Annotated in this window: 116 protein-coding genes, 2 tRNA genes and 1 pseudogene (2 of these 119 cut by a window edge); 62 read left to right on the top strand and 57 right to left on the bottom strand. The window is 64.6% G+C overall.

What is annotated here, in order from left to right:
• The 4 genes from mgtE to AC5QAH_RS07380 form a co-directional block, all read left to right on the top strand.
• A protein-coding gene (gene mgtE / locus AC5QAH_RS07395; protein WP_010483662.1) for a magnesium transporter crosses the window boundary here: on the top strand, positions 1-738 show its 3' portion. It extends 624 nt beyond the left edge of the window; only the last 738 of its 1362 coding nucleotides appear in the window; the start codon falls outside the window, past its left edge; the stop codon is at positions 736-738.
• 59 nt (positions 739-797) lie between these two features.
• The gene (locus tag AC5QAH_RS07390) at positions 798-1064 is read left to right on the top strand and encodes a hypothetical protein (protein WP_010483664.1); all 267 of its coding nucleotides are present in this window, start codon (positions 798-800) and stop codon (positions 1062-1064) included.
• A 71-nt stretch (positions 1065-1135) separates the two neighbouring features.
• Positions 1136-1933, top strand: coding sequence for a carboxylesterase family protein (locus AC5QAH_RS07385; protein ID WP_019337120.1), 798 nt, complete (start codon positions 1136-1138; stop codon positions 1931-1933).
• A gap of 137 nt (positions 1934-2070) precedes the next feature.
• Positions 2071-2562: an REP-associated tyrosine transposase gene (locus AC5QAH_RS07380; RefSeq protein ID WP_099560382.1), complete on the top strand. Its 492-nt coding sequence runs from the start codon at positions 2071-2073 to the stop codon at positions 2560-2562.
• Positions 2563-2630: 68 nt separating this feature from the next.
• Here AC5QAH_RS07380 and AC5QAH_RS07375 read toward each other — a convergent pair whose 3' ends face one another.
• From AC5QAH_RS07375 to AC5QAH_RS07365, 3 genes are read right to left on the bottom strand one after another with little or no spacing between them, the layout of a single operon-like run.
• A complete protein-coding gene (locus AC5QAH_RS07375; RefSeq protein WP_010483671.1) occupies positions 2631-3581 on the bottom strand; it encodes an aspartate carbamoyltransferase catalytic subunit in 951 nt (316 codons plus the stop codon).
• Positions 3582-3596: 15 nt separating this feature from the next.
• Positions 3597-4091 carry a Holliday junction resolvase RuvX gene (ruvX, locus tag AC5QAH_RS07370; protein WP_010483674.1) on the bottom strand — a complete coding sequence of 165 codons (495 nt, stop codon included), beginning with the start codon at positions 4089-4091 and terminating at the stop codon, positions 3597-3599.
• The gene (locus tag AC5QAH_RS07365; RefSeq protein ID WP_109814075.1) at positions 4084-4650 is read right to left on the bottom strand and encodes a YqgE/AlgH family protein; all 567 of its coding nucleotides are present in this window, start codon (positions 4648-4650) and stop codon (positions 4084-4086) included. The genes ruvX and AC5QAH_RS07365 overlap by 8 nt, the downstream gene beginning before the upstream one ends.
• Before the next feature lie 91 nt (positions 4651-4741).
• Here AC5QAH_RS07365 and AC5QAH_RS07360 point away from each other — a divergent pair, with 91 nt between their 5' ends.
• On the top strand, positions 4742-6529 hold the full coding sequence (locus AC5QAH_RS07360; RefSeq protein ID WP_495232227.1) for a DUF4153 domain-containing protein: 1788 nt from the start codon (positions 4742-4744) through the stop codon (positions 6527-6529).
• On the top strand, positions 6526-7071 hold the full coding sequence (locus tag AC5QAH_RS07355) for a DNA-3-methyladenine glycosylase I (RefSeq protein WP_049405325.1): 546 nt from the start codon (positions 6526-6528) through the stop codon (positions 7069-7071). Before AC5QAH_RS07360 ends, AC5QAH_RS07355 begins: the two co-directional genes overlap by 4 nt.
• An 85-nt stretch (positions 7072-7156) precedes the next feature.
• On the opposite strand, the gene AC5QAH_RS07350 is transcribed toward AC5QAH_RS07355, so the two are convergent.
• The 3 genes from AC5QAH_RS07350 to AC5QAH_RS07340 form a co-directional block, all read right to left on the bottom strand.
• Positions 7157-7864: a YitT family protein gene (locus AC5QAH_RS07350; RefSeq protein ID WP_029379885.1), complete on the bottom strand. Its 708-nt coding sequence runs from the start codon at positions 7862-7864 to the stop codon at positions 7157-7159.
• 91 nt (positions 7865-7955) lie between these two features.
• Positions 7956-8405, bottom strand: coding sequence for a GNAT family N-acetyltransferase (locus AC5QAH_RS07345; protein ID WP_019338302.1), 450 nt, complete (start codon positions 8403-8405; stop codon positions 7956-7958).
• Positions 8406-8500: 95 nt separating this feature from the next.
• Positions 8501-8713, bottom strand: coding sequence for a DUF4287 domain-containing protein (locus AC5QAH_RS07340; protein WP_014646220.1), 213 nt, complete (start codon positions 8711-8713; stop codon positions 8501-8503).
• 93 nt (positions 8714-8806) lie between these two features.
• Here AC5QAH_RS07340 and AC5QAH_RS07335 point away from each other — a divergent pair, with 93 nt between their 5' ends.
• Entirely contained in the window at positions 8807-9703 is an 897-nt protein-coding gene (locus AC5QAH_RS07335) for a LysR family transcriptional regulator (RefSeq protein WP_043398312.1), read from the top strand.
• A gap of 42 nt (positions 9704-9745) precedes the next feature.
• On the opposite strand, the gene AC5QAH_RS07330 is transcribed toward AC5QAH_RS07335, so the two are convergent.
• The 3 genes from AC5QAH_RS07330 to AC5QAH_RS07320 form a co-directional block, all read right to left on the bottom strand.
• A complete protein-coding gene (locus tag AC5QAH_RS07330) occupies positions 9746-10729 on the bottom strand; it encodes an aldo/keto reductase (RefSeq protein ID WP_495232226.1) in 984 nt (327 codons plus the stop codon).
• 148 nt (positions 10730-10877) lie between these two features.
• Positions 10878-12041: a PilT/PilU family type 4a pilus ATPase gene (locus tag AC5QAH_RS07325; RefSeq protein WP_049434422.1), complete on the bottom strand. Its 1164-nt coding sequence runs from the start codon at positions 12039-12041 to the stop codon at positions 10878-10880.
• Between the two features lie 79 nt (positions 12042-12120).
• Complete coding sequence (locus AC5QAH_RS07320; RefSeq protein ID WP_006422551.1) at positions 12121-13158, bottom strand: type IV pilus twitching motility protein PilT; 1038 nt, start codon at positions 13156-13158, stop codon at positions 12121-12123.
• Positions 13159-13245: 87 nt separating this feature from the next.
• Here AC5QAH_RS07320 and AC5QAH_RS07315 point away from each other — a divergent pair, with 87 nt between their 5' ends.
• Positions 13246-13923, top strand: coding sequence for a YggS family pyridoxal phosphate-dependent enzyme (locus AC5QAH_RS07315; protein ID WP_043398305.1), 678 nt, complete (start codon positions 13246-13248; stop codon positions 13921-13923).
• Positions 13924-13941: 18 nt separating this feature from the next.
• Positions 13942-14763: a pyrroline-5-carboxylate reductase gene (proC, locus tag AC5QAH_RS07310; RefSeq protein ID WP_043398301.1), complete on the top strand. Its 822-nt coding sequence runs from the start codon at positions 13942-13944 to the stop codon at positions 14761-14763.
• Positions 14764-14822: 59 nt separating this feature from the next.
• Here proC and AC5QAH_RS07305 read toward each other — a convergent pair whose 3' ends face one another.
• The gene (locus AC5QAH_RS07305) at positions 14823-15698 is read right to left on the bottom strand and encodes a LysR family transcriptional regulator (RefSeq protein ID WP_262102703.1); all 876 of its coding nucleotides are present in this window, start codon (positions 15696-15698) and stop codon (positions 14823-14825) included.
• Between the two features lie 71 nt (positions 15699-15769).
• Here AC5QAH_RS07305 and AC5QAH_RS07300 point away from each other — a divergent pair.
• Positions 15770-16399: pseudogene (locus AC5QAH_RS07300) on the top strand (short chain dehydrogenase); the annotation flags it as partial.
• Between the two features lie 73 nt (positions 16400-16472).
• Here AC5QAH_RS07300 and soxR read toward each other — a convergent pair.
• Positions 16473-16907, bottom strand: coding sequence for a redox-sensitive transcriptional activator SoxR (gene soxR, locus AC5QAH_RS07295; RefSeq protein ID WP_010483703.1), 435 nt, complete (start codon positions 16905-16907; stop codon positions 16473-16475).
• Positions 16908-16936: 29 nt separating this feature from the next.
• Here soxR and AC5QAH_RS07290 point away from each other — a divergent pair, with 29 nt between their 5' ends.
• Positions 16937-18358, top strand: a complete 1422-nt coding sequence (locus AC5QAH_RS07290) for an MFS transporter (RefSeq protein WP_049453585.1) — start codon at positions 16937-16939, stop codon at positions 18356-18358.
• Positions 18359-18396: 38 nt separating this feature from the next.
• Here the strand turns inward: AC5QAH_RS07290 and AC5QAH_RS07285 are convergent, their stop codons facing one another.
• Entirely contained in the window at positions 18397-20418 is a 2022-nt protein-coding gene (locus tag AC5QAH_RS07285; protein WP_049453583.1) for an esterase/lipase family protein, read from the bottom strand.
• The gene (locus AC5QAH_RS07280; RefSeq protein ID WP_049453581.1) at positions 20418-21392 is read right to left on the bottom strand and encodes an Lnb N-terminal periplasmic domain-containing protein; all 975 of its coding nucleotides are present in this window, start codon (positions 21390-21392) and stop codon (positions 20418-20420) included. Before AC5QAH_RS07280 ends, AC5QAH_RS07285 begins: the two co-directional genes overlap by 1 nt.
• A gap of 171 nt (positions 21393-21563) precedes the next feature.
• On the opposite strand from AC5QAH_RS07280, the gene AC5QAH_RS07275 reads away from it, so the two are divergent.
• Positions 21564-21968: a GFA family protein gene (locus AC5QAH_RS07275; RefSeq protein WP_049453579.1), complete on the top strand. Its 405-nt coding sequence runs from the start codon at positions 21564-21566 to the stop codon at positions 21966-21968.
• A 271-nt stretch (positions 21969-22239) separates the two neighbouring features.
• Here AC5QAH_RS07275 and AC5QAH_RS07270 read toward each other — a convergent pair whose 3' ends face one another.
• Positions 22240-25341 (bottom strand): efflux RND transporter permease subunit, encoded by a 3102-nt coding sequence (locus AC5QAH_RS07270; protein ID WP_049453577.1) that lies wholly within the window; start codon positions 25339-25341, stop codon positions 22240-22242.
• 4 nt (positions 25342-25345) lie between these two features.
• Positions 25346-26521, bottom strand: a complete 1176-nt coding sequence (locus AC5QAH_RS07265) for an efflux RND transporter periplasmic adaptor subunit (protein WP_495232225.1) — start codon at positions 26519-26521, stop codon at positions 25346-25348.
• A 156-nt stretch (positions 26522-26677) separates the two neighbouring features.
• Here AC5QAH_RS07265 and AC5QAH_RS07260 point away from each other — a divergent pair, with 156 nt between their 5' ends.
• The 3 genes from AC5QAH_RS07260 (at position 26678) to AC5QAH_RS07250 (ending at position 30916) form a co-directional block, all read left to right on the top strand.
• Positions 26678-27361, top strand: a complete 684-nt coding sequence (locus tag AC5QAH_RS07260; protein ID WP_010483717.1) for a response regulator transcription factor — start codon at positions 26678-26680, stop codon at positions 27359-27361.
• Positions 27348-28724: a sensor histidine kinase gene (locus tag AC5QAH_RS07255; protein ID WP_495232367.1), complete on the top strand. Its 1377-nt coding sequence runs from the start codon at positions 27348-27350 to the stop codon at positions 28722-28724. Before AC5QAH_RS07260 ends, AC5QAH_RS07255 begins: the two co-directional genes overlap by 14 nt.
• 98 nt (positions 28725-28822) lie before the next feature.
• The gene (locus tag AC5QAH_RS07250) at positions 28823-30916 is read left to right on the top strand and encodes a TonB-dependent siderophore receptor (RefSeq protein ID WP_495232224.1); all 2094 of its coding nucleotides are present in this window, start codon (positions 28823-28825) and stop codon (positions 30914-30916) included.
• On the opposite strand, the gene AC5QAH_RS07245 is transcribed toward AC5QAH_RS07250, so the two are convergent.
• Positions 30900-32417: an MFS transporter gene (locus AC5QAH_RS07245; protein ID WP_029379890.1), complete on the bottom strand. Its 1518-nt coding sequence runs from the start codon at positions 32415-32417 to the stop codon at positions 30900-30902. The two genes, AC5QAH_RS07250 and AC5QAH_RS07245, sit on opposite strands and share 17 nt — an antisense overlap.
• A gap of 106 nt (positions 32418-32523) precedes the next feature.
• On the opposite strand from AC5QAH_RS07245, the gene AC5QAH_RS07240 reads away from it, so the two are divergent.
• Complete coding sequence (locus tag AC5QAH_RS07240; protein ID WP_029550700.1) at positions 32524-33423, top strand: LysR family transcriptional regulator; 900 nt, start codon at positions 32524-32526, stop codon at positions 33421-33423.
• A gap of 13 nt (positions 33424-33436) precedes the next feature.
• On the opposite strand, the gene AC5QAH_RS07235 is transcribed toward AC5QAH_RS07240, so the two are convergent.
• From AC5QAH_RS07235 to AC5QAH_RS07225, 3 genes are all read right to left on the bottom strand, one after another.
• Positions 33437-34315, bottom strand: a complete 879-nt coding sequence (locus AC5QAH_RS07235; RefSeq protein ID WP_049410223.1) for a LysR family transcriptional regulator — start codon at positions 34313-34315, stop codon at positions 33437-33439.
• A gap of 38 nt (positions 34316-34353) precedes the next feature.
• On the bottom strand, positions 34354-35235 hold the full coding sequence (locus AC5QAH_RS07230; RefSeq protein WP_010483729.1) for an SDR family NAD(P)-dependent oxidoreductase: 882 nt from the start codon (positions 35233-35235) through the stop codon (positions 34354-34356).
• A 158-nt stretch (positions 35236-35393) separates the two neighbouring features.
• Positions 35394-36257: a DMT family transporter gene (locus tag AC5QAH_RS07225; protein WP_241874615.1), complete on the bottom strand. Its 864-nt coding sequence runs from the start codon at positions 36255-36257 to the stop codon at positions 35394-35396.
• A 132-nt stretch (positions 36258-36389) separates the two neighbouring features.
• On the opposite strand from AC5QAH_RS07225, the gene AC5QAH_RS07220 reads away from it, so the two are divergent.
• Positions 36390-37769, top strand: a complete 1380-nt coding sequence (locus tag AC5QAH_RS07220) for an aminotransferase-like domain-containing protein (protein WP_049453567.1) — start codon at positions 36390-36392, stop codon at positions 37767-37769.
• On the opposite strand, the gene AC5QAH_RS07215 is transcribed toward AC5QAH_RS07220, so the two are convergent.
• Positions 37708-38652, bottom strand: a complete 945-nt coding sequence (locus AC5QAH_RS07215; protein WP_010483735.1) for a LysR substrate-binding domain-containing protein — start codon at positions 38650-38652, stop codon at positions 37708-37710. The genes AC5QAH_RS07220 and AC5QAH_RS07215 overlap by 62 nt on opposite strands.
• 115 nt (positions 38653-38767) lie before the next feature.
• Between AC5QAH_RS07215 and AC5QAH_RS07210 the strand changes: the two genes are divergently transcribed.
• On the top strand, positions 38768-39466 hold the full coding sequence (locus AC5QAH_RS07210) for a glutathione S-transferase family protein (RefSeq protein ID WP_010483737.1): 699 nt from the start codon (positions 38768-38770) through the stop codon (positions 39464-39466).
• A gap of 86 nt (positions 39467-39552) precedes the next feature.
• Complete coding sequence (locus AC5QAH_RS07205; RefSeq protein WP_019336923.1) at positions 39553-40227, top strand: class I SAM-dependent methyltransferase; 675 nt, start codon at positions 39553-39555, stop codon at positions 40225-40227.
• Positions 40228-40230: 3 nt separating this feature from the next.
• Here AC5QAH_RS07205 and smqnr read toward each other — a convergent pair whose 3' ends face one another.
• Complete coding sequence (gene smqnr / locus AC5QAH_RS07200; protein ID WP_049453565.1) at positions 40231-40878, bottom strand: SmQnr family pentapeptide repeat protein; 648 nt, start codon at positions 40876-40878, stop codon at positions 40231-40233.
• A gap of 160 nt (positions 40879-41038) precedes the next feature.
• Here smqnr and AC5QAH_RS07195 point away from each other — a divergent pair, with 160 nt between their 5' ends.
• Both AC5QAH_RS07195 and AC5QAH_RS07190 read left to right on the top strand, forming a co-directional pair.
• Entirely contained in the window at positions 41039-41815 is a 777-nt protein-coding gene (locus AC5QAH_RS07195) for a DeoR/GlpR family DNA-binding transcription regulator (RefSeq protein WP_049453563.1), read from the top strand.
• A gap of 11 nt (positions 41816-41826) precedes the next feature.
• The gene (locus tag AC5QAH_RS07190; protein WP_495232223.1) at positions 41827-42960 is read left to right on the top strand and encodes an MFS transporter; all 1134 of its coding nucleotides are present in this window, start codon (positions 41827-41829) and stop codon (positions 42958-42960) included.
• 9 nt (positions 42961-42969) lie between these two features.
• Here AC5QAH_RS07190 and AC5QAH_RS07185 read toward each other — a convergent pair whose 3' ends face one another.
• The 6 genes from AC5QAH_RS07185 to AC5QAH_RS07160 all read right to left on the bottom strand — a co-directional run bounded on the left by AC5QAH_RS07185 (position 42970) and on the right by AC5QAH_RS07160 (position 48218).
• Complete coding sequence (locus AC5QAH_RS07185) at positions 42970-44475, bottom strand: PepSY domain-containing protein (protein WP_495232222.1); 1506 nt, start codon at positions 44473-44475, stop codon at positions 42970-42972.
• Positions 44476-44486: 11 nt separating this feature from the next.
• Positions 44487-46625 carry a TonB-dependent siderophore receptor gene (locus tag AC5QAH_RS07180; RefSeq protein ID WP_049453558.1) on the bottom strand — a complete coding sequence of 713 codons (2139 nt, stop codon included), beginning with the start codon at positions 46623-46625 and terminating at the stop codon, positions 44487-44489.
• Positions 46626-46754: 129 nt separating this feature from the next.
• On the bottom strand, positions 46755-47150 hold the full coding sequence (locus tag AC5QAH_RS07175) for a DUF2946 family protein (RefSeq protein WP_019336919.1): 396 nt from the start codon (positions 47148-47150) through the stop codon (positions 46755-46757).
• 211 nt (positions 47151-47361) lie between these two features.
• A complete protein-coding gene (locus AC5QAH_RS07170; RefSeq protein ID WP_019336918.1) occupies positions 47362-47616 on the bottom strand; it encodes a hypothetical protein in 255 nt (84 codons plus the stop codon).
• Between the two features lie 11 nt (positions 47617-47627).
• The gene (locus AC5QAH_RS07165; RefSeq protein WP_010483754.1) at positions 47628-47852 is read right to left on the bottom strand and encodes a hypothetical protein; all 225 of its coding nucleotides are present in this window, start codon (positions 47850-47852) and stop codon (positions 47628-47630) included.
• Positions 47853-47864: 12 nt separating this feature from the next.
• Positions 47865-48218 carry a hypothetical protein gene (locus AC5QAH_RS07160; protein ID WP_126559830.1) on the bottom strand — a complete coding sequence of 118 codons (354 nt, stop codon included), beginning with the start codon at positions 48216-48218 and terminating at the stop codon, positions 47865-47867.
• 122 nt (positions 48219-48340) lie between these two features.
• Here AC5QAH_RS07160 and AC5QAH_RS07155 point away from each other — a divergent pair, with 122 nt between their 5' ends.
• The 24 genes from AC5QAH_RS07155 to AC5QAH_RS07040 all read left to right on the top strand — a co-directional run bounded on the left by AC5QAH_RS07155 (position 48341) and on the right by AC5QAH_RS07040 (position 67173).
• On the top strand, positions 48341-50677 hold the full coding sequence (locus AC5QAH_RS07155; RefSeq protein WP_049453554.1) for a VapE domain-containing protein: 2337 nt from the start codon (positions 48341-48343) through the stop codon (positions 50675-50677).
• Complete coding sequence (locus AC5QAH_RS07150) at positions 50677-50952, top strand: hypothetical protein (RefSeq protein WP_043451685.1); 276 nt, start codon at positions 50677-50679, stop codon at positions 50950-50952. The genes AC5QAH_RS07155 and AC5QAH_RS07150 overlap by 1 nt, the downstream gene beginning before the upstream one ends.
• Before the next feature lie 75 nt (positions 50953-51027).
• On the top strand, positions 51028-51255 hold the full coding sequence (locus AC5QAH_RS07145; RefSeq protein WP_010483758.1) for a hypothetical protein: 228 nt from the start codon (positions 51028-51030) through the stop codon (positions 51253-51255).
• A 41-nt stretch (positions 51256-51296) separates the two neighbouring features.
• Entirely contained in the window at positions 51297-51935 is a 639-nt protein-coding gene (locus AC5QAH_RS07140; protein ID WP_495232221.1) for a deoxynucleotide monophosphate kinase family protein, read from the top strand.
• A gap of 153 nt (positions 51936-52088) precedes the next feature.
• Positions 52089-52472, top strand: a complete 384-nt coding sequence (locus AC5QAH_RS07135; RefSeq protein ID WP_019336915.1) for a hypothetical protein — start codon at positions 52089-52091, stop codon at positions 52470-52472.
• Between the two features lie 360 nt (positions 52473-52832).
• Positions 52833-53261 carry a Mor transcription activator family protein gene (locus tag AC5QAH_RS07130; RefSeq protein ID WP_019336914.1) on the top strand — a complete coding sequence of 143 codons (429 nt, stop codon included), beginning with the start codon at positions 52833-52835 and terminating at the stop codon, positions 53259-53261.
• Complete coding sequence (locus AC5QAH_RS07125; protein ID WP_010483765.1) at positions 53258-53608, top strand: hypothetical protein; 351 nt, start codon at positions 53258-53260, stop codon at positions 53606-53608. The genes AC5QAH_RS07130 and AC5QAH_RS07125 overlap by 4 nt, the downstream gene beginning before the upstream one ends.
• Positions 53605-54090 carry a glycoside hydrolase family 24 protein gene (locus AC5QAH_RS07120; protein ID WP_019336913.1) on the top strand — a complete coding sequence of 162 codons (486 nt, stop codon included), beginning with the start codon at positions 53605-53607 and terminating at the stop codon, positions 54088-54090. The genes AC5QAH_RS07125 and AC5QAH_RS07120 overlap by 4 nt, the downstream gene beginning before the upstream one ends.
• Positions 54087-54464 carry a hypothetical protein gene (locus AC5QAH_RS07115; protein WP_029550698.1) on the top strand — a complete coding sequence of 126 codons (378 nt, stop codon included), beginning with the start codon at positions 54087-54089 and terminating at the stop codon, positions 54462-54464. The genes AC5QAH_RS07120 and AC5QAH_RS07115 overlap by 4 nt, the downstream gene beginning before the upstream one ends.
• Positions 54406-54711, top strand: coding sequence for a hypothetical protein (locus tag AC5QAH_RS07110; protein WP_157999895.1), 306 nt, complete (start codon positions 54406-54408; stop codon positions 54709-54711). The genes AC5QAH_RS07115 and AC5QAH_RS07110 overlap by 59 nt, the downstream gene beginning before the upstream one ends.
• A gap of 110 nt (positions 54712-54821) precedes the next feature.
• Positions 54822-55376: a hypothetical protein gene (locus tag AC5QAH_RS07105; RefSeq protein ID WP_010483773.1), complete on the top strand. Its 555-nt coding sequence runs from the start codon at positions 54822-54824 to the stop codon at positions 55374-55376.
• Positions 55373-55963 (top strand): phage baseplate assembly protein V, encoded by a 591-nt coding sequence (locus AC5QAH_RS07100; protein WP_049453550.1) that lies wholly within the window; start codon positions 55373-55375, stop codon positions 55961-55963. The genes AC5QAH_RS07105 and AC5QAH_RS07100 overlap by 4 nt, the downstream gene beginning before the upstream one ends.
• A gap of 52 nt (positions 55964-56015) precedes the next feature.
• Positions 56016-56354 carry a GPW/gp25 family protein gene (locus AC5QAH_RS07095; RefSeq protein WP_010483777.1) on the top strand — a complete coding sequence of 113 codons (339 nt, stop codon included), beginning with the start codon at positions 56016-56018 and terminating at the stop codon, positions 56352-56354.
• A 2-nt stretch (positions 56355-56356) separates the two neighbouring features.
• On the top strand, positions 56357-57253 hold the full coding sequence (locus AC5QAH_RS07090) for a baseplate assembly protein (protein WP_010483779.1): 897 nt from the start codon (positions 56357-56359) through the stop codon (positions 57251-57253).
• Positions 57246-58547 carry a phage tail protein I gene (locus AC5QAH_RS07085; RefSeq protein WP_019336910.1) on the top strand — a complete coding sequence of 434 codons (1302 nt, stop codon included), beginning with the start codon at positions 57246-57248 and terminating at the stop codon, positions 58545-58547. The genes AC5QAH_RS07090 and AC5QAH_RS07085 overlap by 8 nt, the downstream gene beginning before the upstream one ends.
• Before the next feature lie 7 nt (positions 58548-58554).
• A complete protein-coding gene (locus tag AC5QAH_RS07080) occupies positions 58555-60072 on the top strand; it encodes a tail fiber protein (protein ID WP_049453549.1) in 1518 nt (505 codons plus the stop codon).
• Positions 60073-60076: 4 nt separating this feature from the next.
• Positions 60077-60667: a hypothetical protein gene (locus tag AC5QAH_RS07075; RefSeq protein ID WP_019336909.1), complete on the top strand. Its 591-nt coding sequence runs from the start codon at positions 60077-60079 to the stop codon at positions 60665-60667.
• Positions 60668-60774: 107 nt separating this feature from the next.
• The gene (locus AC5QAH_RS07070) at positions 60775-61974 is read left to right on the top strand and encodes a phage tail sheath C-terminal domain-containing protein (protein ID WP_010483787.1); all 1200 of its coding nucleotides are present in this window, start codon (positions 60775-60777) and stop codon (positions 61972-61974) included.
• Between the two features lie 2 nt (positions 61975-61976).
• Complete coding sequence (locus tag AC5QAH_RS07065) at positions 61977-62480, top strand: phage major tail tube protein (protein ID WP_010483789.1); 504 nt, start codon at positions 61977-61979, stop codon at positions 62478-62480.
• A gap of 77 nt (positions 62481-62557) precedes the next feature.
• Positions 62558-62848 (top strand): phage tail assembly protein, encoded by a 291-nt coding sequence (locus AC5QAH_RS07060; protein WP_019336908.1) that lies wholly within the window; start codon positions 62558-62560, stop codon positions 62846-62848.
• Between the two features lie 120 nt (positions 62849-62968).
• Entirely contained in the window at positions 62969-65440 is a 2472-nt protein-coding gene (locus AC5QAH_RS07055; RefSeq protein WP_495232220.1) for a phage tail tape measure protein, read from the top strand.
• 2 nt (positions 65441-65442) lie between these two features.
• Positions 65443-65910, top strand: a complete 468-nt coding sequence (locus AC5QAH_RS07050) for a phage tail protein (protein WP_049410185.1) — start codon at positions 65443-65445, stop codon at positions 65908-65910.
• The gene (locus AC5QAH_RS07045) at positions 65894-66109 is read left to right on the top strand and encodes a tail protein X (RefSeq protein WP_010483798.1); all 216 of its coding nucleotides are present in this window, start codon (positions 65894-65896) and stop codon (positions 66107-66109) included. The genes AC5QAH_RS07050 and AC5QAH_RS07045 overlap by 17 nt, the downstream gene beginning before the upstream one ends.
• A complete protein-coding gene (locus AC5QAH_RS07040) occupies positions 66100-67173 on the top strand; it encodes a phage late control D family protein (protein WP_049410183.1) in 1074 nt (357 codons plus the stop codon). The genes AC5QAH_RS07045 and AC5QAH_RS07040 overlap by 10 nt, the downstream gene beginning before the upstream one ends.
• Before the next feature lie 31 nt (positions 67174-67204).
• Here the strand turns inward: AC5QAH_RS07040 and AC5QAH_RS07035 are convergent, their stop codons facing one another.
• On the bottom strand, positions 67205-67585 hold the full coding sequence (locus AC5QAH_RS07035; protein ID WP_005408320.1) for a tautomerase family protein: 381 nt from the start codon (positions 67583-67585) through the stop codon (positions 67205-67207).
• 312 nt (positions 67586-67897) lie between these two features.
• Between AC5QAH_RS07035 and AC5QAH_RS07030 the strand changes: the two genes are divergently transcribed.
• Positions 67898-68557 (top strand): hypothetical protein, encoded by a 660-nt coding sequence (locus tag AC5QAH_RS07030; protein ID WP_239682755.1) that lies wholly within the window; start codon positions 67898-67900, stop codon positions 68555-68557.
• 52 nt (positions 68558-68609) lie between these two features.
• Entirely contained in the window at positions 68610-69173 is a 564-nt protein-coding gene (locus AC5QAH_RS07025; RefSeq protein ID WP_049453542.1) for a hypothetical protein, read from the top strand.
• A gap of 84 nt (positions 69174-69257) precedes the next feature.
• Here the strand turns inward: AC5QAH_RS07025 and AC5QAH_RS07020 are convergent.
• The 14 genes from AC5QAH_RS07020 to AC5QAH_RS06955 form a co-directional block, all read right to left on the bottom strand.
• Positions 69258-69332 (bottom strand) — tRNA-Val (locus AC5QAH_RS07020).
• Positions 69333-69465: 133 nt separating this feature from the next.
• Positions 69466-69819, bottom strand: coding sequence for a PilZ domain-containing protein (locus tag AC5QAH_RS07015; RefSeq protein ID WP_005412452.1), 354 nt, complete (start codon positions 69817-69819; stop codon positions 69466-69468).
• Entirely contained in the window at positions 69816-70772 is a 957-nt protein-coding gene (locus AC5QAH_RS07010) for a DNA polymerase III subunit delta' (protein WP_043398236.1), read from the bottom strand. Before AC5QAH_RS07010 ends, AC5QAH_RS07015 begins: the two co-directional genes overlap by 4 nt.
• Positions 70769-71434 carry a dTMP kinase gene (gene tmk / locus AC5QAH_RS07005; RefSeq protein WP_010483813.1) on the bottom strand — a complete coding sequence of 222 codons (666 nt, stop codon included), beginning with the start codon at positions 71432-71434 and terminating at the stop codon, positions 70769-70771. Before tmk ends, AC5QAH_RS07010 begins: the two co-directional genes overlap by 4 nt.
• Positions 71431-72492 (bottom strand): endolytic transglycosylase MltG, encoded by a 1062-nt coding sequence (mltG, locus tag AC5QAH_RS07000; protein WP_010483815.1) that lies wholly within the window; start codon positions 72490-72492, stop codon positions 71431-71433. Before mltG ends, tmk begins: the two co-directional genes overlap by 4 nt.
• Before the next feature lie 164 nt (positions 72493-72656).
• Positions 72657-74021: an aminodeoxychorismate synthase component I gene (locus tag AC5QAH_RS06995; protein WP_054171117.1), complete on the bottom strand. Its 1365-nt coding sequence runs from the start codon at positions 74019-74021 to the stop codon at positions 72657-72659.
• 101 nt (positions 74022-74122) lie between these two features.
• Positions 74123-75385 (bottom strand): beta-ketoacyl-ACP synthase II, encoded by a 1263-nt coding sequence (gene fabF / locus AC5QAH_RS06990; protein WP_057503269.1) that lies wholly within the window; start codon positions 75383-75385, stop codon positions 74123-74125.
• A gap of 143 nt (positions 75386-75528) precedes the next feature.
• The gene (gene acpP / locus AC5QAH_RS06985; protein ID WP_005415509.1) at positions 75529-75768 is read right to left on the bottom strand and encodes an acyl carrier protein; all 240 of its coding nucleotides are present in this window, start codon (positions 75766-75768) and stop codon (positions 75529-75531) included.
• A gap of 152 nt (positions 75769-75920) precedes the next feature.
• Positions 75921-76664 (bottom strand): 3-oxoacyl-ACP reductase FabG, encoded by a 744-nt coding sequence (gene fabG, locus AC5QAH_RS06980; protein WP_005408312.1) that lies wholly within the window; start codon positions 76662-76664, stop codon positions 75921-75923.
• An 81-nt stretch (positions 76665-76745) separates the two neighbouring features.
• Positions 76746-77690: an ACP S-malonyltransferase gene (gene fabD / locus AC5QAH_RS06975; RefSeq protein ID WP_495232219.1), complete on the bottom strand. Its 945-nt coding sequence runs from the start codon at positions 77688-77690 to the stop codon at positions 76746-76748.
• 168 nt (positions 77691-77858) lie between these two features.
• On the bottom strand, positions 77859-78641 hold the full coding sequence (locus tag AC5QAH_RS06970) for a BUD32 family EKC/KEOPS complex subunit (RefSeq protein ID WP_010483824.1): 783 nt from the start codon (positions 78639-78641) through the stop codon (positions 77859-77861).
• Between the two features lie 77 nt (positions 78642-78718).
• Positions 78719-79696 carry a beta-ketoacyl-ACP synthase III gene (locus AC5QAH_RS06965; protein ID WP_005415505.1) on the bottom strand — a complete coding sequence of 326 codons (978 nt, stop codon included), beginning with the start codon at positions 79694-79696 and terminating at the stop codon, positions 78719-78721.
• A 91-nt stretch (positions 79697-79787) separates the two neighbouring features.
• Positions 79788-79982, bottom strand: coding sequence for a 50S ribosomal protein L32 (rpmF, locus tag AC5QAH_RS06960; protein ID WP_005408308.1), 195 nt, complete (start codon positions 79980-79982; stop codon positions 79788-79790).
• 107 nt (positions 79983-80089) lie between these two features.
• Positions 80090-80599, bottom strand: coding sequence for a YceD family protein (locus AC5QAH_RS06955; protein WP_010483828.1), 510 nt, complete (start codon positions 80597-80599; stop codon positions 80090-80092).
• A 113-nt stretch (positions 80600-80712) separates the two neighbouring features.
• Here AC5QAH_RS06955 and AC5QAH_RS06950 point away from each other — a divergent pair, with 113 nt between their 5' ends.
• The gene (locus AC5QAH_RS06950) at positions 80713-81282 is read left to right on the top strand and encodes a Maf family protein (protein ID WP_197653894.1); all 570 of its coding nucleotides are present in this window, start codon (positions 80713-80715) and stop codon (positions 81280-81282) included.
• Positions 81283-81396: 114 nt separating this feature from the next.
• On the opposite strand, the gene AC5QAH_RS06945 is transcribed toward AC5QAH_RS06950, so the two are convergent.
• Complete coding sequence (locus AC5QAH_RS06945) at positions 81397-83232, bottom strand: glycosyltransferase family 39 protein (RefSeq protein ID WP_126559813.1); 1836 nt, start codon at positions 83230-83232, stop codon at positions 81397-81399.
• 42 nt (positions 83233-83274) lie between these two features.
• Between AC5QAH_RS06945 and AC5QAH_RS06940 the strand changes: the two genes are divergently transcribed.
• From AC5QAH_RS06940 to AC5QAH_RS06925, 4 genes are read left to right on the top strand one after another with little or no spacing between them, the layout of a single operon-like run.
• Positions 83275-84228: an AAA family ATPase gene (locus AC5QAH_RS06940; RefSeq protein ID WP_043398214.1), complete on the top strand. Its 954-nt coding sequence runs from the start codon at positions 83275-83277 to the stop codon at positions 84226-84228.
• A 23-nt stretch (positions 84229-84251) separates the two neighbouring features.
• Positions 84252-85175, top strand: coding sequence for a DUF58 domain-containing protein (locus AC5QAH_RS06935; protein WP_032952475.1), 924 nt, complete (start codon positions 84252-84254; stop codon positions 85173-85175).
• Complete coding sequence (locus tag AC5QAH_RS06930) at positions 85168-87117, top strand: transglutaminase TgpA family protein (RefSeq protein WP_010483838.1); 1950 nt, start codon at positions 85168-85170, stop codon at positions 87115-87117. The genes AC5QAH_RS06935 and AC5QAH_RS06930 overlap by 8 nt, the downstream gene beginning before the upstream one ends.
• A complete protein-coding gene (locus AC5QAH_RS06925) occupies positions 87114-87641 on the top strand; it encodes a Slp family lipoprotein (RefSeq protein ID WP_005408301.1) in 528 nt (175 codons plus the stop codon). Before AC5QAH_RS06930 ends, AC5QAH_RS06925 begins: the two co-directional genes overlap by 4 nt.
• A gap of 79 nt (positions 87642-87720) precedes the next feature.
• Here the strand turns inward: AC5QAH_RS06925 and AC5QAH_RS06920 are convergent, their stop codons facing one another.
• The 4 genes from AC5QAH_RS06920 to dnaX form a co-directional block, all read right to left on the bottom strand.
• A complete protein-coding gene (locus AC5QAH_RS06920; protein ID WP_010483842.1) occupies positions 87721-88080 on the bottom strand; it encodes a histidine triad nucleotide-binding protein in 360 nt (119 codons plus the stop codon).
• A 66-nt stretch (positions 88081-88146) separates the two neighbouring features.
• The gene (gene recR / locus AC5QAH_RS06915; protein WP_010483844.1) at positions 88147-88746 is read right to left on the bottom strand and encodes a recombination mediator RecR; all 600 of its coding nucleotides are present in this window, start codon (positions 88744-88746) and stop codon (positions 88147-88149) included.
• Positions 88747-88828: 82 nt separating this feature from the next.
• Complete coding sequence (locus AC5QAH_RS06910; protein WP_010483846.1) at positions 88829-89149, bottom strand: YbaB/EbfC family nucleoid-associated protein; 321 nt, start codon at positions 89147-89149, stop codon at positions 88829-88831.
• 6 nt (positions 89150-89155) lie between these two features.
• Entirely contained in the window at positions 89156-91207 is a 2052-nt protein-coding gene (gene dnaX, locus AC5QAH_RS06905) for a DNA polymerase III subunit gamma/tau (RefSeq protein ID WP_049481422.1), read from the bottom strand.
• Between the two features lie 162 nt (positions 91208-91369).
• Here dnaX and AC5QAH_RS06900 point away from each other — a divergent pair.
• The 4 genes from AC5QAH_RS06900 to AC5QAH_RS06885 all read left to right on the top strand — a co-directional run bounded on the left by AC5QAH_RS06900 (position 91370) and on the right by AC5QAH_RS06885 (position 96006).
• Positions 91370-91462 (top strand) — tRNA-Ser (locus AC5QAH_RS06900).
• Between the two features lie 83 nt (positions 91463-91545).
• The gene (locus AC5QAH_RS06895; RefSeq protein WP_495232366.1) at positions 91546-93015 is read left to right on the top strand and encodes a DUF6538 domain-containing protein; all 1470 of its coding nucleotides are present in this window, start codon (positions 91546-91548) and stop codon (positions 93013-93015) included.
• A 19-nt stretch (positions 93016-93034) separates the two neighbouring features.
• Positions 93035-94921 (top strand): DUF7380 domain-containing protein, encoded by a 1887-nt coding sequence (locus AC5QAH_RS06890; protein ID WP_495232218.1) that lies wholly within the window; start codon positions 93035-93037, stop codon positions 94919-94921.
• Positions 94922-94968: 47 nt separating this feature from the next.
• Positions 94969-96006 (top strand): hypothetical protein, encoded by a 1038-nt coding sequence (locus AC5QAH_RS06885; protein ID WP_495232217.1) that lies wholly within the window; start codon positions 94969-94971, stop codon positions 96004-96006.
• Positions 96007-96385: 379 nt separating this feature from the next.
• Here AC5QAH_RS06885 and AC5QAH_RS06880 read toward each other — a convergent pair whose 3' ends face one another.
• Positions 96386-97957, bottom strand: coding sequence for a MobA/MobL family protein (locus AC5QAH_RS06880; RefSeq protein WP_495232216.1), 1572 nt, complete (start codon positions 97955-97957; stop codon positions 96386-96388).
• Between the two features lie 396 nt (positions 97958-98353).
• Between AC5QAH_RS06880 and AC5QAH_RS06875 the strand changes: the two genes are divergently transcribed.
• Both AC5QAH_RS06875 and AC5QAH_RS06870 read left to right on the top strand, forming a co-directional pair.
• Positions 98354-99211 carry a DUF6216 family protein gene (locus AC5QAH_RS06875; RefSeq protein WP_495232215.1) on the top strand — a complete coding sequence of 286 codons (858 nt, stop codon included), beginning with the start codon at positions 98354-98356 and terminating at the stop codon, positions 99209-99211.
• Positions 99208-99618, top strand: coding sequence for a hypothetical protein (locus AC5QAH_RS06870; protein ID WP_495232214.1), 411 nt, complete (start codon positions 99208-99210; stop codon positions 99616-99618). The genes AC5QAH_RS06875 and AC5QAH_RS06870 overlap by 4 nt, the downstream gene beginning before the upstream one ends.
• A 12-nt stretch (positions 99619-99630) precedes the next feature.
• Here the strand turns inward: AC5QAH_RS06870 and AC5QAH_RS06865 are convergent, their stop codons facing one another.
• Entirely contained in the window at positions 99631-99918 is a 288-nt protein-coding gene (locus tag AC5QAH_RS06865; protein WP_495232365.1) for a helix-turn-helix domain-containing protein, read from the bottom strand.
• 456 nt (positions 99919-100374) lie between these two features.
• Between AC5QAH_RS06865 and AC5QAH_RS06860 the strand changes: the two genes are divergently transcribed.
• Positions 100375-100683, top strand: coding sequence for a hypothetical protein (locus AC5QAH_RS06860; protein ID WP_495232213.1), 309 nt, complete (start codon positions 100375-100377; stop codon positions 100681-100683).
• A 62-nt stretch (positions 100684-100745) separates the two neighbouring features.
• Here the strand turns inward: AC5QAH_RS06860 and AC5QAH_RS06855 are convergent, their stop codons facing one another.
• Complete coding sequence (locus AC5QAH_RS06855; protein ID WP_495232212.1) at positions 100746-101465, bottom strand: hypothetical protein; 720 nt, start codon at positions 101463-101465, stop codon at positions 100746-100748.
• Positions 101466-102054: 589 nt separating this feature from the next.
• Here AC5QAH_RS06855 and AC5QAH_RS06850 point away from each other — a divergent pair.
• Positions 102055-103389 (top strand): tyrosine-type recombinase/integrase, encoded by a 1335-nt coding sequence (locus AC5QAH_RS06850; RefSeq protein WP_495232211.1) that lies wholly within the window; start codon positions 102055-102057, stop codon positions 103387-103389.
• Positions 103390-103403: 14 nt separating this feature from the next.
• Here the strand turns inward: AC5QAH_RS06850 and AC5QAH_RS06845 are convergent, their stop codons facing one another.
• The 6 genes from AC5QAH_RS06845 to AC5QAH_RS06820 all read right to left on the bottom strand — a co-directional run bounded on the left by AC5QAH_RS06845 (position 103404) and on the right by AC5QAH_RS06820 (position 107636).
• Positions 103404-104465 carry a CHAT domain-containing protein gene (locus tag AC5QAH_RS06845; RefSeq protein WP_495232210.1) on the bottom strand — a complete coding sequence of 354 codons (1062 nt, stop codon included), beginning with the start codon at positions 104463-104465 and terminating at the stop codon, positions 103404-103406.
• Positions 104466-104530: 65 nt separating this feature from the next.
• The gene (locus AC5QAH_RS06840; protein WP_495232209.1) at positions 104531-104941 is read right to left on the bottom strand and encodes an H-NS histone family protein; all 411 of its coding nucleotides are present in this window, start codon (positions 104939-104941) and stop codon (positions 104531-104533) included.
• A 31-nt stretch (positions 104942-104972) separates the two neighbouring features.
• Positions 104973-105452 (bottom strand): HIT family protein, encoded by a 480-nt coding sequence (locus AC5QAH_RS06835; RefSeq protein ID WP_495232208.1) that lies wholly within the window; start codon positions 105450-105452, stop codon positions 104973-104975.
• A complete protein-coding gene (locus tag AC5QAH_RS06830; RefSeq protein WP_495232207.1) occupies positions 105452-106306 on the bottom strand; it encodes a macro domain-containing protein in 855 nt (284 codons plus the stop codon). The genes AC5QAH_RS06835 and AC5QAH_RS06830 overlap by 1 nt, the downstream gene beginning before the upstream one ends.
• 12 nt (positions 106307-106318) lie before the next feature.
• Positions 106319-106828, bottom strand: a complete 510-nt coding sequence (locus AC5QAH_RS06825) for a TIR domain-containing protein (RefSeq protein WP_495232206.1) — start codon at positions 106826-106828, stop codon at positions 106319-106321.
• Between the two features lies 1 nt (position 106829).
• Positions 106830-107636 (bottom strand): toll/interleukin-1 receptor domain-containing protein, encoded by an 807-nt coding sequence (locus tag AC5QAH_RS06820; RefSeq protein ID WP_495232205.1) that lies wholly within the window; start codon positions 107634-107636, stop codon positions 106830-106832.
• Between the two features lie 964 nt (positions 107637-108600).
• Between AC5QAH_RS06820 and AC5QAH_RS06815 the strand changes: the two genes are divergently transcribed.
• Positions 108601-109710 carry a DUF3667 domain-containing protein gene (locus AC5QAH_RS06815; protein ID WP_053442576.1) on the top strand — a complete coding sequence of 370 codons (1110 nt, stop codon included), beginning with the start codon at positions 108601-108603 and terminating at the stop codon, positions 109708-109710.
• 75 nt (positions 109711-109785) lie between these two features.
• On the top strand, positions 109786-110229 hold the full coding sequence (locus AC5QAH_RS06810) for a GNAT family N-acetyltransferase (RefSeq protein ID WP_049453599.1): 444 nt from the start codon (positions 109786-109788) through the stop codon (positions 110227-110229).
• Positions 110230-110286: 57 nt separating this feature from the next.
• On the opposite strand, the gene AC5QAH_RS06805 is transcribed toward AC5QAH_RS06810, so the two are convergent.
• A protein-coding gene (locus AC5QAH_RS06805; RefSeq protein WP_495232204.1) for an autotransporter-associated beta strand repeat-containing protein crosses the window boundary here: on the bottom strand, positions 110287-110769 show its final stretch. 10428 nt of this gene lie beyond the right edge of the window; only the last 483 of its 10911 coding nucleotides appear in the window; its start codon lies beyond the right edge, outside the window; the stop codon is at positions 110287-110289.

The raw sequence follows: 110769 nt of genomic DNA, 5'->3' as shown, positions 1-110769 counted from the left end.
GACGAGCAGCCGGCGATCGATGTCGGCGAAAGCGACCAGGAGGTCGCCCGCCAGTTCTCCGACCACGACTGGATCTCGGCGCCGGTGGTGGACGACAACAACATCCTGGTCGGCCGCATCACCATCGATGACGTGGTCGACATCATCCGTGGACAGGCCGAGCACCAGGCGCTGGGCGCCGCCGGCCTGGACGAGGACGAAGATCTGTTCAGCCCGGTCTGGCGCGCCATGCGCCGCCGCTTGATGTGGCTGTCGGTCAACCTGTGCACGGCGTTCCTGGCCTCCAGCGTGGTCGGCCACTTCGAGGGCACCATCGACAAGCTGGTGGCGCTGGCGGTGCTGATGCCGATCGTGGCCGGCCTCGGTGGCAACGCCGGTACCCAGGTGCTGGCGCTGATGGTGCGCGGCCTGGCGCTGGGCCAGGTGGGCGCCTCCAACGCGCGCACCCTGTTGTGGAAGGAGGTACGGGTTGCGCTGTTGAACGGCGTGATGCTCGGCTCGGTGCTGGGCCTGATCGTATTGGCCTGGTTCCATTCACCCGGTCTGTCTGCGGTGATCGCCATCGCGCTGACCTGCAACCTGCTGTTCGCAGCGCTGGCCGGCGTGCTGGTGCCGCTCACACTGAAGCGCTTCGGCTTCGATCCGGCGCTGGCCAGTGGCATCTTCCTGACCGCCGTGACCGACTCGATGGGCTTCTTCACTTTCCTCGGCCTGGCCACCCTGGTGCTGCTGCACTGACCGCATCAAGGATCGGGCCCCGCCACGCGGGGCGCTGACCCCACCCAACGGGAACACCCATGGCAACAACGATCGAAAACTATTTCCAGCCCGGCTGGCGCGACCAGCAGCACACCTGCCCGGCCTGCGAATGGAAGGGCAGCTCGCGTGCCATGGAGATGGAGCTGGACGAGGACGCCACCGAGTACGACTGCCCGGTCTGCGAGAACCCGCTGCTGGTGGTGCTGCATCCGGACATGGCACAGGTGCAGGCAGCTGCCGCCGAAGGCAACGCCGAGGCACAGGAGCAGTTGGACATCATCGCCAGTTTTCCGCGTCCGCAGTGACGCGGCGCACGATGCCTCATTGACGTGCGGCGGACTACGATGCGGCCATACCTGCCGCTTCGGGAATTCCCATGGTCCGTTCGATGTCGCGCTGGCTGCCACTGCTGGCCCTTCTGGTGATGAGCGGTTGCACTTCGCTGCCGGACAGCGCGCGTGGTCGCTTCGAGGCACGTGCGGTGAAGGTGGAGGGGGAGACCGCCTACTATCAGGTGTTCATTCCGGCCGGCGTGCAGGCCGCCGCTCCCACCCACCTCCCGGTCATCCTGTTCCTGCACGGCTCCGGCGAGCGCGGTGCCGATGGCGTCAAGCAGACCTACGCCGGGCTGGGGCCTTACCTGCGCGAGCATCCCGACTTCCCCGCCCTGGTGGTGTTCCCACAGGTACCGGGCCATGAGGAATGGAGCGGCCGCAACAACCGTGCGGCAGTGGCCGCACTGGACGCCACGATCGCCGAATTCGGCGCCGACCCGGCACGGCAGTACCTGACCGGCATGTCGATGGGCGGCTACGGCAGCTGGAACATCGCGCTGGACGACCCGCGCCGCTTTGCCGCGATCGTCCCCGTCTGCGGCGCGGTACTTGCACCACGCGCGAAGCGCCCGACCCTGTTCGTCGAGCAGGTCGCCCAGGAAACCGATCCGTATGCCGTGATCGCGCAGCGCCTGCGGCACACGCCGATCTGGATCTTCCACGGCGCGCTGGACGACGTGGTGCCGCCGGACGACGACCGCAGGCTGCACGCCGCCTTCCAGGGCGCCAGCGCACGCGACGTGCGCTATACCGAGTACCCCGACGGCAACCACAACGCCTGGGATGCCACCTATGCGGACCCGGCAATGTGGGCGTGGCTGTTCGCGCAGAAGCGCTGAGCCACAGCCCCTGGTAGCTGCCAGCCTTGGTTGGCATTGACTGCTCTGGTAGTTGCCAACCTTGGTTGGCACTGGCCTACCTGAAACCAAGCCATTCCCCGATGTTCACTGGAAGCAGCCCTGTCCATGCTTGCTCCATGCAGAACACATGTTTCCTGCTCGGTCGTCGCTCCAGCATCGGCCTCAGCTATATCCTCACCACTGTCGTCCATGACCGCGCACCGCTCTTCACCAACGCCGCAGCGGCCGCCTTGGCAATGCGCGAATTCCAGCGACTGGATCAGGAAGGCTTCACCCGCTCGATCGCCTACGTGGTCATGCCCGAGCACATCCACTGGCTGGTCAAACTGCGCGCGGGGACGCTGGAAACCGTCATGAAGCGCTTCAAGTCGCGCACAGCCCAGCAGGCAAATCGCTTGCTGGGGCGGATCGGGCGCTTCTGGCAGGCGTGCTATCACGATCATGCGATCCGCTCTGACGAATCGTTGCACCGGCATGCGATGTACCTGATGGGAAATCCGATCAGGGCCGGGCTGACGACGCGGCTGGGGCAATATCCCCACGCATGGTGCGAATGGGAGCTCGGGGCCTCGGGTGATGGGTCAGATGACATGAGCACCGCCGGATAGTGCCAACCAAGGTTGGCATCTACCAAAGCAGTGGGTGCCAACCTAGGTTGACACCTACCAAGCGGGGATCAGCCCAGCAGGGTTTCCAGCACGGCCATGCGCACGGCGACGCCGTTGGCGACCTGGCGCAGCACCCACGACTGCGGGCCATCGGCCACCTCGTCGGTCACTTCCACGCCGCGGTTGATCGGGCCCGGGTGCAGCACCGCCGCATCCTTGCCGGCGCGGGCCAGGCGCTCGGTGGTCAGGCCGTACTGCGTGTGATACTGCTCCAGCGACGGCACCAGGCCTTCTTCCATGCGCTCGCGCTGCAGGCGCAGCATCATCAGCGCGTCGACGCCTTCCAGCATCGCGTCGAAATCATCGCCGACCACGCAGCCCTTCAGGGTCTCGTCGTCCGGCAGCAGCGACTGCGGGCCGCAGACGCGGATCTCGCCCACGCCCAGCGTGCGCAGCGCATGCAGGTCGGTGCGGGCCACGCGCGAGTGCTTCACGTCGCCGACGATCACTACCTTCAGCTTCGAGAAATCCGGGCCCTTGGCCTGGCGCAGGGTCAGCATGTCCAGCAGGCCCTGGGTCGGGTGCGAACTGCGGCCGTCGCCGGCGTTGATCAGTGCGGTGCCCTCGCCCGCAGCGTCGGCCAGTGCGGCCACGGCGCCATCATCCGGGTGGCGCACCACGAAACCGCGCACGCCCATCGCTTCCAGGTTGCGCAGCGTGTCGCAGGCGGTTTCGCCCTTGCGCGTGGACGAGGTCGAGGCATCAAAGTTCAGTACATCGGCGCCCAGCCGCTGCGCGGCCAGCTGGAACGAGCTGCGGGTGCGCGTGGACGGTTCGAAGAACAGCGTGCACACCGCCGAACCGGCCAATACGTGGCGCTTGTTGCCGACGCGGCCGACTGCGGCATCGCGGATCTGCCCTGCCCGATCGAGCAGCTGCAGCAGGGTCTCGCGCGGCAGGCCCTCCAGGGTCAGTAGGTGGCGCAGGCGTCCGGAGGCATCGATTTGCTGGGCGGTCATGGCGGTGTCGGGCAGTCAGGGAATGGGGGTGGCGTCGTCGGGGGACGACAGCCAGCGGTCGATGATCACCGCCGCGGCCACGGCATCGAGGGCGGCCGCATCGCGGCGGCGCTTGCGCCCTTCGGCGCGCTCGACGGCGAAGCGGCGGGCGGCCTCGACCGAGCTGGAACGCTCGTCGATCATCACCACCGGCAGCTTGAAACGTTCCCGCAGCTGGCGGGCGAAGCCCTGCGCACGCTTGCGGTTGGGCTGGTCCTGGCCGTCCAGGGTCAGCGGGTCGCCGACCACCAGGCCATCGGGCTTCCATTCCTTGAGCAGGCGCTCGATCGCGGTCCAGTCCGGGCCGTTGCCGTGCACATCGACCACGGCCACCGCGCGCGCATGCGCGGCGAAGGCACTGCCGATAGCCACGCCGATCCGTCGCGAGCCGACATCGAAACCCAGAACGGTGCCATCACGGCGGATCGCCGGGGCAGCAGGAACCGGTGCGGGCGCGACCGGCTCAGACATGGCCGCTGTAATCCGTCAGCCGGAACAGGTCCACGCCGATACGCGAGGCCGCCCCCTGCCAGCGCTGCTCCAGCGGCAGCTGGAACACCAGTTCGGCATCGGCCGGCACCGTCAGCCAGCTGTTCTCGGACAGCTCGCTTTCCAGCTGCCCTGCGCCCCAACCGGCGCAGCCGAGGGTGACCACGGCGTTGGCCGGGCCTTCGCCACGCGCCATCGCTTCGAGGATGTCGCGCGAGGTGGTCAGGTACAGGCCGTCACCCACGGTCAGGCTGGAATCCCATGCACGCGCGTCGTCATGGATGACGAAGCCGCGTTCGGGATGCACCGGGCCGCCGTTGAGCACCATGCGCGCCTGCAGGTCGCCATCACCGGTGCTGATGTCCATCTGCGCGAGCACTTCACCCAGCGTATATTCGGAAGGCTGGTTGACCAGCACGCCCATTGCGCCGTTCTCGTCGTGCTGGCAGATCAGCGCGACGCTGCGGGCAAAGGTCGCGTCGAGCAGCGACGGCAGCGCGACGAGCAGGTGATCGGCAAGGGAGGTCGGCGTTACAGGCATGGGCCCATTCTACCTGCTGGGGGCGGGATGGTCGCGCGATGGCGCCGAACCGCGATGGGCTAGGATGGTGCTTTGCCATGGAAGGTCATCGATGCAGTCTTCATCGCCCCTGACCCTGCCGGCACGCAGCGCCATCGTCCTGATCGCCCTGCTGCAGGGTCTGATGCTGTATGCCGCGCAGGAACTGTCCGATGCCTGGCCGTTCCGCGATATCGGCTGGCGCTACTGCTGGTACGCTTGGGTGCTGGCCATCCCCAGCGCAGTGGCATTGAGCCTGGTCGAGCTGGGCCAGCGCCGCCTGTGGCTGCAGGCGGTGCTCGGCTCGGTGGTGGTGCTGGCGTTGGCCGCCTGGATCGGCTGGAACCTCAACGGCGAGACCGCGCTAGATTCGGGCGCGCTGCAGTTCCCGCTGACCCTGGGCATGGCGGTGGCGGTGTTCGTGGCCCTGCCCTGGTGGCAGTTCCAGTTGCAGCACGGGCATTGGCGCGCCAGCTACCCCGAGTTGTTCGAGCGCGCCTGGCAGAACGGTTTGACCCTGGCTCTCGCCGCACTGTTCACCGGGCTGACCTGGCTGCTGCTGTGGCTGTGGGCGGCGCTGTTCCAGCTGCTGGAGGTGACGTTCTTCCGCGACCTGTTCCGGCAGGACGCGTTCATCGCGCTGGCCACCGGCAGCCTGACCGGGTTCGGCGTGCTGATCGGGCGCACCCAGCACCGCGCGATCCAGATCACCCGCCAGGTGCTGTTCGCGATCTGCCGCGGGCTGCTGCCGCTGCTGTCGTTCATCGCGGTGCTGTTCGTGCTGAGCCTGCCGCTCACCGGGCTCGAGCCGCTGTGGAAGACCCGCTCGGCCGCCAGCCTGCTGCTGGTGCTGTCGCTGTTGCTGGTGACGTTCACCAATGCGGTCTACCAGCAGGGGGAAGACAGCGCCCCCTACCCCCTGCTGCTGCGACGCCTTGTTGAAGCCAGCCTGCTGGCGCTGCCGGTCTACGCGGCGCTGGCACTGTACGCGCTGGGCCTGCGCGTGGTGCAGTACGGCTGGACCGTGGACCGGTTCTGGGCAGTACTCGTCGCGTTGGCCGTGGCCGGTTATGCCGTGGGCTACGCGCTGGCGGTGCTGCGCCGGCAGGGGCGCTGGTTGCAGATGTTGGAGCCGGTCAACCGCTGGATGTGCTGGGCGGTGCTGGCACTGGCATTGCTGGGCAACTCGCCGCTGCTGGACCCGGTGCGGCTGACCCTGTCCAGCCAGCTGGCGCGGCTGCGCGCGGACCCGCCGGCAATCACCAGCAGCGACGTCAACGTGCTGCGCTTCGATCTTGGGCGCCGTGGCGTGCAGGCGCTGCGCGAGCTGCAGCGTGATCCGGCCATCACCGCCGATGCCAATGCGCCACAGGTGATCGCGGCCGCGCTGGCACGCACGTCACGCTGGGACGACGGACAGCGCCTCGACAAGGGGCCGCAGGACGTCGTCGCCCTGCAGCGCGCGCTGAAGCTGGCCAAGGGATCCAGCTCGCCACCGGAGGATTGGTGGCAGGCACTGGCCACACGTTCGATCAATGGTGAATCCTGCGCCCAGAGCGAGCGCGACTGCCTGATTGTGCATCGCGACCTGGACGGCGACGGCACCGGCGAAGTGCTGCTGTGCGAGCTGTACACCCACCGTGGCCCCGACTGCGTGCTGTACGCACGTGGCAGGGATGCCCAGTGGCGCCGGGCCGGCTCGCTGTTCGGCACCGTCAGCGGCCAGGCCGAGGCGATCAACCAGGCCCTGCGCGATGGCGAACTCACTCTCGAACCGCCGCGCTGGCCGATGCTGTCCATCGGCGGGCGCCCTGCGCTGGCCATCGATCCCGAACCCGAATCCAACGAGTCTTCCCCATGAGCGGCTACTGCCTCATCGCCCCGGGCCATCCGGTGCACGACTACTACCACGCCAACGAGTACGGCTTCCCGCAGCGTGACGAGCGCGAACTGTTCGAGCGGCTGGTACTGGAGATCAACCAGGCCGGGCTGAGCTGGGAAACGATCCTGAAGAAGCGCGAGGGTTTCCGCGCGGCCTATGACGGCTTCGATGTGGACCGCGTGGCAGCGTATGCCGAGCAGGACATCGAACGCCTGCTGTCGGACGCGGGCATCATCCGCAACCGGCTGAAGGTGCTGGCGGCGATCCACAACGCGCAGGTGATCCAGCAGCTGCGAGCCAGCCATGGCAGCTTCGCGGCGTGGCTGGACGCGCATCACCCGCGCAGCAAGGCCGACTGGGTGAAGCTGTTCAAGAAGACGTTCCGCTTCACCGGCGGCGAGATCACCGGCGAATTCCTGATGAGCCTGGGCTACCTGCCCGGCGCGCACGCCGAGGATTGCCCGGTGCATGCGCGGCTGCTGAAGCTGTCGCCGCCGTGGCTGCAGGCCGCCGTACGTTGAAGGACGGCCGCCGGGCATGGCCCGGCGCTACCGGAACCGCCACGTAGTAGCGCCGGGCCATGCCCGGCGAACGCGGAGAGCGCGATCACACGCCCATGTAGCGGCCGGGGCGGTGGTTGAACATCAGCACCAGGCTGAGCACCACCGCACCGATGGCCGAGTACAGCACCTTCGACGGCGACAGCACGAAGAACGCGGCCACCATCAGGCAGGCGTCGTAGGACATCTGCACCTTGCCCGCGCTCCAGCCACGGGTGCGCTGCAGGTACACCGCCAGTATGCCGATACCGCCGAGGCTGGCACGGTGACGGATGAAGAACAGGATGCCCAGGCCGGACAATGCGCCACCGACGATCGCCGAATACAGCGGGTGGATGTGCGAGAAGTCGATCCAGCGCGGCAGCAGGTCGGTCAGCACGCCACAGGCGGTGACCGCGGCGAAGGTCTTCAGGGTGAATTCCCAGCCCATGCGCCGCACCGCCACCCAGTAGAACGGCAGATTGACCAGCACGAACACCACGCCGAAGTTCCAGTCCAGCGCGTAATGCAGCAGGAAGGCCATGCCGGCCATGCCGCCGATCATCAGCCCACTCTTGGCGAAGATGGCCAGGCCCAGCGAGGCCACCATCGTGGCCAGCACCATGCCCTGCACATCCTCGGCGATCGAGTGGCGCAGCGCTTTTTCGTCGGCGGTGGTACCGGCGCTGTCGGGCGGCGGGGTCAGCGGACCGGCGGTGACCAGGTGGCCGTCAGCGTCGTCGCACGGCGCGGGGCCATGGGAGGGAAGGGACATACGGGTGGGGAACAGCAGGTGGGGAGCGGTATTAGACACGATCTGCATGACAGTTGCAGATGAAATCGTTCAGCCACCCTTGCCCATTCAGTTATTTCGGGACCGCTGCAGTCAGCACGGCCAGCATGTCTTCTCCGGCCTCGTCCATTCCGGTCTCGACGAAACCGAAGCTGCCGTAGAAGGCGCCGGCCACCGGATTGCGCGGGTTGTAGCAGATCTCGATCTCGGCCAGCCCGGGCGTGGCCCGGATCTGCGCCAGCGCCAGTTCCAGCGCACGTCGACCGATGCCGCGGCCCTGCCAGCGTTGATCGACCATGAAGCGCCAGATCGACATCCGCTGCGGCGTCTCCGGCACCCACATGAAGAACCCGACCCACTCGCCATCGGCACGGATGGCGCGGGTCTGGTAACCGGGATTGAAGGCTGCCTGCACCAGCGACCAGGTATTGCCGGCCACGAAGTCCTGCTGCGCCTCGCTGACGTCAAGGTCGCACACCGCCTCGTAGTTGTCGGAGGTGATCGTTTCCAGCGTGACCTGCATGCGGGCGTCCTGCCTGAGGATGGACGCCCAGTCTGCCCGTCCCTGCATCCCGTGGGGCGAGGCCGCCGACAACCGTTCAGCGCGGGGTTGCCTGCTCAGCCCTTGCCGGCCAGATGGTGCGCCACCAGCGCGTTGGCATGGCCATGGCCCAGCCCATGTTCACTCTTCAGGAAGCTGACCAGTTCCATGTGTTTCAGGCCCTTCTTCCCGGCCAGCAACCCGAACCAGTGCGCCACCGGCTGCCCGTAGGTCTTCTCGATGGAGGGGAAGTACGAGGCCGGGCCCTTGGGCTTGGTGTCAGTGCTCATGCGGAAGCTCCTTGCGTTGGATGTACCGGTACGACGAACCGGGGAGCCGGAAATCGACAGATCCGTTCAATCCGGGAGCCGTATCATCCTGTCATGCCCCGCGAAAATCTCAACGACCTGCAGGCCTTCGTCCACGTTGCCCGCGAGGGCAGCTTCACCAAGGCCGCCGCCCAGCTGGGCATATCCCAGTCCGCGCTCAGCCATGCCATGCGCGGCCTGGAACAGCGCCTCGGCGTGCGCCTGCTGACCCGCACCACCCGCAGCGTCTCCACCACCGAAGCCGGGGCCCGCCTGCTCGATACCCTGGGCCCACGCCTGGCCGAGATCGAGGATGGGTTGGCCGCGCTGGCCGAGTACCGCGAACGCCCGGCCGGCACCATCCGCATCAATGCCACCGGCCACGCCGCCGAGTACATCGCATGGCCACGGCTGGCGCCGCTGCTGCAGCAGTATCCGGATTTGAAGGTGGAACTGGCCGCCGACTACGGGCTGGCCGACATCGTGGCCGAGCGCTATGACATCGGCATCCGCCTCGGCGAGCGGCTGGCGCGCGACATGGTCGCTGTGCCGATCAGCCCGCCGCTGCGCATGCGCGTGGTCGGCGCGCCCAGCTACTTCCGCCAGCATGTGGTGCCACGGCATCCGGACGAGCTTGCAGGCCACAACTGCGTGACCCTGCGCCTGCCCACGCATGGTGGGCTGATGCCGTGGGATTTCGGCCAGGATGGCAACGAACTGAGCGTGCGCGTCACCGGCCAGTGGACCTTCAACACCATGGGCATGACCCGCGCCGCTGCGCTGGCCGGCAGCGGATTGGCCTGGCTGCCGGAAGACCAGGTGCAGCCGATGCTGGACGATGGCCGGCTGCAGTCGGTGCTGGACGACTGGTGCCCCCACTTCGATGGCTACTACGCGTACTACCCGTCGCGCCGCCACGTCACCGTGGCGATGCGCACGGTGCTTGATGCGCTGCGTGGGCCGATGGGGTGAGGGTCAAGGAGTGCGGACCAACGGTCCGCACCCGCCGGGTGGTCAGCCCTTGGCCTGCGCCGCACGCTGCGCGTTGTAGCGCTCGCCGAAGATCGACACTTCATCCAGCGCCTGTGCGATGCGCTGCAGTTCCTCCGGCGCCAGCTGCAGGTTGGCCGCGCCCAGGTTTTCTTCCAGGCGGTGAACCTTGGTAGTGCCCGGGATCGGCACGATCCACGGTGCCTGCGCCAGCAGCCAGGCCAGCGCCACCTGCGCCGGGGTCGCGCCACGTGCCGCAGCAATCGTACTGATGCGGTCCACCAGCGCCTGGTTGGCGCGGCGTGCTTCCACTTCGAAGCGCGGCACGGTGTTGCGGAAGTCGTTGGCGTCGAAAGTGGTATCGGCGTTGATCGCACCGGTCAGGAAACCGCGGCCCAGCGGACTGAACGGCACGAAGCCGATGCCCAGTTCCTGCAGGGTCGGCAGCAGCTCGCGCTCCGGTTCCCGCCACCACAGCGAGTACTCGCTCTGCACGGCGGTGACCGGCTGTACTGCATGCGCGCGACGCACGGTGCCGGCACTGGCCTCGGACAGCCCGAAGTGGCCGACCTTGCCCTCGGCGATCAGGTCGCGCACGGTACCGGCCACGTCCTCGATCGGCACGTTCGGGTCGACGCGGTGCTGGTAGAACAGGTCGATATGGTCGGTACGCAGGCGCTTGAGGCTGGCTTCGGCCACGGCACGGATGTTCTCCGGACGGCTGTCCAGGCCAGTATCGGTGCGCGCATCCTTGAAGCCGAACTTGGTGGCGATCACCAGCCTGTCGCGGTAGGGTGCCAGGGCCTGGCCGAGCAGGTCTTCGTTGGTGTACGGGCCGTACACCTCGGCGGTGTCGAAGAAGGTCACGCCGCGCTCGACGGCGGCGTGCAGCAGGGCAATGCCCTGGCCCGTTTCGACCGGTTGGCCGTAGGCATGGGTCAGGCCCATGCAGCCCAGGCCCAGGGCGGAAACCTTCAGGCCGCTGCGGCCGAGTTCACGTGTCTGCATCGTCATGCTCCAGAGGGGGAGCGCTGACGATACGCCTGCAGGGGCGCTGGATTGAACCGGCTGGACGGCAGTCGGTCATGACCGGAATTCATCAATCCCCCGCGCTCCCGGTAGAGTCGACTGTCAGTCGACTCTACACATCGCCAGGTCACCGGATCTCGGAGATCTCCACGCCATCCAGCCCCTGCGACAGGGTGCGCGCGTCGCCGCCCTGGCTGAGCTTGATGCGCAGGCGTACCTCGTTCTGCGAATCGGCGTAGCGCAGTGCGTCCTCGTAGCTGATCTCACCGGCCTGGTACAGCTCGAACAGGCTCTGGTCGAAGGTCTTCATGCCCAGCTGGACCGAGTCCTTCATCACTTCCTTCAGCTTGTGAATCTCGCCATCGCGGATGTAGTCCTGCACCAGCGGCGTGCCCAGCAGGATCTCCATCGCCACCTTGCGCGAGCGGCCATCGGGCGAAGGAATCAGCTGCTGAGCGACCACGCCTTTGAGATTCAGCGACAGGTCCATCAGCAGCTGGTTGCGGCGGTCTTCCGGGAAGAAGTTGACGATGCGGTCCATCGCCTGGTTGGCGTTGTTGGCATGCAGGGTGCACAGCACCAGGTGGCCGGTTTCGGCGAACGCGATGGCATGGTCCATGCCTTCGCGGGTACGCACTTCGCCGATCATGATCACGTCCGGCGCCTGGCGCAGGGTGTTCTTCAGCGCCGCTTCCCAGCTGTCGGTATCGATGCCGACTTCACGCTGGGTGATGATGCAGCCCTCGTGCTTGTGCACGAATTCGATCGGGTCTTCGATGGTGATGATGTGGCCGGTCGAGTTCTGGTTGCGGTAACCGATCATCGCCGCCAGCGACGTTGACTTACCGGTGCCGGTGGCACCGACGAACAGGATGATGCCGCGCTTGGTCATCGCCAGCGTCTTGATGATCGGCGGCAGGCTCAACTCTTCCACGGTCGGAATGCGCGTCTCGATGCGACGCAGCACCATGCCCACCTGGTTGCGCTGGTAGAAGCAGCTCACGCGGAAACGACCGACACCGGACAGGCCGATGGCGAAGTTGCATTCGTGGGTCTTCTCGAATTCCTCGCGCTGCGCCGGGGTCATCACGTTGAGGACCAGGTCGCGGCTCTGCTGCGGCGTGAGCGGAGTCTGCGTGATCGGCGAGATCTTGCCGTTGACCTTCATCGCCGGCGGCATGCCCGCAGTGATGAACAGGTCCGAGGCGCGCTGGTGCGCCATCAGCTTGAGGAACGAAGTGAAATCGATGGTGGTCGCGGTGGTGTTCACGGCGGGCTCCCAATGGGGCATGTACCAGGAAACGGTCGGTGGAGGAAACGGCGCGGAAACGGCGGCGCACTGGCGCACGCCGCCCCGTTGCGGCCCCGCCTTACTCGAACAGGCGCTTGTCCTTGGCGTAGTCGCGGGCCTGGTTGCGGGTGATCAGGCTGCGCTTGACCAGGTCCTGCAGGTGCTGGTCCAGGGTCATCATGCCGTACTGCTGGCCGGTCTGGATGGCCGAATACATCTGCGCCACCTTGTCCTCACGGATCAGGTTGCGGATGGCCGGGGTGCCGACCATGATTTCCCACGCAGCGGTACGACCGCCACCAACCTTCTTCAGCAGCGCCTGCGAGATCACGGCACGCAGCGATTCGGACAGCATCGAGCGCACCATCGGCTTTTCGCCGGCCGGGAACACGTCGATGATGCGGTCGATGGTCTTGGCCGCCGAGCTGGTATGCAGGGTGCCGAACACCAGGTGGCCGGTTTCCGCGGCGGTCAGCGCCAGGCGGATGGTTTCCAGGTCGCGAAGTTCGCCGACCAGGATGATGTCCGGGTCCTCACGCAGTGCCGAGCGCAGCGCTTCATTGAAACCATGCGTATCACGGTGCACTTCGCGCTGGTTGATCAGGCACTTCTGCGAGGTGTGCACGAATTCGATCGGATCCTCGACGGTGAGGATGTGGCCGTATTCGTTCTTGTTGATGTAGTCGATCATCGCCGCCAGCGTGGTCGACTTGCCCGAGCCGGTCGGACCGGTCACCAGGATCAGGCCCTGCGGCTGCTGGATCACTTCGCGGAACAACGGCGGGCAGGCCAGGTCCTCGAGGGTGAGCACCTCGGACGGAATGGTACGGAACACCGCACCGGCGCCGCGGTTCTGGTTGAACGCGTTCACACGGAAGCGCGCCAGCGACGGAATCTCGAAGGAGAAGTCCACTTCGAGGAATTCCTCGTAATCGCGGCGCTGCTTGTCGGACATGATGTCGTACACCAGCGCATGGACCTGCTTGTGGTCCAGGGCTGGGATGTTGATCCGGCGAACGTCGCCGTCCACGCGGATCATCGGCGGCAGCCCTGCGGACAGGTGCAGGTCGGACGCTTTGTTCTTTACGGAAAACGCCAACAGTTCGGCGATATCCATGAGCGGCTACTCCCCAATAACGGCTTCGACTGGAAGGATCTTTCCCCGGGCGGCAGTATAGCCTCCTGATTCAACGGAACGCGTTACGTGGCCACTCCCCTGCCCCAGATCCTGAGCAACCTGCATGCCGCCGCCGAGGCCGCGGGCAGGCCCGATCCACGCCTGCTGGCTGTTTCCAAGACCCAACCGGCCGAGGCCGTGGCTGCGCTGGCTGCACAGGGCCAGCATGCCTTCGGCGAAAACTATGTGCAGGAAGCACTGGCCAAGATGCAGGCGCTGCAGCACCTGGCACTGGAATGGCACCTGATCGGCCACCTGCAGTCGAACAAGGCCGATGCCGTGGCCAGCCATTTCGACTGGGTACAGAGCGTGGACCGCCCCAAGCTGGTGACTGCGCTGGCACGCCATCGCCCGGCCGCGCGCGGCCCGCTGAACGTACTGATCCAGGTCAACATCGACGACGAATCCAGCAAGCATGGCTGTGCACCGGAAGAAGTGGATGCACTGGCCGCGGCGATTGCCGCTGAACCCACCCTGCGCCTGCGCGGACTGATGGCGATTCCCGCGCCGTGGCCCGAGGCCGAGCGCCGTCGGGATGCATTCGTGCGCATGCGCACACTTTTCCAGTCGCTGGCTGCCCAGCACGCGCAGATCGACACGCTGTCGATGGGCATGAGCAGCGACTACGCCGAAGCCATCGCCGAGGGTGCCACCCTGGTGCGGATCGGCACCGCCCTGTTTGGCGCGCGCCCGCGCCCGGCCTGATTTTCAAAGGAGACGTCCATGGCAGCTGATTCCATCACCTTCATCGGCGGCGGCAACATGGCCCGCAGCCTGATCGCTGGCCTGATCCGCCAGGGCGTGCCGGCCGCGCACATCCACGTGGCCGAGCCGGTGACCGCACTGCGCGCGTCACTGGCGGCGGACTTCGGCGTGCAGGTGCATGACAACGCCGCAGATGCCGCCGCGCAAGGTGGCACCTGGCTGCTGGCGGTGAAGCCGCAGGTGCTGCGTGAGGTCTGCCAGTCGCTGCGGGCACTGGCCCAGGCAAACCAGCCGTTGGTGGTGTCGATTGCCGCCGGTATCACCAGCGCGCAGCTGGAACGCTGGCTGGGCGGCAACCTGCCGGTAGTGCGCGCGATGCCCAACACCCCGGCCCTGCTCGGCGCAGGTGTGACCGGCCTGTTCGCCACACCGTCGGTGGACACGCAGCAGCACGCACAGGCCGAGAAGGTGCTGGCCAGCGCAGGCCGCACCGTGTGGATCGACAGCGAGGCGCTGATGGATTCAGTGACTGCCGTATCCGGCAGTGGCCCGGCCTATGTGTTCCTGCTGGCCGAAGCGATGGAAGCGGCGGGTATTGCCCAGGGCCTGCCAGCCGACGCCGCGCGCACGCTGGTGGTGCAGACCCTGCTGGGTGCCTCGCGCATGCTTGATGAAGCCGGTGAGAGCCCGGCCGAGCTTCGCCGCCGCGTGACCTCGCCGAATGGCACCACCCAGGCCGCGATCGAGAGCTTCCAGGCCGGTGGCTTCGAGGCCCTGGTGGACACCGCACTGCGTGCCGCACAGGTGCGTGGGCAGGAACTGTCTGCGGCGAATGATTGATCCCGATGCGTGCCGACCAACGGTCGGCACCCACCGTCATCCACGCCTGGCGTGGATGCTCATTGCCCCAATGTGGTCATGACGAAATCGACGAAGCACTGCAACCGCGGACGCGGCCTGCGGTCGGGCAGGTAGATCAGGTGCATCGGCCGTGGTTCGGGCAGGTAGTCGCGCAGCAGCGGCTTCAACCGCCCTGCCGCGATCTCGCCGGCCAGCAATGCGGTCGGCTGCAGCACCAGCCCCGCGCCGGCGACCGCCGCTTCGCGCAACGCAAACCCGTCATTGCAGGTCAGGCGCGCCTCCCAATCCACCTGTTCGCCATTGGCCAACTGCCAGCCGTGGCCACCGCGCCAGGCCAGATGGCTCAGGCAGTCATGCCCTTCCAGATCGGCGGGCGTACGCGGCGTGCCGCGCTTGCGCAGGTAAGACGGCGCCGCGCACAGGCTCATCGCATACGGCGGCAGCGGCCGCGCCACCACCTCCTGCGATGGCAACGGCCCGACCCGGATCGCCACGTCGAAGCCGTCCTCGATCAGATCCACACGGCGGTTGCTCAGGTCCAGTTCGATGTTCAACTGCGGCTGCGCGCGCAGCAGGCCGGCCAGTTGTGGCGCCAGCACGCAGCTGCCCCAGGTGGTGGGTGCGCTGACCCGCAGCAGCCCGCGTGGCTGTATCTGCAGTCCGGCCACGTCGGCCTCGGCCTGCTGCACCTGCTCCAGCACCTGCCGGCACCCGGCCAGGTAGGCGCTGCCGGCTTCGGTCAGGCGCTGGCGGCGGGTGTTCCGTTGCAGCAACGCGGTGCCCAGGTGCGTCTCCAGCTGCTGGATGTACTTGCCGACCATCACCGCCGAGACCTGCAGCTGTTCGGCAGCCCCTGCGAAGCTCCCGCGCTCGGCCACGGCGACGAAGGCCTGCATGCAGCGAAGGGCATCCATTGCTAATCCAGAGTTAGGAATCTGCGAATCATACGCCGCTTACCTAACCGCACCGTGACGGCGCAGACTGCGCTCACTCCCTCACGCAAGGAACGGCCATGAAGATCCTCCTCGTCGGTGCGAGCGGCACCCTCGGCCAGGCAGTCGCCCGCCAGCTCGGCCAACAGCATCAGATTCTCGCCGCCGGCCGCAGCAGCGGCGAACTCCGAGTGGACCTGACCGATGACGCCAGCGTCGCCGAACTGTTCGCGCGTACCGGCCCGGTCGATGCGGTGATCTCCACCACCGGCTCGGTGCACTTCGGCCCGTTGCAGCAGATGACGCCAGCACAGTTCAACATCGGGCTGCAGGACAAGCTGATGGGGCAGGTGCGGCTGGCACTGGCCGCCCAGCACCACCTCAACGCCGGCGGTTCGATCACCCTGACCAGCGGCATCATCAGCGCCCAACCGATCCGCGATGGCGTCAACGCCACCGCCGTGAACGCCGCACTGGAAGGCTTCGTGCGTGCGGCAGCACTGGAACTGCTGCCGCGCGGCCTGCGCATCAACGTGGTCAGCCCGAACGTGCTGATCGAATCGATGGCGGCGTACGGCCCCTACTTCCCGGGCTTCGAAGCGGTAAGCGCGCAGCGCGCGGCGCTGGCCTTCCAGCGTGCAGTGGAAGGCATCCAGAGCGGCGAGACGATCACGGTCTGGTAAGAAAAAAGGGGACGGAGGGGATTAAGTCGTTAATGCACAAACGACATAATCCCCTCCGTCCCGTTTTCGTGGGTCACTCCCAGCGCATCGGGCCGTCGCCGCGTTCGCCCAGGATGTCTTCGGGATTGGCCAGGCGGCAGCGCTGCAGCGACAGGCAGCCGCAGCCGATACAGCCGGTCAGCTCATCGCGCAGCAGCTGCAGCATGTGGATGCGCTCCTCCAGCTCGGTGCGCCAGCGCGCGGACAGCTTGGCCCAGTCGGCCTTGGTCGGTGCGCGGCCCTCGGGCAGGCTTTCGAAGGCACGGCCGACGGCTTCCAGTGGCATGCCCACCCGTTGCGCGACACGGATCACGGCCAACCGTCGCAGCACGTCACGGCTGTAGCGACGCTGGTTGCCCGAGGTGCGCAGGCTGCTGATCAGCCCCTTGCGCTCGTAGAAATGCAGCGCCGAAACCGCCACGCCACTGCGCTGGGAGACTTCGCCTACGCTCAGTTCCTGGGACACCATTGCTTGACCTCAACTGCAGTTGAGGTGGCATGCTGCTATCTTCGCCGCCAGTTGACAAGCGCGGCCCGCATCCAACTTGTATGTCCCCCACTGTTTCGCCCGCCGACGCGGTTGTGCAGGCTGATACGTCGATCCTGTCCCCCCGCTATCGCGCCACCACCCTTGGCATGGTGGCGCTGGTCGCGCTGCACGCCTTCGAGGCCTTGGCGGTGGCGGCCGCCATGCCGACCGTGGCCGTGACACTGGACGGCCTGCGCCTGTACGCACTGGCCTTCGGCGGTACCCTGGCCACCAGCGTGATCGGCATGACCCTGGCCGGGCGCTGGGCCGACTGCCACGGGCCGGCACGGCCGCTCTGGTACGGGTTGGCCTGCTTCGTCCTAGGCCTGCTGCTGGCCGGCTTTGCCATGCGCATGGGCATGCTGGTGGCAGGACGCCTTCTGCAGGGCCTCGGCGCGGGCGCGATCTCGGTTTCGCTGTATGTGATGGTCGGCCGCAGCTACCCCGAGCACCTGCGGCCGAAGGTATTCGCCGCCTTCTCGGCCGGTTGGGTGGTGCCATCGATGGTCGGCCCGGCGTTGAGCGGCCTGATCGTGCAGCATCTCGGCTGGCGCTGGGTGTTCCTGGCCGTGCCACTGCTGGCCATTCCGGCCGCGCTGCTGCTGCGCCCGGCACTCACGCGCATGCAGCCCACCGATGGCGGCCTCGCCAACGATGGGCGAGGCAACGTTGTGCGCTGGGCCAGTGGTGCCTCGCTGGCGGCGCTGCTGCTCTACTTCGGCGGCCAGCAGCAGGGCCTGCCTGCGCTGCTCTGCATCGGCGTGGCGATGCTGGGGCTGCTGTTCTGCGTGCATCGACTGCTTCCGCCCGGAACCCTGATCCTGCGCCGTGGCCTGCCCAGCGTGATCGCGCTGCGCGGCGTCGCGGCGGCCGCATTCTTCGCCTGCGAGGCCTACCTGCCGCTGCTGCTGCAGCGCGAACGCGGGCTCTCGCCCAGCTGGGCCGGTGCCGTGCTCAGTCTTGGCGCACTGGGCTGGTTCGCCGGTTCATGGCTGCAGGGTCACCAGCAGCGTGGCTGGTCGCGCCAGCAGCTGTTGCGGGTGGGCACAACGATGATGACGGTCGGCATCGCCGCCACGCTGGCCGTGCTGTTCAACGTGGTGCCACTGCCGGTGTCGCTGCTCGGCTGGGCCGTGACCGGCTTCGGCATGGGCATGATCTACGCGAGCCTGTCGGTGCTGACGCTGTCGTTGTCGGCGCCGCAGGAGCAGGGTACCAACACCTCGGCACTGCAGCTGAGCGAGGCGCTGTCGGTGACCACCGCGCTGGCGGTTTCCGGCGCGCTGTTCGCGCTGTTCGTGCAAAGCGCACCCCACACCGGTTACGTGCTGTGCCTGGCGATCACCTTCGGCCTGGCGCTGCTGGCCACGGTGATCGCGCGGCGGGTGTAACGCCGCCGCATTGCGGGATTGCCGGCCAGCGGCCGGCACTACCGGGTGCCAGTCCCCATGTCATCAATATCCCGATGCAGGATGCGCCGCACCTCCAGCACCGCCTGCGGGGTCTCCTGCACGCTGTGGCCGGAAATGATCACCTTCTCCGACAATGCGCCCGGCAGGTGTGCGCTCCAGTACGGCACCAGCCCGTCATCGGACTTCTCCACCGGCAGTTCCGGTTTGCGCTGGGCGATGATCGAGTGGTACTTCAGGCCCGCTTCGATCGGCAGCTGTGCGGCGGCCTTCACGAACGGATCGCTGGCCTTGAGGTTGTCGATGCTGTTCGGGATCTTCGGCTTGGCGGTGCCATCGACCTGCTGCTCGGCCTGCGCCAGTGCCATGAACACGTCCTCGAACTTGCCGAGAATGGTCAGCGGCAGGCGCACCAGGCGACCGATCAGGCGGCCGACCTTGTTGCCGGCGATGTCGGTACCCTGGTGCGGTGCGGCGATGAAGATCGCGCGTTCCACGTTCGGCTGTGCCTTGAAATGCAGCAGCGGCCCCAGCTTGTTCTGCACCCGCTTCAGCCGTTCACCCTTCAGGTCGTAGTTGGCCAGCAGGTCATTCCACAGCACGTCGCCAGAGTCGCTCACCAGCAGCCGCGCCAGTACACCGCCCATGCTGTGGCCGATGTAAACCATGTCCTTCGAGGCACGCGTGCTGCCGTTGGGGTCGAAATGCTTCAGCGTGTCGTTGAACGCATTGGCGATCTCGTAGCGGTTCAGTGCGATCGGCGCATTGGTCGGGTAATAGACCTGCCACACCTGGAACTGCTGGCGCAGCTCGGGATCGCCCATGATCTCATTGGCCAGGTTCACCCAGGCTTCCGGGCTGCTGGCCAGGCCATGCAGCATGAAGATGATGCGCCGGTTCGGGTCCCAAGGCTGCATCAGGTAAATGTGCGGCTCGCCGATGCCCTCGCTCATGCCGAACAGGGTGCGCAGCGACTGCCGGGCGAAGCCACTCTGCGCCAGCCACAGGCCATAGGCCGCGGTGAAGTTGCCGGCCAGCGGTACCTGCTCACCGTGCAGGGTGATGCGCTCGGTGGCTTCCGGCGAATAGGCATCCAGCTCGACCCGGCGTGTGCGCATCACGTCTTCCAGGCTGCTGCCCTCGAAACGCAGCAGTGCGGTGACGTTGATCGAGGACATCTCACTGAATTCGGGCACCGAATCGTCATGGCGATGACGACGGCCACGGTGCGCGTCGTCGCCGTCGTCCTGCGTGGTCTCGGCCTTCGGGCCATCGGGTTCGATCACCGGCGCGACCAGCTTCGGCGGATCCATCACCATCACCAGCTCGGCGCCGAAACCATCGCGGCGATAGGTGCTGCGCAGGCCGACGAAACTGACGGTACCGGCCGGCACCAACTGCGCCGGGATGCTCTTCAGGTTCAACTGCTGGTAGTTGGAGGCCAGCGACCAGCTGCCGACCGAGACCGGCTTCGTGTAGTCCTCGCCGGCAAGTGCCGCCGCACGCGCACGCACGAACAGCACCACCGCTGCTTTCTCGGCCGCGTAGTTGTAGTAGTCACGCACCTGCGTCTGCCGGTCCTCGAAGGCACGGTCGGATGGGGACCTGCCGCTGTAGAACAGATACGCATACGCGTAACGCGCCGCTTCCAGCCAGGCATCCAATGCCGCATCGCTCATCGGCGGATCACCCGCTGCGGTCTTCTTCGGTGTCAGCGCCAGCGCGGCCTTCACCCACAATTCGGACAGCGCCGACAGCCGCTGCTCGACATTGAGGTCATCGGTCATCAGCAGCGTGCTGCGGCAGACCAGAAAGTCCTTCTCGCACTGCGACTCGTCCAGGCCCGCCGCGCTGAGCGTCTCGCGCGCGGCTGGGCTGAGCTTGCCGGTGTTGAGCACATCCGCGCGCTTGTTGACCAGCGAATCGCTGGATTTGACCTGCTTGACGGTCACCATCGCACAGCCGCTGCTGCCCAGCAGCAGGAAGGCGGCAAGCAGCGCCGGCAGCATGCGCTGCCAGCGGGTCAGAAAGAGTTGGGTCATTACTGTGGGTCCTGCTCGGTGCCGGGCACGCCCTGGCGGATCACGGTGGAGAAGTGCGGGCCATCGCCTAGGTCCAGCGCACGCTGGGTGATGCGGCCCTTGTCGTGCAGCTCGGCGTACGGCACGCCTGGAGTGAGCGCGCCGACCTCCTGCGCGTACTCGGCCAGGTAACCGGACAGCAGCAGGCGGTAATCCAGCGGCAGGCGCGGTGCGATGTGGCGGGCCAGGTCGAAGACGATGGTGGTGCAGTTGCTGGTCAACGTGTTGTAGAAGCCGGGCTTCGCATCCAGTTCGCGGGCCTGCGCGATGTACGCAGCGAACAGTTCCTTCAGCTGCGTGCGGTCCATACCATGCAGGCGGTACAGGTAGACGTCCTCGCCACGCGCGTTGGTGCGTGTGCGGATGATGTCGGTCTCCTCCGACGCCACCAGGGTCATCTCGAACTTGCGGAAGAAGCCGCCCAGCGCCGAGAACGACTCACCGCGCTCCTTGCGGATCTCCAGCGAGAACACCACGTGGCGACCGTCCTCGAAGCCGAACGAGATCAAGGTGTGGGCGATGGCCGGGCCCATCCAGTACGACAGCACCAGGTCGGCCGAGCGCAGCTGGTCCAGGTCGTACTCGCGGCGCACCCAGTGTGCGTCATAGTCGGTTTCAGTGCGCCAACTGAAGTCACGCACATTGTCCAGCACGACGTGGCGGCCATCGAAGGACACCACGTGCAGGCGCTGCGCCACGTCATCGGCCCACAACCGGTCCTGGCGCGGGGTCAGCAGCAGCCACCACAGGCCGGCCAGTGCCAGCGATGCCCCGAACGCCAGACCCAGGCGGCGCGAGGCACGGCCCCGCGCGACCCGCCACGACGCCCACAGCGCAACCAGCAGCCACAGCCCGGCGACGCCGGCGGCCAGCCAGCCCGGCCCAGGCAACTGATAGGCCAGCAGCCCGGTCACCCACAGCGCCAGCAGCGCCATGGCACTTCCTGTCATCCAACGTCCTGCGGCGTTCACTGGCATCCTGTCGCGGTCTTGAAGCCGCATAGTTAGCCATAAGCGGGTTCACCGTGGCATCTACGGCCCGTTCAGGCAGGCCGGTGCACCGTCGGCGGCGGCCTCTGCGGCCAGATTCACCTCACAGGAGCAACGATGGGCATCACTTCCGTGGCCGGCGTTCCGGTCCAACCCCGGCATCGCGCCACCTGCCACTGCGGCACGGTCGAACTGCTGCTGGACCTGCCTGATGGCATCGTCGATCCGCGCCGCTGTGACTGCTCGATGTGCCGCCGCCGTGGCGCCATCGCCGCCAGCGTCGCACGCGCGGGCCTGCAGGTGGTGCGCGGGCAGAACCACCTGCAGCTGTACCAGTTCAACACGCATGTGGCCGAGCACTATTTCTGCGGCGTGTGCGGCATCTACACCCACCACCGGCGTCGTTCCAACCCGGACCAGTACGGCTACAACGTGGCCTGCCTGGAGGGCATCGACCCGTTCGCACTGGGCATCATTCCGGTCAACGACGGGGTCAACCACCCCGCCGACCGCACCGCCTAGTGGCGTGTGCGCCGCGGCGGTGCGGCGACCTTCTGCCAAGGCGCCATGCCGCTGCGCCCGGCCCGCACCGGGCGTTTCAGCCAGGGCCGACGGGGCGTCGCCTGTGGTTCGGCAGCGACCGGGGGAGGGACAGGTCTGCGGCCAGGCCAGAGATGGTCGAGCAGCCACATGGCAGGTCTCCGTGGGGGACGGGGACGACCTACGCTAGCGACAGCTGGGCAAAGGACGGGTGATGGCGCTGCGGCAGCCAGATGACAGCCGCGCCCCCCGCTCACTCCTGCCGCCGTGACCGGCCCAGGCGGCGCACCAGCACGAAGAACAATGGCACCAGCACCACCGCCAGCACCGTGCCGGAGACCATGCCGCCGATCACGCTCATGCCGATCTCACGACGGCTGACCGCACCGGCACCGGTGGCCAACGCCAACGGAATCACACCGGCCACAAAGGCCAACGACGTCATCACGATCGGCCGCAGGCGCAGGCGTGCGCCCTGCAGCGCGGCCTCTACCGCTGAGCTGCCCGCGCGATAGCGGGCCTCGGCGAACTCCACGATCAGGATCGCATTCTTGGCTGACAGGCCGATGGTGGTCAGCAGCCCGACCTGGAAGTAGATGTCGTTGACGAAGCCCGCCGCGGTGGTCGCCAGCACGGTACCGATCACGCCCAAGGGAATCACCAGTACCACGGCCACCGGCACCGTCCAGCTTTCATAGAGCGCAGCCAGGCACAGGAAGATGAAGGCAATCGAGGCCAGGTAAAGCCACAGCGTCTGGTTGCTGGCCAACCGCTCCTGGTAGGACAGGCCACTCCACTGCAGGTCGAATCCCGCCTGGTCCGCAATCAGCGCCTGCATGCGCTGCATCGCCTCGCCCGAACTGCGTCCTTCGGCGGCACTGCCCTGGATCTGCATCGCCGGCAGACCGTTGAAGCGCTGCTGCAGCTGGGGCCCGCGCGCCCAGTGGCTGCTGGCGAAGCTGGCGAACGACGCCATCTGGCCGTTGCCACCGCGCACATACCACTGGCCGATGTCGTCGGGCACGCTGCGGTAGGGCTGGTCACCCTGCATGTAGACCCGCTTGACCCGGCCACGGTCGAGGAAGTCGTTGACGTAGCTGCCGCCCCAGGCCGCGGACAGGGTGGAATTGATGTCGGCCTGGGACAACCCCAGCGCGCTGGCCTGCGCATGGTCGATGTCCAGCCGCAGCTCGGCCTTGTCGCCGAGGCCGTTCAGGCGCACCGAGGTGAGCCCATCGTCTTCGCCGGCCGCACGCACCACCTGTTCCTGCGCTGCCTGCAGGGCCACGCGCCCGGCGGCGCTGGTGTCCTGCATCCACAGTTCGAAGCCACTGGACTGGCCCAGTCCACGCACCGCCGGCGGTGCAAGCACATTGACCCTGGCATCGGGCAACCCGCGGAAGTAGGCATTGGCACGCGTGATGATCGCCGCAGCGGTGTTGTCGCCGGTACGCTCATCCCAGGGTTTCAGTGCGAGGAAGCCCTGTCCGGCGTTCTGGCCGGTGCCGGCATTGTTGCGGCCAACCACCACGAACACCACGTCCAGGTTCTGCTTCTCGTGCTCCATGAAGTAGCGGCTGATCTGCTCGCCGAGCGCTTCGGTACGCGCCATCGGCGTGCCCTCCGGCGTGGAGAACTGGAAGGTCACCTGGCCCTGGTCTTCCACCGGCAGGAAGCCGGTGGGCATGCGCGCGTACAGCGCAATCATGGCGACCACCACCAGCAGGTAGAACGCCATCCAGCGCCGCGGCCGGGCGACCACGCCACCGAGCTTTCCCTGATAGGCCAACTGGCTGCGCTCGACACCCCGGTTGAAGGTCCTGAAGAAGCGGCCCTGCGGTTTCTGCGCCGAAGATGGCTTGAGCAGGGTCGCGCACAGCGCCGGGGTCAGCGTCAGCGCGACAAGCGCCGACAGCGCCATCGCAGATGCAATGGTGATCGAGAACTGGCGGTAGATGATGCCGGTGGAACCACCGAACAGGGCCATCGGCAGGAACACCGCGCCCAGCACCACGGTGATGCCGATCAGCGCGCCGGTGATCTCGCCCATCGATTTTTCGGTGGCCTCGCGTGGCGGCAGGTGCTCGTCGTGGATGATGCGCTCCACGTTCTCCACCACCACGATCGCGTCGTCGACCAGCAGGCCGATCGCCAGAACCATCGCAAACAAGGTGAGCGTGTTGATCGTGAATCCGGCGACCGCCAGCACGCCGAACGTGCCCAGCAGCACCACCGGCACCGTGATCGCGGGGATCAACGTAGCACGCAGGTTCTGCAGGAACAGGAACATCACCACGACCACCAGCACGATGGCCTCGATGAGGGTATGGATGACACCCTCGATCGAGACCCGCACGAACGGTGTGCTGTCGCGCGGATAGGCGACCTGCAGCCCGGGCGGGAACGTTGGTCGCAGGCGTTCGATCTCCTCACGGACCGCATCCGCGGTGGCCAGCGCGTTGGCCCCGGAGGCCAGCGTGACCGAGAAACCCGCCGCCGGATAGCCATTGAGATAGCTGCTGGTCTGGTAGTTCTCGGCACCGATCTCCACCCGTGCCACGTCGCCCAGGTGCACTGCAGCGCCGCTGGGAAGCGTGCGCAGGATGATCGCGCGGAACTGTTCGGGCGTCTGCAGCCGCGACTGGGCAGTGACGGTGGCATTCAGGCTCTGCGTTGCGCTGGATGGCAATGCGCCCAGTTCGCCGGCCGTGACCTGGGTGTTCTGGGCCTGGATGGCCGTGCGCACGTCGGCCGGCATCAGGTCGTAGGCGCGCAGCTTGTGCGGGTCCAGCCACACGCGCATCGCATACGCCGAGCCGAACACATTGATCTCGCCGACACCCGGAATGCGGCTGATCGGATCCTGCACGTTGCTGACCAGGAAGTCGGAAACATCCACCCGTTCCATGCGCCGGCTGGTGTCATACAGCGAGACCACCATCAGCGAGTCGCCCTGCGACTTGGCGACCGTCACGCCCTGCTGCTGCACTTCCTGCGGCAGCCGGTTGATGGCCTGGTTGACGCTGTTCTGCACCTGGACCTGGGCAATGTCCGGGTTGGCGCTCTGGTCGAATGTGACCGTGATGCGCGCCTGCCCCGATGACGAACTGGTCGACGAGAAATACAACAGGTGATCGATGCCTTTGATCTGCTGTTCGATCACCTGGGTGACGCTGTCTTCCACCGTCTGCGCCGAGGCGCCGGTGTAGTTCGCGGTGATGTTGACCTGTGGCGGTGCGATGTCCGGGTACTGTTCGACCGGCAGCTGGCTGACGGCGATCGCGCCAAACGCCATGATGCAGATCGCCAGCACCCAGGCGAACACCGGGCGATGGATGAAGAAGCGCGGCAGCATCTGCTCAGTCCTTCCCGGCCGGTGCCGGCGCAGACTTCACCCGTACCGCCATGCCATCGGCCAGGCCCTGCGTGCCGGCCACCACCACCTGTTCACCGGCGGCCAGGCCATCGAGCACCAGCCACTGATCGCCCACCGCACGCGCGGTGCGGAACAGGCGCAGCTTCGCCTTGCCGCCCTCATCCACCACCCACACCTGCGCCTCGCCCTTCGGGCTGCGGTCGACCGCAGCCTGTGGCACCAGCAGCGCCTGCTGGCGGGTGCCCTGCCCCACCAGCGCGCGCACGTACATGCCTGGCAGCAGCTGCCCGGCGGGATTGGGAAAACGTGCACGCAGGGTGATGCTGCCGGTTTCCTGCTGCACGTCGATATCGGCAAATTCCAGAGTGCCGGGCAACGGATACGCGCTGCCATCGGACAGCCTCAGCCGCACCGCAGCGGTGGTGGCCTGCACGCCACCGTCGGCGATGGCGCGGCGCAAGGCCAGGTACTCGTTGCTGGACTGGGTGATGTCCACGTTCATCGGGTCGACCTGCTGGATCCGCGCCAGCGGGTCGGCCTGGCCAGAGGTGACCAGCGCCCCCGGTGTGAACAGCGCACGGCCGATGCGCCCGGCAATCGGCGCGGTCACCGTGGCGAAACCAAGCCGCGTACGTGCGGTATCCAGGCTCGCCTGTGCCGCGTGCACCGCGGCTGCGGCCTGCTGCCCACTGGCGATGGCGTCATCCACGTCCTGGCGCGCGGCCAGCTGCTCGCCGCCCAGCGCCTGCATCCGTTGCGCGCGCAGGCGTGCGGTCACTGCCGCCGCTTCGGCGGTCTTCAGGTTGGCCTGAGCCTGATTCAACGCCGCCTGGTACAGGGCCGGTTCGATCTGGAACAAAGGCTGCCCGGCACGCACGGTTTCGCCCTCTTCGAACAGGCGTTTCACCAGCACGCCATCCACCTGCGGGCGCACATCCGACTCCTGCGATGCGATGGTCCGCCCCGGCAGCTCCTGTTCCATCGCCAGCGGCCTTTCCTGCAGGGTCAGCACCTCCACCTCGTGAAGCCTGCCGGCCGGCTTGGGCGCATCCTTGCCGCAGGCCGTCAACAGGCCGAGCAGAACGAGCGCAAGCAGCGCTGGCCTCCGGATCGGCAGTGGCCGGGCGTGGTGTGGCAGCGGGGTGGGCAGGAGGTTCATCGGGTGCCGGGGTTCCGCGCGCCGGGGGGAGACGCTCGGCGCCGAATATAGAAGACCTGTGCGCGGAATCCGGCGAATCGCGCATGAAACATTTTTCATTTGCAGTCACCGCGAGCGGTTGCGAGGATGGCAGCCATCCAACCTGCACAATGGCCCATGCCGCGCGTACTCACCATCGAGGACGATCTTGTCACTGCGGAGGAAATCGCAACCGAGCTGCGCAGCCATGGCTTCGAGGTCGACGTTGCCGTTGATGGCACTGCCGGCCTCGCATTGGCGCGTGCGGGCGACTACGCGGTGATCACCCTGGACCGCATGCTGCCTGGCATTGATGGCCTGGCGCTGGTCACTGCGCTGCGGCGAGAAGGAATCGTCACCCCCGTACTGATGATCAGCGCGCTGTCGGACGTGGACGAGCGCGTGCGCGGCCTGCGTGCAGGCGGCGACGATTACCTGACCAAGCCGTTCGCCTCCGATGAGATGGCAGCCCGCGTGGAGGTATTGATCCGTCGCCAGAGCCAGGCCGGCCCTGCCGACAGTGTCCTGCATGCCGGCGACCTCGAACTGGATCTGATGACCCGTTCGGCCCGGCGTGGTGGGCAGGAAATCAGCCTGCTGCCGACCGAATTCAAGCTGCTCGAATTCCTGGTCCGCAATGCCGGCCAGGTGGTCACCCGCAGCATGCTGTTCCAGGAAGTCTGGGGCTATCACTTCGACCCCGGCACCAACCTGATCGATGTCCACATCGGCCGCGTGCGCAAGCGCATCGAGCAGCCGGGCCGCCCGCAACCCATCACCACCGTACGTGGAACCGGCTATGTCTTCGATGCGCAATCCTGACCAGTGGCGCTCGTCCAGCAGCCGCCTGCTCGGGTTGTACTGCATCCTGTTCGTGGCCTGGTCGAGCCTGCTGCTGGGGGTGATGTACTGGCGCATCTCGGACTATCTCAATGACCTGACCGAATCCGGGCTGCAGCAGCGTGCCCATCTGTTCATGGCATTCGACGGCCAGGCACTGGACGATGCGTTGCGCGACAGCCAGCGCTTCGACCTGCACCAGGTCTACACCTACGGATTGTTCAGCGGCGACGGCGCGCCATTGGCTGGACCGCTGACCGCCATCCCAGCGGGACTGCCGCTGGATGGCAGCTCGCATCCGGTGGAAGGCTGGACATTGGTCGATGGAAAGCACGAGAGCGGCGGCAGCGCACTTGGCGTAGCGACCCGGGACGGGCGGACGCTGGTGTTCGTGCGCCAGAACGGCAAGCTCATGGCGGTCAACAGCATCATTCTCGATGCACTGCTGTGGGGCGTGTCGCTGACCGTCATCCCTGGCCTGGTCGGATGGCATCTGCTGCGCCGGCGCCCGTTGAAGCGGATCCAGCAGATCGAAGCGGCCACCAGCCGCATCGTCGCCGGCGACCTCGGCCAGCGCCTGCCGGTATCCAACCGTCGCGACGAGATCGATCGGCTGTCGAGCATCGTCAATGCCATGCTCGAACGCATCGAGCAGCTGATGACCGAGGTCAAAGGCGTGTGCGACAGCATCGCCCATGATCTGCGCACCCCGCTCACCCGACTGCGGGCGCATCTGTACCGCATGCGCGTCGGTCTGGACGAACAGGATCCGCATGCCGCCCCGCTGGACAAGGCACTGGCGGAAACGGACATGCTGATGGCGCGCTTCACCGCGCTGCTGCGGGTATCCGAACTGGAAAGCCACCAGCGGCGTTCGGCCTTCGACGAGGTCGACCTAGCCGAGCTGCTGCAGGAACTGCACCAGTTCTACCTGCCACTGGCCGAAGAGAAGCAGCAGTTGCTGGAGCTGCAGGTGGATCCACAGGCCGGCCTGCTGCGCGGCGACCGTGAGCTGTTGTTCGAAGCGGTGGCGAACCTGCTGTCCAACGCCCTGCAGTTCACCCCTGCGCACGGCCGCATCCTGCTGCGTGCGGTCGATGATCACGGCGCGCCGAGGATCGATGTGATCGACAATGGACCCGGCATCCCGCCGCAGGATCGCACGCTGATCTACCAGCGCTTCTTCCGCGGCAGCAGCAGTGCCGGCCAGGGACCTGGATTCGGCTTGGGCCTGTCGATCGTGGCCGCCATTGCCGGCCTGCACGGCTTCCGGCTGCGTGTGGGCAGCACCCCGGGCGGCGGCGCCTGGCTGAGCATCCGCGGCACCTCGGATGGCCTGCCCTGACGCCTGTCCCGAGCGATTCAATCGCATTTGGGAATCATTTGTATTTGCAGTCGAGCATCCGGATAATCCGCCGTCACCGCCTTCCCGGATTCCTGACGATGCCCGCCCTGTCGCCGCGCCGCCCGCTGCTGTACACGCTTGCCCTGCCCACCCTGCTGGCCTCGGCCGTCGCCCAGGCCCAGGACGGCCCGGCGGCACGCACCCTGGACAAGGTGACCGTGGTGGCCGAGCGGGCCAGCACCGCGACCAAGACCGACACCGCCCTGACCGAGACGCCGCAGGCGATCAGCGTGGTCACCCAGCAGCTGTTCACCGATCGCGGCGCGCACAACCTGCAGGAAGTGCTGCGCTACAGCGCCGGCGTCACCGCCGATGCCTGGGGCCTGGATACCCGCAACGACGCGACCTCGGTACGCGGGCTGGACCCCGTGCAGTACCAGGATGGCCTGCGCCGCAGCTACGGTTTCAGCCCTCTCGCCCGCCCGGAAATCTATGGCCTGGAGCGGGTGGAAGTGCTGCGCGGCCCGTCCTCGGTGCTGTACGGTGCCGGCGCCACCGGCGGCATCATCAATGCGATGAGCAAGCGCCCGACCTTCGGCGCCCTCACGGGCGAGGTCGGCGTGCAGTTCGGCAGCTTCGACCGCAGGCAGCTTCAGGGTGACATTGGCGGCGCCTTGAACGATGCCGGTACGCTTGCCGGCCGCTTCGTCGGGCTGATGCGTGAATCCAACATGCAGACCGATGTACTCAACGATGACCGCATCTACCTGGCGCCCTCGATCAGCTGGCGCGGCGAACGCAGCACGCTGACCCTGCTGGCCAGCTATCAGCACGACAGGACCGGCTCCAGCCAGCAGTTCCTGCCGCTGGCCGCGACCCTGCTGGCACTGCCGGGTCGCCGCCTGGGCACTTCCACCTTCATCGGCCACCCCGGCTTTGATCGCATCGATTCGCGCGTCTACAGCCTGACCGCGCTGTTCGACCACAGCTTCAATGACGTGCTCAGCCTGCGCTCGGCGGTGCGCTACATCGATGGCAGGACCACCCTGCAGCAGATGTACGTGGACAGCTACAGCAATCCGGCAGATCCCTTCATCGATGCCGACCACCGCGTGGTCAACCGCACCGCCTACGGCACCCGCCCCGACGTGCAGATCTTCAGCGCCGACAATGCGCTGCAGTTCGACTTCGCCACCGGTGCCTTCCAGCACCTGCTGCTGGCCGGGGTGGACTACAGCCAGTACAAGGAGCAGCTGCAGCGGCTGGATGCCACCGGCACGCCGATCGACATCTACGCCCCGGTGTCGGCCGCACCGGTCGTGCGTGGCTGGGATCGTCAGCCGGACCAGACCTCCACCCAGCTGGGTGTCTATGTGCAGGACCAGATCCGCTGGGCCGACCGCGTCTCGCTGGTGCTGGGCGCGCGCCGCGACCATGCGCGCTCGAAGACCGAAGGCCAGCCCAGCCAGACCGACAACGCGACGACCTACCGCGCCGGCCTGATCGGCGACCTCGGCGCCGGTGTATCGCCCTACCTGAGCTACAGCGAGTCGTTCCTGCCGGTCACTGGCCAGGACCTGTTCGGCCAGGCCTTCAAACCGATGCGTGGCCGCCAGAGCGAGGCCGGCATCAAGTGGCAGCCGGCACGCAACCTGCTGCTGACGATGGCGGCGTACCGCATCACCGAAACCAACCGGCAGACCAACGACCCGGACAACGTGCTGAACGTGGTGCAGACCGGGCAGATCCGCTCCAAGGGTATCGAGCTGGAAGGGCAGTTCCAGTTCGCCAACGACCTCACCATCACCGCCGCGGTGGCCCGCAACGAGGCCGAAGTCAGCCGCAGCAACTTCGCGCTGGAAGTGGGCCAGCGCCTCAACGACACCCCGCAGGACCTGGCCTCGGCCTGGGTCTCGAAGGGCTTCCAGCTTGACGACGCCGCACGCCTGCGCCTGGGCCTGGGCGTGCGCCACGTCGGCAACACCGTATCGCTGGGCAATGGCGGGCGCATCATCACGCCCAGCTACACGCTGGCCGATGCATTGGTGGAAGTGCAGGTGACCGACTGGACGATGGCATTGAACATCACCAACCTCACCGACAAGCGCTACTACGCCCCGTGCCGCACGTTTGGCGACTGCTTCGCCGGCTACCCGCGCGTGGTCACCGGCACCATCAGCTATCGGTTCTGAGCACGGCCAATGTCGGCCGCCGCAGCAGCAGGTGAAACACCACCGCGCATGCGGCGGTCAGCAGTGCCAGCAGACGCAGCAGCACCGCCAGCGCCTCGGCACTGGCGTGCTGCAGCTGCTCGCCGCTCATCGACGGCAGCAGTGCCTGCGCCTGTGCCTGCGTACCCGTGGCCAGATAGGCACCAGCGCGCGCCAACGATGCAGGCGATGCTCCCTGTAGATGCTCGCTGGCAATCAGCGACAGCACTGCTGTCACCGCCGCCAGCGCAATACCTTCGCCGGCCACCCGCACGGTGCCGAAGATGCCTGCAGCCATGCCGGCCCGCTGCACCGGCACCATGCTCACCGACAACCCATCCATCAGCCCCCACGGCAACGCCGTCCCTGCGCCGATCAGTGCCAGCCATGGCATCCACTGCCGCGGCGACGGATTGGCCGCATACCGCGACAGCAGATACAGGCCGCACGCACACACCAGCAGGCCAAGAGTGCACAGCCGTGCGCTGCCGATCCGTCCCGCCCAGCGCGCGGCCAACAGTGGCAGCACCAGCATCGGCGCAGACAGGGCCAGCATCTGCAGGCCAACCCACGTGGTGCTCTGCCCATGCACACCCAGGAGTTGAAGCGGCAACACCACCAGCAGCACCACGTAGCCGAGGCAGGTCGCCACCGGTAGCAGCTGGACGCCCAGGAACGCCGGTTGCGAGAACAGCGAGAGGTCCAGCAATGGGAATGGATGCATCCGTTCGATGCAGACGAACGCTGCGCCGAGCAACAGCGTGGCGAGCAATGCCAGTTGCACGCGCATGGCGTGCACGCCGAATTCGCCCAGCCACAGCAGGGCCAGCGTCAGCGCCGCCAGCATCATGCTGAAACCCAGCATGCCGCCGACATCCAGCCGGCCGCGCTCTCCATGGCTCTCAGGCAACACGCGCGCGCCCAGTGCGAAGGCCGCCAATGCCGGTAAACCACCGGCTGCGAACACACTGCGCCATCCCAGTGCCTGCAGCAGCAGGCCCGCCAGCAACGGCCCAAGCGCCAGCCCCGCACCGAACGTCGTGCCCAGCAGGGCGAAGACGCGGCCACGCGCCGGCCCCTGCCAGCCCTGCGCCAGCGCCGCAGTGCCCGAGGCCAGCGCGGCGGCGGCGGCAACGCCCTGCAGGCCGCGCGCCAGATCCAGCCACAGCAGCGTCGGGGCCACGCATACAGCGGTCGTAGCAGCGGTGAATCCGACCGTGCCCGTCAGGAACATCCGCCGACGGCCGTAGCGGTCGGCCAGGCCACCGGCAGCAAGCAGCAGGCTGCCGAAGGTCAGCATGAAGGCATTGGTCACCCAGGCCAACGCGGTGGGCGAGGCCCCCGCAGAACGAGCCAGCACCGGCACCGCGACGGCACCGGCCGAAAAGGACAACGGCAGCGCCAGCGCGGCCAGGCAGACCGCAAGCAGCGTCCAGTGCTGCTGCATGCGGACGGGTATAGGGCGTATCGAAACCGGGGCCATGTGGGCCTCCATCCATCAGGGGCGTTGATGATGGGCAGGCCGGTATTGCTGAAAAACAGGCTGGATGGACGTTGATTGCGGCCAGATGTTCCGCAATCATGCCCGCATGGACTCCATCTCCGCCCTGCTTGCCTTCGTCCGTACCACCGAAGCCGGCAGCATCGTCGGCGCTGCCCGCGTGCTCGGCCTGTCCGCCTCGGCGGTCGGCAAGCGTATCGCCCGCCTTGAGCAGGAACTCGGCACCCGCCTGTTCCATCGCACCACCCGCCGCGTGCACCTCACCGACGAAGGCGAACTGCTGCTGCAACGCTGCCGGCGTGCGTTGGATGAACTTTCCGAAGCGCAGGCAGACCTCGCGCAGCGACAGCACGCCCCCAGCGGGCTGCTGCGCATCGGTCTGCCCACCATCGGCTACCGCTTCCTGCTGCCGGTGCTGCCCGGCTTCCAGCAGCGCTACCCACAGGTGCAGCTGGAACTGGACTTCAACGACCGCATCGTCGATGTGGTCAGCGAAGGCCTCGACGCGGTGATACGCAGCGGCGAACTGGCCGATTCCAGCCTGACCGCACGGCGCCTGGGTGGCTTTCGTTTCATGCTCTGCGCGGCGCCTGGCTATCTGCAGGCGCACGGCATTCCCAGCGATGTGGGCGATCTGCGCATGCATGCGGCTCTGCGCTTCCGCTACCCGACTACCGGGAAGCTGCACCCCTGGCAGTTGCCGGGGGTGGAAGGCGATGCAGGCGCGCGCCTTCCGACGGCGATGACCTGCAACAACATGGAAGCCGTGCTGGCCGCCGCCATCGGCTGCATGGGCCTGGCCTGGATGCCCGACTTCCTGGCGGCCGACGCACTGGCCGACGGCCGCCTGCAACAGGTGCTGCCAGCGCTGCCCACGCACAAGGGGCAGTTCTCGCTGCTATGGCCCGGCGGGCGCCACCCCAGCGCACGGCTGCGGGTGTTCATCGACTATGCCGCTGCGCATCTGTTCCGCAGCGGCCAGGCATAGCCGATCCGCAGGATCAGCCGGTGGTCGCGGCCATCAGGAAATTGCGCACCACCGGCAACGCCTGTTCCGGGCGCGTGCAGAACTGAAGCGCGAAACACGCTGCATCGCCATCCAGCACACGGTAGACAATCTCCTGCGGACGAAAGCTGGCCATGCTGGCAGGCACGATCGCCACGCCGGCGTCTACGGCCACCAGTGACAACACCGCGTGCATGCCCTGTGCTTCCTGCACCACGCGCGGCGTGAATCCCGCCGCCGTGCACAGGCCCAGCACCTGTGCATGGAAGCCGATGCCCTCGCCCGCCGGCCAGGAAACGAACGGCTCGTCAGCCAGCATCGCCACACTGACCTCCGGCGCATCGGCCAATGCATGTGCACGAGGCAGCGCAATCGCCAAACGGTCGCGGTCGAAGTCGTGCAGCACCAGCTCAGCTGCGGGAATCGGTGGAATCAACACGCCGACGTCGATGCGCTGCTCACGCAACCACAGCTGCTGCTGGTGCGATGTGGCTTCCTGCAGATGCAGCTGCACCTGCGGATACCGTTGGCGGAAATGGCGGATCAGCCCCGGCAAGCGCCCGTACAGTGCACTTCCCACGTAACCTACGCGCAGACTGCCACTGTGCCCCGCTGCCGCTTCGCGCGTGCGCTGCAATGCCTGTTCGGCCTGCTGCAGGGTTGCCCGTGCTTCCGCCAGCAGGGTCTGCCCGGCCACGGTCAAGCCCAGGGTGCGATTGCCGCGCATGATCAGTTCGCTGCCCAGCTCATCTTCCAGCCGCCGGATTGCGGCCGTCAACGGCGGTTGCGACATGTGCAGGCGGGCCGCGGCGCGATGGAAATGCAGTTCTTCGGCCACGGCCACGAACTGGCGAAGCAGGCGCAGGTCGATCATCTCGAAGCAGACAGTAGGAACCTGCCTAGGGTACGCCCTCAACCACGCTGGTCCACGCTGGCGCGCGCGATGGCCGGCCACTGCAGGGCCACCGACTCGATGCTGTCCGCACTGACCGCACGCAGATCGCGCGGGTAGGCTACATGCGCGGCGTCCTGCAGGCGCAGTGCATGGAACTGCCCGTTGCTGGCACGCAGTGCCCACCCACCCTCCTGGCAGCGCGTGGATGCCAGATAGGCCACTCCTTGCGCAACGGCGTCCGGATGCAGTTCGTCGGGTTCGCCTTCGATGCCCCACATGCGCGTCTTCGCTACCGGCGAAACCGCATTGACCACGATGCCGTGCTCGGCGCCTTCCAGGGCCAGCACATTGACCAGGCCAAGCGCGGCCAGCTTGCCCATCGCATAGGCAGACAGTCCGCGCTGTGCGTACTGCGGATACAGCGCGCGATCGGAGGTGGTGATGACGATGCGGCCCCCGCCCGCCGCGCGCATCGCCGGCCACACCGCCTGCGCCAGCCACAGCGGCGTCTTCGCCGCCAGGCACAGCATCCGATCCAGCGCTTCGTCCGTGATCACTTCCAAGGCCTGGTATTCGACCCAGCCGGCGTTGTGGATCAGGAAGTCGATGCGCCCATGCTGGTGCAGCAGGTCCTGCAGGAGTGCGCCGCACCCCGCGCGATGATCGATGCGCCCGGACACGGCCTGCACGGAATGGCCCTGCGCCTGCAGCGCCTGGACACTGCGTTGGATGCGCTGCGGGTCATGGCCACAACCATCGGTGCCGGCACCGACGTCATGCATCACCACGTGCGCACCACGTTCGGCCAGCAGTCGGCTGTAGGCCAAGCCCAGCCCACCGGCGGCGCCCGTCACCAGGCCGACCTGGCCCTCAAAGGAAATTCGGGAAATCGGCTTCATTCGCACAGCTTCAGCCACACGCCACTGATAGGGCCAATACCATTGGCCGCACACCACGATACGCACACGCTATCGTCGAAAAAGGGGACGGAGGGGATTAAGTCGTTTCAGGCACAGCGGTGCCAAATACGACTTAATCCCCTCCGTCCCCTTTTTCTTCAGCGGCTGAAGTGGCGGGCGCCGGCGACGCAGAGCACGGCGGCCAGCGTCACCAGCACCATGCCCAGGCTGACCGACTCGTGCAGCAGCAATGCAGCCAGCGTCAGACCGAAGAAGGGTTGCAGCAGCTGCAACTGGCCGACAGCGGCGATGCCGCCTTGTGCCAGACCTCGATACCAGAACAGGAACCCAAGCAGCATGCTGAACACCGCCACGTAGCCCAGTGCCCACCATGCCGACGCGTCGACCGCTGCAAACGAGGCCGGTCGCATCAGCACAGTCAATGGAAGCATCACCGGTAGTGCCAGCAGCAGCGCCCAGCTGATCACCTGCCAGCCGCCGAGATCACGGGCAAGCCGACCGCCTTCAGCGTAGCCCAGTCCACACACCACGATCGCCGCCAGCATCAGCAGGTCGGCCTGCAACGAGGCCTCGATGCCGTTGCGCGCGGCATAGCCGACCACGCAGGCGCTGCCCAGCAGCGAGAACAGCCAGAACGCCGGGCGCGGCCGATCGCCACCGCGCAGTACGCCGAACACTGCAGTGCTCAGCGGCAACAGGCCGAGGAACACGATGGTGTGCGCTGATGAGGCGTGGCGCAGGGCAAGCGCGGTCAGCAGCGGGAAGCCGACCACCACGCCAAGGCTGACCACCGCCAGCCCGGGCAGGTCGCTGCGTCGCGGAAAGGGTTGGCGCAACAGCAGCAACAGGCCCAGGCCGAGTATGGCGGCGATGGTGGCGCGCGCGGCGGTAACGAACCCGGCGTCCAGCTGCAGCACGGCCAGGCGGGTGGCCGGCAACGAGCCGGCAAAGATCACCACACCGATGAAGCCATTCATCCAACCACTCGCCGACCGTTCCACGTCTGTACTCCCGGGGTGCCGGGCGGTGCCCGGCGGGGTCTCCATGGAAGCACCTGCGGCCCGCGCCCCCCAGCTACAATCCAGTACAGTTTCAAATAACTGTACTGCCCACACTTACAGCACACTTTCGCCATGACGCGCCCGCTTACCCGCATCGAATCGGTCATCCAGGCCGTCCGTACCCGCATCGGCGCGCGGGTGGATGGCCCCGGCTCACGCCTGCCCTCGGTGCGTGCGCAGGCGGCGGCGATGGGCGTGTCGGTCTCCACCGTGGTCGAGGCCTACGAGCGCCTCGCCGCCGAAGGGCTGATCAGCGCGCGTGCCGGTTCCGGCTTCTATGTCAGTGGACCGGCCGCACCGCTCGCCCTGGCCGAAATGGAACCACGCCTGGACCGCGCGGTGGACCCGCTGTGGGTGTCGCGGCAATCGCTGGAAACGCCGGCGGGCCACCTCAAGCCGGGCTGCGGCTGGATGCCCAGTGATTGGCTGTATCACGACGGCGTGCGCCGCGGCCTGCGCCGACTGGCGCGTGCCGATGCCATGCAGCTGGTCGACTACGCCGGTCCGCTCGGGCTGCCCGCATTGCGCCAGCTGCTGCAACGGCGCAGCGCGGCGCTGGGCATTGATGCACCGATTGAGCAGATCCTGCTGACCGAATCCGGTACGCACGCGGTCGATCTGCTCTGCCGTTTCCTGCTCAAGCCCGGCGACTGCGTGCTGGTGGATGATCCAAGCTACTTCAACTACCACGCGCTGCTGAAGGCGCACCAGGTGCAGGCCATCGGCGTGCCGTACACGCACAGCGGCCCGGACCTGGAGGCGTTCGCGCAGGCACTGCAGGCGCATTCGCCGCGGCTGTACATCACCAACTCGGGCCTGCACAACCCGACCGGCGCAGTGCTCTCGGCCAGCACCGCGCATCGGCTGCTGGGGCTGGCCGAACGCAGCGAACTGATCATCGTCGAGGACGACATCTTCGCCGACTTCGAACTGCAGCCGGCACCGCGCCTTGCTGCGCTGGATGGGCTGTCGCGGGTGATCCACGTCGGCAGCTTCTCCAAGACCCTGTCGGCCGCTTCGCGCTGTGGCTACATCGCTGCACGCCACGACTGGATCGAAGCGCTGACCGACCTGAAGCTGGCCACCAGCTTCGGCGGCGGCCATCTGGCGATGCAGTTGATGCACATCGCGCTGACCGACAGTGGCTATCGCCGCCACATGCAATCGGTGCGCTCGCGCCTGGCCGATGCGCGCCGGCACACACTGCGGAAACTGCACACGCTGGGCATCACGCCGTGGCTGCAACCGGAAGCCGGCCTGTTCCTCTGGTGCCAGCTTCCCGATGGCCGCGATGCTGCTGCGCTGGCACGGCAGTGCCTGCGCGAAGGCATCGTTCTGGCCCCGGGCAACGCGTTCAGCCAATCGCAGCGCGCGGCCGACTATGTGCGTTTCAACGTCTCGCAGTGCCAGGACCCGAGGATCTGGCAGGTACTGGCACGCGCGCTGCGTTGAGCTGGTAATGCGCGACCAGCGCATCCACCACCACGCGCACGCCCGGCAGCTGGCCGCGACGATGCGGCAGCAGCACGCTGGTGGTGACTTCGCCGGCATGCCACGCCGGCAGGACCTGCTGCAGGCGGCCAGCAGCGATGGCCGCCGCACACAGGCTGTAGGGCAGCACGGTGATGCCAAGACCCGCTTCTGCCGCCGCGATCAGCAGCTGCGATTCATTGCCGACCAGCGCCACCTGCGGCTCCACCTGCACGGTGCCGGCGTCGGCGCTGTGCAGCGTCCAGCGCGTTGCATGGCGCGCGGTCAGCAGGCCGGCATGCGCGCGTAGCTGCTCGGGCGTGTCCACTGCCGGCGCGGCTGCCAGATAACCAGGGGACGCCACCAGCACGATGCGTTCGCTACCGAGCATTCGCTGCACCAACCCGGAATCCGGCAGCGGACCGAAGTGGCTGCGCAGGGCGATGTCGATGCCCTCCTGCGCCAGATCGATGAAACGATCACTCACTTCAACTTCGATGCGCAGCCGCGGATAGCGGCGGGCCAACGCGGGCAGGCACGCGGCGAGCTCGCCCTGCACCACCGGAATCGAAGCGCTGATGCGCACGGTGCCGCTGGGTTCGGCCTGGCGGTCGCGGACAATGGCCTCCGCAGCCTCTACCTCCGACAACGCCGCGCGTGCGCGTTCGAAGAACTCTTGGCCGACCTCGGTCAGCGCGAAGCGGCGCGAACTGCGTTGCAGCAGCCGCACTTCGAGGTGTTCTTCCAGCAGCGCCACGCGCTTGCTAAGGGTCGAGCGCGGCAGGCCCAGATGGCGCCCACCTGCGGCGAAACCACCCTGCTCCACTGCGGTCACGAACAGGGCCAGATCATTGAGGTTGAGCATGCGCAACGTCCACACGTGTGGACTTCAGGATGCCATTCGGACGGCTTCAGCGGCAATGTCCATGCTGGCACGCTTTCCTCACCCGCCGCATCGCGGCTCGAACCGGAAATCTGCCATGACCCCGATCCTCTTCTACGGCGTGCCCTCGGGCTGCTCGTTCGGCTCCATCGTTGCACTGGAGTGGCTGCGCCAGCCTTACCAGCTGTGCCGCATCGACATGCCCGGCCAGGTGCAGGGCGAAGACTACCGCCGCCTCAATCCACTGGGCGAAACCCCGACCCTGCGAACCCCGCAGGGCGAGCTGCTCAGCGAGAGCCTGGCCATCCTCAACCACCTGGCTGCGAAGGGCATCGCGCAGGGGCTGGGCTTCGCACAGGGCACGGCTGGCTTCGATCGCCTCAACCACCGGCTGGCCTATCTCAACACCAGCTTCTTCGGTGCCTACGCGCCGCTCTGGCACGCACTGGAGCATGCGGAAGGTGATGAAGCCGAGGTGCTGGGTGCCTATGGCACGACCAAGGTGCGCCACGCCCACCAGGCGCTGGAGCAGATGATCGGTACGGGCCCGTGGCTGCTGGGCGAACAGCGCAGCTTCGCCGATGCCTACTTCGCCGGCATCGCGCGCTGGAACGACTATCACCAGGTGGTCGACCGCCGCGAGTTCCCCAGGGTGCAGCAGCTGTTCGAACGCCTGCAGGACGACGCGGGCGTGCAGTTCGCCCACGCCATCGAAGCGCAGCAGCCGGCAACCAGCAGTGGTGGCTTCCTCGGCGAGGTGAGGCTGGAAGACGTGCTTGAGGCCGCAGCGGCCTGAGCCCTGTGCTGTCTCTGCGGCAGCGGCGCGCAATGCCTCTTGCGCGCCGCGCTACAGTGGTCTGTCCCCGTCGAAGGAATCCGCACATGTCCACGTTCTCCGACCCGCAGGCGGTGGCCCGCTATGCCGAAGCACCGCTGCGCCAGGTGCCCGGTTTCCTCGCGTTGCAGCAGATGAGCCGCCTGCTGCTGGCCGAACGCGTTCCCGCACAGGGCCGCGTGCTGGTACTCGGTGCCGGTGGCGGGCTTGAGCTGAAGGCCTTCGCCGAGGCACAGCCGGGCTGGCAGTTGCTCGGCGTGGATCCGGCCGCACCGATGCTGGCCCTGGCCGAACAGACACTGGGTCCGCTGAAGTCGCGCGTGCAGCTGCTGGAAGGCTACATCGACGATGCGCCCGATCTGCGCTTCGACGGTGCCAGCTGCCTGTTGACCCTGCACTTCCTCGACGCCGCGCAGCGCCTGCACACGTTGCGCGAGCTGCACCGGCGCCTGCAGCCCGGCGCGCCGCTGGTGGTGGCGCACCACAGCGTGCCGCAGGATCCGGCCGGCAAGCTGCGCTGGTTGCAGCGCTACGCGGCGTTCGCCGAAGCCTCGGGGGTTGCCCGCGCCGATGCGCAGCGCGCGATCGAGGCCATTGCCGAGCGGCTGCCGCTGCTGGCGCCCGAGCAGGAGGTCGCCCTGCTGCAGGAGGCCGGCTTCGACGACGTGGAGCTGTTCTATGCCGGCTTCAGCTTCAAGGGCTGGGTGGCGTACGCCAGGTGATGCCTACGGCACCACGGTGATGCCGATGCGCTGCATCAACAGCGCCACCTGCTGCACGTCCAGCGTGGCGCCGCGCAGGTTGGTCCTGCGCAGGTCCAGCTCGCCCAGCTCGGAGTTGGTCAGATCACAGTCGGTGAAGTTGGCGCTGTTCCAGTCGATGCCCTCGAACTGGCCGCCGGACAGGTCCGAGCCGGCGAAGCTGGCGCCACTCACGTTCGCACCGTCCCAACGGTTTTCCCATAGCTCGCACTTCTCCAGCGTCACCCGCGAGAAATTGGCATAGCGCAGGTTCGACTTCTTGATGAAGGCACTGCAGAACCCGCTGCGCGTGGTGATCTGGTTCATGAAGCTGGCGTTGCTGAAGTCCGCGCCCTGCGCACGGCACTCGCTGATCTCCAGGCCCAGTGCCTTGATGAAGTTGAAGTGGCACATGCTGATGTCGCAGCTGCGGAAGCTGGCTTCCTTCAGCGTGGCGCCGTTGAAGCGACAGCCGGCACGGCTGTCGGCATCGTAGAAACTGCAGTTGATGAACTCGGTGCCGGTCAGGTCCGCGCCGGAGAAATCGCACTCGTGGAACTGCTGATCGACCACTTTCTGGCCGGTGTACTGGTCTGCGCGGATGCGCAGCTTGCGGTGAACGGTCGGGGGCATCAGGGATTCCATGCCAGGTGCCCCGCCATGATGCCGGGCCGCAAAGGCGATCCATAGACCCCGGGTGCGGCCCGGTTTACCGGCAGTCCAGCCGCGCTGCGCCTACCCTGCCAAAATGCACGTTGTTGCACGTTAATGCACGAAGATGCAGACTTGCAGCATGAGCTCCGATTCCAGCCCCCTCCCCGCCCAGCGCACCCGGCAGATCCTCGAGGAACTGCGCCAGCAGGGCCGCGTGGTCGCCGCCGAACTGGCGCGCCGCTATGCCGTCTCCGAAGATTCGATCCGCCGCGACCTGCGCGAGCTGGCCGCCCAGGGCCTGTGCCAGCGTGTCTACGGGGGCGCCGTGCTGCCACCGCCAAAGGAACGCCCGCTGCGCGAGCGCCTGACCCGCGACCGCGGCGACAAGGCCGAGCTGGCCGCCCGCGTCTGCGCGCTGCTGCAACCCGACCAGGTCGTACTGCTTGATGCCGGTTCGACCAACCTGGCGATCGCCCAGCAGCTGCCGGCCGCTCTCGGGCTGACGGTGATCACCAATGCCCCGCAGATCGCCACCGCCGCCAGCCTGCTTGGAGGCACCTCGGTGCAGCTGATCGGCGGCCGCCTGGCCAGCGGTGGCGGTGCGGTCGGTGCCGAAGCGTTGGCCCAGGTGCAACGCCTGCGTGCCGATGTGTACCTGCCCGGCCCCTGCGCGGTGGACGGCGACACCGGCGTGTGGGCGATGGATGCCGAGGAAGCCACGCTCAAGCGCGCGATGGTGGCCTGCAGCAGCCGCATCATCGTCGCCGCCACCACTGAAAAGCTCGGCGCCCGCGGCCACTGGCAGATCGCCAGCCTGGACGAGATCGACGATCTGGTGCTGACCACCACCGCACCGCCCGCACTGGCAGCTCGCTTCCGCGCCGCCGGTATTGCGGTGCACCCCACTCCTCCCTGACCGTACCGCTCATGTCCCTCGCCAACCGCGCGCGTGCCGAACAGCACGCGACCCGCGCTGCATTCTTCATTCCCGGCTTCGCCACCGCGCTGTGGGCCACGCTGGTGCCCTTCGCCAAGGCACGTACCGGGATCAATGACGCGACGCTGGGCCTGGTACTGCTCTGCCTCGGTGCCGGTTCGCTGCTGGCGATGCCCTTGTCCGGCGTACTGGCCGCGCGCCTCGGCTGCCGCCGGGTGATGGTGGCCAGCAGCCTGCTGATCTGCCTGACGGTGCCCGGCCTGGCACTGTCCGGTTCGGCCTGGACGCTGGGACTGGTGCTGTTCGTGTTCGGTGCCGCCGTGGGCGCGATGGACTGCACGATGAACGTGCAGGCCGTCATCGTCGAGCGCGAAGCACGGCGCGTGATGATGTCCGGCTTCCATGCCTTCTTCAGCATCGGCGGCTTCCTCGGCGCGGCCACCATGACCGTGCTGCTGTCCGCACAGCTGCCCCCCTTGGCATCGGTGCTGATCGGCGTTGGCGCCATGCTGCTGGCGTTGCTGTTTTCGGCAGCGTACTGGCACAGCGAACGCATGCCGCACGACACACCGATGCTGGCCCTGCCGCACGGCATCGTGTTGTTCATCGGCGTGCTGGCGTTCGTTGCGTTCCTCGGCGAAGGTGCGATGCTGGATTGGAGCGCGGTGTTCCTCAGCGATGTGCGTCGCGTCGATGCCAGCCTCGCCGGTATCGGCTATGTGACCTTCACCCTGACCATGACCATCGCCCGCCTGTTCGGCGATGCACTGGTGGCGCGCGTGGGCCGCCAGCGCGCGATCGTTCTCGGCGCTCTGCTTGCTGCCGCTGGCGTGCTGGTGCTGACCCTGGTCACGCCATGGCAGGCGTCGCTGGCGGGCTATGTGCTGGTCGGCCTTGGCTGCGCCAACATCGCACCGGCGCTGTTCTCGCTGGCCGGCCACCAGACCCGCATGCCGGGTGCGCTGGCGATCACCGCCGTTTCCACGCTGGGCTTCGCCGGCATCCTTGCCGGACCGGCGCTGATCGGCTTCGCCGCCAACCATTTCGGCCTGATCGCCGCGTTCATCGGCGTGGCCACGGCCTTGTTGCTGGTTGCCGTGTCCACGCGCTGGCTGCGGGTGTAGCCCAGTGCATCAGCGCCGCCTGCGCCGCAGCTTCATCCGCAACCGGCGGTAGCCGATCACCGTGGCCGTTGCACACAACGCAGTACCCGCCAGGCTCAGCAGCAGCAACAGCCCCAACCGGGCACCTTCCTGACGCAGCATCGCAGGCAGGTCCCAGCTGTGCAGGAAGTAGAACAGCCAGCGCCCCACCCGCTCGCGATGCCCCATCGTCAGCAACGGATCGCCGGTGGCCAGGTCGAGATAGACGCGCGTCGCCTCGGCGTCGCCAAAGTCCACCACTGCCACCGGGAAGCGGCGTACCGCTGCACCATTCATGGCCTCTGGCGCACGCGGATAGAAGTAGGCATCCGCCGCATGCTGCACCACGAACCCCTGCATCGGTGCATCGGACAGCGCACGCACCTTCTGCTGCAGCCACGTTGCCGGAAGCAACCGCGTAACCTGCAGATGCCCATTGCTGCCGGACACGATGCGGGTATCACCCTGCCCGTCCAGCAGCACCGCGAACAGTTCACCACCGATCCGTCGCCACTGGATCTCCACCGGCCGGAAGCGCTCGGCATCGGCCACCGCCAGGAGCTTTGCCGGCTCACCCAACACGCCATCCACCGCCACCGCGCCACCCCGATAGCGTCCGCTGTCGATCGCCTCGCGCGTGCTGCTGAAGACGCCCAATGGATTCATCGACATCAGGCCGCTGAAAATCCAGGTGAACACGAAGGCCGCAGCACACAATCCGATCAGATGGTGCCAGCGCATCCACGACTCCACGTACGGCGTCTTCGCACCGGAACGATAGTGCCCACGGAAACGCCAGCGCCATACGCCCACCACGATGCCGCTGATCGCCGCCACCGTGCACAGTGCGGACAGCACGATCACCACCCACGTCCACACCGGGTCGACCGACTGCATGCGCAGGAAGTACAGCCAGTGCAGCCAGGCGCCCACATAGTTCCAGCGCTGCTGCACATGCGGGGCGTCCAGCACCACTTCGCCGGTGTGCGAGGACACATAAAGGTCACCCGGCTGCGCGCCCCCTACCTCCACCCGGTACAGCGGCCGGTGCGCGTCCAGCGCGCGCGAGTGCGTCCAGCGATCCTCTTCCACGCGCATCGCGCCCACGAACGCCTGGCCGCCAGCAAACTGTGCAGCGGACGCTTCGGCGCGCTGTGCCGACACCGGAAGCAGAACCTGGCCGGTGCGCGCAGACCAGGCGCCCAGGTTGCCGCCGCTTCGCACCACATACGCTGGCTCGCCGCGCAGCGTCGTCAGTGCCACGGCCTCCGGCTCTGCCTGCACGGCAGCTGGCAGTACCGACAGCCCCTGCCAGCCGCGGGCACCCCCCAGCAGCGGCAACGCCGCCAGCCGCTCACCCGGCGTCAGCTTCGGGTAGCCGATGAACAGCATCACCGTGCCACTCACGAACCACAGCAGCATCAGCAGGCACCCACCGATGCCCAGCCAGCGGTGCACCAGGTAGGTCCAGCGCTTGGCGGTGGATCGCAACGTCATCGCCAGCGTCCTCAGAAGCGATGGTCGACGGTGAATTCGACGCGCCGGTCCGCACCCAGCAACCACTGCGTACTGGTGTAGTACGCGGTGGCGTAGTACGCCTTGTCGAACACGTTGAACAGCCGCGCGGACAGTCGCGTGCGCGGTGCCGCCTGCCAGGTCAGCGCAAAGTCGGTGGTGCTGTAGCCGGGAAGTTCCAACGCGTTGGCATTGTCGGCGTAGCGCTTGCCGACATAGCGGATGCCCGCCGCTACGCTCCAGTCCGGCAGGAACTGCCAGCTCAACCATGCGTTGGCCAAGCGCTCGGCCACGTTCGGCGGTACGTTGCCATCGCGCGACACCAGCACCGCCGGCGAACCCGTGGTTTCCAGGAAGTCCTCGAACTCGGCCTTCAGCACCGTGGCGTTGGCATCGAGCGACCACTGCGGCGCGAAGTTCCAGTTCAAGGACGCCTCAATGCCACGCGAGGTCTGCGCGCCCACCTGCACGCGGCGGTCCGGCACCAGCGGATCGCGGCTGAGCAGACCGGTCTTGCGGATGCGATACGCCGCCAGCGTCCACTCGACGCCATCGAAGGCCTGCTTCAGGCCCACCTCGATCTGCCGGCCCTTGGCCAGATCAAAGGCACCGTTGGCTGGGCTGATCATCAGCAGTCCACTGACCGGATCCGCCGCCTGTGAGTACTGCGCGTAGAGGCTCAGCGCCGGTTGCAGCGCGAATACGGTACCTGCACGCCAGCCGGTGCTGCTGTAGGTCTTCGAGAACGCGTTCTGGCCACTGATCAGATCGGTGCGATCGATGCGCGCGCGGTCGTGGCGCAGCCCACCCAGTACCGACCAGCGTTCGCTCAACGCAAGCCGGTCCTCCACGAACAGCGCGTACTGCTCGGCGCGGTTGCGATAGCGCGGCAGGTTGGGCGCGTCGCTGGCGAACCGGCCTGGCACCGGATCGAACGGATCGACCGGGCCCGAGCTGCCGGCATAGGTGTTGTTGGTGTGCTTGAAGTGCGCACGATTGGCATCGAGGCCCACGGCAAAGCGGTTGGTCAGGCCCGCGATGTTTCCTTGTACCCGCAGTGTCGAGGTCAACCCGGTCTGGTCCTGGTTGTGGGTGATCTCGGTGTTGCCGGAGCGATCGATCAAACCGGTGGCGCGGTTGTAGACATAGGCCTCGGCATTGCGCCAGTCGCGCTGGCTGTCGATCTGGTAGACGCGGGTGCGCCATTCCACGTTCGAGGTCGGCGTCCACAGCGCATCAAGTTGGGTCCAGCGGTCGCGATAACGGATGTCGCTGTCCTCCACGTTGTAGTTGCGATGGCGAAGTGCTTCCAGCTGGTGGCCATCCACCGGCGGCGTGCCGAAGTAGCGCATCGGCTTCTGGTAGCCCTGCGCATGGGTGAGCGTCAGCTGCAGATCCGTCCGCGGCTGCCACAGCAAGGCACCGGAGAAGGTCGCGTCCCTGTTGCGCCCGCGATCGACCCATCCACCGCTGTAGTTGCCACTCACGTCCAGCCGATAGGCCAGGTCCGGGGTCAACGCACCGCCGCTGCCGAAGCCCAGGCGCGCAGTATCCTCGCTGCCGACGGTCACGCTGATCTCGTTCTCGATGGCGCTACGCGAGGGCTTCTTGGGCACGATGTTGATGACCCCGCCAATGGCGCCATCACCATGGATGACCGACGCCGGGCCGCGCAGTACTTCGATGCGTTCGGTCGACCAGGTATCGAACGGGAAGGTGATGCCCACGCCGCCGTACTGGCGAAGCCCGTCGTACAGGCGCATCACCGAGGCGCCATCGGTGAAGCCACGGCTGGACAACGCACTCAGGCCGTTGCCTGGGTGCGGCATCGCACTGATCGCGCCTGCCCGGCTGATCGCATCATTGAGGTTGGTGTCGCCCCGCTGTTCCAGTTGTTCGCGCGAGATCACGGTCAGGCTGGCCGGTGTCTGCAGCACGCTCAGGCCCAGCGCAGACCCGGCGCTGGCGGTGGAAGACAGTTCACCGCTGCGGGTGTCGACCACGCGCACGGTATCCAGCGTGGTCGGAGGTGGCGCATCGGCGGCAAGGGCGGGCACGGCGTACAACAGGGACATGCACAGCGCAGGCAGTGTCGCCCTGCGCAGGCGCGCGGAGTTGGGGTTGTTTTTCATTTGTTCACGGCATGCAAGGCCACCCCGCAATGGCAGGGCAGCAATCAGAAAGGGGCAAACACGCGCGTGCGGGCACCGGCCGTGGCCGGCAACCTCATGGAAGAACGTTCAGTGCAACACGCGTGCGGCTCAGACGGCCATCAAGGCCGGCGGCCCACGCGCTCCCAATGTGCCGCTGATCCGTTGCGGCAACGTCTGCACCGCACCGCGCAGCGCGCGGCACACCGGTGCCATCGGCGCCAACAGCAACACTGCCGCCACCAGCAGGGTGATCAGCCGTGCAGCGATCAGGCAGTAATCGCAGTCCACACCCATCTCATGGTCGGCGTGTGGATCGGCAGCCGGCTTCGGTGTCGATTCCCCGTTCTGCATTGCCATCGCGTGATGGTCATGGTGCGCTTCCATCGCGTGCTGTGCATGCTCTGCGTGCATCGCGTGATTCAAGGCTGCCACCGGTGCGGTGGCCGCAACGTGGTCATGCGCCAGCCAGCGGCTCACCAGCGGGGCGAGCAGCACCAGCAGCATGGCAAGCCATGCCAGGACCTGGAACCGGCGGTGGAGGACAGAACGACGCACGCCACCATTCTACGGGGCGATGGCCAACCTTGGACCGAGTTCAGGGCTTCCAGAAAGGCGGTGCGACGTTATGACGCAGCCGCGGACGCAGACGCTCTCCACGGCCCCAAAGGGGGACGGAAGGCGGCCTTACAGCCCCTTCCGTCCCCACATCGCATTGCTAGAACCGCGCGGGCTGCAGCACCGCACGTTCCAGGAACATGACGCCCGCCTGCAGGCTGTTGCGGGCGTTCTCCAACCAGCGCTCCGGATCGGCCACCGCAAATCGCTCCTGTGCATCCACATCACCCGAGTCGGCCAGGTCGGCCAACTGCAGATGGATGTGGTTCTCCACCAGGCTCACCAGCACGGCGAGCTCGGCCGACAATCCGGCGATGCGTTCGGTGAAGCCAGCGTCGTTGCTGTTCAGAGACATGTCCCCTGTTCCTATGCGTTGCGGTGTTGATGGATGGCTTCGAAACGCTCGGCGCAGGCAGGCCCACAGAACAGCCTGGCCGGATCGTTGTCGAAGTCTTCGCTGCAGTCCGGGTTGTGGCATTCCCCAATGGGCCTGAGTGGGGCAACGCTGCGGGCCCGCGTTGCGTGCTGGGCCAGTGCTCGTTGCAGATGGCGCGCGTCCAGTTCCTGCGCTTCGTCGATGGTGTCCGTCATGCGGGTTGTATTTTATCGAGGGGTCGTCGCACTGATTGAGAACGTCGCGGCCGCGGCCTGCGGCGCGCATGTGGCGTCAGGCCGGGGCATTTCATTGAGGTCGGCTTCAGTCATGCAGGCTCCTTGTGCATGGGCGCCCTGGCGGGCGTTCGAGAGAGAGTGAAGGGCCGCGTCGAACGGCGCGGCCATCATCCGGAAACCGGTTCTCGCCGATTGCGACACAAGACGGCGATGATGCGGATCTGCGATCGCAGTCGCATGTTGAACCGCGTGGAGCGCCTTTGGCGGATCCAGGGACAGCAGGTATCCAAAGGTGTTGCAAATGGCGGATCCATCGGACACCATGACCACATCAACACCTTCCATCACCTACTGACCACTTCGCGTCGGGCCGCCGCCGCATGGCCTGCACAGCGCAGGCATCGCACAGCGCCATTGCCATCCACGGTCGCTGTGCATCGAACAACGTTCCAAGGGGGTCCCGCCGAATGTACACACCGCACCCAACGCAGGACGTCGTCCCGGCGTTCCTGCAGGCCATGCATGCACACGGCATCGTGCCGGACGCACGCGGACGCGATGCACTCAACGCCGACGGCACGCTGGTGCGCTTCCACGTGGAGGGTGACCGTCGTGGCACCCGCAATGGCTGGGCGGTCCTGTTCGGCGACAACGTGCCCGCCGGCGAGTTCGGCAGCTGGCGTACCGGTACCCGTCACGCCTGGTGCGCGCAATCACCGGCCACGCTGAGTCCCACCGAGCAGCGCGCGATCCGGCAGCGCCAGGAATCGGCCCGGACCGAACGGGAGCGGCAACAACGCGAGCGCGAGGATGCCGCAGCCAAGGCCGCCAACGTACTGTGGCAGCGGGCCATGCCCGCCGACGACAGCCACCCCTATCTTGCCCGGAAGGGCGTGCACGCTCATGGCCTGCGCGTGGCAGCGTGGCCGGTACGCAACAGCGACGGGCTGGTGTTCCGCCACATCGAGAATGCGCTGTTGGTGCCGGTGGTGAACACTGCCGGACGCATCGTCTCCCTGCAGGCGATCCTTCCCCGTACCGACCCGGCACTGGGGCGCGACAAGGACTTCCTGGCCGGTGGCCGCAAGCAGGGCTGCTTCCATGTCATCGGCAAGCCATTGCCCGGGCATCCCATCGCCATTGCCGAGGGCTATGCCACCGCGGCATCGATCCATCAGGCCACCGGCTGGTGCGTCGTGGTCGCGTGGGATGCGGGCAACCTGACCGCCGTGGCCCGTGCCTGGCGCAACGCCGTACCCGATGCCTCGTTCGTGCTCTGCGCGGATAACGACCAATGGACGCGGCAACCACTGGAGAACCCTGGTGTCAGCCAGGCCACGCAGGCTGCGGTAGACATCGGTGCTCGGGTGGTCTGGCCGGAATTCGCCATCGTGCACGGCGACGATGATCGCCCCACCGACTTCAACGACCTGCATCGGCGTGAAGGCCTGGAAGCACTGCGCGCGCAGCTGCTTGCCGACCCACCGTGCGCGCCGGGCGAAGTCCCCGCCGAGAGCGGCACACGCTCCCCGGCCGCCGCGAGCTACCAGGTTCCCGGCAACCTCTCCGCCTTCGATACCTTCACTCCGTTCCCCGACAGCAGCGCACGCGGCCGCCCGTTGCCGACCGCGCGCAATCTCGCCGAGCTGTGCCGCCGCACCGGCGTTACGGTGCGTTACAACGTCATCCGCAAGGACTTGGAGATCTTGGTGCCGGACCTCCAGTCCACGATCGACAATGCCAAGGAGGTTGCCGCCGGCGAAGTGATGGACTGCATGCACCGTGCCGGCATGGCCACCGCCAGCTTCGAGACCAACCTGTGCCAGGTGGCCGAAGCCAATCCCTACAATCCCGTTGCCAGCTGGATCACCTCGCAGCCCTGGGATGGCCAGTCCCGCCTCCAGGCGTTCTTCGACACCGTGCAGGAAGCCCAGCCCACGCGCATGGCCGATGGCCGCATCCTGAAGGAGGTGCTGATGCGGCGCTGGCTGATCTCCGGCGTGGCGGCCGCCTTTGAACCGGATGGCGTGGTCGCGCGTGGTGTACTGACCTTCGTCTCCAGGCAGAATCTGGGCAAGACGCGCTGGGCACGGCAGCTGGCACCGGCCGAACTGCAGCTGATCGCCGATGGCGTGGTACTCGACCCCACCAACAAGGACAGCATCAAGCAGGTCATCTCCAAGTGGATCGTGGAGCTGGGTGAGGTCGACGCCACCTTCCGCCGCACTGATATCGCCGCGCTGAAATCATTCATCTCGCGCAGCCACGATGAAATCCGCCGGCCTTACGCACGCACCGAATCGCGCTATGCGCGGCGCACCATCCTGTTCGCCAGTGTCAACGACGAGCGCTTCCTGCGTGACGCGACCGGCAACAGCCGCTGGTGGACCGTGCATGCCGTGGCGTTGGGTGAACCGGCGCGGATCGACATGCAGCAGGTGTGGGCCGAAGCCCATGCGCTATACCGCAATGGCGAGACCTGGCACCTGTCCGGCGAAGAGCTGGATGCGCTCAATGCCACCAACAGCGAGCACGAACCCATCTCGCCTATCGCCGAGCTGATCGACCGCCACTTCGACTGGTCCCTCCCCGCCGAGCATTGGAGCACGCACTACCGTGCCACCGAGATCGTGATCGCGGTGGGCATCGACAAACCGAACCGGCGCGAGGTCAACGAGGCCGCCGCCTACGTGGTGAAGCGGCATGGCGTGCGCACCCGCGTGGTGGGCAAGGAACGGGCAAAGGTGTGGCTGATGCCACCGCGCAGCCGCAGCCTGTCCGAACACATCGCAGGACCGTTCTGATGCCACGCACCCATGATGGCCGCGAAGTCGGCAGCGACAGCGCCGAGTGGCGCCTCGACTGCGAGGCACGGCGCCTGCTGCAACTGGCGGGCTACCGCTGCATCGACGCTCAAGGGCGGTGCAGAACGATCAGCCCGCGCCGGCATCGCCAGCAGTACCTGGCGCGCGTACAGGCCACCCGGGGTTCTGTGGAGCGCGAGCGATTGGCGTCACTGGCGGTACGGCAATGGATCGCCAATCCCCCCTCCCAGCCCGCCGAGGATGCAAGTAGATGAAAGGTGTTGACTGGAGCGGTCCACAGAGGCAAGATGACTGTATCGGCCACGCCACCTTCCAGGAGCGCTTCCGCCATGCCTCGACCCCGACTGCATGCCTTCGAAGGTGAGCAGCTCACCGTACGACAGATCCACCAACGGGTACCGGTACTTTCCGAGCGGACCATCCGCGATCATCTTGCTGCCGGCCGTCGTACGCGTACCGCCATGTTGTGCTTTGACCCGATCGCGGCGGCAGCGCGCGGTGGCCGCATCACCCAGCGCATCCTGCGCGCCCGCAGCACCGCCGCACGTGATTCCTGATCCACCGGCAGCGGCCACGTCCTTCAAGGAGTAGATTCCCCATGATTCCCGCGTCCCTCGACAGCGGCCATCGCATGATCGCCGACACGCTGGCTGCGTTCCGTGCCGGGCCTGCCCTGGCCAGCACTGCGCTCCGCGCACGCCCGCAGGCGGGTCCGCCGCTCTACATCGGCATCGCCGGCGCCAAGCGCGCGGGCAAGGACACCCTCGCCAGCGGGCTGGCGTCGGCACTGGCACTGCCCTGCGACAGCTTCGCCGCACCGCTGCGGCAGTTCGTCGCGTCCCTCCTCGGGCTCTCCCTGCGTGAACTGGACAGCCGCAAGGAGGACACCATCGACTGGCTGGCCGAACTCACTCCTCGCCACCTGATGCAGACCGCGGGTACCGAATGGGGCCGCGACCGTGTCCATCCCGAGTTGTGGGTACACTCGCTGTTCGCGCGCCTGCCTGCGGGAGGACTGGTGCCCGACGTCCGCTTCAGTAATGAGGCCTGCGCGATCCGTCGCCGCGGTGGTGTCGTGATCCGCGTCAGCCGCCCGGGCCATGGAGGCCATGACACCCACGCCAGCGAGCAGCCACTGCCCGATGAGCTGGTCGACATCGAGGTAAGCAACGACGGCAGCCGGGCCGATCTGGTACGCAGGACGCTGGACCAGCTGCTGTCGCGCGGCGTGATCTGAGCCTGGAGCAGGGCCGCGCTGCCCTGCAGCTTCCCCTGACCCAACCGCAGGTTCCGGCCCATCATCGGCGAAAATGATGTAAGGTCGTCCCCCATCACCGACGGCACCTGTCGTCACCCTGCATCCCCAATCATTTCGCAAAGAGGAATTGTCATGGAGGTCGAACAGTTCACGTCGACGCGCCAGAAGGCCATCGAATTGTTCAAGTCGCAGCCCAAGGGTGGCAAGGACATCGTGAGCCTGGACGCGATCTTCATCTCGCTGTGCTCGCTGGCCAACGCCCGGGCCGAGACCGGCACCACCCGGCAGGAACGCACTGCGGCTCGTCCTGGCAGCCAGCAACCTCCCGCGCCGTGGTTCACCGAGACCCTGGCCGCCCTGAAGGGCAAGGGCGAATCGATCACCGTGGCGCGGTTCCTGATGTTCGCCAACCGCTTCCCGGTCAAGCGCATGGACCAGGTCAATGCAGCGCGCTGGCTGCGTGATGCCGGCTACATTCCGCGCAAGACCGGCGGCAACCTGGTATTCGACCTTTGATCCAGCACCACCTGCAGTCCTGAAGCCCCGGCATCGTCCGGGGCTTTTTCGTTTCAGGGCCTGCTCACCGGTATGAGGGAGGACGACCAACGGGACGCCATCCTCACCCCATACCTGCCACATCCCCTTGATCTGCCTTTCCCTCCTCTCTGTGAGGACTGCGAGTACGAAGGAAGGAGCAAACATCAGCAGCAACAGCCAGCGGCCGCAGGGCGTCATACGCTGCCGAGCAGCCATCCTCACCCGTCCTCGGGGCACCGATGAATACCTTCAGCACGCACACTCGAAAGTAGACGAAAGGTGTTGACTGGCGGCAAGGGATGGCAACAGTGGAGATCAATGCCACTGAAGACATCCTCAATGAACGCCCTGCCCGACAGCATCCAGACCCTGGCCGAGGTCATCGGCGAATCCGCAGCCCTCACGCTGGTGCGTGCGTGGCCGCCGACCACCTCCAGCACCACCGGCCGTCATCGCGTCATCGTCTACGTTCCCTCCACCCTGCCCGACCAGCATCGCCTGATCGACATCCTCGGCCGCGACGTTGCCCAACGGCTGGTCACCCACTTCGGTGGCGAGCTGTTGTTCCTGGCCTCGTGCTTTGCGGCCAATGCCCATGAGCGCCGCGAGCAGATCGCACGAGCGGTCGCCTGTGGCATGCCGCGCGAGCACGTCGCGCGCGAGTTCGGTGTCTCGCAGACCACCATCAAGCGCGCCCTGCGTGGTGCCCGTTCCGCGCCACCGCCTGCGGTCCATCCGGCCCTGCTCAAGGGGTATGCACGCGCATGAACGAGAGCGACCTGCTGGCGGGCGTGCCGGACTGGGCCAAATATCTGGGGGGAACCTCGGGTGTACTGATCGCGGTGTCGCTGTGGCTGCGCCAGTGGTTGTCGTCGGCCAAGGTCGACCGCACCGCAGACGAGGCCACCAGCAACACCCTGCGCACCCTGCAGGAGCAGCTCGCAGCCGAGCGTACCCGCGCCGACGGCCTGATGCACGAGCGCGAAGCAATGGCCCAGGAGATCGGCCAGCTGCGCGGCGAGGTCAATGCCCTGCGCGCGCAGATCGCCCAGCAGAGCGTGCAGATAGACGCGCTGTTGAACCTGGTGCGCAAGCAGCCGGGGGCCGCCGCATGACCGCCGCTGCAGCCAGCGCCCTCGGTGGGGCCAACGTCGCCGCATTCCTGGACATGCTGGCGGTATCCGAAGGCACCGACATCCCCAGCCAGCGCTCGCGTGACCGCGGCTACGACGTGATCGTGGGTGGCCAGTTGTTCAACGACTACCGCGACCATCCCCGCGTGCTGGTGTCGCTGCCACGCTATGGCATCAAGTCCAGTGCCGCCGGTCGCTACCAGTTCCTGCGCAGTACCTGGGATGACCTGCGCGCGCGGCTGGGCCTACCCGACTTCGGCCCGGTTTCGCAGGACCGCGCGGCCGTGGCGCTGCTCAAGCAATGCGGTGCCTACGAATTGATCCGCCTCGGTCGCCTCGATGCCGGCATCAACGCCGCACGACGTATCTGGGCGTCACTGCCGGGCGCCGGCTACGGGCAGAAGGAGCATGCGCTGGAAACACTGCGCGTGGCCTACCGCGCCGCCGGCGGAGGCCTGCAGTGACGCCCGTCGCCCTGCGGTTCCGCATGGGCCTGCTGGTCCTCGCCGGTACCCATGCATGCTGTGCCTGGCTGGGGTGGACGCTGCGCGACCGCAGCGCGGACCTTGCCATCGCCACCGTCCAGACCGCACAGCAGGCATCGCGCGCTGATGCGGCGCAGGCCGCACATCAGCGGGACCTCGGCAACGCCCGCGCAGGTGCGCAGGCCGAATCGCAGCGCCTGGCCACGCAGGCCGAACGCACCCGGCAATTCCAAACCCTGCAACAGGACATCGAGACCCATGCCAAGACTCCTGGCCGTGACCGCGGCGATGCTGATGCTGAGTTCGTGCGCATCTGGCGCGAAGCCAACGCCGGTCGCGCCCTGTCGCGTTGATCTCAACATCGCCCCGGCGCAGCTGCGTGCGCCGGACGAGCTGCCGGACCTGCAGGCGGCCAACGACGATGCGCTGCTACGCAATCACGTTGCGGTCGCGCGGCAGTACCACGCACTGGCCGACCAGCTGCGTGCCCTGCTGTGCAGCCTCGGCAGCCAGCAGGGGATCACCCTCAACGGTACAGCGCCAATGGCGCCTGCAGAGTGCACAGCCACCGGCACGGCCACCGCGCGACAACAGCGCTGATCCCCGCGGCCACGCCTGCAATGTCCCATGCGGCGGGTGATGGCAACACTGGATGCAGACAGCGCGCGTCCCCAACCAGGCGCGTCCTCCCATTCAACGCACGAGCTGACATGGCGACCAACTCCTCCTCTTCCATTCTCGACGCACTGCACCCCGCCATCGAAGCCGCGATCCGCGCCCGCTTCCCGGACTTCGCAACCGTCGAGTTCTATCGCGAACCCGGTGCTGAAGGCCTGGCCACACCCGCCTGCCTGCTGGCAATGACCCGCTGCGATCGCAGCAAGGACAAGGACGATGGCAGCGGGCAGATGCAGGCATTGCTGCGCTTCGAGGCACGCGTCGTCGTCGCTGCCGCCGCTATCGACGCGGCACTGCAGCTGCGCAAGGCCGCCGTCGCGCTCGCCGGCTGGCTGCACCAGCTCGGCCGGTTCCCCGGCGCGGCCAGCGGCGCGATCGATGTGATCGCCGCACTGCCCGAAGACACGGCGGCGGCGCAGCCAGGCCTTCGCACCTGGCTGGTGGAGTGGTCACTGCCGGTCGCTTTGGGCAGCAACGCCTGGGAGGAGACCGGAGGCGCAGTTCCCCAGGCCTTCTACAGCTTCGTACCGGAGATCGGTCGTGATCACGAAGCACGCTACCAGCCCATTGAAGGAGCAGCACCATGAGTGCCGAACAAGCGCGCCTGATCGGCAACCTGCTGATGATCGGCGTCGTGCGCGAGCTGGACGAAGCGGGCGGCCGCGTGCGCGTGGATGCAGACGGCATGCTGACCGACTGGATTCCCTGGCTGGAGCGCCGTGCTGGCCCGGGCGTGCGCAGCTGGTGTGCACCCGAACCCGGCGAGCAGGTGCTGCTGGCGTGCCCCTATGGCGACCCGGGCCAGGCACTCGTTCTCGGCAGCCTGTACCAGGACCGGTTCCCGGCGCCCGCCGACTCTCGGCTGCGGCACCGCACCGAGTTCGCCGACGGCAGCGTTGTCGAGTACGACCAGGAAACCGCAACGCTCAACGTCGATGTGGGCAGCGGCAAGGTCATCGTCACCTGTGCAAGTGCACAGGTGATCGCCAGCGAATCGATCGTGCTCGATACGCCATCGATCAAGGCGACTGGCGACCTGGACGTCACCGGTGCGATCAGTGCCGGCAAGGACATCAGCACATCCGGCGAGGTCAAGGCTGGCGCCATCGGCCTGAAGGCACACAAGCACACCGCACAGGGTCCGACCGCACCCACCACGCCCGCGCAGCCCTGAACGGCCACGCGTGCAATGCCCTGAAAACCCGCACTCCACGACGATAGAGGCCATGCGAGGAATCGACGCCAACACCGGCAAATCACTGGATGGGCTCGCCCATCTGCACCAGTCCGTGCGTGACGTTCTCACCACGCCCCTTGGCTCCCGGGTACTGCGCCGTGAATACGGTTCGCGCGTGTTCGAACTGATCGATGCGCCGACCAACCGCTCGCTGCGCATGGACCTGATCGCGGCCACCGTCGACGCACTCGCGCGATGGGAACCGCGGCTTCACGTCGAGAACGTCGACGTCTCCCTCCCCGCCCCCGGCGTGATGATCCTGGCAGTGACAGGAATCCACCTGCCGGACGGCGAGGCCATCACCATCGAAGGAATCGAGGTTCGCTAACCGTGGCATCCGGCTCGTTCACCAGTGTCAATCTCTCCCAGCTGCCTGCACCGGCGGTCATCGAAGTGCTCGATTTCGAGACGCTGTTCGATGAATCGTTGACCGCACTGCAGGCGCTCGACCCCACCTTCGACGCGCTGCTGCCGTCGGACCCGGCCTTCAAGATCCTGGAGGTCTGCACCTACCTGCGCCTGCTCGACCGACAGCGCGTCAACGATGCGGCGCGTGGCGTGATGCTGGCCTACGCGGTCGGCAGCGACCTGGACCAGTTGGCCGCGATCTTCGGCATCGGCCGCCAGATGCTGGACCCGGGCAAGCCGCAGGAAGGCATTCCGCCACGCTACGAGAGCGATGAAGATTTCCGTCGGCGCATCCAGCTGGGTCCGGAAGGCTTCAGCGTGGCCGGGCCGGAAGGCGCCTACATCTTCCACGCGCTGAGCGCCGATCCGCGGGTGCTCGACGCCAGCGCGACCAGTCCGTCGCCGGGTGAAGTGGTGGTCTCGGTGCTGTCGCGTGAAGCCGATGGCACGGCCACCCAGGCGCTGCTCGACGCAGTGGAAGCGAAGCTGAGTGCGGCCGACGTGCGGCCGCTGACGGATCACGTGCTGGTACGCACGGCGGCAATCATCAACTACGCGGTCACCGCCACGCTCTACACCTACGCCGGCCCGGATTCGCAGGTGGTGCTGGCCGAAGCACGCTCGCGCCTGGATCGCTACATCGCCGAGTCGCATCGGCTCGGCCGCGATGTCACCCGCTCCGGCCTGTTCGCCGCATTGCATGCCGAGGGCGTGCAGCGCGTGGAGATTTCCAGCCCGGCGGCTGACGTGGTGGTGGACCGGACCCAGGCCACCTACTGCACCGCGGTGACCCTGACCCATGGCGGCAACGATGAATGATTCCACCGCACGCCTGATCAATGCACGCCTGCGTGGCGCGATCGATGGGCACAACCTGCAGTTCCGCCATCCAGGTGGCGCACTGGCCACCCTGCAGGCGGTGTACCGCACCGATTGGCAGGGGCGTTTGAAGCTGTCGGATACGATGCGGCGCAACCTGCAGCGTTTCTCGGCATCCTTCGACCATCCACGATGGAAAGGCTTCTACGTGAAGCCGGCCAACCTGTCGTCCAGTCATCCCGCTCCGGATGGCAGCTCCAGTGCCTGGTCCTTCCCGGTCTCCGATGCGATCGGGGGCCCGGAGCAGAACTTCGCCGGCGTGGTGGACGAGGATGGAAGCGCGTTTCCCAATGGTGCCGTGCGCACCATCAGCATCTGGCTGCGTGCAACCGAACCCTGTGCGATCGACTTCGGCATGCGCGCCACCGGCGCAGGCAGGACCCGTCTGCAGGTGGGCACCGAGTGGAAGCGCTACAGCTACACCTATGCCGCAACCGCGGATGACGCCCCCCGGGGCGTGAGCATCGTGCTGGATCGGCGGGCGGGCGGGAACGCCGGCCTGAAGCCGGACAGCCGCATCCACCTTTGGGGCGTGCAGGTGGAGGAAGGCCGCGAGGCGACCAGCTACATCCGCACCATGCCCGAGCCAGTGGGCGTGATCGATTACAGCGTGCTCAACAATGTGATCACGCTCAGCCGCCCTCCCGCTCCCGGTTCGATCATCGACGCCGACGCGCTGATCAGGGTGCCGACGGCAACCACCCTGCTGCCGCCCAACGCCACCCGCGCGGAACGGGCGCTGGCCCGTGCTGCGGTGACCCGCCCGCTGCCGGTGGACATCACCGCGCTGTGGGATGCGGACCGCTGCCCGGCCGCGTTGCTGCCCTGGCTGGCCTGGGCCTTGTCCGTCGACGAATGGAAGGCCTACTGGCCGGAAACGGTAAAGCGTGCCCGCGTGCGCGCCGCGATCGCGATCCAGCGCCGCAAAGGCACCTGGGGCAGCGTCCGCGATGTGGTGGCTGCGTTCGGCGGTTCGATCCTGATCCGCGAATGGTGGGAAATGCAGCCGCGAGGTGCACCGCACACCTTCGAAGCGGTGATGACCATCGCCAACCAGGGCGGCGAGACCGCCACCGCCAAGTTCGTCGACGACGTGATCGGCGAGATCAGCCGCACCAAGCCGGTGCGCTCGCACTTCACGTTCACCCAGGGCATGCAGGCCAGCGCCGGTATCGGTGCACTTGCCGGCGCCCATGGCACCACCTTCCGCCGCATCCAACTGATCGGAGAGTAAACCCCGCATGCGCTTGAAAATCACCGACGCCGGCTTCACCAGGCTGGTCAATCCACCCAACACCGGCACCAGTGCCGTGCTGATCACCGAGATCGGCCTGACGTCCACGGCATTCACGCCGACGGCAGGGCTGACCGCCCTGCCCGGCGAGATCAAGCGGGTCTCGACGTTCGGCGGCAAGGCCGTGGGCGACGACACGCTGCACGTCACGATCCGTGACGACAGCGCTACCGCCTACAGCCTGCGCGGCTTCGGCCTGTACCTGGGCGACGGTACGCTGTTTGCAACCTTCGGCCAGACCGATCCGATCATGGAGAAGACCGCAGCCTCGATGCTGCTGCTCTCCACCGATACCCGCTTCAGTGAAGTCGACACCGCGCTGATCGAGTTCGGCAATGCCGAATTCATCTATCCGCCCTCCACCACCGAGGTGCAGGGCGTGGTCGAACTGGCCACAACGACCGAGACCGAAGAGGGTGCAGATGCCCAGCGTGCAGTGACACCGCGCGGGCTGCGTGCCTTCATCGACAAGCGCTTTGGCGCCAGCGCCCCCACCCAGTTCGTCCGCACGCTGCTGTCGATCGCCACCGATGCCGCGTTCCGCTCCGCTCTGGGGCTGAAATCGGCCGCGTTGAAGGACGAGGGCGCCGACAAGGGCCTGGATGCCGACCTGCTCGATGGCCGCCACGGCACCCACTACCTGGACTGGCGCAACATGACCGGCGTGCCATCCAGCGTGCACGTGCCCGGACAGGTGATTCTGTTCGCCGGTGCCACCGCGCCCAACGGCATGCTGCTGTGCAATGGCGCCGCTGTTCCGCGTGCCAGCTACCCGGCCCTGTTCGCCGCCATCGGTACCCGCTACGGCGCCGGTGATGGCGCAACCACCTTCAACCTGCCGGCAATGCAGGAAGGCACGGTGGTCACACACACACTGAACCCGGAAGCGGTCGGCAGCTTCACCCAGGGTGAGGTGATCCGCCATGCCCACGGCGCAAGCGCGGCGACAGCGGGCAACCACAGCCACGCCATTTCCGTAGGCGCAGGCGGCGCGCATTCCCATGGCGCCAGCGCCAGCGCGGTAGGCGACCACGCGCACGGTGCATGGACCGACTCACAGGGCCACCACGCGCATACCGGCGGCACCTCGTGGATCGGCGATCACCAGCATCTCACCGCGTTCGCCGAATCAGGCACCACCTACCCGTGGGGCGCCGACTACAACAACCACGCCGGTTCACGCGGCAACCTGGACTACGACAACCCCTGGCCGTACACCAGCCCGGCCGGTGGCCACGCCCACAGCTTCACCACCGACGGCGCAGGCGGCCACGGCCACAACATCGGCATGAACGGCGCCGGCGGCCACTCGCACACCATTTCCATCGCCCAGGTGGGTGACCACGGCCACGCCGCGTCGGCCGCCGACGCCGGTGCGCACACCCACACCGTCGTGGTGGAGAACGCCGGTGGCGACCGCAACCTGCCGGCTGGCCTGCGGATGATCTATTGCATCGCGTACTGAGGACATGAACTTGCCTACCGAACCGCGCTTCGCGCACTCCTACGATCCCGATACCCGCGCCTACATGGGCAAGGTCCGCCTGCAGCCTTCGCCGGACGGCGCCTGGAACCTGCCCGACTTCACCGTGGACGTCGCGCCTCGCCAACCTGCCGGCGAATACCAGGCACTGCGCCTGGCCGAGGATGGCTCACGCTGGGAACTGGTGGCCGATTTCCGCAACTGCATGCTGTGGGACACACGCACCGCGATGGCGGTACCCAACCGCCTCGCGCTGGGCGAGCCGTTGCCCAAGGACGTGACCCTGTCCGAACCATTCAAGCTGGATGGCACCACCGCGCAATACAACGCGTGGAATGCCAGCCGCCGCGAATGGACGCTGCTGCCGGACTACAGCTCGCGACCGCTGTGGAACAAGCACGATGCCAGCTTCGCGACTCCCGTTTCCCGTGGGGTCGCACTGCCGCCATCGGTCACCGATCTGGCACCGCCTGCAGATCGCAGCTACCCGGTCACCTTCGATGAAGCCCGTGCTGCCTGGGTGATGGTCACTGCCCCCGAACCCGACCCGGCCGCGCAACCGCAACCGCAACCGTGATTTCGGGCCACCGCTGCAATTAATCCAGCCGCGGCCAGATACGAACATGTACCCATGCGGCGCAGATCGCGACCGCAGCACCCACCCAACCAAGGAAAAAACAACGCATGGCCGAATTTCTGCATGGCGTGCAGGTCGTCAACATCGATGGTGGTTCCCGCTCGATCGCTGTTGCCTCGACCAGCGTCATCGGCATCGTGGGCACCGCGCCCCGCGCCGACAAGATCGCCTTCCCCTACAACACTCCGGTCCTGGTGACCTCGCGTTCGCAGGCAGCCAAGCTGCTCGCCAACGCCGCAACCGAAGTCGATGAGGGCACCCTCCCGGGCCAGCTCGACGCCATCTTCGACCAGTCCAACGCGGTTGTGGTCGTCATCCGCGTCGAGAAGGGCGCCACCGAGAACGACACCCTGGCCAACGTGCTGGGCGGCGTGAACGCGCAGACCGGTGCCTACACCGGCGTGCATGCACTGCTGGCGGCAAAGTCGGTGGTGGGCATCAAGCCCCGCATCCTGGCGGTACCGGGCTTCACCCACACCCACGAAAAGCGCGATACCGAACTGCTGGCCAACCCGGTCGTGGCCGAACTGCTCGGCATTGCCGACAAGCTGCGCGCGGTGATCATCAAGGATGGCCCGAACAGCAACGACGACGCCGCCAAGAGCACCACCGCTCTGACCGGTTCCAAGCGCGTCTACGTGGTCGACCCGGCGCTGCTGGTGCAGTCCGGTGATGCCATCGTCACCCGCTACGCCTCCGGTGCCGTGGCCGGTGCCATTGCCCGCAGCGACAACGAACGCGGCTGGTGGGCATCGCCGTCCAACCTGGAGCTCAACGGCGTGGTCGGTACCGCACGTGCGATCGACTTCGGCCTGTCCGACGCGACCAGCCGCGCCAACCTGCTGAACCAGTCGAACGTGGCGACCATCATCCGCGAAGGTGGCTTCCGCCTGTGGGGCAACCGTACCGCCAGCAGCGACCAGAAGTGGCAGTTCCTGTGTGTGGTGCGCACTGCCGACATCATTGCCGACAGCCTGGAAGCCGCCCACCTGTGGGCCGTCGACCGCGGCATCAGCAAGACCTACGTCGACGACGTGCGTGAGGGTGTCAATGCCTTCCTGCGCGGCCTGAAGACCCAGGGCGCGATCCTCGGCGGCAACTGCTGGATCGACCCCGACCTGAACGCAGCGGACAGCGTGGCCCAGGGCCGTTTCTACTGGGACTTCGACTTCACCCCGACCTACCCGGGTGAGCAGCTGACCTTCCGCATGCACATGAACAACAACTACGTCTCGGAGATCTTCTAAGCATGGCGCGCAAGATCCGCAAGAACTTCAACTTCTACGTCGACGGCAAGGGCTATGCCGGCAGCGTGATGTCCTTCACCGCCCCCAAGCTGTCGCTGAAGACCGAGGACTTCCAGGCCGGCGGCATGCTGGCCCCGACCGAGATCGTGCTCGGCCATGACAAGCTGACCGCCGATGTCGAGTTCGCCTCCGACGACGCGGAGATCATGAGCAAGTTCCACGTCATCGAAAGCAAGGAATACGGCTTCACCGCCCGCGAAGCGCTGGAAGGCGATGACGGCGAAGTGACCCAGGTCGTGCACAACATGCGCGGCAAGGTGAAGCTGCTGGACCGCGGCGAAACCAAGGTCGGCGAGAAGGGCACGATCAAGGTCAACCTGGCGCTGAGCTACTACAAGCTGACCCATGGTGCCCAGGTCGTGCAGGAGATCGACGTGGTCAACATGATCGCCCGCCAGGGTGGCGTGGACGTGCTGGCCGGCATCCGCGGCGCACTGGGCATCTGAACCCTCGCCGCACTGAACCCGGGGGCGCCTCGCGCCCCCGCATCCATCGCACCGCATCGCATTCCAGGAACGCATCCATGTCCAGCAAGACCAAGACCCCCACCGACACCGTCATCGAGCGCGATGGCTTCGCCGAGATCACCCTCACCCGCCCGCGCCAGGTCAATGGCATGGAAACCGCCGTGCTGCGCATGCGTGAACCGACCGTGGAAGACATGGAGCGCTACCAGGATGACAAGGGCAGCGACGCACAGCGCGAGGTGCGGATGATCGCCAACCTGTGCGAGGTCTCGCCGGAAGACGTGCGCAAGATGCCGCTGCGCGACTACGCACGACTGCAGGCAGGCGTCGCGCTTTTTACCACCTGACCCTGCCTCAGATCAGGCAGGGAGTGCTCGCCCTGGCCGGTCATACCGGCTGGGGCCTGCGCGAGATCATGACACTGCGGGTGTCGAAGTTCATCTGGTGGATTCAGGGATTGCCGGTACATGGCCAGTAACGTTCAAACGACAACGATCACGATCGGCGGCGAGGTGTCCAAGTCACTGAAGGACGCCTTCTCCTTTGCCAACGACGGTATCAAGCGCCTCGGCACCGAGGTGACCCTGCTGGATCGCAGGCTCGCGCGCATGAGTACGACCAGCAAGGAGTACGCCCGCATGCGTACCCAGGTCGATGCTCTGCGTGCCTCGCAGGTGGCGCTGGAGAGCATCGAAGCAAAGCGCGACGCCAACCTGGAGAAGCGCGGGAAGCTCGGCTCGGCATTTGGCGAAGCACGCGGCACGCTTGGCACGGCCGTTACCGCGCTGGCCAAGCCGGTCGAGAACGCCTCCGGCTTCGCCCGCCAGAACCAGCAGATCGGCGTGGCAGCCAACCTCAGCCGCGCCCAGGTCAGCGCACTGGGGCAGGCCATCCTGGAACAGTCGCGTGCAACCAACCAGGGCGCCGACGCGCTGCAGCGCTCGATCAGGCTGATGATCGACGCCGGCATGGATGCGCAGTCGGCCCAGGCCAGCCTCGGTGCTGTCGGGCGGACCACCACCGTCACCGGTGCCAGCATCGATGATGTGGCCCAGGCTGCGGCCGCCCTGCAGCAGTCGTTCGATATCGATCCCTCGCGCATGCAGAGCGCGCTGGATGTGCTGGTGGTCAACAGCCGGCAGGGAGGCCTGGGCCTGAAGGACATGGCCGCAGTGCTGCCTACCCTGGGTTCGTCGTTCGAAGCGATGAAGCTGCAGGGCACCTCGGCGGCCGCCACCCTCGGCGCGGCCCTGCAGGCCACGCTGGACTCGGCCGGCGGCGCCGACAAGGCCGCCAGCAACATGAAGAGCTTCATGTCCGAGGTGCTCTCGCCGGACATTCAGGAGAAGGCCAAGAAGAGCCTGAACCTGGATCTGCGCAAGATCATCGGCGATGCACAGACCAGCGGCGGCAATCCCTTCGACGCTGCGATGCAGGGAATCATCCAGGCGACCGCGGGCGACCAGATGAAGATCGGCACCCTGTTCAGCGATGCACAGGCGAAGAACTTCGTCCAGCCGATGATCGAGAACTGGGATACCTACATCCGTGTCCGCGACAAGGCCTTGAATGGATCGGCGGGTACCACCGATGCGGCCTATGCCGATGCGATGCAGACCGATCCGCAGAAGATCGAAGGTGCCAAGATCGCCGTGGACAACCTGTCCAAGGCCTTCGGTGCGGCACTGCTGCCCGCGGTGGGCGAGGCCGCGGTCAAGCTGACCGAGCTGTTGAACGGGGTTACCTCGTTCGTGCAGGAAAACCCGAAGCTGATCGCCAACACCACGCAGATCGTGGTCGGCATGCTGGGCATGCGCACGGCGGTGCTCGGCGCTCGCTACGCCTGGACCTTCCTGCAGGGCCCGATCCTGGGGGTGCAGAAGGCCTTCCAGCTATTCCGTGGTGGCAGCCTGCTGGCACAGATGGGGCGCTTCGGGCCGATGGCCATGCGCCTGGCATCGGGCTTCCGCATCGTCGCCACTGCCGTGGCCGCCATCGGTGGTGGTCCGATCACGATCGCCATCGCGGCAATCACCGCAGGCGCCATCCTGGTGCGCAAGTACTGGGAGCCGATCAAGGCATTCCTGGGCGGCGTCTGGGAGGGCCTGAGCGGTGCAGGCACCGCAGCGATGGGTGAACTGATGCGTGCGGTTGAACCGCTGCGCCCCGCCTGGGAAGTCATGAGCGGGTTGATCGGCCAGGCCTGGGACTGGCTGTCGAAGATGCTTGCACCTGCACAGTACACCGGCAACGAACTGTCGCGCGTTGCCCAGATCGGCAGCTTCCTCGGTACCGTTCTGATGGAAGGCCTGAGAATGAACATCCAGCTCATCAGCGGCCTGGTGCAGTACGTCGCCTGGATGGGCAACGTGTACACGACCGTCGCCAGCGGGATCGGAATCGGAATGAGCAAGATGTGGACGGCGATCAAGTCCGGTGCCGAATCCCTGTTCGACTGGCTCATCCCGAAGCTGGATTTCCTCATGCCCTACGTCGAGAAGCTGATGGGGTTCGTCGAAGGGGGCATTGGCAAGGTCAGTGCGCTGGTCGGCAAAGGCCTGGACTTCGGCAAGGAGGTGCTTGCCGGTGGAGCGGAAGCGATCGGCAACGGCATGGTGGGGTACACCAACATGCGGGCCGGCGGCAGAGGTGGCCTGGATGACGCCGTGGGCCTGGTCGGCGACGTCGCCAGGTTGGACGCGCCGGGCGCGCGCAAGCGTTGGGGCGGCATCAGCGAGGCCGCTCGCGGTCGCACCGCACCCGACATGCCATCACCCACTACGCGCGGCGTCACCACCGTGCAGCAGCAACAGACCAACAACATCACCATCCACCAGCAACCGGGTGAATCCAGCGAATCGGTGGCGCGTCGCACTGCCGACGAACTGCAGCGTCGCAACGCGGTTGCTGCCCGTGGTGGCCTGGCAGACAGGAACTAAGCATGAAGCGTGAGTTCGTAACCGCATCCATCGACAAGCTGTTGTCCAGTTTCCAGAGCAACGACTCCGGCAACGCCCCGGTGCTGCTGATGCTGGGCGGCTTCAAGTTCAGCCTCAACACCGCCGTGTTCCAGGAGATCCAGCAGAGCAACGAATATGGCTGGGCTGCGCAGGAACGCATCGGGCAGATGGCCGCCCTGCAGTACACCGGCCCCGGCAAGGCCAGCATGACCTTGCCTGGCGTCATCCACTATGCGTTCCGGGGTGCCGGCAATGAGCTCTCGCAGCTGCGCAGACTGGCGGCACAGGGCAAGCCACAGCGGCTGCTGACCGGCAAGGGCGGAAACCTGGGGCTGTGGGTCATCGACAAGATCGACGCCACTGCCTCCGGCTTCACCGTCGATGCGGGAATCCAGCGGCACGAATTCACCCTCTCCCTGCGGAAGCACAGCGATGGCACGAACGTATAACACCCGCGACGGCGACGTCGTTGACCGCATCGCGCATGCGCACTATGGCGAACAATCACCGGCCATTCTGCGCGCGATACTCGACGCCAACCCGGGCCTGGCCGCCCGCGGCGCGGTACTGCCTGCGGGCATCGCGATCACTCTGCCAGACGTGCAGCGCCCCGCCGGCGAACGCAAGGGGATCGCACTGTGGGACTGAACATCACACCGGCATTCCGCGTGGTGGCCAACAGCCAGGACATCACCGACAAGATCATGTCGCGCTTCAAATCACTGCGCATCACCGACGAGACCGACAACAACTCGGACATGCTGGAGCTGCAGCTGGCCGACCATGATCCGTCCGATCCGATCCAGCTGCCGCCGGCAGGCGCGGAGCTGGAAGCCTTCATCGGCTATGACGGCGAAGTGCGGCGCATGGGCCTGTACATCTGCGATGAGGTGGAGATTTCCGGCTACCCGGGCAGCATGACCCTGCGCGCGCGCGCCGCACCGTTCGAGGCCAGCAAGGGCGGCAAGAACGATCTGCAGACGCAGAAGACGCGCACCTGGAAGAAGGGCACGACGATCGGTGGCATGGTCCAGCGCATGGCCGGCGAGCACGGACTCAGCGCGGCCGTGAGCGGATCGCTGGCGTCGATCGCACTGCCGCTGACAGTGCAGTCGCAGGAGTCGGACATGAATCTGCTGCTGCGCCTGGCCAAGCAGCATGATGCCATCGCCAAGCCGGGCGGCGGCCGCCTGATGTTCGTCAAGCGCGGCGAATCCACCAGTGCCAGCGGTGAGCGCATTCCCGACGTCACCCTGACCCCGGCCGATGGCAGTGGCTACAAAGTGAGCATCGTCTCACGCGAGAAGACCGGCACCACCATTGCCTACTATCGCGATGTACGCGGTGCCAAGCGCCAGGAGGTGAAGCTGGGCAGCGGTGAACCGATCGTGCGCCTGCGCATGGCCTACGCCGACCGCGAAGCCGCTGAAGCCGCAGCGCGCGCCAAGCACCAGGAACAGGCCCGGCAGACGCGTACGCTGAGCTACACCCTGCCCGGCCGCGAGACGCTGATGGCCGAAGCCACGGTGGTGATGCAGGGCTTCCGCGATGGCGTGGATGGGCAGTGGCTGGTCAAGCGCGCCGAGCACAACATCAGCCACGACGGCTACGTGACCAGCATCGAGTGCGAACAACCCAACAGCGCCGACGCAGTGAAGGCGGCCCGCAGTGCCGCGGCCACCGAAGGCGAGCAGGTCGGCAGCGAGGTGTAGATCCACGCCATGCGTGGATGCGCTTCCCGCATCAACTCACGTACTGCGCTACCCCGTTGCCGAACGACCAGTTCTCCTTTTTCACTTCCACCAGGTTGATGAACACATCCTCGCGGCGGATGCCCACCGCCGCGTGCAGGCCATCAGCGATGCCGGCATACAGCGCCTTCTTCTGCTCCAGCGTGCGCCCTTCGTTCCAGGTGATCTGGATGCAGATGAAGTCGTCGGTGCGGTCCACGCCCAGGTAGCCGGGGTCGTAGATCAACGTGCCGGCGTCGTGCTGCTGGAAGATCTGGAAGCGGTCGTTCTCCGGCACGCCCACCGCGCGCATGGCCTGGTAGATGGCTTCGCCGACACGTTGCAGGTAGTCGGCGGATTTACCTTTGCGAAGATCGATGCGGGCGAGCGGCATGGTGGCACTCCAGCGTGGATGGGTAAGGCGACAGGATGAGACTACGCCTGCCCGGGGCGGTGGGACAGCGCAGGGATGGAACCCTCTGGCTCCATGCATGACACATTCCCGCCTGCGCGCGCCGGGTGACGGAATTGCCATGGCGGCGCCGCTCTGGAGTCGTCACGTGCACGGTCGGCAGAAGGGCGCTCTGCGCCATCAGTGATGGGCGACACAGTCGGCGGATGCTGGAGGGCACAGAACCGGAAACGCTTGGTGTGCCTGCGTGGAGTTGAGAACTTTCCTTACAGACCACTGTGATTGTGCGATCCCATGATCACCGCGCCTGGGCAGATTGCCTGGGCCGGGATTGGCGTCTCGAATAAACGAATGAACACCCATCGCTGCGATTTACGCCGCAGCAGAGAGAATGCACCGATTGCCTTCAATGGCGGCCGGTGCGTGGGGATCGACAGATCCGCCAGGCCTTCTTCTCGATGGGAGTTCGTTTGCCTTGGTACGCCAACCCGCACCGTCCGCCACCTTCACTCCGGAAGGTGGCGCTACGCCAGTGAGGGTTTCGCCATGACCAATCACACCGCCGACCATCCCCGCCTGCACGCCCTGATCGGCAACATCGCCGCCGACGTGCCTGAAGAGCTCGCGCACGAGATCGAGTGCGCCTTGCAGGAACAGAACCCGCCCGTGCAGTCGCCCACGTTCTTCGCCTGCCTCAATGCGATCAGCAACGCCGACGCCGATGACGGGCAACCGTGTGGCGGCCTCACCCTCGGCGCCAGCAATCACGCTTCGCTGCGCCGCTCGATGTCCGGGCTCAGCGCAGTGCTCGATCTGCTGCAGGCCGCCGACCGGGCGCGTGCCGAGGCCGGCCCGGAGGAACAGCTGGGCGCCTTCCATACCGACGGACTGATCGTGGCGGCACGGCAACTGGTGCGCGAGGCGCATCACTGCCTCGCCGAGGGCCACACCTGACCGGCCCGGATGCGCTCCCGCTACAATCGCGCAGGGAACGCGGGAGGCCGCAATGGACGCCGAACACCTGGAGTATTTCAAGGCCGCCCTGGAGGGCCGCGCAAGCGTAGGCTGGAACGTATGGTTCGCCGCCAACCAGCAGGCGCTGGCACAACAACTGAGCCGCCCTGCACTGCTGCGCTTGAAGTTCAGCAAACTGGATGAAGCCGAACGCTTGCTCGCCCAGGCCGACATCGTGCCTCGCAGCACAGCGGGCAAGCGCTACGAAATGTACTGCGCGGAGTTCGCGGCAGACGTGGTGGACGCGAACGGTCGCCCGCTGCCAGCCCTCTGGCGCGCAGCGCACGGCGGAGCCATCGGCCTGCTTGCCGATGGCGAGCGTGAGGCCGGCCAGGCGAAGCTGCTCGCGGAGTTCCGCCGCGCCCGCAAGCGCGGGCTGCAACAGGTCCACGAATGGTTGGCCGATCTGTGCTTTGAAGGCGAGATGGAACTGACCAGCGGCAATGCCGAGGTGGGCCGTGGTCTGCTTGCAGTGGTGGTGCAGGCCGGCAGCGGCCACGACCTGCTGGATGCAACGGCACTGATCGCGCGCGCGCTGTTGGACGAACACGGCTGAGACAGGGTCCGCTGCCCGTCGGCCCAGCAGAATCGCAGGCAACAAAAAAGCCCCATTGCTGGAGGCTTCTTTCGTTCTGCAACATGGTGGGCGGTACAGGGATCGAACCTGTGACCCTTGCCGTGTGAAGGCAATGCTCTACCGCTGAGCTAACCGCCCGGTGTGTTGCTGAGCCGCTCATTATAGGGGCTTTTCAGAGGCCGTCAACAGTTTTTCACATTCGTGTTCACGGGTGTTTCCGGGGTCCGCAGCCAAGCATGGCTCGGCTCTACAGAAAGGCCCCGGTGCTACCTCACATCGTGTGGGTCGGCTTGTCCGAGCCGGTAAGTCCAGCCAGCAGGGTCTCGATCTTGTGGCGCACGCCCTCGCCTTCGGCACCGTCGGCCAGCTGCACGCCGATACCGGCGGTGCGGTTGCCCTGCGCGCCGGCCGGGGTCACCCAGATCACCTTGCCGGCCACCGGCAGGCGCTCGCTGGAATCGGGCAGGGTCAGCAGCAGGAACACTTCGTCGCCCAGGAAGTAGCGCTTGGGCGTGGGCACGAAGATGCCGCCGTTCTTCACGAACGGCATGTACGCGCTGTACAGCGCGGCCTTGTCCTTCACGGCCAGGGACAGGATGCCCTGGCGGGCGTTGCTGGCACTCATCGATTTCCCCTTGCGGCAGGCCGCTCGTTCACCTTGTTCCAGGCCAGCAGCAACTCAACCACCGCAAGGTCTGCACGCACCGTGGTGCGCAGCAGGTCGCGGGTGCGGTTGGCCGCATCGAACCAGGCTGCAAGCTTGTGCAATCGCTCCGGCGTGGTCAAGGCATCGGTGCTGGCCTGGGCCAGCGCCAGGTCGGCGGCAAAGCGCAGGCGCAGCGCTGCGTTGTCGTCGCCGCACCACTTCTGCGCCAGCTCCACCGCACCGGTCTTGCCGGCGGCCAGCTGTTCCAGCTCGCGGCCAACCTCGCGGCGCAGGCTCAGGCCATCTTCGCGCAGCCAGTTGTCGGCCTGGCCGGGATGGCCGCGTGCAGCCTCCAGCGCTTCGCGCGCCGACGCCTCGCTGTGTCCCTGCTGCTGCAGCCAGGCCAGTGCTTCATGCTGCGGCGGCAGCTTGAATTCCAGGCGCTGGCAACGGCTGCGGATGGTCTGCGGCAGCCGCGCCGGGTCGCTGCTGATCAGCCACAGGTAACGGCTGGGCTGCGGCTCTTCCAGGGTCTTCAGCAGTGCATTGGCGGCCGAGCGGTTGATCGCATCGGCCGGGTCGACGATCACCACCTGTGCCACGCCGTACTGCGGGGTCAGCGCCAGCGTGTCGGTGATCTCACGCACCTGCTCGATGACGATCTCGGTGCGCAGCTTGTCGCCGCTCTTGTTCGGGATGAAGCTGACCAGCTGCAGGTCCGGGTGGGTACCCGCGGCGATCAGCTGGCGCGTGCGCGTGGCATGCGCGGCATCACCGCGCGCCAGCACGTGGTCGGCCAGCGCCAGCGCCACCTCGCGCTTGCCCAGCCCGGCCGGCCCGCAGATCAGCAGGCCATGGCCCAGTCGGTCGGCATCCAACGCGGCCACGGTCTGGTCGAACGCGCGCTGCTGCCAGGGCGAGAACGTGCTCATGCGCCCTCCCCGTCCTGCAGCCAGCGCTCGACACGCGCGACCACATCAGCGGCCACGCGCGCCTGCTCCTGGCCCGCATCGATCAACGCAAAGCGCTGTGGGTCCTGCTGCGCACGGCCGCGGAATACTTCACGCACGCGCTGGAAGAAATCGTCCTGCTCGCTTTCGATGCGGTCCGGCCACAGGTCACGGCCGTTGGCGCGTGCGCGGCCCACTGCCACATCCACATCCAGCAGCAGGGTCAGGCCCGGCAGCAGGCCCACCGCGCGTCGTTCCAGATCGGCAATCCACTGCGGATCGAGGCCACGGCCACCGCCCTGGTAGGCATAGCTGGAATCGGTGAAGCGATCGCTCAGCACATAGGCGCCGCGCTGCAGCGCCGGCTGGATCACCTGGCGCACATGCTGCGCGCGTGCGGCGAACACCAGCAGCAGCTCGGCCTCGGCGCTGAGCGGTTCGGCGGCGATCTCGGCATCGGGCTTCAGCACCAGGCCGCGGATGCGCTCGGCCAGCGGCGTGCCGCCCGGCTCGCGGGTCAGCACCACCTCGTGGCCGTGGCTGCGCAGGCAGTCACGGATGGCGTTGATGGCGGTGGTCTTGCCTGCGCCCTCGCCGCCTTCCAGGCTGACGAAACGCGGGTGGCGAAGCAGCGCGGGACTCATTGCGCCGAGGTCTCCTTGGTACGTTGCTGGCGCAGCTGCTGCAGGTAGCGGGCGACTGCGGCGTTGTGCTGGTCCAGGCTGGGCGAGAACACGTGTGCGCCACTGCCATCGCCCACGGCGACGAAGTACAGCGCGTCGCCCGCTGCGGGTTGCGCGGCGGCCATCAGTGCATCGCGGCTGGGCATGGCAATCGGGGTCGGGGTCAGGCCGGCACGGGTATAGGTGTTGTAGGGCGTATCGGTGGTCAGGTCGCGGCGGCGGATGTTGCCGTCATACGCGGCACCGATGCCGTAGATCACGGTCGGGTCGGTCTGCAGGCGCATGCCGATCTTCAGGCGACGCATGAACACGCCGGCAATCTGCGGGCGCTCGCTGGCCAACGCGGTTTCCTTCTCGATGATCGAGGCCATCGTCAGCAGTTCGTAGGGCGTGTTGATCGGCAGGTCCGGCGCACGGCTTTCCCAGGCTTCATCCAGCGCCTTTTCCATCGCGGCGTGGGCGCGCTTGAGCACGTCCAGATCACTGTCGCCGCGCTGGTAGACGTAGGTCTCCGGCAGGAAGCGGCCTTCCGGATGCTGGCCACCGAAGCCCAGGCGCTGCATCAGCGCGGCGTCATCAAGATTGTCGGTGGTGTGCAGCAGCGGCTCGGCGCGCTTGAGCGCGGCACGCAGCTGGCGGATGTTCCAGCCTTCGATGATGGTGACGCGGTGCTGCAGCACCTTGCCGGCACGCATGCGCAGCAGCAGCTCGCGCGGGGTCAGGTCGCCGCTGAGCGCGTACTCGCCCACCTTCAGCTTGCCGGCGGCATCGAGCTGGCGCGCCAGCAACTGCCACTGGGTGTCCTGGCCCTCGTCCACGCCGGCATCGCGCAGCTTGCGCAGCACGCTGTTCATGCCATCGCCGCTGGCGATGACCACACTTTCGGCGGTGGGAGTGATCGGGGCATCGGCGAACCGGGTCTGCTGGTAGAAGAACCACGCGCCCGCGCCGGCCACGACAGCGGCCAGCACCACCACCAGCGTTACCACGAACAGACACCCGCGCTTGGCTCCCGCCATGGACTACCTCTGAACTCGATTCCGTCGTGCAGGATACCGTGCCGCTGGTGTGGGGTCATGACCGGGGTGGCACCCAACCCCGCTTCGCTCGCCGGGCATGGCCCGGCGCTACCGGGAGGGTGATGCGTCGGTAGCGCCGGGCCATGCCCGGCGGGGGCGGTCAATCAGCCTTGCTGACCGAGCGCCCGCAGCAGGCCGCGGGCCTTGGCGCGGGTCTCGTCCAGTTCCTTGTCCGGGTCCGAATCAACCACGATGCCGGCGCCGGTGCGGAAGCTCACCTCGTGGCCATCCACTTCGGCGGTGCGGATCAGGATGTTCAGGTCCAGGTCGCCATCCCGGTTCAGCCAGCCGAAGGCGCCGGTATAGGCGCCGCGCGGCACCTGCTCCAGTTCGCTGATGATCTGCATGCAGCGCACCTTGGGGCAGCCGGTGATGGTGCCGCCCGGGAACGTGGCGGCGATCACCTCGCCGGGCGTGACCTCCGGGCGCAGATGGCCACTGACGTTGCTGACGATGTGGTGCACATGGGCGTAGCTCTCCACGGTCATCAGCTCGTCGACCACCACGGTGCCGGGCAGGCAGATGCGGCCCAGGTCGTTGCGCTCCAGGTCGATCAGCATCACGTGCTCGGCGCGTTCCTTGGGGTGGCCCACCAGCTCCTGGATGCGCGCGGCGTCATCATCGCCTTCGAAGCGCGGGCGGGTGCCGGCAATCGGCCGGGTCTGCGCATGGCCAGCATGCACCGAGACCAGGCGTTCGGGCGATGAACTGACCACGTGGCGGCCGTGGGCGGTGAAAAGCCCGGCGAACGGTGCCGGGTTGGCACGGCGCAGCTGCGCGTACAGCGCCTGCGGGCTGACCGGCGCAGCGAACTGCGCGCTCCAGCGCCGCGACAGGTTCACCTGGAACACATCGCCGGCACGCAGGTAGTCGATCACCCGGCGCACGCCGTCGGTGAAGCGCTGCGGCGCATCCTCGGCCACCGACTGCGGCGGCTGCCAGCCCTGCCCGGCTTCGGGCAGCGCGGCCGAAGCCAGTGCCACCAGCGCGTCCAGCAGCGCCTGCTCGCCGGCTTCGGCGATGACGAAGCTGGCATCGTTGTGATGGTCGTGCAGCACCGCGGCCGGGCAGCGCAGTGCCAGCGCGGTCGGGCGGCCGTCTTCGCGCGCACGCGCCGGCAGAACCGGTTCGATCTGGCTGGCCACTTCGTAATCCAGCATCAGCGCCCAGCCGCCACGGAACGGCAGGCTGTGGCTGCCGTCATGCGGCAGGCGCTCGCGCTGCCAGGCACGGTCCAACACCTGCAGGAAGCTGCCAGCGTGTACCGCATCATGCTGGTCACGCACCTGGCCGTCGGCGTCCAGCCGCAGGCCCTCGCCCTGCGCGGCCAGCAGCAGGCTCCAGCGGCCCTGGGCGGTGCCCGAGGCGGTGGATTCCATCAGCAGCGGGAAACGCGCCGGGTCGTGCTGCTGCAGCGCCAGCAGATCGATCGGATGCGGCAACGGGTGGATCAGCGGTGCGTGGGTCATGGCAGCCAGTTCGGGGGATCAGATGCACGGAAGCCGCCTTGCGGCGGCCTCCTCGTGCGTAACGCACGTTCAGTCGAGCATGGCTCGACGCTACAACTCGGTCAGACGCGCTTGAAGATCAGCGTACCGTTGGTGCCGCCGAAGCCAAAACCATTCGACATCACCACGTCCACCTTGGCCTGGCGTGCTTCGTTGGGCACGTAGTCCAGGTCGCAGCCTTCGCCCGGCTGCTGCAGGTTGATGGTCGGCGGAATGACGTTGTCCTGCAGCGCCATCACCGAGAAGATCGCTTCCACGCCGCCGGCAGCGCCCAGCAGATGGCCGGTCATCGACTTGGTGGAGCTGACCATCATCTTGTAGGCGTGGTCGCCGAAGGCGGTCTTCATCGCCATGGTCTCGCCCAGGTCGCCCAGTGGCGTGGAGGTGCCGTGCGCGTTGAGGTAGCCGACCTGCTCCGGGGTCACGCCGGCGTCCTTCATGGCCATGGCCATGCAGCGGGCGGCACCTTCGCCGTTCTCGCTCGGTGCGGTCATGTGGTACGCATCGGAGCTGGCGCCGAAACCGGCCAGCTCGCAGTAGATCTTCGCGCCACGCGCCCTGGCGTGCTCGTACTCTTCCAGGATCAGGATGCCGGCGCCGTCGCCCAGCACGAAGCCGTCACGGTCCTTGTCCCACGGGCGCGAGGCCTGTTCGGGGGCATCGTTGCGGGTGCTCATGGCCTTCATCGCGCAGAAGCCGCCCAGCGCGGTCGGCGACGAGCCACGCTCGGCACCACCGACCACCATCACGTCGGCATCGCCGTACTGGATCATGCGCATCGCGGTGCCGATCGAGTGGTTCGAGGTCGCGCACGCCGACACCGCCGAGAACGACGGGCCCTTCAGGCCGGTGATGATGCTCAGCTGGCCCGGCAGCATGTTGATGATGGTCTTGGGCACGTAGAAGGGCGAGATCTTCTTGCCCTCGTGGAACTCGATGGTCTGCTCTTCGATGCCGAGCAGGCCGCCGATGCCGGCGCCGACGATGGCGCCGATGCGTTCGGCATTGGCGTCGGTGATCTCCAGGCCCGAGTCGTGCAGGGCCATGAACGAGGCACCGAGGCCGTAATGGATGAACGGGTCCATCTTCTTGGCATCCTTGCCGCTGACCCGGAATTTGCCGAACAGTTCATTGTCGGCGGTGATGTCGAATCCCTTGACCTCACCTGCAATCTTGGTGGTGAACCGATCCAGATAGGCATCAGAAACGTTGGTCAGCGGACCGATGCCCGAACGACCATGGGTGATGCCTTCCCAGCTGCTGGCCAGATCATTGCCCAACGGCGAGACGATACCCAGGCCGGTTACGACGACGCGACGCTTCATTGCTGATTCTCCTGGCCCGGATGGTTTCAACGGGCAACTCGGTTTGCTTCGGTGTGATGCTCAAACACACGGGGCCGCAACAGCGGCCCCATGGGGTGCGGTGCGCGGCGAGCGTGAACCCGCGCGCGCACTGCCGTCTGACATCAGGCCTTGACGTGGGCCTTGATGTAGTCGATGGCGGCCTGCACGGTGCTGATCTTCTCGGCTTCTTCGTCCGGGATCTCGCACTCGAATTCTTCTTCCAGGGCCATCACCAGCTCGACGGTGTCCAGCGAGTCAGCGCCCAGGTCATCGACGAACGATGCGCTGTTGGTGACTTCTTCTTCCTTGACGCCAAGCTGTTCGACGACGATTTTCTTGACGCGTTCTTCGATGGTGCTCATGGGATCTCGCTCCAGATGGAGTTGTGGTTCAAAAGTGGTCGCCATCAAAGGCGATGGCCGTGGGATAGTGTAGTGGAAACCGGCGCGGCCTTGCATCGCAGCAAAAACCTCAGCAGATCAATCACTTGCGGCGCAATCCCTGCGCCCCTTGCTTACGGCATGTACATGCCACCGTTCACATGGAGGGTTTCGCCGGTGATGTAACCGGCAGCCGGGCTGGCCAGGAAGGCCACCGCATGGGCGATGTCTTCCGGCGAACCCAGGCGTTCGAGGGCGATGTCGTTGATCAGCGCGGTACGCGCTTCTTCCGGCAACGCCTTGGTCATGTCGGTGTCGATGAAGCCAGGTGCGACAACATTGACGGTGACACCGCGCGAACCGATTTCCTTGGCCAGCGACTTGCTGAAGCCGATGATGCCGGCCTTGGCGGCAGCGTAGTTGGCCTGGCCGGCGTTGCCGGTCACGCCCACCACCGATGCGATGTTGATGATGCGGCCCTTGCGCGCCTTCATCATGCCGCGCATTACCGCCTTGCTGGTACGGAACACGCTGGTCAGGTTGGTGTCGATGATCGACGCCCAGTCCTCGTCCTTCATGCGCATCAGCAGGTTGTCGCGGGTGATGCCGGCATTGTTGACCAGGATCGAGATCGGGCCGAATTCCTTGGCGATGCCGTCCAGCACGCTGTCCAGCGCAGCCGCGTCGGTGACATTCAGCGCGCGGCCATGACCACCGTGGGCGGCCAGGCGCTCACCGATCGCGGCAGCGCCGGATTCGGTGGTGGCGGTGCCAATGACGGTGGCGCCTTGGGCGGCCAGCAGATCGGCGATGGCGGCACCAATGCCACGGCTGGCGCCGGTGACCAGTGCGATTTCACCCTGCAGGGGCTTGCTCATGATGTTTTCCTCAGGCTGGGGCGGCCGCCGCACCCGTGCCGCGTGCAGCGGCCACTCGTACGGTCGGCAGGAACAGGGGGATCAGGCCGACCATGCCTCGCGGGCAGCTTCGAAGTCGCCCGGCGTGGCCAGCGAACGGCCGTCGATGGCCTTGTCGATGCGCTTGACCAGGCCGGTCAGCACCTTGCCCGGGCCGCACTCGGCGATCTGGGTGACGCCACGGCCAGCCAGCGCCTGCACGCAGCCGGTCCACTGCACCGGCTGGTACAGCTGCTGGACCAGCGCGGTACGGATCGCGTCGATGCCGTCATGCACCTTGGCGTCGACGTTCTGCACCACCGGCAGCTGCGGCGCCTGCCAGGCCAGGCCGGCCATCACTTCGGCCAGGCGGTTGGCGGCTTCGCGCATCAGCGGGGTGTGCGAGGGCACGCTCACGGCCAGCTTGACCGCCTTGCGCACGCCCTTCTCGGCCAGCAGCGCCAGCGCGCGGTCGACCGCATCGGCGTCGCCACCGATCACGATCTGGCCCGGCGAATTGAAGTTGGCCGGCACCACCACCTGGCTGCCTGCCGCTTCAGCGCAGACGTCCAGCACCAGCTGGTCTTCGGCGCCGAGCACGGCGGCCATGGCGCCGACACCGGCCGGTGCGGCTTCCTGCATCAGCTGGCCGCGCAGGCGCACAAGGTGCGCGCCGTCATGCAGGCTCAGCGCGCCAGCGGCAACCAGGGCGGTGTACTCGCCCAGGCTGTGACCGGCCAGCACCGACGGGCGCGGACCGCCCACGGCGTTCCAGGCGCGCCACACGCCGATGCTTGCGGCCAGCAGGGCCGGCTGGGTGTATTCGGTGCGGTTGAGCATTTCCTCCGGGCCGCCCTGGGACAGCGCCCACAGGTCGACGCCGGCACCATCGGATGCCTCGGTGAAGGCGTCACGCACCTGCGGGTGCAGTTCGGCCAGCTCGGCCAGCATGCCCACAGACTGCGAGCCCTGACCGGGGAAGACAAAAGCGAGGGTGGATAGGGTCACGCGGTCATCCGCTTGTTGCAATCGAAGCGGGCCATGATAAGGGGGAACATGCCGTGTCGTCTGTACGTGCGCGTATGCACGCGTATGGTGAATGGCTGTCGCAACACGCTGGAGATCCGGGGCCGGATGCCTCTCCATGGAAAAAAGGGATCCGGCCCCAGCCGCTGATCAGCAGAACAGCTGCAGGACGTCCAGGTCGCCGTCGGCGAGGAAATCCACGCACAGGCCCACCAGCATCAGCACGCCAGCGGTGCTGGCGCCATGGGCGATGAAAATGGAGTGGGCCAGCGCGCGCGCTGAGCGGCCCAGCTTCATGCAGACCCGGGCCAGGCTGCGCAGGCGGCCGCTGACCGCGTGCACGTGCTCGCGCACCGGCGCCTGAGCATCGCCCATCGCCTCGGCCATCATCGCCTGCAGGTGCTCGGGGCGGTCGGCGTAGTACTTGGCCACGCCATAGCCGAACATCAGCCAGTCGCGGGCCTGCGCTTCGGACAGATCCATCACTTCCAGCGGATCTTCCTCGAAGTCGATGAAACCGACGTTCTCGCCATCCCAGGTGAGATTGCGCGGCAACGGCTGGCCGAAATAGGCGCCGCGCGCATGCGCTGCGGCAATGGCCAGCATCGCCGCCATCACCAGTCGGTCGCGACCTGCGTCGTCGGCTTCGCGCAGGCAGGTATTGAACGAACTGCCGTTGTCGCCGATCACCAGCGCGGCATGGCCGGTGCCCAGCACGTCGGGCACGTTCACACCCTGCGCCTGCAGTTCTGCAAGGCGACGGGCTTCGGTTTCGCGTGCGGCGTCGCCGCCACGGTGCGGCGGCGGGCGCAGGGCGTCCAGATGAAAACGACGGGCAACAAAATTGAGCAGGCCAAGGGCCAGCGCCCGGCTTCCCTTGCCGTACTGCTTCAGCCAGGCACGTTGCCCTTCGATGACGATGGGCTCAACCATGACAGGTCCTCCTTAAACGCGTTACGGCCCCAGAGGGGCCGCAACGACAAAGCTTCACGTTGTCGTAACTTGCACTATCAATAGCGCAGCAGAGCCGAACCCCACGTGAAGCCGCCGCCGAAGGCTTCCAGCAGCAGCAGCTGGCCACGTTCGACCCTGCCCGAACGCACGGCGGCGTCCAGCGCCAGCGGCACCGAGCCGGACGAGGTATTGCCGTGCTTGTCGACGGTCACCACGACCTGGTCCATTGACATGTCCAGGCGCTTGGCGGTGGCTTCGATGATGCGCAGGTTGGCCTGGTGCGGAATCAGCCAATCCAGGTCGGACTTGTCCAGGCCGTTGGCGGCCAGGGTCTCGTCCACGACCGAGTCCAGCGCCTTGACGGCGTACTTGAACACGTCGTTGCCCTTCATGTTGATGGTGCCGCCGCCATTGGCGCCGTCCTTGAAGCCGGTCGAGACACCGACCGGGTTCCACAACAGCTCCTTCTTGCTGCCATCGGCATGCAGGTGGGTACTGAGAATGCCGGTCTCTTCATCGGCCTTGAGCACGACGGCACCGGCGCCATCGCCGAACAGCACGCAGGTGGTGCGATCGTTCCAGTCGACCATGCGGGTCAGCGTTTCGGTGCCGATCACCAGCACATGCTTGCAGTCACCGGAACGGATGAATTTGTCGGCCACGCCCAGCGCGAACACGAAGCCCGAGCAGGCTGCGTTGACGTCAAAGGCAGGGCACCCCGCAACACCGAGCTTGGCCTGGATCAGGCACGCGGTGGACGGGAAAATGAGATCAGGGGTGGTCGTGCCGACCACGATCATGTCGAGCTGCGAGGCATCGATGCCTGCGGCTTCAAGCGCGCGCAGGGCGGCGTTGTAGCCGAGGTCGCTGGTGGTTTCGCCTTCGGCCGCGATGTGCCGTTCACGAATTCCGGTGCGCGACTGGATCCACTCATCCGAGGTTTCGACCATTTTTTCCAGGTCGGCGTTGGTCAGGACTTTTTCCGGCAAATAGCTACCGGTGCCCGCGATCCTCGAGTAGATCCGCTTGCTCATCATGTTTCCTGTTGCGCGGGCCGCCGATCACCGGCACACCCGGGGAAGAAGGCAAAGGCCGCTGCCCGGAGGCAGCGGCCTTCCCGGCACATCAATCTTCTTCGACAGCCGAGGTCTTGGTCTGGATGACCTTCTTGCCGCGGTAGAAACCATCGGCAGTGATGTGGTGACGCAGGTGCACTTCGCCGGTGGTCGGGTCGGTCGACAGCTGCTTGGCGCTCAGGGCGTCATGCGAACGGCGCTGGCCGCGGCGGGACGGGGTAACACGGGATTTCTGGACAGCCATGGGATTGCTCCAAACTCGGTTCGTTTTGCTTCGTCGTTTCGTCGCACAGGACGCCAGCGCCCAGCACACTTTTCGCTTTCGCCGCAGCCGCCGACGACAACCGGCTGCTATTGTTTCTTCAATGCCGCCAACGCCGCAAACGGGTTGGCCTTCTTTGTTTCTTCCTCGCTCGGCGCCCAGTCCTTGTCGACTGCTTCACCGTCGGGCGACAGCGGTACCACCGGCACCGCCAGCACCAGTTCGTCCTCGACCAGATCCAGCGGCTTCAGCTGGCCATCTTCCGGCACCAGCAACGCCTCGTATTCCTCCGGCAGGGACGATTCCTCGTCCTCGTCGCGGATCAGGCCAAGCCTCTGGGTCACCTTCACCGGCAACAGGAATCGCTGCATGCTGCGCTGACAGGTCAGCGGCAGCGCGGTGTCGATGGTCAATTCCACATAGGATACCCGCAAGACGTCGTCGCGACCGAATTCAAGCGAGTAATTGCACTCACCGTCGGTATCTGCGACCAACCCCTGCAGGCGGGTCAATTCAGCCAGAGACACCTGACCGTCGAAGCGCCTTCGCGCTACAACCATCCGCCAGGCATCCAGCGTTTCGGGCACGTTCGCGGACATAAGCCGCTGAATACTAAGGATCCGGGCGGCGACTGTCAAATGCCCGCCATACAGGACTTGCTGCTGGCGCTGCGGACACGCCAGACTGCCATGCCCTGCCCCGGTATTCTCGCATGTCACTGGTCCTGGCCTCCACCTCCCGCTACCGCCGCGAGCTGCTGGAACGGCTGGGCCTGCCCTTCGACTGCGCACGTCCGGACGTGGATGAGACTCCCATGAACGGGGAGGCTCCGCTGGCCCTGGCCACCCGCCTGGCCGCCGCCAAAGCGGCCGAGGTGGCGTCCCGCCACCCCGGCGCGTGGGTGATCGGTTCGGACCAGGTCGCAGACCTGAACGGCCAGCCACTGGGCAAACCGGGTACGGTCGAGGCCGCCTGTGCACAGCTGGCAGCGATGTCGGGGCAGACCGTCCGCTTCCACACCGCCGTCTGTCTCAGCCGTGACGGAGAATCATTCACGGCCGTCGATCTGACCGAAGTCTGCTTCCGCAAACTGGAACCAGACGAAATTGCCCGCTACGTGACCACCGAGCAACCGCTGGACTGCGCCGGCAGCTTCAAATGCGAGGGCCTGGGCATCAGCCTGTTCGACGCCATCGACAACCGCGACCCGACCGCGCTGGTCGGCCTGCCGCTGATCGCGGTATGCGGATTGCTGCGCAGGGCCGGTTTCGCGGTGCCCTGAACGCTCCTGCCAACCTGTAGAGCCGAGCCCATGCTCGGTTGCTTTTTTCGAGGCTGCCTGCATCTGAAGCAGAAGCAGCCGAGCATCGGCTCGGCTCTACAGGACCAGAGGACCTCAACGAACCTCGAACGGCTGCTCCTGCCACGCCTCCACACTGCCATCGCGGCCATGCAGGCGCAGCCCGAGCCAGTGCTTGCCCGGAGCCAGCGTGGTGGTATCCAACGATGCGTCGAAGCCCACCGCCGGATGCTGCGGATCGGTACTGTCCGGCCAGGTGTGGCGCACGTCGAACACACGCCCATAGCGGGCGTCACCGATCGAGCGACCATCGACCAGCACTTCGACGCGCGCCAAGCCGACACCATCCTTGAACGCCCAGCCCTTGATCGCGAGCGTGCCGGATACCTTCTCACCATTGGACGGCGCGTCCAGCCACGCCATCGCCGGCGTCACGCACGGCCCTTCCGCGCGCTGCACCGGCAGCCGGAACAGCAGGAAGCGCTGGAACCCGTGATCACTGCTGACCACGCGTGGCGCAGGCAACGGCCCCACCTGATCGCAGATGGCGTGATAGCGCTCCAGCAGTTCGCGATAGCGCTGGTCGCTGGGTGACAGCACCAGCAGCATCGGCACCGTGCGCTCGCCCTCATGCAGCAGGCCCCACTGCGCCAGCTGCGCGGTGCGGCCATGCTTGTCATTGAGCGGATGCGGCAGTACCTCGATGTTGCCATTGCCCAGCTGGAAACCCAGCTCGGCGCCAACCTTGAAGTTGCCGGCCAGCACGCGCGTTCCTTCCGGCATCTGCCGCAGCTCTTCATGGACCGCAACTGCCAGTGGCTGCCAGCCGGCGAAATTGCGCGGATAGTACTTGCTGCCGGCCATCTGCTCGCGCAGTGCCGGCGTGGATGCCATCAGGTAGTAGCCGAAGGCCAGCACCATGCCCGCGCCGGCCAGCCACCAGCCGGTGCGGCGCAGCCAGCGCGGCCAGCCGTTGAGCACCACCGGCACCGCCACCAGCAATGCGAGGTAGCCCGGCAGCGGCCAGTGGAAGCTGATCCGCTCGACGTCAGTGAAGAAGCCGAGCACGAAAATGCCCAGCGTGGATACGCCGCCCACCAGGCCGAAATAGCGCCACTGCACGCGCGCACCGCCGCCGCTCCGGGTTCCTGCCAGCGCCACCTTCCACATCGCCATGCACAGGATCGGCGTGACCAGCATCGGCTGGATCACCAGGAACCACAGCCCGCCCCATTCAAACGCCCAGGGATGACGCTCGATCACCTGGAATTTCAGGCCGGCATCGTGGTTGTCCGCATTCCACGCCAGCAGTGGCAGCCATGCCAGCACGCCCACCGCCAATGCCACCCACACGCGCGGATCGGCCAGCATGCGCCGCCCCTGCGGCAATGCCAGCAACGCGATGAAACCGACGCCGATGACACCGATGAAACGGTAGTGGCTGAGTGCACCGATCAGCAGGCCCAGCGCCAGCTTCATCGCCGAGGAGGCATCCACGTTGTGCAGCAGGCGCGCACCGGCGTGCAGGCAGATCACTGCCGCCAACGCCATCGGCACGTCCGGTACCGCCAGCAGGCCCAGCGTCGCCGACAACGGCATCAACAGCGTGAGGCTGCCCGCCTGCCAACCGGCCACATTGCCGAACCAGCGCGTGGCCGTGCGCACCACCAGCAGCGGCAGCAGCGCACCGATGGCCAGGAATGGCAGGCGCAGCGCGAGCACGTGATGCCCGCCGATCTCCACGCCCAGGCGGGCCAGCCAGGCGGTCAGCCCGGGCAGATCCGAATAGGCCGCGGCCAGATGCTGGCCTTCCTGCCAATAGAACGCTTCGTCGACGAACAGCGGCAGGCGCGCGGCAACGATCAGCTTGGCCGCTGTGACCAGCGTCCATAACCAGAGAAATATCGTCCGTGCGCGCTGTTCGCCTTGCATTGCTCTATGGATAATCGAGTGGATTCCAGATCTGAGACGATCATGCCAGCTTCGTCCCCCAATCCCAGCATGCTAACCGATCAATTGCGTCAGGCCCTGCGGGAGGCACAGGATCAGGTGAACGCACTGGTACTGGGCAAGGTGCCGGAAGTCAGGCTGGCGTTCGTCGCATTGCTGTCCGGCGGCCACCTGCTGATCGAAGATCTGCCCGGCCTGGGCAAGACCACGCTGGCGCATGCGCTGGCCAGCAGCCTCGGCCTCAGCTTCCAGCGCGTGCAGTTCACCTCCGACCTGTTGCCGGCCGATGTGCTGGGCGTGTCGGTGTATGAAGCCGGCAGCCGCCAGTTCCAGTTCCACCCAGGCCCGGTGTTCACCCACGTACTGCTGGCCGACGAGATCAACCGTGCACCACCGCGCACGCAGAGCGCGTTGCTGGAAGCGATGGCCGAACAACAGGTCACCCTGGACGGACAGACGCATCCACTGCCCGACCCGTTCTTCGTGATCGCCACGCAGAACCCGGTGGACCTGTCCGGCACCTTCCCGCTGCCGGATTCGCAGCTGGATCGTTTCCTGCTGCGGCTGGCGATGGGCTACCCCAGTGCCCAGGCCGAACGCGAACTGCTGCGTGGCAGCGACCGCCGCGACCTGATCGCGCGCGCCGTACCGAAACTGGATGACACCCAGGTGCGCGCGCTGCGCGACGCGGTGAACCAGGTGCATGCCAGCGACGCGCTGATCGACTATGTGCAGGCCCTGCTGACCCGCAGCCGCCAGCACGCCGGCGTGCGCGTCGGCCTGTCACCACGCGCCGGCCTGGCATTGCTGCGTGCGGCCAGGGCACATGCCCTGCTGCTGGGTCGCGGGCATGTCGTGCCCGAGGACGTGCAGACGCTGTTCGTCGCAGTGGCTGGTCACCGGCTGGTGGCGGAAGCCGAATCCAGTTCGGGACCGGCACTGGCGCGCGCGATCCTGCAGACCGTCGCGGTGGATTGAGCGTGGCCACACGCTGGGCACGCATGCAGCTGCTGGCACGGCCACGCAGGCCCGAAGCCTTGCCGAAGCGGCTGGACCGCCATCGCATCTATGTGCTGCCCACCCGCTTCGGCCTGTTCGTTGCCACCCTGCTGGTGGCCATGCTGTTGGGCGCGCTGAACTACAACAACAATCCGGCGCTGCTGCTGGCCCTGCTGCTTGCCGCAGCGGCCATCGCCAGTGCCATTGCCGCGCATCTCCAGTTGTCCGGCGTGCAGATCGATGCGATCTCGGCCGAGCCGGTACCGGCCGGGCAACCGTTGCGCCTGCGCGTAGACCTCTCACTGCGTGATCCGCGTGCGCGGCACGGCCTTCATCTGCAGCTGGGTGACAGCAACGCCTGGACCTCGCTGCCTGCGCACGGCCGTGGCGAAGTGGAACTGGACGTTCCCAGCGAACGCCGTGGCTGGCTGGAACTGCCGCGTATCCGCCTGTCCACCACCCAGCCGCTGGGCCTGGTGCGGGCATGGTCGTGGGTGTGGCCGGAACAGCCGCTGCTGGTCTACCCGCTGGCCGAGGCCGTGGCGCCTGCACTGCCGGAGAGCGGCAGCGATCCGCTGCATACCCGTGCCCATGCCAGCGGCGAGGAGCTGCATCAGCTGCGCCCCTACCGGGCGGGCGATGCGCCGCGCAGCATTTCCTGGAAGCACTCGGCACGCCGCGACAGCCTGCTGGTGCGCGAGTACGAAAAGCCGGTCGGCATCGAAGTGATCCTCGACTGGCGCTCATTGGCGCCGCTGGGCCATGAAGCACGCATCGCTCGATTGGCGCGCTGGGTGGATGTGGCCGAGCGCGAGGGCCGCCGCTACACCCTGCTGCTGCCTGCGCATCCACCGTTCGGGCCCGGCCAGGGCGCCAGCCATCATCACTTGTGCCTGCGCGCGCTGGCGCTGATGCCGCATGACTGAGACCCCGGCCCTGCTCGACCGCAATGCCCGCAACTGGACCCTGGCCAGCGCGGCGCTGGCACTGTTGCCGTTGCTGCTGCAGCTGCCACCACTGCTGGCGGGCGTGATCGCGCTGGCGGCGATCATCACTGCCGCCCTGTCGTGGCGGACAGTGTTGCCGATGCCGGTACGCCTGCTGCTGGTGCTGGGCATGCTCGGCGCCATCGTCTGGCAGATGGGCGTGGTGCGCCCAGGACGCGATACCGGTTGCGCGCTGCTGGCCGCGATGCTGGCGATCAAGTCCAGCGAGCTGCGCAGCCTGCGTGATGCCCGCAGCCTGCTCGGCTTCGCGCTGTTCTCGCCCTTTGCAGCATTCCTGCTCGACCAGGGGCCGCTGACAACAGCGCTGGCCGCGCTGGCCGGGGGCAGCGCACTGATCGCACTGCAACGCCTGGCGCAGGATGAAGGCCATGCTGGCCGCCAGCCACTGCGTGGACAGCTGCGTGGTGTCGGCCGCCTGCTGGCGATCGGCCTGCCGCTGGCACTGGCCTGCTTCTGGCTCTTCCCCCGACTGGCCACGCCACTGTGGGGTATTCCCGAACGCGCCGTGGGTACACCGGGGCTGTCCGACAGCATGGAACCCGGCCAGTGGCTGGACCTGATGGCCGACGACACCCCGGCGCTGCGCGTGCAGTTCTTCGGCGCTCCGCCCGAGCCGGCGCAGCGCTACTGGCGCGGCCCTGTACTGACCGCCTTCGATGGACGGCGCTGGACACGCGACCGTGCCAGCGCGCGGCGACCTGCTGCAGTGGTAGCAGCGGGTACACAGGGCTGGGACTACCAGATCGATTACGAGCCCACCGACCGCCGCCAGTTGGTGGCGCTGGACCTGCCCAGCCGCGCACCTGCGGGCAGCGTGCTGGATGCGGACATGAGCCTGAGCAGCGAACGCCCGCTGGCCTCGCTCAGCCGCTGGCGGTTGCATTCGGCCCCGCCACTGCGCTTCGACAGCACGCTGTCGCCCTATCTGCGCCGCGCGACGTTGCAGCTGCCGGCCGGCTTCAACCCGCGCACCGCCACGCTGGCGCAGCAATGGCGGCAGGACGCTGGCAGCGACGACGAGGCCATCGTGCGCCGCGCGCTGCAGTGGATCACCACCGATTTCTCGTACACGCTGGATACCCCTGCGGCAGGGCGCGACCCGATCGACGAGTTCCTGTTCGGCTACAAGGCCGGCTTCTGTGAACACTTCAGCTCGGCCTTCGTGGTGCTGATGCGCAACGCCGGCGTCCCGGCACGGGTGGTGACCGGTTTCGCTGGTGGCACCCGCAACCGCATCGGCGACTACTGGGTGGTGCGGCGGATGGATGCCCACGCCTGGGCCGAGGTATGGCTGCCGCAGCGCGGCTGGGTCAGGGTTGACCCGACCGCAGCCGTGGCACCGGAACGCATCCTGGACACCCTGGATGACCGCCTGCAGGCCGGCACGGACACACCACTGCAGCAGCGTTGGCTGCAGCTGGGCCAGATGGGCGACTGGCTGCGCCGCGGCTGGAACGATCTGGTGCTGTCCTTCGATGCGCGCCGCCAGCAGCAGCTGCTCAAGCCGTTCGGGCTGGACGATCTGGGCCCCGGGCAGCTGGTCGCTGGCTTCGTGGTAGCCGCACTGCTGGCGCTGGCGTGGATGGCCTGGCTGCTGGCCCGTGGCGAGCGCGAACGCGAGCCGCTGCTGCGCGCCTGGCACCGGCTCGGACGGCGCTACGCCCGCCTCGGCCTGGCCCGTGAACCGCACGAAACCGCACAGGACTGGGCACAGCGGGTACACCGGCAGCGCCCCGACCCGGCCCTGCTCGCACTCAGCCAGCGTTTCGCCGACGCGCGCTACGCTGGAACTTGCACCGACCTCGCTTCATTATTGCGGGACCTGCGCAGGCATCGCCCGACTTCCGGAGCCTCCCCATGAACACCAAGTTCCTTCTCACCGCTGTGGCCACGCTGGCCCTGTCGGCCTGCGCCACGGCCCCCAAGCCGCTGCAGGGACAGTTCAGCCTGGTCTCCCCTCGCGACTCGGTCGCTACCCAGCAGGTCGGCACGCCGGTCCGTTGGGGCGGTCGCATCATCGAAACCAAGCCCGGCCAGGGCGAGACCTGCTTCCAGATCATCTCGCGCCCGCTCAATGGCAGTGGCCGCCCGAACACCACCTCGTCCGACGCCAGCGACGGCCGCTTCATTGCCTGCCGTGCCGGCTTCTACGACCCGGCGGTGTTCGAAGCCGGTCGTGACGTGACCTTCATCGGCAAGATCGACGGCTACCAGAACACCCGCATCGGCGAGTACGACTACCGCCTGCCGAAGCTGTCGGCCGATGTGATCTACCTGTGGCCGGAACAGCGCCAGGTCGATGTGGTGCCCTACCCCTATGGGCCGTGGGGCCCGGGCCCGTATGGCCCGTACTGGGGCGGCTATGGTCGCTGGGGCTGGTGGTGATCGTCACCACACACGCATGTCGGAAAAGGCCGCCCTCGGGCGGCCTTTTTCATCCACGCATGGCGTGGATACCGGGCGCTCAACGTCCCGGGGTACCGAAGTGCCCCAGCGACGCACCGGCCAGCAGGTGCATGTGGATATGGAACACGGTCTGGCCGGCATCCTCGCGGCAGTTCATCACGATGCGGTAGCCGTCCTGTGCGAAGCCTTCGCGGCGCGCGTACTCGGCGGCAGCCAGCGCCAGCTTCCCGATCAGGTGCGCCTGCGACGGCTGCAGGTCATCCAGGGTCGGAATGATCTCGTTCTTCGGAATGAACAGCACGTGCACCGGCGCCTGTGGTGCGATGTCCTTGAAGCCCAGCACCTCGTCATCCTCGTAGACGATGGTGGCCGGGATCTCGCGACGGATGATCTTGCTGAAGAGGGTTTCGTTGCTCATGGTCGGCCTCGGCGGGGATGTCTCCCGCATTGTAGGCCGCTCACGCCCGGCCATGCCGGCCGTTGCTCAATCGCGGAATTCGCTGCGCGTCCCGAACGCGTGCGACAGCGTGCCACGATCGACGTATTCCAGTTCGCCGCCCAGCGGCAGGCCCTGCGCCAGGCGGCTGGGCTGCACCTTGCGTGCACGCGCCAGCTGCGCCAGGTAATGCGCGGTGGCCTCGCCCTCGACAGTGGCGCTGGTGGCGATGATCAGCTCCTGCACCTCGCCTTCGGCCAGCCGTCGCTCCAGCTGCTCCAGGCCCAGCTCGCGCGGGCCGATGCCATCAAGCGGCGATAGGCGGCCCTGCAGCACGAAGTAGACACCGCGGAAGCCGGTGGCGTTTTCGATGGCCAGGCGGTCGGCCGGCGATTCGACCACACACAGCTGGCTGCGCTCGCGGCTGCTGTTGGCACAGGTCGGGCACAGCTCGGTTTCGCTGAAATCGCGGCACTGCACGCAGTGACCGATGCGTTCCACCGCCAGCGCCAGGGTTTCGGCCAAGCGCTGGCCACCTTCGCGCTCACGCTCGAGCAGGTGGTAGGCCATGCGCTGCGCAGTCTTCTGGCCGACGCCCGGCAGCACCCGCAACGCGTCGATCAATTGTTCAAGCAGGGGTGCGGACACGGCGACAGGCTTTCATTGCGTCGAGCAGGCTCGACGGCTACAGGGTCCGTGGCACCCGGTTACACGGGTGCCACGCTGAAAATCAGAACGGCAGCTTCATGCCCGGCGGCAGCTGCATGCCAGCGGTGGCCGACCCCATCTTCGACTTCGACTCGGCATCGATCTTGTTCGAGGCATCGTTGAAGGCGGCGGCGATCAGGTCTTCCAGCATCTCCGGGTCGCTGGCCAGCGACGGATCGATGCGCACCTTGCGGCATTCCTTGGCACCGGTCAGGGTCACGCTGACCATGCCGCCACCGGCGCTGCCGGTCACTTCGATCCTGGCGATTTCTTCCTGGGCCTTCTGCAGGTTTTCCTGCATCTTCTGGGCCTGCTGCATCAGTTGGGCGATGTTGCCGCGCATAGTCTCTTACTCGTCAAAAGAACGGATGGAATCGGAAACAACCCGGGCGCCGTGCTGTTGGATCAGCACCTGCACTTCCGGATCGTCCATGAAAACAGCCTCTGCCACCTGCTGCCGCTCACTACGCTGGCGGTCGGCACGCTGATGCAGGGTCTCGGCCGGGACGTGCTCGATTTCCACGGTCTCGACCACGATCTTCGGGGCCTGGCCAAGGGCTTTCTCCAGCATCTCGCCCAGGGCCGCCAGCGCACGCTCCGAGCGCAGGTACTCAAATCCGGGCGAAAGGCCCAATTTCAAGGTCCCGTGCTGGCAACTGATGAAGGCAGCGTTAGCCGCCAGCTGCCGCGACGGGCCGCTCAGGCCACTGTTGGCCACCAGGTCGAGCCAGTCCTCGGCCGTGGCCAGCTCGCTGACGCCTTCCTGCGGCACGGCATCACGTGCCGGGGCCGACTCTGTTGGCGCGATGGCAATGCCTTCAGTGCGGAACGGGCGCTCGGACGGCGCAGGCTCGCCGGGAGCCGCGACGGGAGCCGGCGGTTCATGCCAGGGCGCCACCATGGCGGCGTCCGGCCCAGCCATCTCGGCCGCCAGCGCCTCGTCACGCGCCTCGTCACGCGCCTCGGCTTCGTCGGTGGCCCACGGCGGCAGGTCGTCGCCCGCTTCTGCTTCAACAGACGGAGGCGCCACGGCTTCGGCCTTCACCGGCGGCGGTGACACCGGCTCCTCCACCGGAACCGGCTCGGGCTCCGGCGTCGGCTCAGGGTCGGGTTGCGGGACCGGCTCCGGTTCGGGTTCAGGTTCGCGCGGCGCGGCCTGCGCCGGAGCGGCCACCTGCGCCACCACGGCCGGGCTGGCCGAAGCGGCGGCAGCGGCCGGCGTCGCTTCGTGGCTACCGGCACCGGTGCCACCACCGGCAGCGTTACCGCCCGGCGTGCCACCCACCGCACCGTCGACGGCCTTCGGCACCGGCGGTACCGCTGCGGCCGGTCGGAACGCCAGCATGCGAAGCACGGCCATTTCAAATCCCGCGCGCGGGCTCGGCGCCAGCGGCAGGTCACGACGGCCGTTCAAGGCCATCTGGTACCAGAGCTGCACCACTTCCGGGCGCAGGCGTTCGGCGAACACCGTCGCGTCCAGGCCTTCAGCGGCCGCTGCGGCACCCGGTACCAGCTGCTGCACCTGGATGCGATGCAGGCCTTCGGCCAATGCTTCCAGCACGCCACTCCAGTCCGGCGAGAATTCGGCCAGCGCAGCCACCACCTGCAGCAGGCGCGGACCATCGCCCTCGGCCAGCGCATCGAGCATCGCCGCCACCTGGGTGCGGTCGACCGTGCCCAGCATGGTGCGCACCACGTCCTCGCGCAGCGCGCCGCCGGCATAGGCGATCGCCTGATCAAGCAGCGACAGGCCGTCGCGCAGGCTACCGTCAGCGGCCTTGGCCAGCTGTACGATGGCACTGCCGTCGGCCTCGATCTCTTCTGCCGCCAGGATGCGCGTCATCTGGCCCTGGATCTGATCCTCGTCCAGGCGCTTGAGGTTGAATTGCAGGCAGCGGCTCAGCACGGTGACCGGCAGCTTCTGCGGGTCGGTGGTGGCCAGCAGGAACTTCACGTGCTCCGGCGGTTCTTCCAGCGTCTTCAGCAGCGCGTTGAACGCCGCCTTGGACAGCATGTGCACTTCGTCGATCAGGTAGACCTTGTACTTGCCACGCGAGGGCATGTACTGCGCGTTCTCGATCACCTCACGCACGTCATCCACACCGGTGTTGGACGCGGCATCGATTTCCAGCAGGTCGATGTAGCGGCCGGCGTCGATGTCCAGGCAGGCCGCGCACTGGCCGCACGGGTCGGCGCTGGTGCCCTGCTCGCAGTTCAGCGACTTGGCGAAGATGCGCGCGATGGTGGTCTTGCCCACGCCGCGGGTACCGGTGAACAGGAACGCGTGGTGGACCCGGCCGCTGTCCAGCGCGTTGCTGAGCGCACGGACCACGTGTTCCTGGCCCACCAGCTCGGCAAAACGCTTCGGACGCCACTTGCGGGCAAGGACGAGGTAGGACATCAGGCCACCGTTTTCCATCGGATGTTCCATTGTGCCATGCCTGTCCAGCCCCCTCGCCTCCGGCACGTCCTTCGCAGGTTCCTGGCTGGGGTGCTTGTGAAGTGCCGCGCAGCCCGCTAGAATCTGCGCCCCTGCTGAGGCGTTTGCCGATGGCAGGGATCCGGAGAGGTGTCCGAGTGGTTGAAGGAGCACGCCTGGAAAGTGTGTAAGCGTCTAAACCGCGCTTCGGGGGTTCGAATCCCCCTCTCTCCGCCAGATCAATGCAAACCCCTGTTTACGCAGGGGTTTTTGCTTTTCTGGGAGAGCATCAGACGGGACACAAATCGGGACACAACCCGATGCGAATTGCCCATCATCTCATCCGCTCCCCCGCTGGCCGTTGGTCCTTCCGGCAGCGAGTCCCGTCCGACCTCCAAACTCGGCTTGGCCGGACGGTCATCAAGCGAAGTCTGCGAACCAGCGATCTGCGCCAAGCCCAGTTGCAGGCGATCATCTTGGCGTCGCGCTATGCTGAGATCTTCAACGCAGTTCGGGGGCTGCCAATGAACCAGATCACCACTAAGGATGTGGACGCGCTCATCGAGCGTTTGACCAAGGAAACCGGTCGGCAAGATCTGACGCTCCATCGCACCCAAGCACCGGATGGCACTGTCAGCGAACGCTGGCAGATCGACAACGACGAAGACGTCCGGCTCTTTCGAAAGGCCCAGGTCTGGAACGGTGCTTCGGAAGTGGCGGGCATTGGCGCCCTTCCCCCAGATCTTGTTCACCAGCCGGAAGCCCAAGCGAAAGTTGCCGAAGTCATCTCCCTGCGCAAAGCCCGGGATGGATGGCTTGCCTCACTGAAAGCAACGACCCTTCCGAAGACCTATGTCATCAAGAAGTCTGCCATCGACTTCTTCGTCAAATACATCGGTGAAAAAACCAAGGTCCACACGATCAAGCGACCCGACTTGGCCCGCTGGTATCAGCACATGCGGGAAGGTGGCGCTTCGACTCCGACTTTGACCAATAAGCAAAGTTATATTGGGGGGAAAGGTGGGTTCTTCGAGTGGTGCATGGCCTCGGGCTACTACCCGCAGGGCGACAACCCAGCCAGTGGCCACATCACCTATTCTGTTCGTGAAAAACGTGTTCGCCGCAAACTTGGCTTTAAGGCCTATGACCTGCACCAGATCCAGGCGCTTTTTGACCCCAGTAATTTTGAAAAGCTTTCACCCAGTGCCCGTTGGGCGTCATTGATTGGCCTTTATACCGGAGCCAGAGCTTCGGAAGTCGGCCAGCTTCTGCTCTCCGACGTCTTCGAAGACGGCGACATTGTTTGCATCCGCATCAATGACGAGGGTGAGTTCCAGAAGGTCAAAACCGAATCAAGTCTTCGCACTGTGCCGATCCATCCTGATCTCTTGAAGCTTGGTTTCTGGGAATGGACCGAAGAACTTCGATCCAAGGGCCATGACCGGCTTTTCCCACAAGCCAAAGCCAATGCAACCAATGGCGCTGGCAACTGGATCAGCAAAGCATTCAGTCGTCATGTCGCGGAGGTGGGGAAGAACTGGCCCAAGGCAAGGCGTGGCTTCCACTCTTTGCGTAAAACCCTGATCCAAGAGATGCAAGGTGCAGGTGTGCCCTCGGAACTCAGAGCTCAGATCGTTGGGCACGAGCTCGATGACGAGCATCATGCAACTTATAGCCGGGCGTTCACCCATGCAGAAAAGCTCCATGGTGTGGGTCATCACTCGCCAGGGTTGGACGTGCTCAGGTATGGTCTTAAAATTGATTCGCTGATCAGAATTATTTGCCGATAGATCTGAGGAAACAGCTGCTATGGATAGCAACAACCAAGCTCCCCAGGATGACACCTGCGCTCCCACGGTGGCGCCCGGAATCATTGAACGGCCCATTGAACTTGAACTGATCGATCAAGTGGACTGGGAAAGCCATCTCGATGGGCATGACTGGACGAATCATCGTTGGGATGCAGTGCAACAGACTGATGCCCGATTTAGGCAGTTGGTCGAAGAGGGTCGAGTCGACGACGCTCAGATTTTAAAGCTCCTTAGTGCAGCTATCTCCATGCACTTCGTCGGCAATTTGCCTGAACCCTTTGGCCCAATGTGGCAGCAGGGTGATCGTTGCTCCCCTGCTCCACAGCATCTTGGCCTGCTGGATGTGCAGTGCCTTGAAAAAATGGCTTCTAAGGCAAGTAACAACTGGCTCAAAGCCAGGCTGGCCGACATTGCCTGCGTTGCCGCCCCCAAAGTTGGGCTTAAAGGTTGGGAAATGGGCGGTCTTGCGGCCCGAGCCTACCTCGATTACGCCAAGCCGTTGGTTACTGGCAACGAGCCCTTAAAGGCCATGGACTCGGTGGAATCCCTACAACGATCACTGCATCTAGGATGGAGATATCTCCGCAAAAATGAAGCGTTCCGAGAAGAAGTGTGGGCGACCGTTACAGATGCAATTCGTCATGCACTGCAAAACCAGCTACTAGGTGTCATATTTGCACTATCCGACGAGATTATTCAACGCCAACACTCTTTCGCTGAGCGAACGGCGGAAGATTTGGAGCAATCGATAGAAGGCTGGTTCAGCAGTGAACACCCGGCAGTCGTCGATAGCATCCCCCGCGCTTACAAGCTTGCGGCTAGACTATGGCATGCAGCAAGAAATGACCCTCGTTCAGAGGTCTGCTACGGCAAGGCTGCCGAAGCGCTAATTCAAAAAGCCAGAGGTGATCGCCAAGCCATGGTGCGATCAGATTGGATGGCCGAAGGCATTGCGCTTCTTCGGCGACATCGAGGTGATCGCACGCGGATTAAGGAGCTCCAATCCGAGCTTGCTGATATCAGAAGAACAATTTCTGACGAAATGCACTCGGTCAGTCACCCTATCGATACAAGAGAGCTTGTATCCCTGATCGAGAAAAGGGTCATCAGCACAGATTTACCCACGGCACTTCTCGAAATAGCATTTGCATTCTCGACGTTTACATCAATTGAGCAAATAGAAGAAGAAGTAATAGAGTCTTCTAAAAGATACGTGCTTCAACATCTGTTCGCGCGCGTGGTCTACAACGATGAGGGCGTCCCTGTAGAACGAGGCGATGCCTTCGACCCAAACGATCCGGCTAATTTAGAACAGCACGTCATCGAAAACATCTGTCGATATCATCATCCGTTGCTTGCCAACGTGGCGATCATGCATGCCACGGGTTTGGTTCGTAATCGGTGCGAGCCGACGCTCACTGATCTTTTGGATTTGACTCAGGCTTCTCCTGTCGTCCCGGAGGGACACGAATGGTCGTTGGCAAGAGGCCTATTGGCAGGCTTAAACCATGATTGGGAAGAGGCGGCAATTTTTTTGATTCCCCAATCTGAACCTTTCGTCCGTGCAGCCTTCAAGCGGCACAACATCAACACGCTAGCTGTAAAGGATGGCGTTGAGCAGGAAAAATCTCTGAGTGAACTTCTGATCCATGAGGACATCGCCCAGGTTTTTCACCGGGATATCGTTATCGAACTCAAAGCCATTCTCACCCACCGTTCCGGACACAACCTTAGAAATCTGTTCGGACACGGATTGATTAGAGATGAGCATTTAGCATCGACGGCGACGATTGCTCTTTGGTGGACCTTGCTGCGATTAATAATGTGGCCATACCGGCATCAAGTTTTTTTAAATTTAAATTCAAGTAAAGAAACCAAACAATAGATATCGAGCGATCCGAAAGGCGAGCTCCAACAATAAGGATTTAAGCAGTGGCACGACTTGCCGAAAGCTCAGTGGTGATAGCGTTTCGTGACTGGCAGTGGAAAGCACGCCTGGCCAAAGAGCAATATCCAGAATTTCTGATAAGCCTGGAAGGAAATGCGGAATCTTACGCAGGGGATCTAAAACTACAGTTTGGAGAACTCCTCTACCTCTTCGAAGTTAAGTCCACGGCCAAAACAATCAACGAAGAGTGGAATAAGAGAGCCTCCATCGTCAAGCGCAGGGAAGTAAAATTCAAAGATACCGGACTAGAAGAAACTGTACCGATCACCTCCACGGCAACAAAACCAAATCCAAAAAGAGCATTCTTACGACTCGCGAAAAAATTAAATGAAACAAAATACCCGTCGCGAACAATGGCCAAGGGTGCAAGCAAATATCGCTCAATCGATGTTAACTTTCCGAGGGAGGCGCTTCAATCACTAATGTGTCACCACCTGCTTTATTGGAGTGTGGAAGACAGCAATTTCGCAATCAAACCATACATCTTGGGCATAAGGGATGAAGGCGGATTCATAGACGGCCCCTTGAAAGAGATGGGCTTCAAAGACACCGAATTGGAAGACATTCAGGGATATCTGAATACGCACACCCTTGGCTATCTTAGAGTTTCCTCCGAAACAGATAGCGACGGCGTAAAAGTTCTGCCCGCGCCATATCTTTCTCCTGGAATGCTCTTAACCAATCAGGGCAAGGTTGTTAAGTCATTTGAGACCCAAAGAGGCGTCAGCCATTACTCTCTTGAGACGGGACTGGAACTTGAAGAGTTCCAAGTGTATGTTGATTGGTTATGTGAAGGTGTAAGCCAGGAAATGCACGCACTTGTCATGTCTGACAAAGGCACAATATTTCAGGAAGTCTTTCATACGGATCAACTGAGGGAGATGATCAGAGCATATAGAAATGGACCTGATCCCATGGCTGAACCAGAAAGATCTGGCGTAACCGAGCTCGAAGTAAGACCAATTGGGGAAGTTATTCCGGAAGCCAGCATCGGGCGCTCCCGAGTCCGCCGACGAATGTAACTGTCAGAATTTTCCACTCTTCAGCATTTGGTCGCACGCATAGCATGCATCTAGAAAATACTGATATTCTTGTGGCGTCAGATCGTCTGATCTCCGGCCTCCATTGACCGAGACTTTTGAGGTTTGACCCGCAGTTTTTATGCCCCATCTGTCGATATAAATTTCAATCGCTGAGTCGGCCTTTCTTGCTGATGCGACAGGATCACAATCTGCGAGCGCCCGCACATACGCTGCTTCCCACACCCTCCTGAGATACTGATTATCTAACACAGTCAATCCTGTCTATTTTTCATATTTAATCTAACGAAATTTGGAACCGTGTCAACAATATTCAATGTAGTAATGTCGCCCTCTCATCCGAGGGCGACGTGAGGATTTTTTAGAATCGGGGTCTAAATCTGAGCCGCCTCTCACCAGCGGGATAGGCTGTGGGTTCGAATGAACACCCCTGAACAGGATCAGTGACCACCTCATCACCTAATGCATCCTGTCTAAGGGATATGAAAGCCGTAATCATGGCGCTCCTGCTCTGCTTGATGCGCCACTCCCTACGCTTCATCACGCCAGCAGAGGCCAGATACTTCACCCGCAGCATCCGACGCCTTGCCCTAGCTGATGCTGGTGATGGTGGCTCATAGTCAAACTCTGCGAGCTTCGCCTTGGCTGCTAAGTAGCCACACTGCGCCCCGTAGGGGCTGACCAGCATTCGTGCATAGCGCACCATTGACCTTCCGAGCACTTCGGTGTCCTCGAAAAGAAGCCCTTTGCCACCGTAATGGTCTGCCCGACGCGATAGGATCAATGCGTATGCTTGGTCAAAGCAGGGCTCGATCTGTATCCCTGGAATGCTGTTCAAAATTTCCAGTGCCTGCTCTGCAACTTCCCGCTGAGCCTCTAACCATTGCTCGATCAATTCGGCCTGCTTGTTCAGCACTTCGGCACTTGCCCCCTTAGATCGCGACAGCCGCCACACCTTAGAGACCTGCCGGGTGAGCGGGTTGTAGTGGGTATGGATCCGGTCACGAGCGGTGCTGCTCTGACGCTCAGCTGAGTTGGCACTTTTCCCACAGGAGCGACTCTCGCTGTTTAGATCGCGCAACGCGGCCTGGTGGCTGTGCCCTTGGGGAACCGGATGGACGATCTTGGCTTCCTGGACCTGGCGACGCTCTTTTAAATTTTGAGCGAAGCGTAGTCCTGCCACAGAAGGAGGATTCTTTGCCGCAGAGACGGCTTGCCTTGCCTTCTTCTTAGCGTAAAAGCTGTCTTTTGGAATACGACGTATCGGGTCTCTCGACAGGGCACGCGCTTCCTCATGCAACCCCTGCCTCGCCTTGTCTGCGGCTTGGGCACGAAGCGTCCGATGGTCAACCCTTGCGTTGACGCTCGCCATGATGAGGTGAGCATTGATGACCGACGCGATCTTGCCCCGCAGGATCTTCATCTCTGCGGCTCCCGCACCCTGCCTTGCATCAAAAGCAGCGCATGCACGTTCACCCAAGCCAGTTGCATCGACCTTGCGTGCCGACAGCAGGAGATGCACATGATGATTGCGTTGATCCCCCTTCTTGCTGGGTGCATGAACCGCCACAAGAACAGCGACCTGATACCGGTGGACCATCAGGCGGCCCAGATCAATCGCCAGGTGGTGGCGCTGCTTTGAGTCCAGGCTCTTGGGCAACGATATCTCGACCTCCCTTGCGAGCCTGGCGTTAGTCCTTGTCTCGTGCATCTCGTTGACATCCCAAAATGAGCGGACATCAAGGCACCAGTCCGGCGCGCCTTTGGGAGCTAGCATCTCTTGGGAGACGACTCCCCCTCTACCTTTGTATTTATGGACCGTGCCATTCTTTGTATCGCGCAAATTGAATCCCGCACGATAAGCTGCTGCTGCTACCGATGAGTGACCCTTCCCTCTGCTGTATGATTTTATATTGACGTGATAAATCGCCATTGATATCCCAATTCATGTTAGTGAAGTGAACATCAAAGGCGCTGGATTTAATTTGTAAATAGGTTAGCCAAGATATTTTATCGTGACAATTATCACGAGGAATCAATCGCTCGGAATGTTGCTCTTTTCATCGCAAAGCGATGCCCACGGTTTTCGCAACGCGAAAACCATATGTGGGCTCTTGCTTCATAGAATTTTGGGTTTCGCCAACATCGTTTTTTGACGGCGGCATTAGGTGCCTTTATCCCGTCAACCTCAGCCGATGAAGAGTCCTTAATGAATTATAAATACTCATTATTCTTCAACCGTCATTGAGCTTCGATTGAGCACTCAACTTTCCGCTCTGTCTGCCGTTAAGCTACGCAGTGATGATCAAAATTAGAAGGCGAGCACTCCATGGACTGGATTAGTTTTTTGACCCGCGATGTTGCGATTGGATCTATCCTCGGGATCTCGGCAGCGGCACTCATAATATGCTGGCGTGTTGGTTCGTTCCACCCAGTCAATGTTCGCCTTCTGCGCTTTTTTATCGCGAAGGATGAGGTTGAAGATCCGATCATCAAAAAGAGTTTGGCAGATCAAACGGCATTGGTCAGTTTCAGGATGACCCATGGCGTGAAAGCGCGAACCCTGCGGGACGCGCAAAACCTGTCCGAATTTTCCGATAGAACGAATATTCCGCTTGACTTGATAGGAAGGGCTGGCTGGGCGTTTAATTTAAAGAGCTTGACCCTCAACCCTAAGCGAGTGCCTCACGGGGCGTGGTTGGCCTTTCCGGGCATTTTTCTACTTGTCCTGATTCTGGCGACAGCAGCCTTCTCAGCCGTAGCAGCAAGCAGCAGTCTGCTTGTGTCGCTCAAAGCCACTGACACTTTGCTTTGGCTTTCCCAGGAAGAAGCTCGGCTTTTTCGACCGTTTGGTGAAAAGTCAACCATCGATAAAACATCTTGCGGTGTAGGACATGCGGATGCCGAGTTGCCGGACGGCTTTCATCAAAATGATCGCAAGATCCTCTGCGGCATCTGGTCAGACCCTGCTCTTGCAGATCATTTTTCTAAAAAAGTTCCAGAGCAACGCGCCACATTTTTGGTCGCGGCAGCCATTTTTGCGTGGTATGCATTCATGAGCTTTTCGCTTCTTCGTGAATGGCTCGCCCAAAGAGAACTTCGAGACCTCTTGGAGGAAATTGATACGGCTGCTTATGCTGATGCAGCGAAATCCAACCCAAAGGCCACTGAAAAGACCAAGCGATGAACAACTTCTGTTATGACTTGGCAATGGCTCTAATTCCCGGCACCATAGCTGGCTATTACTCAGGCCTACTCATGGCAAAGGTATCCAAGTTTAACTCCCTTAAATTCGAGGCCTTGCGCATCGTGCGTTCGATCAAATTCGTGGGCGACTCTCAAAATACGTCGGTGACGAGATCGGATAAGGTCCATGACCTTCATCTTATTGCGTCAGAGCTTCTTCTTTTGAAACACAAGAAGTCCGGGATGAGGGTCTTGGAGATCAGCAATGAAGTGCTTAATGCCGTCGCGGCTTGCGAATTGGCACCATACGACGTCCAATTGTTTGAAAAGCAGGTAGCGAGTTGGCAGCTCCGCCTGCGCGGGATGAAGGCAGGCGCACGCGTCCTGCTTCCGTGGGGGCAGATCTGATAGCCAAATGGACTAAGGCTTCGCTGACCGCGCCTTGACCTTTGCCAGCAATTCTTTCTGCTCCTTGGCGGTCATTTGTCCGAACTCCTGGATCAACTCAGCCAGTTCGTCCGTCTCTGCATACAGATAGGCCAACGACACGCCCAAGGCCTTGGCCATCTTCTGGGCCGTCTCCGTGTCGCAATCGTGCACAGCCCGCTCGTATCGGTTGATCCGAACGCCTGCAACGTCTTCGGGCAATCCCATCGCCACTCCTAGTGTCTTCTGACTAATCCCGAGATCGCGCCTCAGCTTCTTCATACGAAGGGCGAAGATTTCTCGGGCACTGCCGGCGTTGGGAGCATTCATGCCACCAAGGATGAACGTAAGCTACGTTGCTCGTAAATTACGTTGCCCGTAGCCTACGTTTAGCGTATCTTCTGGCGGGACGTCAACCGGTCCAGGGAGCAAAGGATGAGTTCACAGGGGAATGCTGTTGGAAGTGGGGCCGCCACAGGCGAGCTGGTGAACCGAGGATGGCGAATTGCCTACATCGGCTGGGTGGCTCCCATCCTCCCGGTGATCGGGTTCGTTGGGCTGATCGTCCTGTCCATCGTCGCCATCCTGCATGGGGTCTTGGCAGCAACGAAGGGCAACACCTCCGCAGGACTGCGTCTGATCTTGGCTGCTTGGCTCGGATCGACCGTAGTCGGTCTCTTGTGGATGGGCATATATGCCCTCCTGGCTTCTATCTTTTAAGTTAACCAAGGAATGATGATGACCATGAAGCGCTTCGCGACTGCCGCCGTCCTGGCCATTGCGCTGACCGCATGTTCGAGCGGCCCTTCCCAGAACAAGGCTGAGGACGCGATGCTTGCCTATGTCAAAGACAATGGATCAGAAGATGCCCGTCTGATGGACTTCGAGCTTGGCAAATGCACCAAGGTCGACGCTGGTTACAACTGCCCGGTGAAGTCACGAGTCATGGCAATGGGTGGCAAGTTCGACCAACAGTTCAATGGTATCTTCACCTTCGCTGACGTTGGGGGCTCCTACAAAGTCATCGCTCGGGTCAGTATGGACTGAGTCAAGGGTCGCGCCCGTTATTGAAGAGCCCCATCCGGGGCTCTTTTCATATGAGCCGAACATCAACTCCGCTCAGCCAGCAATTCGTTCTCCCAATCATTTTTTACTTCGTTGAGACGCGTCGCTTCTATCCAGAAGCCTTCGTCGCGATGTTCAAGGTCACCCATCAACCAAGACGTAAAAAGCCCGATCTCATAGCAGCAAAAAAGCGAGATCTCGACGCGCTCTGGAACCACCAGACCAATGGCAACTTCATGATGCGTCTCTGTCTCCTTCATCCTGAGCGAAGGCAAGATGGACCTAACATTGGGGTGAGCCCCGTCGTCGATCATCGCCTCATACATCTGACGCACCAATCCCGCGTTGTCCGGCATTAGCCGGCTAAAACGTTTGCATGTGTTGGGCACAGCGTACCCGAAGGCCTTTCGACTTCTCTTTCGATCTTCATCGCTTCGATGCCGGTTAACCCAAACATCATTGAGCTCTGGCTTGATCTCAATTTCTTGGGCGTAGCATGCGGCCTCCAAAGATGCGCGTAACGTAGGAAAAAGCGCAGCTCGATACCCTATTAGGGCCGTATTGATCGACGCGCAGAACATACCTCGCGCATTGATCCGAAGGAGCGCAGCCATTGGCGGCTTCAAACGACTCGAAGCTGTCCGATAAATGAAGGCATCGAGCTCTGCACAGCGGCTCAACGCAATAGCGTTGCTCTCCCGAGCGGCTTCTGCGCAGTCATGGGCAGCCTCCATGAACTGATAGAGGGGCAGCGAATTGCTCATGTGTTGGTCTTCCTAAACGAGAAACATGACACATCCTACAATTTCTAATTGCCACCACCCTGATCGCTTTCCGCTTTCAAAAGCCCCGTAGCCATTAGCGAATCAGAGACAGGCGCGCGATTAGTCGACGATTCCAATAGCCCTAAAGGAATCGACTTGACTATAGACGATTCCGGGATATAAATCCTCGCATGGGCAAAAAACTATCAGATGGATTAATTAAGCCAGTCATACCCCGGATCACCGATTCGGAACGAGACGACCGCGCCCAGATTTGCGAGGAGTCGCTAATTATCTTGCGGGAGAATAAAATGCGCTTACCGAAGCGGGCGAAGGCGCTCATGCAGCTCTTCGTGAACGGCTATATCAGTCAGAAGGAACTGAGCGTCCTCCTTAACAGCAAACTTTTCAAGCCCTGATACTAGCGCAACAAAACTAGCCCTTTTAAATAACACTGTTGGTCACGCACCGTCCTGCAAGGAATTTCAGCGTTAGTGCAACAAAATAATGTGCACTGAAATTTCATTTAATTACAACAGCTATTGACAGACATTGCCTTCACGTTAGGGTCGGACGCGAAGGAACCATCATGCCCGATCAAAAATCCGAACCGTCTATCCATCGCTGCACAATTAGAAACCTCCCCGTCGAAAACGGCGTTGTGGGAGAGATCATTGTAGAAGGTGAGAACGCAGCACAATGCTTCGATAAAATTCTTCGCCTATTGAAGCGCAAGTCACGCGCTAAGAAGTCCGACGCCAGAACTTCTCCCACACAAAGCACGGTAGATCTGCTGGATGATGTCATTGAACGCTACATATCAGATTTAATACGCCGCAATCTGGGCCTGACCTACATCCAACTCAATAGGCAAACACTTGGAATTATGCTTGCCGCTATCGGAAACAAGCCATTAGCATCAATCACGGGCGATGATATCCGAAGGACCTTGGACAGTTTCAAGTTTTGGCCGAACAATGCTAGACGAAAACCATCTATGAAAGATCTAAGCTTTGCCGAGATCCTTGACATAGGAAGAAGAAGCACGCCCCGCCCTCTCAATGCCGAGACTTATAATAATCATATCAGACGCATCAACGCCTTCTTCAATACGCAACAGCAAGCGCACAAATCTTTCAGATCGCCCGCATCAGGGATTGCGAAGGAAATCGACACATCGACAGCAGCGAAGAACCGTCGCCCTTTCACTACGGGCGAACTTGAAAAAATCTTTGATCCGGAAGCCTACTCAGAGTGGACCAAAGACAAGCCCCACAGGTGGTGGGGCCCTCTCCTGGCGCTTTACACGGGAGCACGGATTAGTGAAATCGCACAGCTTCGAACGACTGATATTCACACTGTCGATGGGGTCACATGCATCTGCATCCAAGTTACGGCGACGGGGCAACACCTTAAAAACTCCTCTTCCATTCGCGCCATTCCCATTGCGCAGCCGTTGCTAGATGCCAACTTCTTGGCCTATGTCAATGAAGTTAGAGCCACTGGACAGGATCGACTCTTCCCACACCTCCCCCTCACCGTCGCGGTCAAAGATGGCAAGGCATACATCAAGGGCTACGGCGGCACACTTGTTCAGCAATTTGGCCGATACATCAAAAAGCATGGCTTTAAAAAGGGCATTGGGTCACACGTCTTCCGTCACACCTTCGCCACCAATTTGACCAAAGAAAAGGTTGGTGCGGTGCAGATTGCTGCACTCACCGGACACACAGTCGTGGGAGCGCCATCGGAAAGCGTCTCGGTCCCTGGATTGCTGAGCTATATTGATCGAGGACTGTGCCCGCCTGAGCTTCGAGCTTGCGCTGAGACGCTATCCAAGTTCTACCCAGGGATTGAAATTCCAGTCTATATCCCTGGACAGTTTGCAGATGCTCTGAGTGACCGGAAGAGCTTCAAAACTTAGCGTCTCTCCCCCGCTCACGCGCCAGGAGGCCTGACCAAGATGAGGTCCTCTTCCTCTACGTTGTCTTTAACATACAGCCGAGGGGTTGTCTCTTCTGATATGCCTTCGAGCAACAGTCTCGCTTTCGCTTGTGCAAAGGCCTGTCGTATCGACAAACCGAAGCCAATGCCGGAATAAAACTGAGCGGCAAAAACCCGAGCAGCCTCATCTCCAATCGCGTCACTCATGCCAATTGCTGAGTCCACGTATTGAGTGCACGCTCTCGCCTGTTCGTATGAGAAGCAAGTATTGAAGAACACGAGACGGACCGCCGCCGACATTAGCGCAATGGTCTGCACGATTGCTTCTTTCGACACGAGCTTCTCGTTGCCAAGGTCATCTTGCAACACCAATTCATCATCTGAGGTTCCATGTCCGCTGAAATGGACAATGGTGGGTTTCAGTTCATTGAGAGCTTGAAACAAATCACCCGGCCTCACAGCCCACTTGGATCGAAATTCGACCGATTCTCGGTGATCGGATAGGCGCAAATTATGCTCAATCGCCCTGACCTCCTCATCTAGAAGAAGTCGACTCCCGTAGTCGCTGCCAGGATCAGAAGCAAAGAAGGCGACGGTAATTTTCTCAGGCAAGGCCTTTAACTTGGCAAGCTCCGCACGTGTCTCATAGTGCATTTCATCGTGGCGAAGAATATTCTTACCCATCTGGCTCATTCGCTGATTTTGTGCTCTGGCAGCGTTGGTTGCCGCGACGTCTCGTTGCTTTTGAAGGCGAGCTTCTTCCCGATCAATGTTCTTCTGGGCTGACGCCGCCTTTTTCTGTTCTGCGCCAATTTTCTCCTCAATCCTGCCTAGCTCTTTCTGGGCACGGGCCGCCGCATCAGCATGCCGGGACGCTTCTTGGAGCTTAGAATTGATAGTCGAGGGCTGTTTGCTCTTTCGAGCAGCATCGGACGCGGCTCTCGACCTTTTATTAAGATCTGCCACTTTAGCCGTCTCTTTAGCTTTTTGGGACTGCAACTTGCTGATGGCATCGCTGGCTCGCGTATATGCCTGTCTGTATGCGCTGAGCGACATGCTTTTCCTCCAATGACATCTCATACATCCATTAAAAAAGCCCCGCAATGCGAGGCTTTAAATATTTACCCCGGATACTTCGGGAATTTCTCGTCCGGATGCTTGGCTTTCCATTCTTTATATGCTGCTGACCCTTCCCATGCGGCAAAAGCACGCGGCGTGCGGCCACGGCCAGTCCAGGTCTCTTGGGTGTGCGGCAGCCAATACTTCGGCGCTACTTCTTTACGCGTGCCAGTGCCAGTGGACTTCTTCGGACGACCTGGCCCGTTGGAAGAACTGCCAACTTGGCTCGCGATATCAGCCTTCTGCTTAGCGGTGAGGTGCTGCCCGTAACGGCTCAGCAGATCCGAAATCTGCAAGAACGCGTCAGACGCTTCGTCTTCAATGAGCTTCGCCTCCTGCTCTTCCAGCTTGCGCAGTTCTTCGGCAAGCTTAGCTTTGGCCGAAGCGATTGAATCAAGGGTCGGTTTGCTCATTTGGCCAGTGGTCTAATTGATCGGAGCGTAACTATAACAAGCGTGTGGAAGGTCGCATAGCGCGGTCTTCATCCGCTTCCGGTGTCCGGAGCTTCTTAGCGATTTCATCCGTCTCCTCGACGGAGATCTCCCTCACCTTCCCCCACTCAGTGCCCCCCTCATCAAGCGTTCCCGCAATGTGGAAATGAAGATGGCTAATGGCTTGGTTCGCTTCCTTCCCGTTGTTTTGCCACACCGCGATGCCAGGCCTCTCATACGCTTGGTCAATAAGACGCGCTGCATCCCGAACAGCGGTCATCAACGCGAGGCTCTCACTATCATGCAGCTCCAACAGCGTTGGTCGATGGGCGATCGGAATAACCAGCAGATGGGGGACGCCCCTTTGCTCCCGAGTTACCAGAGTTGCGGTGAGTTCATCACGCCGCAAGATCGTATAAGGCCGATCTCCTCTAAGATATGCACAGAAGGCGCATGCGCCATCGTCAGGAAGCTCAATACTGGTCTCGCCCATTACGAGTTCCTCAGAGAAGACAAGAAGGCTTGCAGCTCCAAGCGGTCCAGTTTTTTAAACTGGTCATCGGGAACGACTATCGTAAGCTCATCGGATACCTTTTCCTTTCTTGAGCAAAACATATAGGAAAGAATGATGAGCCGAATTGAGTCTTGTGCTGGAAGCACGCCTGAAATTCTCGACAGCCCTCCACCCCAGGGCGAAATAGATACAGGCTGACCATTCCCCTTCGTTGTAACCTCAGCCCACAATTCGAATAGGCTCTTTGTCAGTGTTTCGATCTGCGAGCTCGCTTTATTGTTCTTATCCATATCGGCGTATGCCGACAGATAGATTTTCTTCCCACCCTGCCTGACAGTCAAAGCGGTCCCTATTTCATATTTCTCTTTCTTCCCTTCCTTTTCGATATGGGAGACTGGAACCTTACCCACCAGAGCATCACCGATCTGCTTATCCAGCTCTTTCCACGAGCCCTCATAAAGCTTGTCGATGGCCTGACCCAGAAGGCTCTTCCGCTCAATGATATGTGGCGTTTCAGTATCGAACGTGTTGCAGACACCGATGACTATATTTCCACTTTGGCTGAAAATATCACCCTTAACTATTTTTATTTTGGTCTTTGGGGAAGAATATTCAGCTTGAATAGGATTTGGCCAATTCAAATATAGGCCGACTGCTAGTGATGAAAATAGTATGACTACAAATGATATGCCGTCAAGCAGCTCAGCCCGTGCGGGAAAGAACAGCACCATTATTCTAATGACGGCGACAATTGTTCCCAATACAGCGAACGACTTAAGAATATAATTCTTCCAGAAGCGTCGCGTCTTCATGTCTTGGCGCAGCTCTCCCATCACCGATTACCCCTAAAGCCCAAGATTTGTGTAAATATTCGGCTCATAATAGTGCGGGCCTTGGCTTTTTTTAGATGGGTAGAAATCCACGTAATTATCCAAAGCGAACTTTATGATTTTCATCTGGAACGACACCGACATGGTGTAATAGTTAGCGTCCAAGAGCGGCTTGGGGATGAATTGAGTGGCGATATTTCGAGATTGGTTCAGATTTGCAACCACAACCGGGAGATCGAACTCCTTGATGACTTCAATCTCGTGTGCAAGAAATGATTTACCGTCGCCGCCCTTTGCTTTTGCGTGCTCGCTACCAAGCAGCACAACTTGCTTGGCATTTTTCAGGCGCTCTCTCAGGTTTCGCTTGATGGTCTCTGGTTTACTTGTGTCTCTCGCCCCAAAAAGGTCGTGCGCGTCATAGAAATTGAAGTCAATCTTATCATTGTCTCTCCATGCCTCCATCATACGATAGGACCTGATGTCTTCACTTGCGAAGGCGATATAGGTTTTATTTCGATAGCTCATTTCAAACTCCGTTTGTTGTGAGGGACGGATACCGTGCTGGCATCAGGTCGTATAGCTCGTCGAGTGGGCTTTTATCACTGCCGTGTTCGTAGCTTATCCCCCAAGCCAACAACCGAGCTTCATTTAATTTGGACAGGTGCGAAACATCCAATTTATGGATAAGGGGAACAGAGCCTTTTGCCTCATTAAGCGCTTCGTCGTAAGCAAGGACACGTTTGCTCCGCCTACCAACAGGAAGATCTCTCTTCTGAATTGTTTTGGAAATTGCGATTTCGGCGTATATCCAAGGAGAGGACGTGCTCCCTTCCTTTATTGTTTTGCCCGCAGATATCGACTCGGGAGTATTTAGGAAGAATAGGCACTCACAGCGGTCAATCATTTCCGTAATCGCCATCATCAACATCACGTGGACATGGCTGGTTGACAGATTTCTTTTGTCGTAGTCATAGCTAGTGCCGTTTTCATGAAGACAATATTGATTGTCTATCATCTTAAGTAGAGCGTCAGCACTATTCCAAACGGCCGAGTCAATAAACGCGGTCAGCCCAAACTTGTCTTTCAGCCACCCTGCTAAGCGCAGTGCCTTGGCTTCGTCATTGTGTGAGTGGGAAATAAAGACATCGGCCTTGATAGCCGGGAACCATGTTTTGCTCAGCGCCTGCGCATCGAGCTTGCCGTCTTCGTTGAGATACGATTCGAGCGAGCTTCTTATTGACAATGCCTGCTCCTCTTGGATGAGGCGTCCAAGGGAAGCTGCGTAAAATCCGAAGTCTGGTGAAAGACCTTCTATCTGAAAACCCCTGTGCATTGTTCCCCCTGTGGAACTCGGCAGCGAATCGTCACAACAGCTTACTTTCTCCGAATGTTAGCTGAACGCAACTTGTAGCGTGATAGGAATTTCCCTACCCCTACTGAACTGGTACGGGATGGAAGGAGGCACCGAACGACGTTAGACTCCCGGATCACAACACAGGACATAGGTCCGGTTTGCGTTTCCCTGAAGGAAGAAGGGGTTAGAGCTGATTCAATAGGCTCCCCCTCTCTCCGCCAGATAAATGAAGAAGCCGCCCAGTGGGCGGCTTTTTTATTTGTCTGGCGGAGAGCATCGGGCGAGAGAAGCCCCGCCGGGGTTCGACGGTTCTGCAGGAGCAGAACCGGACCGCCGCAGGCGGGGCCCGGTGCGCAGCGCGCCGGGATCGGGTGCATGGATGCACCCGACCATCCCCCTCTCTCCGCCAGATAACTGAAAAAGGCTGCCTGAAAGGGCAGCCTTTTTCAGTTATCTGGCGCGGGACGCGAAGTGCGCTGCGCGCGCTTCGCCCCAAACGTTGCTGCGCAACGTTTGGGTCCCTCCCATTGCCTGCCTCTCCCCGCCCCTGCCGGGGCAGCCCCTCAACAGAGGGGCTTGTTCCTCCAGAGACGTCGGTAGATCCACGCCATGCGTGGATGCTCTTCGCGCGCCCCCCCCCCCCTGCTTCCCCACATGCTCCTCAAACAAGCTGGCGCGGGACGCGAAGTGCGCTGCGCGCGCTTCGCCCCAATCGTTGCTGCGCAACGTTTGGGCCCCTCCCTTTGCTTGCCTTCTCCCCGCCCCTGTCGGGGCAGCCCCTCAACAGAGGGGCTTGTTCCTCCAGAGACGTCGGTAGATCCACGCCATGCGCGGATGCGTTTGATCGCCTTACGCACGCTCGATAGCACCCCAAAACAAAACTGAACGAATCCTGAAAATTCGCTATCGTAGGCGCCTTCAACCGACGCTTGGCCCATTGCCCATGAGCTCGATCGACAGCGCTCACGCCGCCTGCGAAAACTGCGACACCGCCCTGCACGGCCACTACTGCCATCGCTGCGGGCAATCGGCGCACAACCCGCTCAAGCATGTGGGTCATGCCATCGAAGAAGTGTTCGAATCCTTCTGGCATCTCGATGGGCGTATCTTCCGCACGCTGCGCGATCTCTGGGTGCCGGGCCGCATCGCGCTGAACTACCTCAAGGGCCGCCGGGTCGGATACGTGCAGCCCCTGCGGCTGTTCGTCATCCTCACCCTGTTTACGTTCTTCGTCGGCAAGCTCTTCGTGCACGTCGACGATTTCAGCATCGGCGGTGGCACCAACTCTGTGTACGCCAAGACCACGACAGTGGAGCAGGTCGAAGCCGCCCGCGCGGCGCAGCTGGCGTTGATCGACCAACAACAGGCCAACTCACCCGGCACCGGCAACGCCGGCTTCGCCATGGCCAGGGCCGCAGTGAATGCCGCAGCCGCGCAGCGCAAAGCCGAGCTCACCGGTGCCGGCAAGGAGGCCGCCACGACGGAAAACGGCACTTTCTTCAACCACACCGTCAACGGCAAACCGTGGGACGCTGACACCAACCCCATCGTGATGGCCGGCTGGCCCCGGTTCGCCAACAACTGGCTCAACAAGCGCCTGCACAACGGCAACGCCAACATCCAGCGCATGGGGGGCAAGACCGATCTGTACATGCAGGCGATCCTGACCGCATTGCCCGGCGCCCTGTTCTTCCTGATGCCGGTGTTCGCACTGGTACTGCGCGTCGCCTACATTCCGCGGGCGATGGGCTATCTGGAACACCTGGTGGTTGCGCTGTACAGCCATTGCTGGCTGATGACGGTGCTGCTGGCAACCTTCCTCATCGCCGGCATCAGCAGCGCGCTCGCATCACCCGCATTCGCCGCCGTCAGCCAATGGCTGTATGCACTGTTGTGGCTGGCAGTACCGGTCTATCTGCTGTGGATGCAGCAACGCGTGTACGGCGGCAACAAGGCGCTGACCGTGCTGCGCTACCTGGCCATCGGCGGCGTCTACCTGTTCCTGGTGAGCTTCGTGGTGATGTATGCGGTGCTGGCGGGAATCTCGGCCTGAGGGATACACGCACGGCATCCGGTCCATGAATCCACGCATGGCGTGGATCTACTGGCGATCGTCTATCGTGGGCCCATGAACCTCCGCCTCTACCGCCCCACCGATGCCAGCGCCTGCCTGTCGATTTTCGACAGCAACGTACCCACCTACTTCGCGCCCGAAGAGCGCAGTGACTTTGAACGCTTCCTGCGCGAACAGGCCACGGACTGTGCATTCCAGGTCATCGAGCGCGATGGCAGCATCGTGGCCTGTGGCGGCCTGTCGCGACGCGGCGACGGCAGTGCCGGTTTCTGCTGGGGGATGGTCCAGCGCGCGCTGCACCGGCAGGGGCTGGGCCGCGAACTGGCACTGGCACGCCTGCGCCAGGCTGAAGCGGATCCCTCGATCAAGCGCATCGCGCTCAGTACCAGCCAGCACACCCAGGGCTTCTATGCCGGGCTGGGCTTCCAGGTGACGCGGATCGTGCCCGATGGCCACGGCGCCGGGATCGACGCCGTGGAAATGGAGCGGGAGCTCTAGCGCTCCCGCCCCGGCCCCATCCACGCAGTGCGTGGATCTACCGCTGGCCCGCTCCCCTCAGAAGCCTACGCGCAGGTTGATCTGCCCGCCAACATCACGGCGGCCATCGCCGTGCTGGCCCTGCACGAACATCGACAGCTGGCTGTTGCGGCCGAGCCCAACCGCCACGCCGACCTGACTGACCAGCGCATTGCGTGCCATCACCGCGCTGTAGACGTCGAACGCGTTGCCACCGACGGCGAAGCGGTTGCGGCTGGCCACATCGGTGTCACCCGAGGCGTGCTGCCAGCCGAGGCCGACCGTCAGCTGTGCCGGGAAGCGCTCGCCGCTGCCCACATCCCAACGTCCACGCACGCCCACGGTGCTGACATTGAGCGTGTCCTTGCCGCCTTCCAGCTCCAGTGCAGCAGTGCCACCCTGCTCTACTGCGCGATCGCTGTCGACCCAGTGCTTGGTGAACTGCACGTACGGCTGCAGCTGGGTCGTGCCATGTGTCCAGGTCCAGCTGCCCTCCACCTGCGCGATGGTCACGTCCGAGTC

It is taken from the genome of Stenotrophomonas sp. YJH_SMC_43 (genome assembly GCF_059372535.1).
The sequence above is the reverse complement of the archived record's forward strand: the minus strand, read 5'-3'. Positions and strand labels throughout refer to the sequence as shown.

Coding starts and splice junctions, on each gene's coding strand:
- AC5QAH_RS07390 (WP_010483664.1), top strand. CDS start 798: ATGGCAACAACGATCGAAAACTATTTCCAGCCCGGCTGGCGCGACCAG.
- AC5QAH_RS07385 (WP_019337120.1), top strand. CDS start 1,136: ATGGTCCGTTCGATGTCGCGCTGGCTGCCACTGCTGGCCCTTCTGGTG.
- AC5QAH_RS07380 (WP_099560382.1), top strand. CDS start 2,071: ATGCAGAACACATGTTTCCTGCTCGGTCGTCGCTCCAGCATCGGCCTC.
- AC5QAH_RS07375 (WP_010483671.1), bottom strand. CDS start 3,581: ATGACCGCCCAGCAAATCGATGCCTCCGGACGCCTGCGCCACCTACTG.
- ruvX (WP_010483674.1), bottom strand. CDS start 4,091: ATGTCTGAGCCGGTCGCGCCCGCACCGGTTCCTGCTGCCCCGGCGATC.
- AC5QAH_RS07365 (WP_109814075.1), bottom strand. CDS start 4,650: ATGCCTGTAACGCCGACCTCCCTTGCCGATCACCTGCTCGTCGCGCTG.
- AC5QAH_RS07360 (WP_495232227.1), top strand. CDS start 4,742: ATGCAGTCTTCATCGCCCCTGACCCTGCCGGCACGCAGCGCCATCGTC.
- AC5QAH_RS07355 (WP_049405325.1), top strand. CDS start 6,526: ATGAGCGGCTACTGCCTCATCGCCCCGGGCCATCCGGTGCACGACTAC.
- AC5QAH_RS07350 (WP_029379885.1), bottom strand. CDS start 7,864: ATGTCCCTTCCCTCCCATGGCCCCGCGCCGTGCGACGACGCTGACGGC.
- AC5QAH_RS07345 (WP_019338302.1), bottom strand. CDS start 8,405: ATGCAGGTCACGCTGGAAACGATCACCTCCGACAACTACGAGGCGGTG.
- AC5QAH_RS07340 (WP_014646220.1), bottom strand. CDS start 8,713: ATGAGCACTGACACCAAGCCCAAGGGCCCGGCCTCGTACTTCCCCTCC.
- AC5QAH_RS07335 (WP_043398312.1), top strand. CDS start 8,807: ATGCCCCGCGAAAATCTCAACGACCTGCAGGCCTTCGTCCACGTTGCC.
- AC5QAH_RS07330 (WP_495232226.1), bottom strand. CDS start 10,729: ATGCAGACACGTGAACTCGGCCGCAGCGGCCTGAAGGTTTCCGCCCTG.
- AC5QAH_RS07325 (WP_049434422.1), bottom strand. CDS start 12,041: ATGCCCCATTGGGAGCCCGCCGTGAACACCACCGCGACCACCATCGAT.
- AC5QAH_RS07320 (WP_006422551.1), bottom strand. CDS start 13,158: ATGGATATCGCCGAACTGTTGGCGTTTTCCGTAAAGAACAAAGCGTCC.
- proC (WP_043398301.1), top strand. CDS start 13,942: ATGGCAGCTGATTCCATCACCTTCATCGGCGGCGGCAACATGGCCCGC.
- AC5QAH_RS07305 (WP_262102703.1), bottom strand. CDS start 15,698: ATGGATGCCCTTCGCTGCATGCAGGCCTTCGTCGCCGTGGCCGAGCGC.
- soxR (WP_010483703.1), bottom strand. CDS start 16,907: ATGGTGTCCCAGGAACTGAGCGTAGGCGAAGTCTCCCAGCGCAGTGGC.
- AC5QAH_RS07290 (WP_049453585.1), top strand. CDS start 16,937: ATGCTGCTATCTTCGCCGCCAGTTGACAAGCGCGGCCCGCATCCAACT.
- AC5QAH_RS07285 (WP_049453583.1), bottom strand. CDS start 20,418: ATGACCCAACTCTTTCTGACCCGCTGGCAGCGCATGCTGCCGGCGCTG.
- AC5QAH_RS07280 (WP_049453581.1), bottom strand. CDS start 21,392: ATGGCGCTGCTGGCGCTGTGGGTGACCGGGCTGCTGGCCTATCAGTTG.
- AC5QAH_RS07275 (WP_049453579.1), top strand. CDS start 21,564: ATGGGCATCACTTCCGTGGCCGGCGTTCCGGTCCAACCCCGGCATCGC.
- AC5QAH_RS07270 (WP_049453577.1), bottom strand. CDS start 25,341: ATGCTGCCGCGCTTCTTCATCCATCGCCCGGTGTTCGCCTGGGTGCTG.
- AC5QAH_RS07265 (WP_495232225.1), bottom strand. CDS start 26,521: ATGAACCTCCTGCCCACCCCGCTGCCACACCACGCCCGGCCACTGCCG.
- AC5QAH_RS07260 (WP_010483717.1), top strand. CDS start 26,678: ATGCCGCGCGTACTCACCATCGAGGACGATCTTGTCACTGCGGAGGAA.
- AC5QAH_RS07255 (WP_495232367.1), top strand. CDS start 27,348: ATGCGCAATCCTGACCAGTGGCGCTCGTCCAGCAGCCGCCTGCTCGGG.
- AC5QAH_RS07250 (WP_495232224.1), top strand. CDS start 28,823: ATGCCCGCCCTGTCGCCGCGCCGCCCGCTGCTGTACACGCTTGCCCTG.
- AC5QAH_RS07245 (WP_029379890.1), bottom strand. CDS start 32,417: ATGGCCCCGGTTTCGATACGCCCTATACCCGTCCGCATGCAGCAGCAC.
- AC5QAH_RS07240 (WP_029550700.1), top strand. CDS start 32,524: ATGGACTCCATCTCCGCCCTGCTTGCCTTCGTCCGTACCACCGAAGCC.
- AC5QAH_RS07235 (WP_049410223.1), bottom strand. CDS start 34,315: ATGATCGACCTGCGCCTGCTTCGCCAGTTCGTGGCCGTGGCCGAAGAA.
- AC5QAH_RS07230 (WP_010483729.1), bottom strand. CDS start 35,235: ATGAAGCCGATTTCCCGAATTTCCTTTGAGGGCCAGGTCGGCCTGGTG.
- AC5QAH_RS07220 (WP_049453567.1), top strand. CDS start 36,390: ATGACGCGCCCGCTTACCCGCATCGAATCGGTCATCCAGGCCGTCCGT.
- AC5QAH_RS07215 (WP_010483735.1), bottom strand. CDS start 38,652: ATGCTCAACCTCAATGATCTGGCCCTGTTCGTGACCGCAGTGGAGCAG.
- AC5QAH_RS07210 (WP_010483737.1), top strand. CDS start 38,768: ATGACCCCGATCCTCTTCTACGGCGTGCCCTCGGGCTGCTCGTTCGGC.
- AC5QAH_RS07205 (WP_019336923.1), top strand. CDS start 39,553: ATGTCCACGTTCTCCGACCCGCAGGCGGTGGCCCGCTATGCCGAAGCA.
- smqnr (WP_049453565.1), bottom strand. CDS start 40,878: ATGCCCCCGACCGTTCACCGCAAGCTGCGCATCCGCGCAGACCAGTAC.
- AC5QAH_RS07195 (WP_049453563.1), top strand. CDS start 41,039: ATGAGCTCCGATTCCAGCCCCCTCCCCGCCCAGCGCACCCGGCAGATC.
- AC5QAH_RS07190 (WP_495232223.1), top strand. CDS start 41,827: ATGTCCCTCGCCAACCGCGCGCGTGCCGAACAGCACGCGACCCGCGCT.
- AC5QAH_RS07185 (WP_495232222.1), bottom strand. CDS start 44,475: ATGACGTTGCGATCCACCGCCAAGCGCTGGACCTACCTGGTGCACCGC.
- AC5QAH_RS07180 (WP_049453558.1), bottom strand. CDS start 46,625: ATGAAAAACAACCCCAACTCCGCGCGCCTGCGCAGGGCGACACTGCCT.
- AC5QAH_RS07175 (WP_019336919.1), bottom strand. CDS start 47,150: ATGCTGCTGGTGCTGCTCGCCCCGCTGGTGAGCCGCTGGCTGGCGCAT.
- AC5QAH_RS07170 (WP_019336918.1), bottom strand. CDS start 47,616: ATGTCTCTGAACAGCAACGACGCTGGCTTCACCGAACGCATCGCCGGA.
- AC5QAH_RS07165 (WP_010483754.1), bottom strand. CDS start 47,852: ATGACGGACACCATCGACGAAGCGCAGGAACTGGACGCGCGCCATCTG.
- AC5QAH_RS07160 (WP_126559830.1), bottom strand. CDS start 48,218: ATGGAAGGTGTTGATGTGGTCATGGTGTCCGATGGATCCGCCATTTGC.
- AC5QAH_RS07155 (WP_049453554.1), top strand. CDS start 48,341: ATGTACACACCGCACCCAACGCAGGACGTCGTCCCGGCGTTCCTGCAG.
- AC5QAH_RS07150 (WP_043451685.1), top strand. CDS start 50,677: ATGCCACGCACCCATGATGGCCGCGAAGTCGGCAGCGACAGCGCCGAG.
- AC5QAH_RS07145 (WP_010483758.1), top strand. CDS start 51,028: ATGCCTCGACCCCGACTGCATGCCTTCGAAGGTGAGCAGCTCACCGTA.
- AC5QAH_RS07140 (WP_495232221.1), top strand. CDS start 51,297: ATGATTCCCGCGTCCCTCGACAGCGGCCATCGCATGATCGCCGACACG.
- AC5QAH_RS07135 (WP_019336915.1), top strand. CDS start 52,089: ATGGAGGTCGAACAGTTCACGTCGACGCGCCAGAAGGCCATCGAATTG.
- AC5QAH_RS07130 (WP_019336914.1), top strand. CDS start 52,833: ATGAACGCCCTGCCCGACAGCATCCAGACCCTGGCCGAGGTCATCGGC.
- AC5QAH_RS07125 (WP_010483765.1), top strand. CDS start 53,258: ATGAACGAGAGCGACCTGCTGGCGGGCGTGCCGGACTGGGCCAAATAT.
- AC5QAH_RS07120 (WP_019336913.1), top strand. CDS start 53,605: ATGACCGCCGCTGCAGCCAGCGCCCTCGGTGGGGCCAACGTCGCCGCA.
- AC5QAH_RS07110 (WP_157999895.1), top strand. CDS start 54,406: ATGCTGAGTTCGTGCGCATCTGGCGCGAAGCCAACGCCGGTCGCGCCC.
- AC5QAH_RS07105 (WP_010483773.1), top strand. CDS start 54,822: ATGGCGACCAACTCCTCCTCTTCCATTCTCGACGCACTGCACCCCGCC.
- AC5QAH_RS07100 (WP_049453550.1), top strand. CDS start 55,373: ATGAGTGCCGAACAAGCGCGCCTGATCGGCAACCTGCTGATGATCGGC.
- AC5QAH_RS07095 (WP_010483777.1), top strand. CDS start 56,016: ATGCGAGGAATCGACGCCAACACCGGCAAATCACTGGATGGGCTCGCC.
- AC5QAH_RS07085 (WP_019336910.1), top strand. CDS start 57,246: ATGAATGATTCCACCGCACGCCTGATCAATGCACGCCTGCGTGGCGCG.
- AC5QAH_RS07080 (WP_049453549.1), top strand. CDS start 58,555: ATGCGCTTGAAAATCACCGACGCCGGCTTCACCAGGCTGGTCAATCCA.
- AC5QAH_RS07075 (WP_019336909.1), top strand. CDS start 60,077: ATGAACTTGCCTACCGAACCGCGCTTCGCGCACTCCTACGATCCCGAT.
- AC5QAH_RS07070 (WP_010483787.1), top strand. CDS start 60,775: ATGGCCGAATTTCTGCATGGCGTGCAGGTCGTCAACATCGATGGTGGT.
- AC5QAH_RS07065 (WP_010483789.1), top strand. CDS start 61,977: ATGGCGCGCAAGATCCGCAAGAACTTCAACTTCTACGTCGACGGCAAG.
- AC5QAH_RS07060 (WP_019336908.1), top strand. CDS start 62,558: ATGTCCAGCAAGACCAAGACCCCCACCGACACCGTCATCGAGCGCGAT.
- AC5QAH_RS07055 (WP_495232220.1), top strand. CDS start 62,969: ATGGCCAGTAACGTTCAAACGACAACGATCACGATCGGCGGCGAGGTG.
- AC5QAH_RS07050 (WP_049410185.1), top strand. CDS start 65,443: ATGAAGCGTGAGTTCGTAACCGCATCCATCGACAAGCTGTTGTCCAGT.
- AC5QAH_RS07045 (WP_010483798.1), top strand. CDS start 65,894: ATGGCACGAACGTATAACACCCGCGACGGCGACGTCGTTGACCGCATC.
- AC5QAH_RS07035 (WP_005408320.1), bottom strand. CDS start 67,585: ATGCCGCTCGCCCGCATCGATCTTCGCAAAGGTAAATCCGCCGACTAC.
- AC5QAH_RS07030 (WP_239682755.1), top strand. CDS start 67,898: ATGATCACCGCGCCTGGGCAGATTGCCTGGGCCGGGATTGGCGTCTCG.
- AC5QAH_RS07025 (WP_049453542.1), top strand. CDS start 68,610: ATGGACGCCGAACACCTGGAGTATTTCAAGGCCGCCCTGGAGGGCCGC.
- AC5QAH_RS07015 (WP_005412452.1), bottom strand. CDS start 69,819: ATGAGTGCCAGCAACGCCCGCCAGGGCATCCTGTCCCTGGCCGTGAAG.
- AC5QAH_RS07010 (WP_043398236.1), bottom strand. CDS start 70,772: ATGAGCACGTTCTCGCCCTGGCAGCAGCGCGCGTTCGACCAGACCGTG.
- tmk (WP_010483813.1), bottom strand. CDS start 71,434: ATGAGTCCCGCGCTGCTTCGCCACCCGCGTTTCGTCAGCCTGGAAGGC.
- mltG (WP_010483815.1), bottom strand. CDS start 72,492: ATGGCGGGAGCCAAGCGCGGGTGTCTGTTCGTGGTAACGCTGGTGGTG.
- AC5QAH_RS06995 (WP_054171117.1), bottom strand. CDS start 74,021: ATGACCCACGCACCGCTGATCCACCCGTTGCCGCATCCGATCGATCTG.
- fabF (WP_057503269.1), bottom strand. CDS start 75,385: ATGAAGCGTCGCGTCGTCGTAACCGGCCTGGGTATCGTCTCGCCGTTG.
- acpP (WP_005415509.1), bottom strand. CDS start 75,768: ATGAGCACCATCGAAGAACGCGTCAAGAAAATCGTCGTCGAACAGCTT.
- fabG (WP_005408312.1), bottom strand. CDS start 76,664: ATGAGCAAGCCCCTGCAGGGTGAAATCGCACTGGTCACCGGCGCCAGC.
- AC5QAH_RS06970 (WP_010483824.1), bottom strand. CDS start 78,641: ATGGTTGAGCCCATCGTCATCGAAGGGCAACGTGCCTGGCTGAAGCAG.
- AC5QAH_RS06965 (WP_005415505.1), bottom strand. CDS start 79,696: ATGAGCAAGCGGATCTACTCGAGGATCGCGGGCACCGGTAGCTATTTG.
- rpmF (WP_005408308.1), bottom strand. CDS start 79,982: ATGGCTGTCCAGAAATCCCGTGTTACCCCGTCCCGCCGCGGCCAGCGC.
- AC5QAH_RS06955 (WP_010483828.1), bottom strand. CDS start 80,599: ATGTCCGCGAACGTGCCCGAAACGCTGGATGCCTGGCGGATGGTTGTA.
- AC5QAH_RS06950 (WP_197653894.1), top strand. CDS start 80,713: ATGTCACTGGTCCTGGCCTCCACCTCCCGCTACCGCCGCGAGCTGCTG.
- AC5QAH_RS06945 (WP_126559813.1), bottom strand. CDS start 83,232: ATGCAAGGCGAACAGCGCGCACGGACGATATTTCTCTGGTTATGGACG.
- AC5QAH_RS06940 (WP_043398214.1), top strand. CDS start 83,275: ATGCCAGCTTCGTCCCCCAATCCCAGCATGCTAACCGATCAATTGCGT.
- AC5QAH_RS06935 (WP_032952475.1), top strand. CDS start 84,252: ATGCAGCTGCTGGCACGGCCACGCAGGCCCGAAGCCTTGCCGAAGCGG.
- AC5QAH_RS06930 (WP_010483838.1), top strand. CDS start 85,168: ATGACTGAGACCCCGGCCCTGCTCGACCGCAATGCCCGCAACTGGACC.
- AC5QAH_RS06925 (WP_005408301.1), top strand. CDS start 87,114: ATGAACACCAAGTTCCTTCTCACCGCTGTGGCCACGCTGGCCCTGTCG.
- AC5QAH_RS06920 (WP_010483842.1), bottom strand. CDS start 88,080: ATGAGCAACGAAACCCTCTTCAGCAAGATCATCCGTCGCGAGATCCCG.
- AC5QAH_RS06910 (WP_010483846.1), bottom strand. CDS start 89,149: ATGCGCGGCAACATCGCCCAACTGATGCAGCAGGCCCAGAAGATGCAG.
- dnaX (WP_049481422.1), bottom strand. CDS start 91,207: ATGTCCTACCTCGTCCTTGCCCGCAAGTGGCGTCCGAAGCGTTTTGCC.
- AC5QAH_RS06895 (WP_495232366.1), top strand. CDS start 91,546: ATGCGAATTGCCCATCATCTCATCCGCTCCCCCGCTGGCCGTTGGTCC.
- AC5QAH_RS06890 (WP_495232218.1), top strand. CDS start 93,035: ATGGATAGCAACAACCAAGCTCCCCAGGATGACACCTGCGCTCCCACG.
- AC5QAH_RS06880 (WP_495232216.1), bottom strand. CDS start 97,957: ATGGCGATTTATCACGTCAATATAAAATCATACAGCAGAGGGAAGGGT.
- AC5QAH_RS06875 (WP_495232215.1), top strand. CDS start 98,354: ATGGACTGGATTAGTTTTTTGACCCGCGATGTTGCGATTGGATCTATC.
- AC5QAH_RS06870 (WP_495232214.1), top strand. CDS start 99,208: ATGAACAACTTCTGTTATGACTTGGCAATGGCTCTAATTCCCGGCACC.
- AC5QAH_RS06865 (WP_495232365.1), bottom strand. CDS start 99,918: ATGAAGAAGCTGAGGCGCGATCTCGGGATTAGTCAGAAGACACTAGGA.
- AC5QAH_RS06860 (WP_495232213.1), top strand. CDS start 100,375: ATGACCATGAAGCGCTTCGCGACTGCCGCCGTCCTGGCCATTGCGCTG.
- AC5QAH_RS06855 (WP_495232212.1), bottom strand. CDS start 101,465: ATGAGCAATTCGCTGCCCCTCTATCAGTTCATGGAGGCTGCCCATGAC.
- AC5QAH_RS06850 (WP_495232211.1), top strand. CDS start 102,055: ATGCCCGATCAAAAATCCGAACCGTCTATCCATCGCTGCACAATTAGA.
- AC5QAH_RS06845 (WP_495232210.1), bottom strand. CDS start 104,465: ATGTCGCTCAGCGCATACAGACAGGCATATACGCGAGCCAGCGATGCC.
- AC5QAH_RS06840 (WP_495232209.1), bottom strand. CDS start 104,941: ATGAGCAAACCGACCCTTGATTCAATCGCTTCGGCCAAAGCTAAGCTT.
- AC5QAH_RS06835 (WP_495232208.1), bottom strand. CDS start 105,452: ATGGGCGAGACCAGTATTGAGCTTCCTGACGATGGCGCATGCGCCTTC.
- AC5QAH_RS06830 (WP_495232207.1), bottom strand. CDS start 106,306: ATGGGAGAGCTGCGCCAAGACATGAAGACGCGACGCTTCTGGAAGAAT.
- AC5QAH_RS06825 (WP_495232206.1), bottom strand. CDS start 106,828: ATGAGCTATCGAAATAAAACCTATATCGCCTTCGCAAGTGAAGACATC.
- AC5QAH_RS06820 (WP_495232205.1), bottom strand. CDS start 107,636: ATGCACAGGGGTTTTCAGATAGAAGGTCTTTCACCAGACTTCGGATTT.
- AC5QAH_RS06815 (WP_053442576.1), top strand. CDS start 108,601: ATGAGCTCGATCGACAGCGCTCACGCCGCCTGCGAAAACTGCGACACC.
- AC5QAH_RS06810 (WP_049453599.1), top strand. CDS start 109,786: ATGAACCTCCGCCTCTACCGCCCCACCGATGCCAGCGCCTGCCTGTCG.